Origin of the sequence: Pseudomonas sp. xss_2, from assembly GCF_043104195.1 — a bacterium.
Taxonomy (GTDB): Bacteria; Pseudomonadota; Gammaproteobacteria; order Pseudomonadales; family Pseudomonadaceae; genus Aquipseudomonas; species Aquipseudomonas urmiensis.
Genome location: NZ_JBICKL010000045.1, coordinates 108,128 through 218,601 on the forward strand (window position 1 = coordinate 108,128; position 110,474 = coordinate 218,601).

The 110,474-nt window shown below is 61.8% G+C and carries 110 protein-coding genes and 2 pseudogenes (2 of these 112 running past the window's edge); 74 read left to right on the forward strand and 38 right to left on the reverse strand.

The genetic code is table 11. The annotated features are described in order from the left end of the window. From ACF8K2_RS08295 to ACF8K2_RS08395, 21 genes are all read left to right on the forward strand, one after another. Nucleotides 1–173, forward strand: the 3' portion of a protein-coding gene (locus tag ACF8K2_RS08295; protein WP_392464275.1) for a hypothetical protein. It extends 82 nt beyond the left edge of the window; only the last 173 of its 255 coding nucleotides appear in the window; its start codon lies off the left edge, out of view; it ends in the stop codon at nt 171–173. Nucleotides 174–175: 2 nt separating this feature from the next. Further along, nucleotides 176–727 (forward strand): hypothetical protein, encoded by a 552-nt coding sequence (locus ACF8K2_RS08300; RefSeq protein WP_392464276.1) that lies wholly within the window; start codon nt 176–178, stop codon nt 725–727. A 59-nt stretch (nt 728–786) separates the two neighbouring features. Beyond that, entirely contained in the window at nt 787–1,122 is a 336-nt protein-coding gene (locus tag ACF8K2_RS08305; protein WP_392464493.1) for a phage head closure protein, read from the forward strand. Continuing rightward, nucleotides 1,100–1,609 carry a hypothetical protein gene (locus ACF8K2_RS08310; RefSeq protein ID WP_392464277.1) on the forward strand — a complete coding sequence of 170 codons (510 nt, stop codon included), beginning with the start codon at nt 1,100–1,102 and terminating at the stop codon, nt 1,607–1,609. The genes ACF8K2_RS08305 and ACF8K2_RS08310 overlap by 23 nt, the downstream gene beginning before the upstream one ends. A 9-nt stretch (nt 1,610–1,618) precedes the next feature. Then, nucleotides 1,619–2,218 (forward strand): hypothetical protein, encoded by a 600-nt coding sequence (locus ACF8K2_RS08315; protein WP_392464278.1) that lies wholly within the window; start codon nt 1,619–1,621, stop codon nt 2,216–2,218. Further along, nucleotides 2,215–2,394: a DUF2635 domain-containing protein gene (locus ACF8K2_RS08320; RefSeq protein WP_392464279.1), complete on the forward strand. Its 180-nt coding sequence runs from the start codon at nt 2,215–2,217 to the stop codon at nt 2,392–2,394. Before ACF8K2_RS08315 ends, ACF8K2_RS08320 begins: the two co-directional genes overlap by 4 nt. Then, nucleotides 2,391–3,887 carry a phage tail sheath subtilisin-like domain-containing protein gene (locus ACF8K2_RS08325; protein ID WP_392464280.1) on the forward strand — a complete coding sequence of 499 codons (1,497 nt, stop codon included), beginning with the start codon at nt 2,391–2,393 and terminating at the stop codon, nt 3,885–3,887. The genes ACF8K2_RS08320 and ACF8K2_RS08325 overlap by 4 nt, the downstream gene beginning before the upstream one ends. A 57-nt stretch (nt 3,888–3,944) precedes the next feature. Next, nucleotides 3,945–4,292, forward strand: a complete 348-nt coding sequence (locus tag ACF8K2_RS08330; protein WP_392464281.1) for a phage tail tube protein — start codon at nt 3,945–3,947, stop codon at nt 4,290–4,292. Beyond that, a complete protein-coding gene (locus ACF8K2_RS08335; protein ID WP_392464282.1) occupies nt 4,292–4,591 on the forward strand; it encodes a phage tail assembly protein in 300 nt (99 codons plus the stop codon). The genes ACF8K2_RS08330 and ACF8K2_RS08335 overlap by 1 nt, the downstream gene beginning before the upstream one ends. 129 nt (nt 4,592–4,720) lie before the next feature. Next, nucleotides 4,721–7,108: a phage tail tape measure protein gene (locus tag ACF8K2_RS08340; protein WP_392464283.1), complete on the forward strand. Its 2,388-nt coding sequence runs from the start codon at nt 4,721–4,723 to the stop codon at nt 7,106–7,108. Next, on the forward strand, nt 7,105–8,514 hold the full coding sequence (locus tag ACF8K2_RS08345) for a DNA circularization protein (protein WP_392464284.1): 1,410 nt from the start codon (nt 7,105–7,107) through the stop codon (nt 8,512–8,514). Before ACF8K2_RS08340 ends, ACF8K2_RS08345 begins: the two co-directional genes overlap by 4 nt. Before the next feature lie 4 nt (nt 8,515–8,518). Beyond that, nucleotides 8,519–9,631: a phage baseplate assembly protein gene (locus ACF8K2_RS08350; protein WP_392464285.1), complete on the forward strand. Its 1,113-nt coding sequence runs from the start codon at nt 8,519–8,521 to the stop codon at nt 9,629–9,631. Then, entirely contained in the window at nt 9,628–10,119 is a 492-nt protein-coding gene (locus ACF8K2_RS08355; RefSeq protein ID WP_392464286.1) for a phage baseplate assembly protein V, read from the forward strand. Before ACF8K2_RS08350 ends, ACF8K2_RS08355 begins: the two co-directional genes overlap by 4 nt. Nucleotide 10,120: 1 nt before the next feature. After that, nucleotides 10,121–10,522 carry a phage GP46 family protein gene (locus ACF8K2_RS08360; protein WP_392464287.1) on the forward strand — a complete coding sequence of 134 codons (402 nt, stop codon included), beginning with the start codon at nt 10,121–10,123 and terminating at the stop codon, nt 10,520–10,522. Continuing rightward, complete coding sequence (locus ACF8K2_RS08365) at nt 10,512–11,552, forward strand: baseplate J/gp47 family protein (RefSeq protein ID WP_392464288.1); 1,041 nt, start codon at nt 10,512–10,514, stop codon at nt 11,550–11,552. The genes ACF8K2_RS08360 and ACF8K2_RS08365 overlap by 11 nt, the downstream gene beginning before the upstream one ends. Then, the gene (locus ACF8K2_RS08370; RefSeq protein ID WP_392464289.1) at nt 11,543–12,139 is read left to right on the forward strand and encodes a YmfQ family protein; all 597 of its coding nucleotides are present in this window, start codon (nt 11,543–11,545) and stop codon (nt 12,137–12,139) included. The genes ACF8K2_RS08365 and ACF8K2_RS08370 overlap by 10 nt, the downstream gene beginning before the upstream one ends. 6 nt (nt 12,140–12,145) lie before the next feature. Beyond that, nucleotides 12,146–13,921, forward strand: a complete 1,776-nt coding sequence (locus ACF8K2_RS08375) for a hypothetical protein (RefSeq protein ID WP_392464290.1) — start codon at nt 12,146–12,148, stop codon at nt 13,919–13,921. A 1-nt stretch (nt 13,922) separates the two neighbouring features. Continuing rightward, on the forward strand, nt 13,923–14,345 hold the full coding sequence (locus ACF8K2_RS08380) for a phage tail protein (RefSeq protein WP_392464291.1): 423 nt from the start codon (nt 13,923–13,925) through the stop codon (nt 14,343–14,345). Between the two features lie 47 nt (nt 14,346–14,392). After that, entirely contained in the window at nt 14,393–15,022 is a 630-nt protein-coding gene (locus ACF8K2_RS08385) for a hypothetical protein (RefSeq protein ID WP_392464292.1), read from the forward strand. Then, complete coding sequence (locus ACF8K2_RS08390; protein ID WP_392464293.1) at nt 15,022–15,573, forward strand: glycoside hydrolase family 19 protein; 552 nt, start codon at nt 15,022–15,024, stop codon at nt 15,571–15,573. The genes ACF8K2_RS08385 and ACF8K2_RS08390 overlap by 1 nt, the downstream gene beginning before the upstream one ends. Further along, nucleotides 15,570–16,154: a lysis protein gene (locus tag ACF8K2_RS08395; RefSeq protein ID WP_392464294.1), complete on the forward strand. Its 585-nt coding sequence runs from the start codon at nt 15,570–15,572 to the stop codon at nt 16,152–16,154. The genes ACF8K2_RS08390 and ACF8K2_RS08395 overlap by 4 nt, the downstream gene beginning before the upstream one ends. On the opposite strand, the gene ACF8K2_RS08400 is transcribed toward ACF8K2_RS08395, so the two are convergent. Beyond that, nucleotides 16,108–16,308: a DUF3606 domain-containing protein gene (locus tag ACF8K2_RS08400; RefSeq protein WP_392464295.1), complete on the reverse strand. Its 201-nt coding sequence runs from the start codon at nt 16,306–16,308 to the stop codon at nt 16,108–16,110. The genes ACF8K2_RS08395 and ACF8K2_RS08400 overlap by 47 nt on opposite strands. A 218-nt stretch (nt 16,309–16,526) precedes the next feature. Between ACF8K2_RS08400 and ACF8K2_RS08405 the strand changes: the two genes are divergently transcribed. After that, nucleotides 16,527–17,321, forward strand: coding sequence for a DNA adenine methylase (locus ACF8K2_RS08405; protein WP_392464296.1), 795 nt, complete (start codon nt 16,527–16,529; stop codon nt 17,319–17,321). Here ACF8K2_RS08405 and ACF8K2_RS08410 read toward each other — a convergent pair. Further along, nucleotides 17,313–18,017 (reverse strand): SOS response-associated peptidase family protein, encoded by a 705-nt coding sequence (locus ACF8K2_RS08410; RefSeq protein WP_392464297.1) that lies wholly within the window; start codon nt 18,015–18,017, stop codon nt 17,313–17,315. The two genes, ACF8K2_RS08405 and ACF8K2_RS08410, sit on opposite strands and share 9 nt — an antisense overlap. A 104-nt stretch (nt 18,018–18,121) precedes the next feature. Between ACF8K2_RS08410 and ACF8K2_RS08415 the strand changes: the two genes are divergently transcribed. Together ACF8K2_RS08415 and umuC are read left to right on the forward strand one after the other, a co-directional pair. Then, nucleotides 18,122–18,550, forward strand: a complete 429-nt coding sequence (locus tag ACF8K2_RS08415; protein ID WP_392464298.1) for a LexA family protein — start codon at nt 18,122–18,124, stop codon at nt 18,548–18,550. Beyond that, nucleotides 18,540–19,811 (forward strand): translesion error-prone DNA polymerase V subunit UmuC, encoded by a 1,272-nt coding sequence (gene umuC / locus ACF8K2_RS08420; RefSeq protein ID WP_392464300.1) that lies wholly within the window; start codon nt 18,540–18,542, stop codon nt 19,809–19,811. The genes ACF8K2_RS08415 and umuC overlap by 11 nt, the downstream gene beginning before the upstream one ends. 133 nt (nt 19,812–19,944) lie before the next feature. Here the strand turns inward: umuC and ACF8K2_RS08425 are convergent, their stop codons facing one another. Both ACF8K2_RS08425 and ACF8K2_RS08430 read right to left on the reverse strand, forming a co-directional pair. After that, complete coding sequence (locus ACF8K2_RS08425) at nt 19,945–20,592, reverse strand: hypothetical protein (RefSeq protein WP_392464302.1); 648 nt, start codon at nt 20,590–20,592, stop codon at nt 19,945–19,947. Between the two features lie 771 nt (nt 20,593–21,363). Next, entirely contained in the window at nt 21,364–21,648 is a 285-nt protein-coding gene (locus ACF8K2_RS08430; protein WP_392464303.1) for a hypothetical protein, read from the reverse strand. A 385-nt stretch (nt 21,649–22,033) separates the two neighbouring features. Here ACF8K2_RS08430 and arfB point away from each other — a divergent pair, with 385 nt between their 5' ends. From arfB to ACF8K2_RS08455, 5 genes are all read left to right on the forward strand, one after another. Continuing rightward, the gene (arfB, locus tag ACF8K2_RS08435; RefSeq protein WP_368971656.1) at nt 22,034–22,447 is read left to right on the forward strand and encodes an alternative ribosome rescue aminoacyl-tRNA hydrolase ArfB; all 414 of its coding nucleotides are present in this window, start codon (nt 22,034–22,036) and stop codon (nt 22,445–22,447) included. A 187-nt stretch (nt 22,448–22,634) separates the two neighbouring features. Then, complete coding sequence (locus ACF8K2_RS08440; RefSeq protein WP_392464304.1) at nt 22,635–23,051, forward strand: hypothetical protein; 417 nt, start codon at nt 22,635–22,637, stop codon at nt 23,049–23,051. Nucleotides 23,052–23,140: 89 nt separating this feature from the next. Beyond that, on the forward strand, nt 23,141–23,428 hold the full coding sequence (locus ACF8K2_RS08445) for a hypothetical protein (protein WP_392464306.1): 288 nt from the start codon (nt 23,141–23,143) through the stop codon (nt 23,426–23,428). A 114-nt stretch (nt 23,429–23,542) separates the two neighbouring features. Next, on the forward strand, nt 23,543–23,749 hold the full coding sequence (locus ACF8K2_RS08450; RefSeq protein ID WP_392464307.1) for a hypothetical protein: 207 nt from the start codon (nt 23,543–23,545) through the stop codon (nt 23,747–23,749). Nucleotides 23,750–24,258: 509 nt separating this feature from the next. Then, entirely contained in the window at nt 24,259–26,697 is a 2,439-nt protein-coding gene (locus ACF8K2_RS08455; RefSeq protein ID WP_392464309.1) for a membrane-bound PQQ-dependent dehydrogenase, glucose/quinate/shikimate family, read from the forward strand. Between the two features lie 57 nt (nt 26,698–26,754). Here ACF8K2_RS08455 and ACF8K2_RS08460 read toward each other — a convergent pair whose 3' ends face one another. Continuing rightward, a complete protein-coding gene (locus ACF8K2_RS08460; RefSeq protein WP_392464310.1) occupies nt 26,755–26,940 on the reverse strand; it encodes a hypothetical protein in 186 nt (61 codons plus the stop codon). A gap of 337 nt (nt 26,941–27,277) precedes the next feature. Then, entirely contained in the window at nt 27,278–28,195 is a 918-nt protein-coding gene (locus tag ACF8K2_RS08465; protein WP_392464312.1) for a LysR substrate-binding domain-containing protein, read from the reverse strand. Nucleotides 28,196–28,338: 143 nt separating this feature from the next. On the opposite strand from ACF8K2_RS08465, the gene ACF8K2_RS08470 reads away from it, so the two are divergent. The 3 genes from ACF8K2_RS08470 to ACF8K2_RS08480 all read left to right on the forward strand — a co-directional run bounded on the left by ACF8K2_RS08470 (nt 28,339) and on the right by ACF8K2_RS08480 (nt 29,910). Continuing rightward, the gene (locus ACF8K2_RS08470) at nt 28,339–28,830 is read left to right on the forward strand and encodes a GNAT family N-acetyltransferase (RefSeq protein WP_392464314.1); all 492 of its coding nucleotides are present in this window, start codon (nt 28,339–28,341) and stop codon (nt 28,828–28,830) included. A 68-nt stretch (nt 28,831–28,898) separates the two neighbouring features. Then, the gene (locus ACF8K2_RS08475; RefSeq protein ID WP_186555095.1) at nt 28,899–29,252 is read left to right on the forward strand and encodes an SH3 domain-containing protein; all 354 of its coding nucleotides are present in this window, start codon (nt 28,899–28,901) and stop codon (nt 29,250–29,252) included. A 463-nt stretch (nt 29,253–29,715) separates the two neighbouring features. Continuing rightward, a complete protein-coding gene (locus ACF8K2_RS08480) occupies nt 29,716–29,910 on the forward strand; it encodes a hypothetical protein (protein WP_186555096.1) in 195 nt (64 codons plus the stop codon). A gap of 129 nt (nt 29,911–30,039) precedes the next feature. On the opposite strand, the gene ACF8K2_RS08485 is transcribed toward ACF8K2_RS08480, so the two are convergent. After that, nucleotides 30,040–30,939: a LysR family transcriptional regulator gene (locus tag ACF8K2_RS08485; RefSeq protein ID WP_186555097.1), complete on the reverse strand. Its 900-nt coding sequence runs from the start codon at nt 30,937–30,939 to the stop codon at nt 30,040–30,042. Between the two features lie 100 nt (nt 30,940–31,039). Between ACF8K2_RS08485 and ACF8K2_RS08490 the strand changes: the two genes are divergently transcribed. Further along, nucleotides 31,040–31,801 carry a sulfite exporter TauE/SafE family protein gene (locus tag ACF8K2_RS08490; protein ID WP_392464316.1) on the forward strand — a complete coding sequence of 254 codons (762 nt, stop codon included), beginning with the start codon at nt 31,040–31,042 and terminating at the stop codon, nt 31,799–31,801. 1 nt (nt 31,802) lies between these two features. Here the strand turns inward: ACF8K2_RS08490 and ACF8K2_RS08495 are convergent, their stop codons facing one another. The 4 genes from ACF8K2_RS08495 to ACF8K2_RS08510 form a co-directional block, all read right to left on the reverse strand. Further along, complete coding sequence (locus ACF8K2_RS08495) at nt 31,803–33,227, reverse strand: diguanylate cyclase (protein ID WP_392464318.1); 1,425 nt, start codon at nt 33,225–33,227, stop codon at nt 31,803–31,805. 150 nt (nt 33,228–33,377) lie between these two features. Then, nucleotides 33,378–35,207, reverse strand: a complete 1,830-nt coding sequence (locus ACF8K2_RS08500; protein WP_186555100.1) for an SLC13 family permease — start codon at nt 35,205–35,207, stop codon at nt 33,378–33,380. A gap of 149 nt (nt 35,208–35,356) precedes the next feature. Then, nucleotides 35,357–35,755: a glycine zipper domain-containing protein gene (locus ACF8K2_RS08505; protein ID WP_392464320.1), complete on the reverse strand. Its 399-nt coding sequence runs from the start codon at nt 35,753–35,755 to the stop codon at nt 35,357–35,359. Between the two features lie 74 nt (nt 35,756–35,829). After that, nucleotides 35,830–36,009, reverse strand: a complete 180-nt coding sequence (locus tag ACF8K2_RS08510; protein ID WP_186555277.1) for a hypothetical protein — start codon at nt 36,007–36,009, stop codon at nt 35,830–35,832. A 222-nt stretch (nt 36,010–36,231) separates the two neighbouring features. Between ACF8K2_RS08510 and ACF8K2_RS08515 the strand changes: the two are divergent. Then, nucleotides 36,232–37,392, forward strand: a pseudogene (locus ACF8K2_RS08515) (GGDEF domain-containing protein). Nucleotide 37,393: 1 nt separating this feature from the next. On the opposite strand, the gene ACF8K2_RS08520 reads toward ACF8K2_RS08515, so the two are convergent. Continuing rightward, nucleotides 37,394–37,699: an RcnB family protein gene (locus ACF8K2_RS08520; protein WP_392464322.1), complete on the reverse strand. Its 306-nt coding sequence runs from the start codon at nt 37,697–37,699 to the stop codon at nt 37,394–37,396. Between the two features lie 115 nt (nt 37,700–37,814). Here ACF8K2_RS08520 and ACF8K2_RS08525 point away from each other — a divergent pair, with 115 nt between their 5' ends. Continuing rightward, entirely contained in the window at nt 37,815–38,165 is a 351-nt protein-coding gene (locus ACF8K2_RS08525) for a hypothetical protein (RefSeq protein WP_312153361.1), read from the forward strand. Here ACF8K2_RS08525 and ACF8K2_RS08530 read toward each other — a convergent pair. Beyond that, on the reverse strand, nt 38,152–38,541 hold the full coding sequence (locus tag ACF8K2_RS08530; RefSeq protein ID WP_392464324.1) for a GFA family protein: 390 nt from the start codon (nt 38,539–38,541) through the stop codon (nt 38,152–38,154). The two genes, ACF8K2_RS08525 and ACF8K2_RS08530, sit on opposite strands and share 14 nt — an antisense overlap. Before the next feature lie 108 nt (nt 38,542–38,649). Between ACF8K2_RS08530 and ACF8K2_RS08535 the strand changes: the two genes are divergently transcribed. After that, nucleotides 38,650–39,471 carry a class I SAM-dependent methyltransferase gene (locus tag ACF8K2_RS08535; protein ID WP_392464325.1) on the forward strand — a complete coding sequence of 274 codons (822 nt, stop codon included), beginning with the start codon at nt 38,650–38,652 and terminating at the stop codon, nt 39,469–39,471. Here the strand turns inward: ACF8K2_RS08535 and ACF8K2_RS08540 are convergent, their stop codons facing one another. From ACF8K2_RS08540 to ACF8K2_RS08555, 4 genes are all read right to left on the reverse strand, one after another. Next, a complete protein-coding gene (locus tag ACF8K2_RS08540) occupies nt 39,472–40,239 on the reverse strand; it encodes an SDR family oxidoreductase (RefSeq protein ID WP_392464326.1) in 768 nt (255 codons plus the stop codon). Nucleotides 40,240–40,262: 23 nt separating this feature from the next. Continuing rightward, nucleotides 40,263–41,330: a phosphotransferase family protein gene (locus tag ACF8K2_RS08545; protein ID WP_392464328.1), complete on the reverse strand. Its 1,068-nt coding sequence runs from the start codon at nt 41,328–41,330 to the stop codon at nt 40,263–40,265. A gap of 292 nt (nt 41,331–41,622) precedes the next feature. Next, nucleotides 41,623–41,940, reverse strand: a complete 318-nt coding sequence (locus ACF8K2_RS08550) for an SCP2 sterol-binding domain-containing protein (RefSeq protein ID WP_186555108.1) — start codon at nt 41,938–41,940, stop codon at nt 41,623–41,625. 54 nt (nt 41,941–41,994) lie between these two features. After that, entirely contained in the window at nt 41,995–42,705 is a 711-nt protein-coding gene (locus ACF8K2_RS08555) for a histidine phosphatase family protein (protein ID WP_392464331.1), read from the reverse strand. Nucleotides 42,706–42,955: 250 nt separating this feature from the next. Here ACF8K2_RS08555 and ACF8K2_RS08560 point away from each other — a divergent pair. The 3 genes and pseudogenes from ACF8K2_RS08560 to ACF8K2_RS08570 form a co-directional block, all read left to right on the forward strand. Next, nucleotides 42,956–43,273 (forward strand): annotated as a pseudogene (locus ACF8K2_RS08560) (hypothetical protein); the annotation flags it as partial. Nucleotides 43,274–43,412: 139 nt separating this feature from the next. After that, nucleotides 43,413–44,258, forward strand: a complete 846-nt coding sequence (locus ACF8K2_RS08565; RefSeq protein ID WP_392464332.1) for a DUF692 domain-containing protein — start codon at nt 43,413–43,415, stop codon at nt 44,256–44,258. Continuing rightward, the gene (locus tag ACF8K2_RS08570) at nt 44,239–44,943 is read left to right on the forward strand and encodes a DUF2063 domain-containing protein (RefSeq protein ID WP_392464495.1); all 705 of its coding nucleotides are present in this window, start codon (nt 44,239–44,241) and stop codon (nt 44,941–44,943) included. Before ACF8K2_RS08565 ends, ACF8K2_RS08570 begins: the two co-directional genes overlap by 20 nt. A gap of 14 nt (nt 44,944–44,957) precedes the next feature. On the opposite strand, the gene ACF8K2_RS08575 is transcribed toward ACF8K2_RS08570, so the two are convergent. Continuing rightward, complete coding sequence (locus ACF8K2_RS08575) at nt 44,958–45,914, reverse strand: DMT family transporter (protein WP_392464333.1); 957 nt, start codon at nt 45,912–45,914, stop codon at nt 44,958–44,960. 102 nt (nt 45,915–46,016) lie between these two features. Between ACF8K2_RS08575 and ACF8K2_RS08580 the strand changes: the two genes are divergently transcribed. Then, complete coding sequence (locus ACF8K2_RS08580; protein WP_392464334.1) at nt 46,017–46,901, forward strand: LysR substrate-binding domain-containing protein; 885 nt, start codon at nt 46,017–46,019, stop codon at nt 46,899–46,901. A 172-nt stretch (nt 46,902–47,073) separates the two neighbouring features. Further along, nucleotides 47,074–48,249, forward strand: a complete 1,176-nt coding sequence (locus tag ACF8K2_RS08585) for a GGDEF domain-containing protein (protein WP_392464336.1) — start codon at nt 47,074–47,076, stop codon at nt 48,247–48,249. A 56-nt stretch (nt 48,250–48,305) separates the two neighbouring features. Here ACF8K2_RS08585 and ACF8K2_RS08590 read toward each other — a convergent pair whose 3' ends face one another. Beyond that, nucleotides 48,306–49,082, reverse strand: coding sequence for an IclR family transcriptional regulator (locus tag ACF8K2_RS08590; RefSeq protein ID WP_392464339.1), 777 nt, complete (start codon nt 49,080–49,082; stop codon nt 48,306–48,308). Nucleotides 49,083–49,249: 167 nt separating this feature from the next. On the opposite strand from ACF8K2_RS08590, the gene ACF8K2_RS08595 reads away from it, so the two are divergent. The 5 genes from ACF8K2_RS08595 to ACF8K2_RS08615 all read left to right on the forward strand — a co-directional run bounded on the left by ACF8K2_RS08595 (nt 49,250) and on the right by ACF8K2_RS08615 (nt 53,117). After that, the gene (locus ACF8K2_RS08595) at nt 49,250–50,008 is read left to right on the forward strand and encodes an ABC transporter substrate-binding protein (RefSeq protein ID WP_186555115.1); all 759 of its coding nucleotides are present in this window, start codon (nt 49,250–49,252) and stop codon (nt 50,006–50,008) included. A 63-nt stretch (nt 50,009–50,071) separates the two neighbouring features. Continuing rightward, on the forward strand, nt 50,072–50,728 hold the full coding sequence (locus ACF8K2_RS08600) for an amino acid ABC transporter permease (protein ID WP_186555116.1): 657 nt from the start codon (nt 50,072–50,074) through the stop codon (nt 50,726–50,728). Further along, entirely contained in the window at nt 50,725–51,468 is a 744-nt protein-coding gene (locus ACF8K2_RS08605) for an amino acid ABC transporter ATP-binding protein (RefSeq protein WP_186555117.1), read from the forward strand. The genes ACF8K2_RS08600 and ACF8K2_RS08605 overlap by 4 nt, the downstream gene beginning before the upstream one ends. Next, on the forward strand, nt 51,465–52,751 hold the full coding sequence (locus ACF8K2_RS08610; protein WP_392464342.1) for an NAD(P)/FAD-dependent oxidoreductase: 1,287 nt from the start codon (nt 51,465–51,467) through the stop codon (nt 52,749–52,751). The genes ACF8K2_RS08605 and ACF8K2_RS08610 overlap by 4 nt, the downstream gene beginning before the upstream one ends. Before the next feature lie 18 nt (nt 52,752–52,769). Next, nucleotides 52,770–53,117 (forward strand): cupin domain-containing protein, encoded by a 348-nt coding sequence (locus tag ACF8K2_RS08615; RefSeq protein WP_392464343.1) that lies wholly within the window; start codon nt 52,770–52,772, stop codon nt 53,115–53,117. Between the two features lie 121 nt (nt 53,118–53,238). Here the strand turns inward: ACF8K2_RS08615 and ACF8K2_RS08620 are convergent, their stop codons facing one another. Further along, nucleotides 53,239–53,694, reverse strand: a complete 456-nt coding sequence (locus ACF8K2_RS08620) for a transposase (protein ID WP_368973231.1) — start codon at nt 53,692–53,694, stop codon at nt 53,239–53,241. Between the two features lie 131 nt (nt 53,695–53,825). Next, entirely contained in the window at nt 53,826–54,641 is an 816-nt protein-coding gene (locus ACF8K2_RS08625) for a hypothetical protein (protein ID WP_392464344.1), read from the reverse strand. A gap of 184 nt (nt 54,642–54,825) precedes the next feature. Between ACF8K2_RS08625 and ACF8K2_RS08630 the strand changes: the two genes are divergently transcribed. Further along, nucleotides 54,826–55,323, forward strand: a complete 498-nt coding sequence (locus tag ACF8K2_RS08630) for a VOC family protein (protein ID WP_392464346.1) — start codon at nt 54,826–54,828, stop codon at nt 55,321–55,323. On the opposite strand, the gene ACF8K2_RS08635 is transcribed toward ACF8K2_RS08630, so the two are convergent. Both ACF8K2_RS08635 and ACF8K2_RS08640 read right to left on the reverse strand, forming a co-directional pair. Next, the gene (locus ACF8K2_RS08635) at nt 55,301–55,774 is read right to left on the reverse strand and encodes a sn-glycerol-3-phosphate transporter (protein ID WP_186555122.1); all 474 of its coding nucleotides are present in this window, start codon (nt 55,772–55,774) and stop codon (nt 55,301–55,303) included. The genes ACF8K2_RS08630 and ACF8K2_RS08635 overlap by 23 nt on opposite strands. 223 nt (nt 55,775–55,997) lie before the next feature. After that, nucleotides 55,998–60,203, reverse strand: a complete 4,206-nt coding sequence (locus tag ACF8K2_RS08640; protein WP_392464347.1) for an autotransporter outer membrane beta-barrel domain-containing protein — start codon at nt 60,201–60,203, stop codon at nt 55,998–56,000. Between the two features lie 156 nt (nt 60,204–60,359). Here ACF8K2_RS08640 and ACF8K2_RS08645 point away from each other — a divergent pair, with 156 nt between their 5' ends. Beyond that, a complete protein-coding gene (locus tag ACF8K2_RS08645; RefSeq protein WP_392464349.1) occupies nt 60,360–62,090 on the forward strand; it encodes a response regulator in 1,731 nt (576 codons plus the stop codon). Nucleotides 62,091–62,210: 120 nt separating this feature from the next. Further along, on the forward strand, nt 62,211–64,145 hold the full coding sequence (locus ACF8K2_RS08650) for an ATP-binding protein (RefSeq protein ID WP_392464350.1): 1,935 nt from the start codon (nt 62,211–62,213) through the stop codon (nt 64,143–64,145). Here the strand turns inward: ACF8K2_RS08650 and ACF8K2_RS08655 are convergent. Together ACF8K2_RS08655 and ACF8K2_RS08660 are read right to left on the reverse strand one after the other, a co-directional pair. Beyond that, nucleotides 64,115–64,276 (reverse strand): DUF2986 domain-containing protein, encoded by a 162-nt coding sequence (locus tag ACF8K2_RS08655; protein WP_186555124.1) that lies wholly within the window; start codon nt 64,274–64,276, stop codon nt 64,115–64,117. The two genes, ACF8K2_RS08650 and ACF8K2_RS08655, sit on opposite strands and share 31 nt — an antisense overlap. Before the next feature lie 183 nt (nt 64,277–64,459). Continuing rightward, entirely contained in the window at nt 64,460–65,377 is a 918-nt protein-coding gene (locus tag ACF8K2_RS08660) for a LysR family transcriptional regulator (RefSeq protein WP_186555125.1), read from the reverse strand. 129 nt (nt 65,378–65,506) lie between these two features. Here ACF8K2_RS08660 and ACF8K2_RS08665 point away from each other — a divergent pair, with 129 nt between their 5' ends. The 4 genes from ACF8K2_RS08665 (at nt 65,507) to ACF8K2_RS08680 (ending at nt 69,276) form a co-directional block, all read left to right on the forward strand. After that, nucleotides 65,507–66,265, forward strand: a complete 759-nt coding sequence (locus ACF8K2_RS08665; RefSeq protein ID WP_186555126.1) for a 5-oxoprolinase subunit PxpA — start codon at nt 65,507–65,509, stop codon at nt 66,263–66,265. A 136-nt stretch (nt 66,266–66,401) separates the two neighbouring features. Continuing rightward, on the forward strand, nt 66,402–67,274 hold the full coding sequence (locus tag ACF8K2_RS08670; RefSeq protein WP_264233414.1) for an allophanate hydrolase subunit 1: 873 nt from the start codon (nt 66,402–66,404) through the stop codon (nt 67,272–67,274). Beyond that, a complete protein-coding gene (locus tag ACF8K2_RS08675; RefSeq protein ID WP_392464352.1) occupies nt 67,271–68,242 on the forward strand; it encodes a biotin-dependent carboxyltransferase family protein in 972 nt (323 codons plus the stop codon). The genes ACF8K2_RS08670 and ACF8K2_RS08675 overlap by 4 nt, the downstream gene beginning before the upstream one ends. A 200-nt stretch (nt 68,243–68,442) precedes the next feature. Further along, nucleotides 68,443–69,276: an AraC family transcriptional regulator gene (locus ACF8K2_RS08680; protein WP_186555129.1), complete on the forward strand. Its 834-nt coding sequence runs from the start codon at nt 68,443–68,445 to the stop codon at nt 69,274–69,276. A gap of 141 nt (nt 69,277–69,417) precedes the next feature. Here ACF8K2_RS08680 and ACF8K2_RS08685 read toward each other — a convergent pair whose 3' ends face one another. From ACF8K2_RS08685 to ACF8K2_RS08695, 3 genes are all read right to left on the reverse strand, one after another. After that, nucleotides 69,418–71,601 carry a TonB-dependent siderophore receptor gene (locus ACF8K2_RS08685; RefSeq protein ID WP_392464354.1) on the reverse strand — a complete coding sequence of 728 codons (2,184 nt, stop codon included), beginning with the start codon at nt 71,599–71,601 and terminating at the stop codon, nt 69,418–69,420. Between the two features lie 175 nt (nt 71,602–71,776). Continuing rightward, nucleotides 71,777–72,619 carry a TIGR03915 family putative DNA repair protein gene (locus ACF8K2_RS08690; RefSeq protein WP_392464356.1) on the reverse strand — a complete coding sequence of 281 codons (843 nt, stop codon included), beginning with the start codon at nt 72,617–72,619 and terminating at the stop codon, nt 71,777–71,779. Continuing rightward, nucleotides 72,610–73,830 (reverse strand): putative DNA modification/repair radical SAM protein, encoded by a 1,221-nt coding sequence (locus ACF8K2_RS08695; protein WP_186555132.1) that lies wholly within the window; start codon nt 73,828–73,830, stop codon nt 72,610–72,612. The genes ACF8K2_RS08690 and ACF8K2_RS08695 overlap by 10 nt, the downstream gene beginning before the upstream one ends. 306 nt (nt 73,831–74,136) lie before the next feature. Between ACF8K2_RS08695 and mqo the strand changes: the two genes are divergently transcribed. Further along, on the forward strand, nt 74,137–75,726 hold the full coding sequence (gene mqo / locus ACF8K2_RS08700; protein ID WP_392464358.1) for a malate dehydrogenase (quinone): 1,590 nt from the start codon (nt 74,137–74,139) through the stop codon (nt 75,724–75,726). Nucleotides 75,727–75,778: 52 nt separating this feature from the next. Here mqo and ACF8K2_RS08705 read toward each other — a convergent pair whose 3' ends face one another. Then, complete coding sequence (locus ACF8K2_RS08705) at nt 75,779–76,690, reverse strand: LysR family transcriptional regulator (protein WP_392464360.1); 912 nt, start codon at nt 76,688–76,690, stop codon at nt 75,779–75,781. A gap of 96 nt (nt 76,691–76,786) precedes the next feature. On the opposite strand from ACF8K2_RS08705, the gene ACF8K2_RS08710 reads away from it, so the two are divergent. Next, on the forward strand, nt 76,787–77,092 hold the full coding sequence (locus tag ACF8K2_RS08710; protein WP_392464361.1) for a putative quinol monooxygenase: 306 nt from the start codon (nt 76,787–76,789) through the stop codon (nt 77,090–77,092). Nucleotides 77,093–77,106: 14 nt separating this feature from the next. Then, the gene (locus ACF8K2_RS08715; RefSeq protein WP_392464362.1) at nt 77,107–77,958 is read left to right on the forward strand and encodes a type 1 glutamine amidotransferase domain-containing protein; all 852 of its coding nucleotides are present in this window, start codon (nt 77,107–77,109) and stop codon (nt 77,956–77,958) included. Between the two features lie 82 nt (nt 77,959–78,040). On the opposite strand, the gene ACF8K2_RS08720 is transcribed toward ACF8K2_RS08715, so the two are convergent. Further along, nucleotides 78,041–78,544, reverse strand: a complete 504-nt coding sequence (locus ACF8K2_RS08720) for a signal peptidase II (protein ID WP_392464364.1) — start codon at nt 78,542–78,544, stop codon at nt 78,041–78,043. A gap of 255 nt (nt 78,545–78,799) precedes the next feature. Here ACF8K2_RS08720 and ACF8K2_RS08725 point away from each other — a divergent pair, with 255 nt between their 5' ends. Then, nucleotides 78,800–79,846 carry a class I SAM-dependent methyltransferase gene (locus ACF8K2_RS08725; RefSeq protein WP_392464366.1) on the forward strand — a complete coding sequence of 349 codons (1,047 nt, stop codon included), beginning with the start codon at nt 78,800–78,802 and terminating at the stop codon, nt 79,844–79,846. Nucleotides 79,847–79,899: 53 nt separating this feature from the next. Here the strand turns inward: ACF8K2_RS08725 and ACF8K2_RS08730 are convergent, their stop codons facing one another. Both ACF8K2_RS08730 and ACF8K2_RS08735 read right to left on the reverse strand, forming a co-directional pair. Further along, nucleotides 79,900–81,144, reverse strand: a complete 1,245-nt coding sequence (locus ACF8K2_RS08730) for a saccharopine dehydrogenase family protein (RefSeq protein WP_186555139.1) — start codon at nt 81,142–81,144, stop codon at nt 79,900–79,902. A gap of 32 nt (nt 81,145–81,176) precedes the next feature. Continuing rightward, nucleotides 81,177–82,274 carry a carboxynorspermidine decarboxylase gene (locus ACF8K2_RS08735; RefSeq protein WP_186555140.1) on the reverse strand — a complete coding sequence of 366 codons (1,098 nt, stop codon included), beginning with the start codon at nt 82,272–82,274 and terminating at the stop codon, nt 81,177–81,179. 260 nt (nt 82,275–82,534) lie between these two features. Here ACF8K2_RS08735 and ACF8K2_RS08740 point away from each other — a divergent pair, with 260 nt between their 5' ends. Continuing rightward, a complete protein-coding gene (locus ACF8K2_RS08740) occupies nt 82,535–82,807 on the forward strand; it encodes a PepSY domain-containing protein (protein ID WP_186555141.1) in 273 nt (90 codons plus the stop codon). A 123-nt stretch (nt 82,808–82,930) separates the two neighbouring features. On the opposite strand, the gene ACF8K2_RS08745 is transcribed toward ACF8K2_RS08740, so the two are convergent. Further along, nucleotides 82,931–83,806 (reverse strand): LysR substrate-binding domain-containing protein, encoded by an 876-nt coding sequence (locus ACF8K2_RS08745; RefSeq protein ID WP_392464368.1) that lies wholly within the window; start codon nt 83,804–83,806, stop codon nt 82,931–82,933. A gap of 260 nt (nt 83,807–84,066) precedes the next feature. Between ACF8K2_RS08745 and ACF8K2_RS08750 the strand changes: the two genes are divergently transcribed. From ACF8K2_RS08750 to ACF8K2_RS08770, 5 genes are all read left to right on the forward strand, one after another. Further along, on the forward strand, nt 84,067–85,383 hold the full coding sequence (locus tag ACF8K2_RS08750; RefSeq protein WP_186553578.1) for an MFS transporter: 1,317 nt from the start codon (nt 84,067–84,069) through the stop codon (nt 85,381–85,383). 14 nt (nt 85,384–85,397) lie between these two features. Further along, entirely contained in the window at nt 85,398–86,789 is a 1,392-nt protein-coding gene (locus ACF8K2_RS08755; RefSeq protein WP_392464369.1) for an FAD-dependent oxidoreductase, read from the forward strand. A gap of 110 nt (nt 86,790–86,899) precedes the next feature. Beyond that, nucleotides 86,900–87,613 (forward strand): YebC/PmpR family DNA-binding transcriptional regulator, encoded by a 714-nt coding sequence (locus ACF8K2_RS08760; protein ID WP_186553576.1) that lies wholly within the window; start codon nt 86,900–86,902, stop codon nt 87,611–87,613. Nucleotides 87,614–87,723: 110 nt separating this feature from the next. Further along, nucleotides 87,724–88,668 carry a LysR family transcriptional regulator gene (locus ACF8K2_RS08765; RefSeq protein WP_392464370.1) on the forward strand — a complete coding sequence of 315 codons (945 nt, stop codon included), beginning with the start codon at nt 87,724–87,726 and terminating at the stop codon, nt 88,666–88,668. A 188-nt stretch (nt 88,669–88,856) separates the two neighbouring features. After that, a complete protein-coding gene (locus tag ACF8K2_RS08770) occupies nt 88,857–90,269 on the forward strand; it encodes a DOPA decarboxylase (protein ID WP_392464371.1) in 1,413 nt (470 codons plus the stop codon). A 35-nt stretch (nt 90,270–90,304) separates the two neighbouring features. Here the strand turns inward: ACF8K2_RS08770 and ACF8K2_RS08775 are convergent, their stop codons facing one another. After that, the gene (locus tag ACF8K2_RS08775; protein WP_186553573.1) at nt 90,305–91,678 is read right to left on the reverse strand and encodes an MFS transporter; all 1,374 of its coding nucleotides are present in this window, start codon (nt 91,676–91,678) and stop codon (nt 90,305–90,307) included. 505 nt (nt 91,679–92,183) lie between these two features. Here ACF8K2_RS08775 and quiC point away from each other — a divergent pair. Both quiC and ACF8K2_RS08785 read left to right on the forward strand, forming a co-directional pair. Continuing rightward, entirely contained in the window at nt 92,184–94,091 is a 1,908-nt protein-coding gene (gene quiC, locus ACF8K2_RS08780; RefSeq protein ID WP_392464372.1) for a 3-dehydroshikimate dehydratase QuiC, read from the forward strand. Nucleotides 94,092–94,313: 222 nt separating this feature from the next. Continuing rightward, a complete protein-coding gene (locus ACF8K2_RS08785) occupies nt 94,314–94,985 on the forward strand; it encodes a TetR/AcrR family transcriptional regulator (RefSeq protein ID WP_186553571.1) in 672 nt (223 codons plus the stop codon). 6 nt (nt 94,986–94,991) lie between these two features. On the opposite strand, the gene ACF8K2_RS08790 is transcribed toward ACF8K2_RS08785, so the two are convergent. Further along, on the reverse strand, nt 94,992–95,999 hold the full coding sequence (locus ACF8K2_RS08790) for a GlxA family transcriptional regulator (RefSeq protein WP_186553570.1): 1,008 nt from the start codon (nt 95,997–95,999) through the stop codon (nt 94,992–94,994). A 262-nt stretch (nt 96,000–96,261) separates the two neighbouring features. Between ACF8K2_RS08790 and ACF8K2_RS08795 the strand changes: the two genes are divergently transcribed. Next, entirely contained in the window at nt 96,262–96,732 is a 471-nt protein-coding gene (locus ACF8K2_RS08795) for an FAD/FMN-containing dehydrogenase (RefSeq protein ID WP_392464373.1), read from the forward strand. A gap of 12 nt (nt 96,733–96,744) precedes the next feature. On the opposite strand, the gene ACF8K2_RS08800 is transcribed toward ACF8K2_RS08795, so the two are convergent. Continuing rightward, nucleotides 96,745–97,494: an NAD-dependent deacylase gene (locus ACF8K2_RS08800; protein WP_392464374.1), complete on the reverse strand. Its 750-nt coding sequence runs from the start codon at nt 97,492–97,494 to the stop codon at nt 96,745–96,747. 129 nt (nt 97,495–97,623) lie between these two features. Here ACF8K2_RS08800 and ACF8K2_RS08805 point away from each other — a divergent pair, with 129 nt between their 5' ends. The 4 genes from ACF8K2_RS08805 to ACF8K2_RS08820 all read left to right on the forward strand — a co-directional run bounded on the left by ACF8K2_RS08805 (nt 97,624) and on the right by ACF8K2_RS08820 (nt 101,193). After that, nucleotides 97,624–97,836: a PLD nuclease N-terminal domain-containing protein gene (locus ACF8K2_RS08805; RefSeq protein WP_392464376.1), complete on the forward strand. Its 213-nt coding sequence runs from the start codon at nt 97,624–97,626 to the stop codon at nt 97,834–97,836. Nucleotides 97,837–97,905: 69 nt separating this feature from the next. Further along, complete coding sequence (locus tag ACF8K2_RS08810) at nt 97,906–98,310, forward strand: RidA family protein (protein WP_392464377.1); 405 nt, start codon at nt 97,906–97,908, stop codon at nt 98,308–98,310. A 143-nt stretch (nt 98,311–98,453) separates the two neighbouring features. Further along, nucleotides 98,454–98,954, forward strand: coding sequence for a GNAT family N-acetyltransferase (locus tag ACF8K2_RS08815; RefSeq protein ID WP_392464378.1), 501 nt, complete (start codon nt 98,454–98,456; stop codon nt 98,952–98,954). A gap of 142 nt (nt 98,955–99,096) precedes the next feature. Beyond that, nucleotides 99,097–101,193 carry an EAL domain-containing protein gene (locus ACF8K2_RS08820; RefSeq protein ID WP_392464379.1) on the forward strand — a complete coding sequence of 699 codons (2,097 nt, stop codon included), beginning with the start codon at nt 99,097–99,099 and terminating at the stop codon, nt 101,191–101,193. A 45-nt stretch (nt 101,194–101,238) separates the two neighbouring features. On the opposite strand, the gene ACF8K2_RS08825 is transcribed toward ACF8K2_RS08820, so the two are convergent. Then, nucleotides 101,239–102,063 (reverse strand): aldo/keto reductase, encoded by an 825-nt coding sequence (locus ACF8K2_RS08825; protein WP_392464381.1) that lies wholly within the window; start codon nt 102,061–102,063, stop codon nt 101,239–101,241. 245 nt (nt 102,064–102,308) lie between these two features. Here ACF8K2_RS08825 and ACF8K2_RS08830 point away from each other — a divergent pair, with 245 nt between their 5' ends. Next, the gene (locus tag ACF8K2_RS08830) at nt 102,309–103,193 is read left to right on the forward strand and encodes a DMT family transporter (protein ID WP_186553563.1); all 885 of its coding nucleotides are present in this window, start codon (nt 102,309–102,311) and stop codon (nt 103,191–103,193) included. Nucleotides 103,194–103,210: 17 nt separating this feature from the next. On the opposite strand, the gene ACF8K2_RS08835 is transcribed toward ACF8K2_RS08830, so the two are convergent. Next, the gene (locus tag ACF8K2_RS08835; protein ID WP_392464382.1) at nt 103,211–104,119 is read right to left on the reverse strand and encodes a LysR family transcriptional regulator; all 909 of its coding nucleotides are present in this window, start codon (nt 104,117–104,119) and stop codon (nt 103,211–103,213) included. A 354-nt stretch (nt 104,120–104,473) separates the two neighbouring features. On the opposite strand from ACF8K2_RS08835, the gene katG (ACF8K2_RS08840) reads away from it, so the two are divergent. The 3 genes from katG (ACF8K2_RS08840) to pssA all read left to right on the forward strand — a co-directional run. After that, the gene (gene katG, locus ACF8K2_RS08840) at nt 104,474–106,726 is read left to right on the forward strand and encodes a catalase/peroxidase HPI (protein ID WP_392464383.1); all 2,253 of its coding nucleotides are present in this window, start codon (nt 104,474–104,476) and stop codon (nt 106,724–106,726) included. A gap of 404 nt (nt 106,727–107,130) precedes the next feature. Then, nucleotides 107,131–109,437 carry a catalase/peroxidase HPI gene (katG, locus tag ACF8K2_RS08845; RefSeq protein WP_392464384.1) on the forward strand — a complete coding sequence of 769 codons (2,307 nt, stop codon included), beginning with the start codon at nt 107,131–107,133 and terminating at the stop codon, nt 109,435–109,437. 349 nt (nt 109,438–109,786) lie between these two features. Then, nucleotides 109,787–110,474, forward strand: partial view of a CDP-diacylglycerol--serine O-phosphatidyltransferase gene (gene pssA / locus ACF8K2_RS08850; protein WP_392464386.1) — the 5' portion only. The gene runs 650 nt beyond the window's last position; only the first 688 of its 1,338 coding nucleotides appear in the window; its start codon is at nt 109,787–109,789; its stop codon lies beyond the right edge, outside the window.

The following is a 110,474-nucleotide window of genomic DNA, read 5'->3' on the forward strand; positions in this document are numbered from 1 at the left end:
CCGAGAGCTTGATCGAGTCCGGCTATGCAATCCAAGCTGGCAAGCTAGGCGCGAAAAATGGCAAGAATGGGACCGGCAATACTGCCCCGGCCGCTAAAAAGACCGATGCCGACACTGCTGCCGGCGGTGCGGACAAATCGGAGGCTCATGCGGGCGCTGAAGGCAAGCCGTAGTCGTGGCGCGCCGTATCGCCTACACGGGGGCGCCCGTGCTGACGTTGGAACAGGTGGCCTTTCAATGCCGTGCTGAGCCAGAAGACCTGCAGCCTGAGCTGGTCGACCAGATCATCATCCCTGGAGTAACCGCCCAAGGTGAATCGAAAACGGGGGCGGCGATCCGTGAAGCGATCTATGAGGAAGACTGGCCGGCGACGTATCCGTCGGGGCATTCGCTGGACATTGGCCAGGTGGTCGCTGTCGAGTCCGTGGTGGTGCTGGGAGACGCCGGGCAGGTGACTCCCTTCGAGGGCCAGGTGGAGCTTATCCAGGGTGGGAAAGAGAGCTATTTGGGCTTTCCGGCTGGCCGGCCTGCCGGTCGGTTGAGGATCCGCTATCGCGCCGGGGTGGATGTGCAGGTCTATCCCGGCGTGCTGAGCTGGCTATTGATGGCAGCGGAAACGGCGTTCACCCATCGGGGGCTTCTGGTCGTGGGGCAATCCCTGGCCGAAGTGCCGTCGAGCTTTGTTGATCATCTTCTGGCGGATATCACCGTCCCACCGAGGTTTTAGCTATGGCGATGCGAGCATCGGCATTACGTGCACCTGCCTCAGGTGAGTTGAAGCACCGCATGGAGGTTCGGAAAAGGTCTGACAGGCCTGGTAACCCCGGCCTGGAGTCTGAGTTCCAGCACGTCTGTTGGCGCCGGGTAAAGGTTGAGCCGCTTGGCACGGCGACTTACGCCAGCGCCCAGCAGACCAAAACGGCTCTAACTCACCGCTTGTATTGCCGTTTCATACCCGATCTGGACGCAAGTTGTGAGTTCGTTGGTCGTGGCCGTGTTTATCGGGTTAAGCGGCCCACCGAGCTTGCAGGCTTGCAAATCTGGTCGGTGGTGGAGGTGGAGGAACTGGGGCCGTCCAACCGCGAAGGAGGGCAGTCTAATGGCCAACTCAGTTTCGATTGACGGTTACCTGCACGTCGATGGATTCGACAAGTTCGATCAGGAGGCTTTCAACAAGCGGAAGATCCGCGCTGGCATGCGCAAGGCGGGAGAGCTTGTGACTGGCAGGGCGCAGATGAACTTGGCGTTGGGCGGTGGCCAGAATGGCTACCCGGTCAACCGCACCGGCGCTACCACCGCATCCATCGGTTTCAAGGTGTCGCGCGCTGGATTCCTGGTGCGGGTTTCGCCAAGCAAGACCAGCAGCATGAAGGAGTTTTACCCGGCCTACCTGCATTACGGCGTTCGCTTGGGCTCGAAGGTGCGTGGTCGCGGCCCTGGTTGGAATCGCCGTGCGCGGGGACAACGCAAAGCGCTGCTGGAGGCTCGGCGACAAAACGTCTGGCGCATCACCCCGCGCGACAACTACATGACCGACGCGTTGGCCGACAGTCGCGCCGAGGTGCAACGCATCCTGCAGCAGGCTTTCGCCGCCGCGCTCCTGAACTGAGAAACCTACATGAAAATCACTCCTGTGATTGAGCAGTTGCGCACCTATGCGCTCGGCTTTGGCGGGCGTGTGGCTGGTGGTCTGGATTGGGATCCGACCGCTGACAGCGCCAAGATGGAGCCACCTGCAGCCTACGTGATCGCCGTCGGCGATTCGGCCGATGAGCCCGAATCGCAGAACGTATACACCCAGGCAGTGCGCGATGCCATTGACGTGTGTGTGGTGTTACCGACCGACGACGAGCGTGGGCAATCGGTGGCTGACCCATTGCATGATTTGCGCGCCCAGTTGTGGCGCGCTCTGGTGGGCTTCGAGCCCGATCCCGAGTCGGGGCCGCTGCTCTACGACGGCGGCCAGCTGTTGCTGCTCGACCGCGCGCGCGTTGTCTACCGCTATCGCTTCTATGCCGACTTCCAGTTGGGCCGCTGGGAGCAAACCGGTGAAGGAAAGCCGCAAACCTGGCAGGAATGGAAGCTCGCTGGCTTGCCCGACCTGGAGGGGATCGATACCCGCTTCGACTTCATCAACCCCCTGAAAGACCCCAACGTCACGGCCCCAGGCCCTGACGGGCGAATCGAGTTCACAATCCGGGAGAACCTGACCCCATGAAAATCATGAATCTCAAGCCGGCGCCGGGGCGTGAATGCCCGATGCCGCATAACCCGCGTGAGCTGCTGCCCGCCGGCGGCGCCGCGGTGCCCATCAATGCGTATTGGCAGCGCCGCGTGCTCGATGGCGACGCCGTGGAACAGAAGGCCAGCACCAAGGGGAGCAAGGCGCAATGAGCGTAAGTTTCAGCAACATCCCCAGCGACATTCGCGTGCCGCTGTTCTATGCCGAAGTCGACAACTCCATGGCCAACAGCGGTGCATCCAGTCTGCGCCGACTGCTGATCGGCCAGGTCAACGACGACGCGGACGGCCCTGAAATTGGCCGCCTGACCCTGGTGTCACGGACTAGCGAGGCCAAGGACATTGGCGGCGTCGGTTCGATGCTGGCCAGCATGCACGCCCGTTGGCGTGCCATCGACGTGGCCGGCGAGGTCTGGTGTCTGCCGCTCAAGGTTGACACCGGCGTGGCCGCGAGCGGCACCGTTACCGTAATGGGGTCGGTCGAGTCGGCCGGCCTGGTCACTCTGTACGTGGCCGGCCAGCGCGTGCGCGCCCTGGCGGTGGCGGGCGCCTCGGCCGATGTGGTGGCCACTGCCCTGGCGGCGGCCATCAATGAGGCGATCGACCTGCCGGTTACCGCGACGGTGGCCGCCGGCGTAGTCACCCTGCAGGCGAAGTTCAAGGGGGATCTGGGCAATGACATTCAGGTGCAGTTGAACCGCCTGGGTCGTGTGAACAGCGAGGTAACCCCCGCAGGCTTGACCATCGTGGCCACGGGCATGACCGGCGGTGTCGGCAGCCCTGACGCCGCTGCCGCGTTGGCCGCGCTGGGCGACGAAGAATTCGAATTCATCGCCCAGCCCTGGAGCGACGCCGACACCCTGGACGCCTGGAAAGAAACCATGGACGACAGCGCCGGCCGCTGGTCCTGGGCTAAGCAGCTGTACGGCCACGTCTACAGCGCGAAGCGCGGCACCCTCGGCGAGTTGGTCGCGGCTGGTCGCCTGCGCAATGATCCGCATGTGACCGTGCATGGCTTCGAGCGCGGCGTGCCGCAGCCGGTGTGGGAGGTGGCCGCCGCCTGGGCTGCCCGTACCGCTGTGTTCATCAGTGCCGACCCGGCGCGGCCGACGCAAACCGGTTCGCTGGCTGGCATCGACCCGGCCGAAGCGAGCGACCGTTTCACCCTGACCGAACGGCAGTCGCTGCTGACCAGCGGGATCGCTACCGCCGCTTACAACGGCGGCAGCTATCGGATCGAACGCGCCATTACCACGTATCAGCGCAACGCTTATGGGCAGGCCGATGATTCGTACTTGGACAGCGAGACGCTGCACCAGTCGGCGTATGTGATCCGCAACCTGCGCAGCATCATCACCAGCAAGTACGGCCGCCACAAGCTGGCCAACGACGGCACCCGCTTTGGCCCTGGCCAGGCGATCGTCACGCCAAAGGTGATTCGCGGCGAGCTGGTCGCGGCCTACGGCGCCATGGAGCGTGACGGCATCGTGGAAAACGCCGAAATGTTCAATCAGTACCTGATTGTGGAGCGGGACGCGAATAATCCGAACCGCCTCAGTGTGCTGTTCCCGCCGGACCTGGTGAATCAGCTGCGTGTATTCGCGCTGCTGTACCAGTTCCGCCTGCAGTACCCCGAAGCGACGTAATCCGCATCGTTCAACGCCGGCCCGCCCTGTGCGGGCTTTTTTATGGGAGATCCCTTTATGGGTCAGAAAGTCGCAGGCACCTGCTACGTCAAGGTTGACGGTGATCAGGTCGTGATCACCGGCGGCGTAGAAGCGCCGATGAGTGACGTTAAACGCGAAACCATCGTGCGGGGCTTCTTCAAAGAAGAAGACCTGGTGCCGTATGTGGTGGTCGACGCGGTGAAAACCCCCAACTTCCCCCGGGCCAAGCTGGCCGCCGGCATCAACATGACCATCACCGCCGAGTTTGCTGACGGTTCCGTGTACGTGCTGAGCGGCGCGTACCTGGTCGATGAAACCAAAGTGACCGGCGATGACGCCAAGGTCTCGCTCAAATTCGAAGGCATCCAAGGAGACTGGCAGTAATGAGTACCGTAACCCATACCCTCGCAGCACCGATTCAGGCCCACGGCGAAGAAGTCAAAGAGCTGACCCTGCGTCGCCCCACCGTGCAGGAATGTCGGGCCATCAAGTCGCTGCCCTACAACGTCGGCGACAGTGGTTATCCCGTTATGGAGGTCGAGACGGCGGCCAAGTACATCGCTGTGTGTGCCGGGATTCCGGCAAGTTCGGTAAACCAGCTGGACTTGACCGACCTGAACGGCATTGGCTGGACCATCGTCGGTTTTTTCACGCGCCAAGATTCAGCTCAGTCGGAAGCCTGACCGAGCTGGCCTATGACCTGGCCTGGTGGTGGAAAGCCACCCCAGGCGAGGTGCTGGGCTGGACCCTCGACACGTTGTTCGAGAGCGAAGAAAACGCGTGGCGCATCAACGCGCTGACTGGGGGTGGTGGTGGCGGATAAATTCCAGCTAAAGGCCCTGATCACCGGCGTCGACAAGCTGTCGCCGGTGCTCAGTGGTGTGCGCAAGAATGCGGCCATGCTGCGCAAGCAGTTGAACAGCTCGGGCCTGGGCAAGATCACCTTTGGCGAAGCCCTGCAGGGCGGTGCCATTGCGGCGCCGTTCGTCATGGGGGTGAAGGCCGCCATGGGTTTCGAAAGCGCCATGGCCGATGTGAAGAAGGTGGTTAACTTCGAGTCGCCGGCGCAGTTCAAGGTGATGAGCGACGACGTGCTGGGCCTGTCCGAGCGGCTGCCGATGGCGGCCGAGGGCATCGCGCAGATCGTCGCGGCGGGTGGTCAGTCGGGCATTGCCCGGGAAGAGCTAAAGCGCTTCGCCGAAGACGCCGTAAAAATGGGCGTGGCCTTCGACCAAACGGCCGAACAATCCGGTTCGATGATGGCCAAGTGGCGCACGGCCTTCAAGATGAACCAGACCGAAGTGGTGACCCTGGCCGACCAGATCAACTACCTGGGCAACACCGGTGCAGCGAGCACGGGGCAAATCTCCAACATCCTGACAGCCATTGGCCCGCTGGGTGAGGTGGCGGGCGTCAGTGCTGCCCAGTTGGCCGCGATGGGTTCGACCCTTGCCGGCGTGGGCATCGCCCAGGACGTGGCGGCTACCGGCATCAAGAACTTCATGCTGACCCTGACCGCTGGCACGGCGGCCACCAAGTCGCAGAAAGAGGCGTACAAGGCGCTGCGCCTGGATGCCAACGAGCTGGCCAAGGGCATGCAGACCGACAGTGAAGGCACGATTAATCGCGTGCTGCAGACGCTGGCCAAGGTCGAGAAAAGCAAGCAGGCGGCCGTGCTGACCAACTTGTTCGGCAAGGAGTCGGTAGGGGCCATCGCGCCGCTGCTGACGAGCCTGGGCACGCTGCAGAAGAACTTCAAGTCGGTCGGCGACGCGAGCGAGTACGCGGGGTCGATGAACAACGAGTATGTCGCTCGGGCAGAAACCACGCAGAACGCCATGCAGCTGCTGCAGAACCGGGTGACCCGCCTGGGCATCACCGTTGGCAGCATGCTGTTGCCGCCGCTGAACGACTTCATGGCGACCGTGGGGCCGATTGTCAGCAGTGTCAGCGCGCTGGCCGCCGCGCACCCCTGGTTGATTAAGGGCGTGCTGGGGGCGGCGGTGGGCTTCACCGTGCTGCGCCTGGCTACGGCCGGCGCTACGGCGGCCCTGGCCATGATGAACGGCGTGGCGAGCATGAGTCCGATCGGGATTGTCGTGCGCGGCATCGCCATCGCTGCCGGCGTGCTAATCGCCAACTGGTCGACCGTGGCGCCGTACTTCCAGCAGGTATGGGACAAGATCAAGGGGCCAGCGATGGCCTTGTGGGGCTGGATGAAAACGGCCTTCGCCTGGTCGCCGATCGGACTGATCGTGGCCAATTGGGAGCCGCTGAGCCGCTACTTTGTGGCCCTGTGGGATGAGATCAAAGGCCCGGCGATGACCGTGTGGGGCTGGATGAAAACCGCCTTCGCCTGGACGCCGCTTGGCCAGATCGTCGCCAACTGGCAGCCACTGAGTCGGTTCTTTGCCAGCCTATGGGGCCTGGTCAAGGCCCTGGCGGTGCCGTTCATGGGCTTTATGCGGACCCTGTTCGACTATTCCCCGCTTGGGTTGATCGTCAACAACTGGGGGCCAATCAGCGGCTTTTTCCAGGGCGTTTGGGAGGTGGTCAAGGCGCTGTCGGTGCCGTTCCTCGACTTCCTCAAGACCATGTTTGATTTCAGCCCGTTGGGAATGATCGTCAAGCACTGGGAGCCAATCACGGCTTACTTCAAGGGGCTGTGGGAAAAGCTGCGCCCGATCGTTGAACCCATGATGAAGTTTATGGGCTTCGACTCCGAAGGCGGCGGGGTGATCCAGGCCGCGACCAGCAAGGTCAACGCCTGGACCGAACAGCAGCAGGCGCGTAACGCGACCGCCCAGCCGCTGCCCGGGACCATCAATATGGGCAGCTTGATGGGGGTGGCCGGACAGCCCCTGCCGCTGGTGGCATCGCCATTGGCCCAGCACGCCAAAGCCAGCCTGGCCCAAGGCTTGACCCCTGGAGAGGCCGCCAAACGTGCCGAAACCAACGGTTTGCCGGGCATAAGCCTGCCGTCTGTGGCTTCGCCGTCTTCGGGGGCTTTGGCGGCTTCGCGGGGTTCGCTGGTGCAGCAGTCTGGACAGCCCAGTAAAGCCCAGCTGGAAGGCTCTATGGTGGTTCGCTTCGACAACGCGCCGCCAGGTATGCGGGTCGAGCAGGCCCAAAGCAACCAGCCAGGCCTGCAGGTTAGCCCGCAAGTCGGTTACCGCTCACTTGGGAGGACTCCAGGATGACGACCTGGCGTGATCAGCTACACGGGGCCTCCTTTCGGGGGGTGCCCTTCCACGTCGACAGCGACAGCATGCCAGTCGGTCGGCGCACCCAGGTGCATGAGTACCCCCAGCGGGACAAGCCGCTGGTGGAAGACCTGGGCCGCGTAACGCGGGAAATCAAGCTGGCGGCCTTCGTGATCGGCGAAGACTTCCTGGTTAAGCGTGATGACCTGCTGAACGCCTTGGACAAGCCCGGCGCCGGCGAGCTGATCCACCCCTGGTACGGCCGCTTGATGGTCACAGCGACGGGGTGTTCGGTGAGCCATGAACGCCGTGAGGGTGGGATGGCGCGCTTTGACCTGGTGTTTGTGGAAGACGGGGAAAAGGGCTTTCCCGCCGGCGTGCCGAACACGGCGCGGCAGCTGGAAGAGTCATCGGAAAGTCTGCTGCAGTCGGCTATCAGACGTTACAAGGCCGCTATGGCCATGGTGAATCGCGCGCGTCTGGCCGTGGTCGTGCTGCAGAACGGAATCGCCGGGGTGCAGATGGCCATCGCCTCGGAGCTGCGCCAATTGACGGGTTTGGTCGGCTCGGTGGAAGCCTTGGCCGACATGCTGATCAACGCCCCGGGCAACTTCAGCGCGATGATCCGGGGGCAGTTTTCCAGCATCGGCGGCAGCCGCTCGACCGGCTATCGCTGGGGGCCGTCGAGCAGTGATTCGACCGGTGGAGCGTCCGCGACCAGCGCCGCCTCATCGAGCATTGAGGCCGACCCGGAATTTGCCAGCACGGTGGCCGGGCTGCCCGAAGCCGATCCGGTGTTTGCCAGCTTTACCGACTCGGGTCGGGCCATTGCCGGCCAGGTCGAGCAGTCGCGGCAACTGGCGGCACAAGTGGCAGCCGCTGCAGCGGTCATCCAGGCCGGTGGCGGTGTGACGGGAGGCGTCGAGACGGCGGCAGTGGTCGATGCCGCCCGCGAGTTGATGCGTGATGCGCTGATCGTCCTGGCGGTGCGCACAGCGGCCGCTATGCCGGTGGTGCAGGCGCCGGCGCAGCTGTCGGGCTACCCGTCTTTGGCGCAGCAGGTGGTGTCGCCGATCGAGCGGCCCGACGTGCCGGTCACCGCCGACGTGGTGGCCGTGCGTGATGCGATCGAGGCCGCGCTAGTGGCGGCGGGACAAGTGTCGCCGCATGAGCATTTCGAGGTGCTGGAGGTGGTGCGCAAGCAGGTCCGCGCCCACCTGACCGAGGTCGCCCGCGCCGGTGTGCGGCTGGCCGAGGTCACTACCCAGGAAAGCCTGCCGGCGGTCGTGCTGGCCTACCAACGCTACGGCGATGCTACCCGCGCCGGCGAAATCGTTACGCGTAACAAGGTCGCGCACCCGGGGTTCTTGCCTGTCGGGACGTTGGCCATCGCACAAGAGTAAGCCTATGGACAAGATGAACGCTGTCACGCTGAGCGTGAACGGCCTGGACTATCGCGGCTGGAAGAAAGTCAGCATCAGCGCGGGGATTGAGCGGCAGAGCCGCGATTTCCGCCTGGGCGTGACTTGGCGCTGGCCTGGCCAGGCGGTGGAGATCCCGGTGCGCCAGGGCGATTACTGCGAAGTACGCATCGGTGATGACCTGGTGCTGACAGGGTGGGTGTTTGGCACCCCGATCAGCTACGACAGCCAGAGCGTGGAGCGCTCGGTGTCAGGGCGCTCGCTGACTGCCGATCTGGTCGACTGCTCGGCCGTCAACAAGCCGGGCCAGTGGCGTGGGCAAAGCGTGCAAAAAATCGTTCAAGCGCTGGCCGACCCCTACGGGGTCAAGGTGCTGAGCGAGGTGGCGGAAACCACCAAGCTGGCCGACCACCAGATCGAGCCGGGCGAAACGGTGTTCGAGTCGATCGACCGGCTGCTGACGCTTTCCCGGCTACTGTCGACCGACGACGCCCGGGGGCGGGTGGTGATCATCCAGCCCGGCAGCGCGGGGCGTGCGGCGGATCGCCTGGAGCTAGGGCAGAACATCCTGACCGGCAGCGCCGAACTGGACTTTTCCGGGGTGTTCTCTGAGTACCGCGTGACGGGTCAGCGCTCAGGGTCAGATACGGCCTACGGCGCCCAGGCCAGCGAGGTGAAAGCCGGGGTGACAGATCCGCGAGCCACCCGCCACCGGGTGCTGCTGATCCATGAAAGCGGCCAGATGACCCCGGAGCTGGCCCAGGCCCGGGCCAACTGGGAGCGCGGCAGCCGTATGGGCAAGGCGCTGACCCTGCGCTACAGGGTGCAGGGCTGGCGGCAGTCCAACGGCGCGCTATGGCTGCCCAACATGATCGTACGGGTGGTCGATCCGTTAATGGGCATCGACCGCGACATGCTGATCAGTGAAATCGAATACGTCATGGACGACGCCGGCACGGTGGCCAACATCGTGGTAGGCCCGCCGGATGGGTTCGACCCGGAGCCGAAAGATCCGCACAAGGCCCGCAAGCTCAAGAAAGGCGGCAAGGCCGACAACTTCGAATACCTCATCCCAGCAGACTGGAAGCCAGGCCAATGAAGCCCATGAAAAATTTCATTACCCGGGGCGTGGTCGCCCTGGTCGATGCCGGCCGCAAGCTGCAGGGCCTGCAGATGCGTCTGACCGCCGACGAAGTGAAAGACGGTATGGAGCACTTCGAGCCTTACGGCTTCACGTCCAACCCTCAGGCCGGGGCCGAGGGCCTGGCGGCGTTCCTGAACGGCGATCGCTCGCATGGCGTGGTGATTTGCGTGTCCGACCGGCGCTTTCGCCTGCTGGGCCTGGAGAGCGGCGAGGTAGCGCTATACACCGACGAGGGCGACTTTCTGCACTTCAAGCGCGGCCGGGTGATCGAGGTCGAGACGGCGACATTCAAGGTCAAGGCCGCAACGGCGGTGGAGTTCGACACACCGGTGATCCGCACCACCGGCCTCATTGAGTCGGAAGGCGACCAGATCGCCGCCGGCGTCAGCACCTCACTGCACGTTCACGAAGGGTCGGACAAGAAGCCGGTTAAGGGGGGCTGATATGGAACTGTTCAGCGATGAGGCCTCAGAGCAGGCCTGGCAGCGGGCGGTGGTCATCAGCCTACTGACCTGGCGGCGCGCCGACGACGGCGACCTGCTGGACGACGACCAGCGCTATGGCTGGTGGGGTGACACGTTCCCCACGCTAGGGCGCGACCGGATAGGTTCCCGCCTGTGGCAACTACGCCGGCGCACCCTGACGGATGACACCTTGCGCGACGCCGAGGCGTTCGCCCGCGAGTCGTTGGCCTGGCTGGACGATGACGGCCGGGTGGGCGCCGTTACCGTAACGGCGTCACGCGGGGTCAGTCGCCTTGACCTGCAGGTGGTGCTGTCGATGCGTGACGGGTCGGTAATCGATGTTCAACTAGACAGCCTGTGGCAGGTGATCAATGCCATTTGAAACCCCTACATTGCCCGCGCTGATCGCCCGGGCACAGTCTGACCTGTCCGGCGGTAGCGCGCTGCTGCGCTCCGACGCCGAGGTGCTGGCCCGTGTCCTGGGCGCGGCGGCCTACGGTCGCTATGGCCATCAGCAATACATCGCCGATCAGATCCTGCCGGACACGGCCGACGATGAGACGCTGCTGCGCATGGCCCGGGCGCGGCTCAAGCGCGACCGTCTGGAAGCGGTGGCGGCCACCGGCGCGGCGGGCTTTACCGGCGCCGTCTCGGCGCTGCTGGACGCCGGCACGCTGCTGCAGCGCGATGATCAGGTGCTGTTCCGGGTGCGCACCACGGTCAAGCTGACCGCCACGTCGGGGATCGCCGAGATCGAGGCCTTGGACGCCGGCGAGCTGGGCAACACGCCGGCCGGCACACAGCTGCGCCTGGTGTCGCCCGTACTGGGCGTCAATGAGGTGTTCACCGTCGATGCTGACGGCCTGGCTGGCGGTACCGAGCAGGAAAGCATCGAGACGCTGCGCGGCCGGGTGATCCGCTCCTATCGCGTCATTGCCCATGGCGGCAGCAAAAGCGACTACGAAACTTGGGCGCTTGAGGTGGCCGGTGTGACCCGGGCCTGGGTGGTGCGGCACTGGCTTGGTCCGGGCACGGTGGCGGTGTTCTTCGTGCGTGACGGTGATATCGACATCATCCCCAACGCCGAGGCGCTGGCCACGGTGGCGGCCTACATCGAGCAAGAGCGGCCGGTAACGGCTGAGGTCTACGTGCTGCCGCCGGTTGAGAAACCGGTGCAGTACCAGCTGTCGGTCACCCCGGACAGCAGCGCGGTGCGCCGCGCAGTGGAAGCCGCCCTGGTCGACCTGCACAACCGGGAATCGGAGCTGGGCGGCGGGCTGTTGGCCACGCACATCGCTGAGGCCATCAGCGGCGCCGTGGGCGAGCGCGACCATGTGGTTAACGCACCGGTCGGTAACGTCACGGCGGCCGGCAATGAGCTGCTGACCTATGGGGGTGTGCTGTGGTCGTGAGAACGGTAGACGACTACCACGCGCAACTGCGCGCCTTGCTGCCCCCCGGGCCAGCCTGGGATCGGGAATTTAACCCAGGCGTCGACCAGATCCTGCAGGCGGCCGCCGGAGAGCTGGCCCGCGAGGATCTGCGCGCCGTGGCCCTGCTCGCCGAAAGCGAGCCGGCCACCGTGCGCGAGCTGGTACCGGACTGGGAGCGGGTCATGAGCCTGCCCGACCCGTGCATGGGCGAATCCCCGTCGTTCCAAGATCGGCAGCTGGCGGTGCGCCGGCGCCTGTTGGAGGTGGGCGGGCAGACGCCGGCGTATTTCGTTGACTTAGCATTCAGCCTTGGTTACCGGCAGGCGCGGGTGGTCGAGCACCGGGCGCCCCGCTTTGGGCGTGCTCGCTTCGGTTCGGCCCGCTTCGGCACCTGGGGTGCGCAGTTCATGTGGACCTTGGAAACAGGGCCGCGCCAAGCCTCGGGTAGCCGCTTCGGTTTCAGCCACTGGGGGCAAACCTTTGGCGGCGCCTCGAATGGCGCCCTTGAATGCCTGGTCAGTCGATCGGCGCCGGCGCACACACTCGAAACAATCAACTACGGATAAAGCACAATGGATTACCCGAAAAGTACGCCCAACGTGGGCTTGGTCGGCGGCAAGTTCGTTGACGAGAATACCGGCACCGGCCAGCCCGGTTCGTTGATCCCAGCGGCCTGGGGTAACGCGGTCACGGACGAATTACTGGCGGTTATCAAGGCGGCCGGCCTGGTGCCCAGCGAAAGCGACCTGGGCCAGCTGCAGAAGGCGATCCAGAATATTGCGGCCAGTGATGTGAAACGCACGGTGCGCGTCGCTACCACCGGCCCAATAGCGCTCTCGGGCGCGCAAGCGATCGACGGCGTAGCCGTCATGGTGGGTGACCGTGTGCTGGTGAAGGATCAGGCCGCCGGCGCGCAGAACTGGATTTACACCGTAACGGCCGGCGCCTGGGTCCGCGCCCTGGATGCCAACGAGAGTGCCGAATGCACGCCGGGTCACCTGGTGATTGTCGAAAGCGGTACTGCCAACGCCGGTTCGATCTGGCAATTGGCGAACACCACCTTGCCGACCCTTGGCACGACCGCCCTGGTGTTTGCAAAGGTGTTTGGCAAAACCGGCGTGGCCGCTGGCAGCTATCGCCAGGTGACAGTCGACGTGCAGGGACGTGTGATGGCAGGAGCCAACCCGACCACGCTGGCCGGCTACGGCATCACTGATGCGTACACGCAGGCACAAGTCGACGCTTCGCAGGCCTTGAAAGCGCCTTTGGCCAGTCCGGCCCTAACTGGTGTTCCTACTACACCGACTCCAGCAGCGGGCACCAATTCCAAGCAGGTGGCGAACACCGAGTTTGTGCAGGCCGCCATCACTGCGCTGATCGCCGGTGCGCCTGGTGCTCTAGATACGCTGAAAGAGCTGGCCACGGCGCTGAATAACGATCCCAACTTCGCTACCACGATTGTCAATGCGCTGGCCACCAAGGCGAACATTGCTACGACGCTGGCAGGCTATGGCATTACTGACGCTATCAAGCAGGGTGATCTGGGGCTTTGCGCTACTGCCGCCCCTCTCCTTGGCAACTTCAAAACCGTGAACCCTACAGGCACTTACTACGGGTACGGGTTGGACGCGACGTTTCCCACTCCAGGAGCGCCGCCCGGGAGCAAGAATAACCTTCTTGCTGTGTTCGCCCTTTCGCCGCGCCCCGATCGGACCTATTACCTGGCTTTTGAGAATGGTGGGTCAAGCATTCAGCGGCAGTTCTGGCTGGGGCAGTACGCGGTTCAAGGTGATTCGCTTTTCTGGTCATCCATAACCACAAGCGATCAAGAGGCCACGCAGCAAGAAGCCCAGACGGGCACTACAGAAGGCAAGTGGTGCAGTCCTTTGCGGGTCTTCCAGGCGCTGCGTTCGGCTGCAGCTAAGGCGACCGAAAGCCTGCTGGGCGTGCTTCGTGTCGGCACCCTCGCCGAGGTGAATGCGGGCACCCTGGATGATGTGGCAGTGACCCCAAGAAAGCTGCGCTACGGCTCGGCTTACCTGATCGCCGCTAACGGCTATGTGGTTTTCCCTGACTGGTTCGGCGGGCTGACGATCCAATGGGGTACGGCTCAAGTGAACTCGAACGGCACTAACGGGGGTACTGCGCGGGCAACCTTGCCGCGAGCGTTCGCAAATAGCTGTTTCGGCGCCGTAGGCACGCGGGTCGGCGCAGCGCTGATTAACGGTAACTATTCCGTTTATACATCGCCGGTAAGCCAATCGCAGTTGGATTTGGTGGTTGACGCTGTGACCGGGTCGGAGCCAGCGGGTAACCAAGGTGTCTTTTATATCGCAGTGGGGAACTAACGTGACTGAGATTCTGTTTTGCCCTGCCACTATGGGGTTTTATATCGGCGGACGATATGGCGCTGCGCTGGAGCATCCGTGTGTTGAGGTGTCTGCAGAGATGTATCGGCAGCTGGCAGGCCAGGTGCTTGCCGTGGGTGAAGATGGCCTTCCTGTTTTGGCCTCAACCTTGCCGCTGAGCGCCGATCAGCTTGCCGAAAATGAGCGAGCGTGGAGGGACACTGCTTTGGCCATTCCCTGCGCCATGCGAGATCGTCACCGTGATGAGGTCGAATTAGGATTGAAGACAACAATTGATCCTGCGTCATATGCCGAGTTGCTGAGTTATATCCAGCAGCTGCGCGAATGGCCCCAGTCAGAGCATTTTCCATCAATCGAGCACCGGCCGATCGCGCCGCTCTGGATCGCTGAGCAAGCCCAATAAAGCCCCGCACTGACGGGGCTTTTTCTTTCCTGCAATTCGAGGTTGCCATGCTCAAACACGTATTCCGGGCGGCCGCCCATTGGTCGCTGCTTTTCCCTGTGCGCGTCGTTCTGATCCTGCTGGGGCTTTGGGTGGTGCCCTTGGCGCTGCCGTTCATCCATAAGGGCAGCCTGTGGGTGCCGTTCACGCAAGCACCGGGTAACTGGTGCCTCATCAAGTTACCGGCTTGGGCGTGGATTTGGTCGAACGATCGAGACGGCGCGCTGGGCGACAAGCGCGGCTGGTGGCATCTGAACGCCCCCTTTGGCCTTGGCGCACATCATTGGTTTTCGATGTTCTGGTGGCTGGCCCTGCGCAACCCGGCCAACAACATGCGCTTTACGCCGTTACTGGGCTGCCCCGTAACGGAATGCGACTACCGCTACTGGGGCAACGAGAACGTCGAGGATCGCCCAGGGCAGGGCGGCCGGCGTTTCTTGCTGGCCATTCATAGACAGACCGGTCGCCGCTACTACGGCTTCTACGGCGTATGGCAATGGTCGCCAACCCGTGCTGTGGTGATTCAGATCGGCTTCAAGGGCGAGCCGAAAGACTGGGCTGAGGATTACAGCGGCGACCTTTCCCGGCAGTGGGCCGGCATGACATTTGAAATCAACCTGTTCAAGGACATCTCGTAATGGCGATCACCGAAAAGCAACTGCTGCAGATCCTCCCCCACGCCGGCCGCCAAGCCGGCGTTTTTGTTCCTGGGCTCAATGCCACGATGGGCAAGCACGGCATCATCACTCCATTGCGCATGGCGGCCTTCATCGCTCAGACCGGGCACGAGTCTGGCCAGCTGCGCTTCGTACGTGAGCTGGGCGGCGACCAATACCTGGCGAAATACGACACAGGCCGTTTGGCTCAGCGCTTGGGTAACACGCCCGAGGCCGATGGTGATGGCCAGAAGTATCGCGGGCGCGGCTTGATTCAGGTGACTGGACGGGCCAATTACGAAGCCTGTAGTGAGGCCTTGTTCGGCGACAGCCGGCTGCTCTCGACGCCGGAGTTGCTCGAGCATCCGGTCTATGCATCGATGTCGGCTGGGTGGTTTTGGCATCGAAATGGCCTGAACAGCTTGGCTGACAAGGGTGACCTCCTGGCGATCACCAAGCGTATCAATGGCGGTACCAATGGCCTGGAAGATCGCCAGGCGCTCTACAAGCGGGCGCTGGAGGTTCTGCAATGAATGCCTTGGGTTGGCGTCTAGCGGCGCTCGCCCTGCTGCTCGGCCTGGTTTTGGGTGGCCGTGGAGCGTGGTTGTGGCAGGCGAATGACTACGGCAAGCAGTTTTCCGATCAGGCTGCGGACTACGACCGGCAGCTGGCAGCGAAAGATCGAGCACATAGCCGCGAGCGCGAGGCTGCGGCTGCAGCTGCGCTCGACCAATTGGCGGCACAGCAAGACGCCCGGCGCGACTTGGAGGGCCGCCTGCAGGAGCAGGCACAAACACACTGGAAGGAGATGAACGATGCTCAACAAACTCAGGCTCGCTTGCGGGACAGGCTTGCTACTGCTGATGTGCGGCTGTCAGTCCTTGTCGACGCCGGAACCATTGCCGCCCAGGGTTGTGACGGTGGGGGGCGAGAAGCCCCCGGCGCCGGAGGCGTGGTACATGGCGCCGTACGAGCCTACCTTGAGCCAGCGCATGCGCAACGAATTATCGCCATCACCGACGAAGGCGACCGAGGACTGATCGCGCTCAAGGCCTGTCAGGCGTATGTCAGGACTTCCCTTTCCCTTGCGCCACTAGAACCAGATAAATCCTAACCTTGGGAACACTCACGCCTACAGTCTGTACGGCTTCAATGAGTTCCTCTGGTGTCACGAGCAGTTCCCTAGACCAGTACCTCAGTTCATGAGGCTGGTGGATATTGATTCGCGAACGATCTTCGGGACCTCTGTAGTTCAAATCGTCTGGCATGACAGCCTCGCTCCGCTGGTGTTAATCGAACCAAGCAAAGCATGGGGTTGGGCATTGTCAATGTCGTAAAAGGAGCGAGCCGGGCAGATGCGTCAACATCCAGCCCGGCCCACCGAACCCGCAGACCATTCCTGCAAGTCCAGCCTGGGCTCCTGCTCTGTGCACAAAGCGCGGCGAGCCTAACACCTGTTTATTCATACAGTAAAGACTTGCGAACTATGACCTCTCCAATTGTTCCCTGGATGGGTGGCAAACGCCGCCTGGCCGACCGCTTGATCCCTCTCTTTCCACCTCACGAATGCTACGTCGAAGTTTTCGCTGGGGGCGCTGCATTGTTTTTCATGCGCCCCCAGCCTGCGCCGGTCGAGGTGCTCAACGATCTCAATGGTGACCTGGTCACGCTCTATCGAGTGGTGCAAAACCATCTTGAAGAGTTCGTGCGCCAGTTCAAGTGGGCGCTCAGCTCAAGGCAGATCTTCGAGTGGCAGAAGATGACCCGGCCCGAGACGCTGACTGACATCCAGCGCGCAGCCCGTTTCTTCTACCTGCAGCAGCATGCATTCGGTGGCAAGGTCACCGGCCAGACCTTTGGGACGGCCACCACCGGTCCGGCTATCAACCTGCTGCGCATCGAGGAGAACCTGTCCGCCGCCTGGCAACGGCTCTGCGGCACCTACGTCGAGAACCTGTCCTGGCTCGACTGCGCCGAGCGCTATGATCGGGCTCATACCTTCTTCTACATGGACCCGCCCTATTGGCAGACCGCGGGCTATGGTCTCGACTTCCCATTCGAGCAGTACGAGAGCATGGCTGATTTTATGCGGCGCTGTAAGGGCAGGGTGATGGTGAGCATCAACGATCACCCGGACATCCGCAGAGCGTTCGATGGTTTCCACTTCGAGAGCCTAGATATTCGCTACAGCAACACCAACCAACGGCAGGGCAAAGCTGAGGTGACAGGCGAGCTGGTGATCATGAACTGGCAACCTGCAGGACTGGGGCAGCTATTCTAGCGGCGGCGCCGGGATCTCCTCGATCAGCTCTTCGCCCTGGTTGCGCACATTGCCGACCTGCTTGCTCACCGGGTACCACTTGAAATCGACAGCAGGCCGGCAGCCCGTCTGCACGATCTCTGCGGCTCGTTCGGGCGTGGTGTCTTGGGCAATCCATTCGCGCGCAAGCTCGGGCGTGAGAACAGGTGGCTTGCGGTTATGAATATCGACGAGCCCCTGATCAGCTGCTGCGGTGATGATGACGAAGCCATCCCGGTCATCTGGTTCTAGGCCAGGGTGGACTTTGGCTAGCGCCGCGAAATACAAGGGCTCGTCATTTGCGGCAGTGATGTAGTAGGGCTGCTTGCGCTTCGGGTCATCTGGATCCGGAATCCACTCAAACCAGCCATTCGAAGGCGCCAAAGCCCGACCTCCTGGCCACAGCGATTTGAAAAACTTTCCCGTCATCACCGTCTCGGCCCGCGCATTAATCGGGTCGGGGCGCTTCCCTTTCGCCCAAAAGGGCGCCCATCCCCATTTCACTCGATCTACGCTCAACCCGCCGTCGACTGGTCGAATCAGCTCGACTCGGGTAGAAGGCGCGACGTTGTAGCGGTTGATCCGCTCATGGTCGTAGCCATTGATCACCACCAGATCCAGCGACAACTGCTGGAGGTAGTGAGCCATTGCGTCGTAGATCGAGTACCGTCCGCACATAACTCACCTCAACGTTAATCGGCTTCTCATCGTCCTGGTATTGACCGGAATGAGTCCTGCTAGTTAACTGTATGAATATACAGTTTGAGTTGGATCGGCCTACCATGACCATCACCTTCCTTGGAACGCCCACGGGCGGCCCTGCCTTGTTGCCCGTGTACTCGTTCCGCGTGCCAGCGGGATTCCCCTCGCCTGCAGCGGATCACCTTGAGCGGCATATTTCCCTCGATGAGCTGTTCGACCTCCGTGCGCCCCATGTCTACCTGGTTCAGGTAGAAGGGGACAGCATGCAGGGCGCGGGGATCTATTCCGGTGATCTTCTGATCGTAGACCGTAGCAGTGAGGCTGAGCATGGCGACATCGTGATCGCAGCAATCAACAGTGAGCCGGTCTGCAAGCGGTTGTATCGCCGTAGCGGCGTGCTGATCCTGCAGTCGGAGAATCCCGCGTATCCACCTCGCCATGTTATGGAAGGCGACGACCTGGTGATCTGGGGCGTAGTTCGCTACAGCGTGCGCGACCATGCCCAATGACCAGGTGTTCGCCCTCATCGACTGCAACTCGTTCTATGCGAGCTGTGAGCGCGTCTTTCGACCTGATCTGGCCAAGACGCCGATAGTCGTTTTGAGCAACAACGACGGCTGTGTGATCGCCAGATCCTACGATGCCAAGCCGTTCGTAAAAATGGGTGAGCCTTACTTCCAGGTCAAGGACAAGCTGCGTCGGCATGGCATCGTGGCGTTCTCCTCGAACTACGCGCTATATGGCGACATGAGCGAGCGCGTGATGTCACTGATCGAGGCGATGGTGCCGGCTGCTGAGGTGTACTCGATCGATGAGTCCTTCGCAGATCTCACCGGCATCCAAGGCAGTCTGACCCAGTTCGGCCGTGACCTGCGCGCCAAGGTCTTGCGATGCACCGGCATTCCGGTAGGCGTTGGAATCGCCCGTACCAAGACTTTGGCGAAGCTGGCCAACCACACCGCGAAGCGCCTGCAGGCGCAGACCGGGGGCGTGGTCGATATCTGTGACCCTTTCAAGCGCGACTGGGTGCTGCGTAACACCGAGGTCAAGGAAGTCTGGGGCATTGGTAGGCGGATGACCGCGCACCTTGAGGCCATGGGGATCCGCACGGCCATGGACCTCGCCCAGGCTGATCCGTGGACGCTTCGCCAGAAGTTCAGCGTTGTGGTCGAGAAGACGGCCAGGGAGCTCGCCGGAACACCTTGCCTCGAGCTCGAGGAGGCTGACCCGCCGAAGCAGGAGATCTGCTGCAGCCGTATGTTCGGCAAGCGGTTGACCGAGATCCCTCCCATCAAGCAGGCGGTGGCCACCTACGCCGCGCGTGCAGCGGAAAAGCTGCGTGCTCAGGGATCGGTATGCAAGCGCATCCGGGTGAGCATCCGCACCGGCATGTTCAACCCCGATGAGGCACGCTACGCCCAAGGGGTGCTGGTGGAGTTGCCGTATCCCACCAATGACACGCTGCTGCTCACGCGGGCGGCAACTGAGTCGGTTGAGCGGATCTACCGGCCTGGTTTCCGGTACAGCAAGGCAGAGGTGCTGTTGCTGGATCTGCGGCAGCCGGGCGAATTTACTGATGATCTGTTTGCGGTCACGCAGCCGGTGGCCTGTGACCGGCTGATGTCGGTGCTGGACGAGATCAACGGCAAGTATGGAAGAGGCACGATGCACACGGCGACGGTCCCCCGCACCCCCGACTGGGGGATGCGCCAGGAAATGATGAGTCGCTCCTACACAACCAGGATTGATCAGCTATGGAAGGTTCGTTGACCTGGGAGTTTGATGCAAAACATGGAAGCACTACATTAATCGGATGCAAGAGTGCGGGCCAAAAATGGGGCATCTAGCGCAATCTCTACTCTGATATTCCATGCTGCTAATTAAATCAATGAGTTACTTGCGGCTATTCGCTGTTGGGGTCTTTTTTTTGTATTTGGTTCGCTCGACTAGCTACACTATCAACTAGTGGCCAGTGCTCATTGAATTTGGCAAGGAGTTCGCGCTTTAGTTCTTCAATGGCGGCGTTCGATGTCTCAAGTTCCTTGTGCTGTTCCGTAATTTTCAATGCTTGCATATTGTTTTTTTCAATCTGCTGGTCTAGCTCTGATGTGAGTGAGGATATCTCGTTTTTTTTTCGGTTGATTTCAGTCTCGAACTCAATTTCAGCATTGGCTAGTTTCTTTTTTAGTATTTTTTCCTCCTCTCGAGTTATGGGGGTGTCATCATCTATTCGTTTTTGAATGAGTTTTAAGTTTTTTCGATGAGTTCGGGCTATCTCGTAAATTTTAGCGGCTGGGTATGGGTAAATAATTATAAGTGCCAGTGCGGCGGTGAGTGGTCCTATAAAGCCTTTTAATAAGTAATCGGTTGGCGTTGCAAAAAGATTAAGCTCTATGTACGTTATTTTTTCTGTTGCGGTTAATGAGGAAAATATTACCAATAAAAATTTATAGTTTATGATACACCATGAGACTATGAACGAGCCAAGAAGAGGGCTGGTGGCTCTCTCGTAGAGCTGAGCTTTGATTGCGGTGGTAAGGTCGTCAAACATAATTGTACCGTGATCTGGCTGTTTAATTGGCTATTACAGGGCCTGCAGATGAAGGGCGTGGGTATTATAGTACATTAAGACTACGCTAGAGAAGATACATGATAGTCGTAAAAACTGAATGAGGGAGCAGAAGCTCTGTGGGCTGTTGTTCAGCAAATGCCGCGCCTGTGCCCGCCCACACGACACTGTTACCTTCTACAATGATGATGTGCTATATATCCTCGTCGTTTCGCAGCAAAAGCGCAGTGTATCCATTCTTCCAAAACTGCAGAAGGTACAGCCACACAGGGCGAACATTTATGTCGGAGACCATCATAGTGAGCCGTTCATCCGTCCGAATATCCGGTTATGGATGTTTAATGTATCTCCAATCGCCACACGCCATCCCGCGCCTGCATGACGCACAAGTCAATGGTATGGTTTTTCTTGGGGGCTCAACATACACCGCGTAGTCTACATCGGTGGCGGATCTCAATGTCGACGTCATACATTCCACCTCTAGTGACCCGGGGTACGGCGTCGGTGTGTATCGGTGGAGTGCGTTGGCAAGCAAGGGTGCCCAGAAAGCGAAGGGCAGGGAACAGCTATTGAAGGGGGGAATAATAGTGGGCTGAAAGCGGGGGAGGGATGGTCGGCTGTCTAAGACCCGCCGGGTACATATCGGAATTACTGCGTTTAACACGCCCAAACTCGCCAATGCATATTAGATATCTTAGACGCATAGGCCGCGAACGGAACCGCCTGAGGTCGATTTGCCACACTACTACTGCATTACTGGCAGTTGCGCACGTCGAAGAGGTAATAGCCGATAACCTCTGCGCGGCGCGCATACCCCTCAATCGATTTGATCCGGTGCAGCTCGTGCCCGGGCTGACGCTCTGCGATCACTTTGTGGATGGCGTCATAAAACTGCTCGTAGGTGATCGTGTAGCCAAGCTCTTTGAAGGTGACGTGCAGGGCCTGGTGGAAGCGTTCTTCATCGTTCGGGTGTCGGGTGTGCCAGGTGTCAACGCGTAGCCACGGTAGGAGAAACAGCTGGAGCGCCTTCATGTCCATGGTGAGCTTCCCGCAGGTTATGAAAATGCAATTCTACCGACGTACAAATCGATTCCAAAACTGAAACGGCGACCCTTGCAGTATGCGGGCTGTAGCCGTGCCGTTTCGTCTTTGTTTTGGAATCGAATTCGATGCTGACACCGCATGGATTGGGCGCTTATAGCACGGTCTTGAAAACCGTCGATGGGCAACTATCCTAGAGTTCGAATCTCTACGCTTCCGCCATATTTTTCAGCAAAAGCCCCGATTATTCGGGGCTTTTGCGTTTCTGGGGTTTGTATGAGCCCCAGCAATGGTCAATTCCCCGCCGACTCAAGAATTATGTGTTGTCCTATGGAAGACCGGCGGAGGCTGTGATAATGGGGGCAATCACAAGGGCCATGTCATGCTGACCATCTCCAATAACGTGCATCTGCCGGATGCCGAAATCGAACTCACCTACATCCGCGCACAAGGCGCGGGCGGGCAGAATGTCAACAAGGTGTCCAGCGCGGTGCACCTGCGCTTCGACATCCCGGCCTCATCGTTGCCCGAGTTCTACAAGGAGCGGCTGCTGGCGCTGCGTGACAGTCGCATCACCGGCGACGGTGTGTTGATCATCAAGGCCCAGCAGTACCGCACCCAGGAGCAGAATCGTACTGACGCATTGGCGCGTCTTGCCGAGTTGATCATTGCAGCCGGCAAGACCGAGAAAAAACGCCGCCCCACCAAGCCGACCCTTGGCTCCAAGACCCGCCGTCTCGAAGGAAAAGCCAGGCGCAGCACTGTAAAGGCTGGTCGGGGCAAGGTGGAGTTCTAGTGCTGGTGGTGCAACGTTGCTGGCAAGTTTCAGTTCTGCTAATGCCTATATCGCCTTAGTGAGCAATGTAGGTTGCGATCTCCTACACCGTCTGTGCAAAAGCTTGAGGTTAGACGGATGATCAATCTTGCAGCGAGGCAGCAGGTCAGCGCAGATTCCTGCTCACTGTAACTTTCGGTTCTTTTCGATGTCCGATCTTCCCGATGCCGAACCTAGGGTACTGCCTCAGGCATCGTCCACTATTGATGAAAAGGAGCTTCCAATGTTTTCAGCACGGATTACCGCAGTTTCGCTTTGCTTGGCTACCTTGGGCATGGCCAATGCGGCCTTCGCCGATTCGAAGGCGGAAAATCACAAAACCGCCGTGACTATCCTCGCCATGGAGCAGGTATGCAACAAGGCCATTCCTGGGTTGAACGGCACTGTTGATAACGCATTGGCCAACGAACCGATGGACGATGCGTTGAAGGCCGAGATCATGGCGCTGAGGTCGGCACCGGGCAGCAAGACTCAAATCGATGACATGGCTAACAGGCTGTCGGGCTCACCGTTGTCGGCACTGGCGGTGGAGCAGGGTACCTGCAAGATGTACGCTGCCAAGTAGTCCTGCATCCCGCTGGTACGCCTTCTCGGTGTATGCCTGAACCGAGATCACCGCCCTCCAGCCCCACTTGTATCCCCAGAGCATGATCGATGATCACCCAGTCGCAACTGATGACCTTGGCGCGGCAAGCAGATGAGGACGTGTTGTCCTGGGCCAGCTTTGTCGCTCAAACCGAGTTCCTATGGCAGGACACGACGCTGGTACCGGATGCTTGCGCCTGGCAAGCCCTCTGGTTCGAGCTGGAAATCGTCAATGCCCTGGCCTTGGCCGAGTGGGACGAGCACGGGCGGCCCGTCGACTGGGCAGACTGCTGGCGGGAGGGCTACAAGCAGCAAGCCCAGGGGTTGTTGGCCGCACTGCTGAAATTGATCAGCTGACATTTTCACTAAGGGACAGCTGACGCTCGCATTCGCGTGATCGAAAAAACGCCTTTTCCGAATAGTGGCATATTGCTACATTGCGCGCCGCAAATCACAAGGATTGAGGCCAACATGAAACACCTGCTTTTTCTGTCACTCATCGCTACCAGTGCTGTCATGAGCGGCTGCGTTGTTCAAAGCACCTACAGTAAAACGATTGCCGTCACCAAGGATGCTGAAGGCAAAGTGGTGCAGACTGTTGAAACTGAAACTGTCGTACAGCCCGCCCAGGGCTATCCAATGCGGCTGCAACTCATCAAAGGCATCCAGCCAAACTGATTAGGGCGGCCTGTATAGAGTCCACCTTTTGAGCGCAATCTTGTTCACTTAAGTCCCGTGTCGTCTGCTTTAGGGCCGCTTTGCGGCCCTTCGCGGGCAAGCCCGCTCCCACAGGTTTAGCGCTTAACCGCGCTTTGCGCGTGGGAGGATGATCCGGCTGACACGGATTGTTACATCTCCCCCAATACTGCTTCTCAATCTTCTGGATTTATCCCCTCTAACTGAGGCGATACGCTGCCCCCAGCCTTCGAGCGAGCGCCGTTGAGCGCTGAACAAACAGGGGTAGCAGTCCCTCGCCCAGGCTGATCTGTTTACGCGGCTTTCCTCTGGCCGATTTCGATCCGGCCCTCGAAATCCTCTTGGTTTCGCCCCTGCCCAAGCACGTCCAATCCGGGACTTGAATGTTCAGCTGCTGATCAGCCCCTCGCGCGTCGTCGACCAACGCTGTCGATCCAGTCCCTTCGCCTCTGGCGCGAGCAGTTTGATTTAACCAAAGGAGTTTAAGAAACATGACGGATGACCAACGCCCCCCAAGCGCAGCGTCGCCGCTACGCACGAGCGCCAGGGTGCTATTTGCCCTGCTCGTTCTGGCCATATCGCTGGCGCTGATCTATGGCGGCTTCAAGCTGGTTGCACTGGGTGGCTCATGTTACTACCTGATCGCGGGCGTGGCGTATTTGCTGCTGGCGGTGCTGTTCTTGATGCGGGCACGTGTGGGAATTGCGCTCTCTGTAGCGATCTTCCTGGCGACCTGTGTCTGGGCGCTGTATGAAGTCGGCCAACTCAGCTACTGGGAGCTGCTACCCCGTCTGGTAGTGCCGGCGATTATCCTGACCTTGAGCCTGTGGGTCGGCTCTGCGCTGCCAAGTGTTTCCTTGAGCACGCGGCGTGCGGCCAATCGGGTGGGTTTTGCGCTGTTGGTGGCATTGCTGGCCACGTTCGTCGCTGCATTCTACCCGCATGGCGCAATTTTCAATCCGGCCGCGGCGGGCGGTGCCAATGTGGCCAAGGAGCTGGCTAGCGCTCCTGAAAACTGGGAATTCTTTGGCCGCAACGCTTCCGGCACGCGGTTTGCCCCCTACACGCAAATCACTGCCGACAACGTAAACCAGCTGCAAGTCGCCTGGACCTACAGAACCGGCCGCAGAACCACCGGCGCTGGCGCAGGTGTAGACGAAAACACGCCGCTGCAGATCGGCAACGTGCTGTACTCCTGCACGCCAGAAAACCTGGTGACCGCGCTCGACGCCGACACCGGTACGCCACTGTGGAAATTCGATCCGCAGGCTAAAAGTGCAGAGCACGTGACCTGCCGCGGTGTCGGCTATTACGACATCGATAAGGACGATAGCCTGAGCGCGCAGGTCAAGGCTGCCTATGGCGATGAGCAGCAATGCCGCCAGCGCATCTTGGTATCGTCGGTCGACGCCCGTCTGTTTGCCTTGGATGCGCACAGTGGCGCGCTTTGCCCAGGCTTTGGCGACAACGGCTATGTTGACCTGAAGAAGGGAATGGGCCCGACCGAGAACAGCAAGCGCTACCACCCAACCTCGCTGCCGGTGGTCATGGGCCATCTGACGGTGGTTGGCGGCTGGGTGCGCGATATCGTTGCCAAGGAGCCTTCAGGTGCGGTGCGGGCCTTCGATGTGCTCAGCGGTGCGCTGGTATGGGCATGGGATGTCGGTGCGCCAGAGCGTGAGGATGCCGCCCAGGCCGAACACCAGTTCACCCTGGAAACGCCCAACGTTTGGACTGTGCCGACCTACGATAAAGAGCTGAACCTGGTCTACCTGCCTACCGGTAATGGCCCGCCTGACTACTGGGGCGGTGATCGTAACCAGGCCAAGGAAAAGTACGGTTCGGCAGTGGTGGCGGTGGATGCTACTACCGGCAAGGCCAAGTGGGTTTACCAGACCGTTCACCACGATGTCTGGGACTATGACCTGCCGTCGCAGCCGGTGCTCTACGAGATTAACAATGCCCAGGGCGTGAAGACCCCGGTGCTGATCCAGACGACCAAGACGGGTCACATCTTTGTCCTGGATCGGCGTACCGGTGAGCCGGTCACCGAAGTTGAGGAGCGTCCGGTGCCCACTTCGCCAGCCGCTGTTGGCGAGCACTTGTCGCCAACCCAGCCTTACTCCAAAGGGATGCCGGTCATTGGCGCCGAGCCGCTGACCGAGAAGTCGATGTGGGGTGTGTCGACCTTCGATCAACTGTACTGCCGGATCATGTTCAAGGACTCGGTTTACGTGGGGCCCTTTACCCCTCCGACCGAAAAGCCCTACATCGAATGGCCAGGCTTGCTGGGTGGGATGAACTGGGGTGGCATCTCGATCGACGAGAACACCGGGATGCTGTTCGTCAATGACATGCGCATGCCGTTGCGGATGTCGCTGGTTACCCAGGAAAACACCAAGAACTTCAAGGTCTCGACCGATGAAGTGCCTGGCTTCATGGGCACCATTCGGCCACAAGTGGCGGGGATCTACGGCGGGGTGAAAATCGACATCTTGCAGTCTCCGCTGGGCGTGCCATGCAACACGCCACCGTTTGGCAGCATGAGTGCGATTGATTTAAATACCCAGAAGCTGGTCTGGCAGGTGCCCCTGGGCACCGTGCAGGACACCGGTCCGCTGGGAATCAAGACCCACATGCAGATCCCGCTGGGCATGCCGACGCTGGGCGGGCCGACCTCGACTGCATCGGGCCTGGTATTCTTCGCCGGTACCCAGGACTACTACCTGCGCGCGCTTGATTCGGCCACGGGTAAAGAGGTGTGGAAGGCACGCTTGCCGGTGGGCGCCGTGGCCGCGCCATTGATCTACGTATCGCCAAAAACCGGCAAGCAGTATGTGCTGATCTCGGCGGGTGGGATGAGCCATTCGCCTGATGTGGGGGACTACATCATCGCCTATGCGCTACCAGACAAAGCATCCAAGCACTAAGCACGCCTGACAATAATCCCCGTTCGCGGGGATTATTTTTGCCTGCTGCGGCTGAGCCTATTGCAAGGTCGGTGGCTTCAACGGGCCCTGTAACTGGCCTAACGTTGCTTCGATGCCGGCAATCACTTTTTCAAGGTTATCGGCTTGTTCATCATTGCCCATCGCTCGCAGGTGATCACGCTGTTGGCGCAAGGTAAGCAGGTTCTTTTGCAGGGCGAGCGCTGAAGTAGTGAACGTTTCCATGTCTGTCTCTGGCTGATGGCATCCATGCCGTTGTAGGAATATCCGGACCGTATCAGCCAATTCCAGCCAGTGAAACTGCGTTTTCATACAGGGATTGGTCTGTCGCGGGCTTCATCCTACTCAGCCATCAGAAGCTTCCTACAAGCCTAGGTGAGCCGGTATTGCTAAGTGTGTTCAGGATTGCGCCGGCAGGCCAGTGAACAAGCCGCTTGGCGCTCATATCCCCCCCTAGATCGAGGTGGCTGCCAGGCAGTTCGTTTAGCTGTGTCTCGCACGTATGGCGAAACGTTATGTTGCAAATAGGCTCGCTCCACTTAAGGAGCGTGGAGACCCGGCGTTAACCAGGCTCGTGCTGTAGTACTTCCTGCACCAGCCACTGCGCGACCAACGCGCTCGCAGAGCCCGCTGCGGGCGGCTGGGCCGTAAGCAGGTGAAACCCAGCTGCGCTGTGCAGTTCGTGCCCTTCGAGGGCAATCACCAGGGTGCCGGCCTTCAATGCGTTCTCGACCAATAACTGCGGCACCAGGGCGATACCCATGCCTTGCTCGGCGGCCTCGATGGCCAGGATGGTCTGGGAGAAGGCCGGGCCGCTGAAGCGGGTGCCGGGCAGGCCGTAATGATCGAACCAACGTTTCCAATTGTTGTGGCTGTCTGAAATCAACGCTACGTCGCTGAGTTCTGCTGGCTGTTGCCAGCGCCGCTCCCCGCGCAGCGACGGGGCGCACACGGGCACGGCCTGGCCGGCTAGCAGCAGGCGGGCGTGGGCATCGGCAAAGGGCGGCGCACCCCAGCGCACGGCCATGTCTACCGCGCCTTTGCCGCTGAGCGGGCGGGTGCTGTCGGAGGCATCGATCATAAGGGCGATCTGTGGATGCGCGGCAGCCAGGCGCCCCAGGCGCGGGATCAGCCAACGGCTGGCGAATGCCGGGGTGGTGCTCAGCAGCACTTGATGAGGGTCTTGCGGGGCATCGCGTTCGAGCAGTTCGCGGCTGGCATCTTCGATGATGTGCAGCGCCAGGCGGACCCGCTCCAGATACTCACTGCCCGCGCGGTTGGGCCTCAAGCCGCGTGGCAGTCGCTCGAACAGTGCCTGGCCGAGCTTCTCTTCGAGCGTGCGCACCTGCTGGGCCACCGCGCCGGGGGTGACGTGCAGCGCTTGGGCGGCGGCGCGGAAACTACCCAGGCGCGCCGCCGCCTCAAAGGCGACCAGGTGATTGATCACGTAAGGCGTGGTGCGTCGTTTGGAAACGCTCATCCAGTAGTTTTCCTGCAGGCTTGGCCCGCTGATCGAGAGGGTTGAAGTGCCCGTCGATTCTGGCCCGATGGTGCTGTGCTAGCAACCTGAAGGTGCTCAGTTGCGCTAGCATGTCGGCCTTCAACTGTTTTGCGGATTTTTCCATGAGCACTGCCATCTTTCGCCAAGCTACGCCCCAGGACGTGGACCGCTGCTTCCACATCGAAACGACCGCCTATGAGGGCGACGAAGCGGCCACCCGCGAGAAAATCGCCACGCGCATTGCGCAGTATCCCGAGGGTTTTCTGATCCTTGAGTTGGACGGCCAGGTGATCGGTTTCATCAACAGCGGCTGCGCCGAGCACGTGGTGATGTCCGATGAGGCGTTCAAGGAGCTGGTCGGCCATGATCCGCACGCCGCCAATGTGGTGATCATGTCAGTGGTGGTCGACCCGGCATTCCAAGGCCGTGGCTATGCGGGCTTGCTGATGACGCGGTTCGTCGAGCAAATGCGCGAGCGCAGCAAGGCGAGCATTCACTTGATGTGCAAGGACCAGCATGTGGGCCTGTACGAGAAGTTGGGTTATCGCTATGTGCAGCCGTCGGCCTCTGATCATGGCGGCATGGCCTGGCATGAAATGGTGATGGCGCTCTGAGCAGATGCGTCAGGTTTTGTCGCAGCGCCTGCTAGGATCCGGCCTTTTGCCTAGCCAGGGAGAGGCTTGTGAAGTACGTCGTGATCGAAGCACATCGCTCTGAATACCCGCGTCCGATCCGTTTTGCCCAAGGTGAGATGCTCGACATCGGCCCCCGCTATGCCGGTGAGCAAAACTGGCAGGACTGGTACCTGTGCAGCTGTGCTGGGCAGGAGCCTGGTTGGGTGCCGGCGCAGGTCATCGAACGGCTCGGTGTTGCCCGGGGCAGGGCGCTCGAACAGTACTGCGCTCACGAACTGGATGTCGATCCGGGGCAGCGGGTGCTGGGTTTGCGCCCGCTCAATGGGTGGCTGTGGTGTCGCCGCGAGGCCAACGGTGAGCTGGGTTGGCTGCCGGCCGAGAAGCTGCGCCTGGTGGACTGATCGGCTCATCTGATCCGCTTTTTTTCCACCAACCTGCATCTGTAACCGTATCAGCGAAAAGTCGAAAATGCTTACCAGGCCCAGCCTTCCAAACGGGTGTGCGCTGGGCAAGTTGCGCTGCTCTGCACCCGCATCGGCCAGCTCCGGTATTCTGTTATCACACTGTAGAGGTTCCAATGGGCAAGCTCTCGCTGTTCCTGGGTGGTTTTCTGCTGCTGACAATCCTCATTGGCCTGCTGGGTACCATTCCGCCCACCTGAAGCCACCCCCTATCCTTGAGGCCCGTTTTTTCCAGCAGACGGGCCTGCACCTCTCAACGAGCTTTTTGCCCGTTTTTTTGTACCCGTTGGATAAGTGGTAGCTGCAAGCAATTCTCAAGTGCGAATGGCTCGTGTAATCTCCCGCCGCCATCAAAGGGTCCCACGCTCGAGGACCCGTCACTTGCCTTGGAGTTGAGATCTACATGGAATGCAAGAAGGGCGCTGCCGCGATGCTGGCGTGGCGCAACCGGTTTCTCGCAGAGGCTGGCCTGCAAGAGGATGATTACGACCAAGCCTTGCGCTGCGCCGAAGACCTGGAACGCTCGGGAGTGATCAGTGCAGGGGAGTGGATCGAATTGGTCAAGCAAGCCAATTCGGCGTTGCTGCGTGCGCGATAAGTCGTTCTTTGTGCAAGGAAAACTGTCCACAGAAAACGTGGGTAGGTCTGTGGATAAATCGCTGTAAGTAAGGCCGGTTGCGGCCTCTGTTAAATTGAGCAGAATTTGAACAGTGATTGGCTTGCTGTATCACGGCTTGCCACGACGCAACGCTTGCAGTAGGTCGCGCACCCGCGCCGGCAATTCCCCGGCCGGGTATACGGCATGCATTTGTGGGTCGTCGCCACTGCTTGAGGTCAGGTGATAGCTAGGGCAGACGCGCACCAGCCGCCCAGCCGCGACCTGTGGCTCACCCACCCAGTCAGCCAATCGTGCGATACCCGCCCCAGCCAGGGCGCTGTGGAACACCGCGCTTCCGGCGCTCAGGCGCAAGCGAGGGCGTGGCTGCAAGCGGGTGATCTGCCCGTCGCGGCAAAAATGCCAAGCCTTGAGAATGCGCGGGGCGGTGTGCAGGATCAGCGCGTGTTCGCTAAGTGCTTCCGGCTCCTGCGCAAGGCCTGCGCGGGCCACATAGTCGGGGCTGGCGTACAGGTGCCGGCGGTAGCTCCACAGGGGGTAGCCGATCAGTTCGCTGGACTGTGGGAAGGCGCCGCGCACCACGAAGTCGAACTTGCCTTGAAGCGGGTCGAGGCTCTGGTCGCTGAACTGCACGTCCAGGGTGACCTGCGGGTGGCGGCGAGAGAATTCAGCCAAGACCGTTGGCAGCACCTGCTGGCCAAGCAACTCAGGCGCGGCGAAACGAATCCAGCCCTGCGCCGTACCACTCAACGCCGCCAGTTCATCGGCCGCATCGCGTTGCACATCGAGCAAGCGCTCGGCGTGTGGCAGCAAGCGTTCACCCGCTTCGGTCAGCGTGACGGCGTTGGCGTTGCGGTTGAGCAGCTTGCTCCCGGCGTTGTCTTCCAGTGCTTGTAGCGCCCGGGTAATCGCGCTAGGCGAGCGGCCCAGGGCGCGGGCAGCAGCGACAAAGCTGCGCTTGTGCGCGACGCTGACGAAGGCCTGGATTTCACGCAGCATGTCCAATGCCATGAGGGGCTCCTTGTTGCAGTTTTCGCAATATGGCATTTCAGCACAACAGCGTGGCTTTGATTAGCCTTGGGCTCTGTTTTCACTGCCTGGAGCCCCCGCCATGATGGATGTTGTCCTGCTGTCGCTGTTTGCCTTCGCCGCTGGTTTGATCGATGCGGCGGTGGGTGGGGGCGGGCTGATCCAGATTCCGGCACTGTTCAATGTGCTGCCCAGCGCCCAGCCGGCGGCCCTGCTGGGGACCAACAAGCTGGCCTCGGTGTGCGGCACCGCGTTCGCCGCGCGCTCGTTCATTCGCAAGGTGAGCTTGGATTGGGGCCTGATCGTGCCGGCAGCGCTGAGCGCCTTCGTCATGTCGTTCGCCGGGGCGGCGACCGTTTCACTGGTGCCGCCTAGCGTGATGCGCCCAGCGGTGCTGGTGATGATCGTGCTGATGGCGGTCTATACCTTCTGCAAGAAAGACTTCGGCACCTTGCACAAGCCAGCGCAGATCGGCCGTAAGGAGCAATGCCTGGCGGTGCTGATCGGCGGCGCAATCGGCTTTTACGATGGCTTGTTCGGGCCAGGTACCGGCAGCTTCTTGATCTTTCTGTTCATCCGCTTCTTTGCCCTGGACTTCCTGCACGCCTCGGCCTCGGCCAAGCTGGTCAACATCGCCACCAACCTGGCGGCGCTGGTGTTCTTCATTCCCACCGGTAACGCGCTGTATGCCATCGCCTTGCCCATGGCGCTGTGCAACATCCTCGGCGCCCTGACCGGCACCTGGCTGGCGGTGCGCAAGGGTGCAGGGTTTGTCCGTGGGCTGTTCCTGATCTTGTTGTGCGTGCTGATCGCCAAGTTGTCGTGGGACTTGCTGGCTGGCTGAGTCAGACCACCTGGCGCTGCGGCTCGGCCTGTTCGACGCGGTTGCGGCCATGGGCTTTGGCGCGGTACAGCGCTTTGTCGGCGCGTACCAGCAGTTCGTCCAGGCTCGGTGCCGGGGTGTCGGCAGTACAGCCGTCCAGGCCGATGCTGACGGTGATCTGCAAACGCGGGTCGTTGTGGGTCAGGTGCAAGTCCTGGATCGCCCGGCGCATGCGTTCGGCGGTGAATTTGGCGCGTTCTGGCTCAAGGCCTGGAATGATCACCACGAACTCCTCACCGCCCAGGCGGGCGAACAGCTCACCGTCGTGCAGTTGGTCTTGCAAGGCGTTGGCGAACTGGCGCAGCACCTGGTCGCCGACGCCATGGCCATGGCGGTCGTTGATCGTTTTGAAGTGATCGATGTCGAGCATCATCAAGGTCAGCGGCAGCGCCTGGGCGTGCTGTTGGCGGCTGTCGAGCAAGGCATTGGCGCGGCGGGTGAAGGCGCTACGGGTGAGGGCGCCGGTAAGGTGGTCGATGGTCGCCTGATGGGCCAGGCGCGCGAGCAGGCTGCGGTTGGTGTTGCTGACACAAGCGACCACCAGTGGGCCGAGCACCAGCATGGCGATGCCTAAGCGCGCTGACATCAGCGTGGTCACCCCAGGCACGCTCTGCGGCACGCTGAAATGCATGAGATTTTGCGCCACGGCAACGATCAGCGTACTGCCGGCAGTCAGTGCCAGCAGCGACACCAGAAACGGTGAGTAGGTCCAGGCGCACCACAGCAGCGCGGCAATCGGGAAGGCGATGGCGCCCGGCCCGCCGAAGGCGATGCTCAGGGCCAGCGAGGCCAGCAGCACCAGCATCGGCGCCAGGCGAATCGCCTGACCGCTGCCGCGTAGCAGCGCGCCGGTATTTGGCGCGGTCAGCAATGCCGGCAGGACCAGCACACTGGTAGAGAACTGCTCGCTGAACCAGGCCAGCCAGGTGGCGCGCAGCGACTCCTGGAACCACGGCGCCGCCATCACGCAGGCCATGCTCGCCGCAACCATCGCGCCAGCTGCGCAGGCGCCGAACACGCTCAGCACCCCATGCGGCGTGCGCATGCGTCGGTGCAAACGCGGCAGGCGCGACAGTAGCAGCCAGATGGTGACGATCACGCCCAGGTTGCACAGGTTGAACCACAACGCCGGCGGCCAGGTACTGCCACATGCAAGGTCGGCGCCGACCATGGCCACCCAGATCAGGACGAAACCGAGCGGATTGGCCAGGCGTGGATAGCGCAGCAACACCCCCGCCAGCACGGCGTTGACCGGCCAGAACAGCGACAGCGATTCGATCGGACGGGCCAGTATCCCAGCCAAGGTCAGGATGAAGGTCAGGCTGAATAGCGCGAGGTGAGGCAATGGGCGCGAATGAGCTGGAAACACCATGGGCTCTACCGGCAAGCGGAGACGGAATCCAGGACAACGACTTCAAGGCACCTGGGACATATTCGTATCAGTGTGTTTCGAGAGCAGGGTTGATGTCAATTGGATATTATGGCGGCACGATCCTGACCGATAATGCCATTTTGCCGCTATTCGCTGACATCCCCTTTACAGCCCGAAGAACCACGGCACCATCAACACCGTTACCAGCATCACCAGTACGGTAAATGGCACACCGACCTTGATGAAGTCGGCAAAGCGATATTGACCTGGGCCCAACACCAGGGTGTTGACCGGCGAAGACACCGGCGTCATGAACGCCGCCGAGGCTGCCAGGGCCACGGTCATGGCAAATGGGTAGGGCGACATGCCCAACTGGCTGGCGGTGCTGATGGCCACGGGCGCCATCAGTACAGCGGTGGCGGTGTTGGAGATGAACAGGCCAATCACCGCCGTTACCACGAACAGGCAGGCCAATATCGCGCTCGGCCCGGCGCCGCCGAGCAGCCCGACCAGGCCGCTGACGGCCAGGTCGATACCACCGGTTTTCTGCAATGCCAGGGCAAACGGCAGCATGCCGACGATCAGCACCAGGCTTTGCCAATGGATGGCCCGGTAGGCGCTGTTCATGTCGATGCAGCGGCCGGCGCCCATTAGCAGGCACGCGATCAGCGCGGCGAGCACGTTGGGCACCACGCCGCTGACCATCAGGCCGACCATCACCGCCAGGCTGATCAGGGCAAAGGGCGCGCGGCTGCGGGCTGGCGCGACCTGATCGATCTCGGCAGGCAGGCTCAGTACCAGAAAGTCTTTGGCTTGGCTCTGAAGCTGGCGCACCGCTTTCCACGGGCCGACGACCAGCAGGGTGTCGCCCAGGCGCAGTTTTTCTTCGACCAGTTGCTCCTCGATGGCCGCCTGATCGCGGCGCAGGCCGACCACGTTGAGGTCGTAGCGGCTACGGAAGGCCAGCTCCAGGATGCTTTTGCCGATCAGTTGCGAGCCCGGTGGCAGTGAGACTTCGGCCATCCCCACTTCCTGGGATTGGTCGATGAAGTAGGCGGCCTTGAAGTGTAGGGGTTCGAGCTGCATGGTCTGGCACAGGCTGCGCAGGTCGTCGCGGTTGGCGAACAGGTCCAGCAACAGCACGTCACCCTGGTGCAGCACGGTGCCGGAGTCGGCGGTAATCACCCGGGTGGTGAATTTATGCTGGCGCTCGATGCCGATCACGTTGGCGCCGTGGCGGGTGCGCAGCTCCAGCTCGCCCAAGGTATGCCCGATCAGTGGCGAATGCGGGCGGATGCGCAGGCGGCGTTCGCGGCCGTTGAGCTTGTAGTCCAGCACCAGGTCGAGCAGGGTGCGCCGGGTTTCTACGCGGCCATCCTTGCGCACTTCACCGTTGAGCCAACGCCGGGTGAGCAGCATGTAGCCCACGCCCAGAGCCAGCACGACCAGGCCGAACGGGGTGAAGCTGAAGAACGTGAAGCCTTGCTCGCCGTGCCGCACCAGCTCGCTGTGCACCACCACGTTGGGCGGCGTGGCGACCAGGCTGAGCATGCCGCTGATCAGCCCGGCGAAGCTTAAGGGCATCATCAGTCGACTGGGTGAAATGCTCAGGCGCGCGGCAATGCTCAGCACCACCGGGATGAAGATCGCCACCACGCCGGTCGAGCTCATGACCGAACCCAGCCCTGCGACCGACACCATCAACAGCACCAGCAGGCGTGCTTCGCTATTGCCGGCACGGGCACTCATCCACTCGCCGATGCGATAGGCGATGCCAGTGCGCACTAGCCCTTCGCCGATCACGAACAGCGCCGCGATCAGCACCACGTTAGGATCGCTAAAGCCCGCCAGGGCTTGCTCAACGGTGAGGATGCCCGACAGCGGCAGAAACAGGATCACCAGCAGCGCGACCACGTCCATGCGCGGTCGGTTGATGACAAACAAAAGGACGACGACGGCCAGCAGGCCTAGGACCGTGAGCAGCTCAGGGTTCATCGGGAGGGGGTGTTCCTTCACTCAAGGGGGCACGAAAGACAGTAGCAGCCAGTGTGCCATTGTGGGGTGAAGGGTGTATTGATGTGTTGCAGGGTTTTTGTGGCTAAGCCAATCGCGGGGCTTGCCCCCGCGATGGGTGGGGCAGGCGATCAGTGGCGATGATGACGACGCTTGTGTTTCTTCTTGCCGCCGTTGTTGTCGCCCAGGTGGTTGCCGATGGCACCACCAGCAGCGCCGCCCAGACCGGCACCGACGGTCGAGCCGGTCGAGCCGCCGAGCTTGCCGCCCAGCAGCGAGCCGCCAGCCGAACCCAGGCCACCACCGATCGCAGCTTCGGTGCGGTTGCCCTTGCGGGCACCTACTGCACTGCCGGCGGCGCCGCCCAGGCCGGCGCCAATGGCTGCACCCGTGCTGCCGCCCATTTGTTGGCCAACCACGTTGCCCAGGGCGCCACCCAGGCCGCCGCCAATGGCCGCAGTACCGTCACCGGCAAAGGCGCCTTGGCACAGCAGCAGGCCGAGGGCAACGCAAGGCAGAGTCAAACGCATGTTCATGAACCTCAAAGGAATCAACAAAGTAGAGTGCCGCGGCACGGGCGGCAAATCAGGGTTGGAAAGACGTTTCAGCGGTAATCGCGGTCACGGTAGCGGCGATCATCGTCACCACGGTCATGACGGTGGTGATGGCCGCGATCGCGGTCGCGGTCACGCCAGCCATCATCATCGTCGTGGTAATGATGGCTGTGGCAACCAGCGGCGAGCAGCATCGCGGCAATCAGCGGGAGACTTGCAAGGCGGGTGATCACGATATAGGTCCTTGATCCGCATAGGTTTACGGGGTAACCACTAAGACCGGAATCGCTCAATTTGGTTTCTGCACGGTAAAAATATTTCTCCCGCGCAACATCGTCACGTGCCTGGCGGCTGCTGTTCTGTCCCGCTCGGTCATGGCTGGGTTGAGCGCTGGCCCCTAGACTTGAGCCAGGCCGCATTGAAGACGGCTGTCTGCCACACGGTGAATCACGATGATCGCCCACACCCCGACGCTGTTCGCCGCCGTTGCCCTGGTCGCGACCATCCTGGCCTTTTGCCTGTTGCTGGTCGGTCAGTTCAACCGCCGCGACAACCTGCTGCTGACCGGCTGCGGACTGCTCGCCCATGCCCTGGCGTAGGTCTGCTATACGCTGTACGCCCATGCGCCGCTGTGGATCAGCTATGGCTTGGGTAACAGCCTGCTGTCGCTGGCCCTGGCGTTCTATTCGGCGAGCTTGTTCCGGGTGCGTGAACAGCGGGTGCCGTGGCGCTCGATCTTTATCATTCCGGCAGTCATGTTGCTGGGGTTGATGCTGCTGCTCGACACCTTGGAGCCGCGCATGCTGCTGGCGACCTTGGTGCTGATGTTGCAATGCTCGTTGATCCTTTGCTGGGCGCGACGGCACGTCGAGCGTCCAGGCCGGGCGCACCTGCTGCTGGTGATTGGCGCGTTGATCAGCCTGGTCGGGCTGGGCATGCGCGCCGTGGCGGTGGTGCTGGGGGAGGCGGCGGACATGCGCTACGACACCAGCAATCTCAAGCAGACGGTATCGGTGGCCATTGGTACGGTGACGGTGATGATGTATTCGATTGGCCTGGTGCTGATGGCCAAGGAGCGCAGCGAATCGCGCTTGCAGCATATGGCCTTGCGCGATGTGCTGACTGGCACCTACAACCGCCGGGCGATTCTTGAGCGCTTCGCTGTGGAGCTGGAGCGGGCAAGGGGCGAACACAGCAGCCTGGCCGTGGCGATGATCGACATCGACCATTTCAAGCGCATCAACGACCTGCACGGCCACTTGGCCGGTGATGAGGTGCTGTGCCACTGCGTGCGCCAGTTGCAGCAGCGCTTGCGCTTGACCGACAGCCTTGGCCGTTATGGTGGCGAAGAGTTCTTGCTGCTGTTGCCCAATACCGATCGAGAGGGCGCCATGGTGGCGCTACAGGGCTTGCGTGAGGCGATCGCCCAGAGTCCGGCGCGCTTTGCGGGCGATGACATCGAGCTGCGTTTCAGTGTCGGTTTGTGGTGTGGCATCCCCGGTGCCGAGGACAACGCCGCCAGCCTGCTCGGCCAGGCCGACGCTGCGCTCTACCAAGCCAAGGCCGGTGGGCGCAATGCCGTGCATATGGCGGCATTGCTCGGCCCGTGCTGACTCAGGAGGCGGGCTGAATGGCCAGCACCACGCCGTTGGTGATCTGCACCAGCACATAGTGATCGCCCATTTTCACCCAATGGCTGTCCTTTTCCGGGGCGGGTAGGCCTTTGCCTTTCCAGTCGGCAATGGCTGCGTCGTCGCGTTTGTACTGATCTGGCGCTTTGTCGCCAACTTGCAGTTCGCGGTTATGGGTTTCTGGCGCGGTGACGCTTTGCTCAGCACTTGGCGCGGCCGTGGCGGTCAAGGGCAGGATCGGCAGGGTGGCGCTAAGCAGTAGGGCCGATAGCAGTGGACGCAGTTTCATAGTGATCTCCTAATGGCAGGCATGCCCTCTATGCGACAACAACCTGCTCGGGACAATTCACTCGACATGGCCGCCAGTGCTAGAGTCGCGTTCTTTTTTGCTCCGAGGATCGAACATGCGCGCACTTTTGCCGATGGCCGTAGCGCTGATGCTGGTTGGTTGTGCTTCATCGACCATGGAAGCCGCACGCGGCGGCGCGCCGACTGCGCAATTGGCTTCACAGAAGGCCCCGCAGATCGTCTCGCAATGCATCCAGTTCAGTTGGCAGGAAGAGGCCACGTTCGGCGTTGATGCCAGCGGCTATCTGCAGCCGCGCAAGCAGGGCGGTTATACGGTCTATACCCGAGAGGCGCAGGCGTTCGTCGACGTTTACCCCGAGGCCAACGGCACCCGGGTCGACTATTACGCGCAAAGCAATGACAGCACGGCCCTGCGCCGTCGGGCCGCAGCCGCTACTTGTCTGTAAGGGGTAGAGGGCGATTCCACACTGGGCAGCGATCCTCGAAGGCGTGGAAAACAGGTTCCAGTCCAGGGCTGTCGGGTTGATCGAAGCAACCGAGCAGCAAGGCGACAGTCGGGGCGTCATCTATGGCACCGAGGCTGCTGCCGCAACGGCGGCAGAAAGCGCGGCTGGAACAATCAGAGGAGCGCCAGGTATCGGGCGCACCGCCAGGCCCGGTCCAGCGCACCTGATTGCGAGCAAACTCGACCCAGGTGGCGGTGAGTGCCCCGGTATGTTGTTGGCACCAACGGCAGGAGCAATGGTGTGGGTTGGCGGCGGGGGCATCGGCGGCAAAGCGGATGGCGCCGCACAGGCAGCCGCCCTCGTATAGAGTTGGCATGAGATCCCTTCGTGCGCAGGTGAAATGTCCGCAGTTTATAGTCCAGTTGTAATGGAGATGTCGCGCCGGCTAAGTTGTCTACTTGTATCAATGACAGGGATGTAGCTCATGAGTCGATCCAACGATCTCAATCGCGCCAGCTGGGATGAACGCGCGCCGTTGCATGCGGCGTCGAAAGACTACGAGGTCGAGCGCTTCATCGCGTGCCCCGAGCACCTGTCCGAAGTGGTGCGCTTCGATCTGCCACAGCTGGGCGATATCCGCGGCCTGCGCACAGTTCATCTGCAATGCCATATCGGCACCGATACCTTGTCTCTTGCGCGTTTGGGTGCTCAGGTCAGCGGCCTGGACTTTTCCTCGGCATCGCTGGTCCAGGCACGGCGATTGGCTGAGCGCTGCGGGGCGGCCATCGATTACGTCGAGGCGGATGTCTATCAGGCCGACCAGGTATTGCCGGCGGGTAGTTTCGACCTGGTCTACACCGGCATTGGCGCCTTGTGCTGGCTGCCCAGCATCGAGCATTGGGCCCGTACCGTCGCGGCGCTGCTCAAGCCAGGTGGGCGGTTGTTCTTGCGCGATGGGCATCCAATGCTGATGGCAGTCAATGAGGATCATCACGACCGCCTGCAACTGGACTACCCCTACTTCGAGCGAGAGGCGCCGATGGTGTGGATCAACGATCAGACCTACGTCGAGACTGATCAGGCCCTGATCCAGACCGAGACCCACGAGTGGAACCATGGCTTGGCTGAGGTCATCACCGCGTTGCTGCAAAATGGCCTGCGCTTGAGCGCTTTGCACGAGCATCAGAGCATTCCCTGGGAGGCGCTGCCAGGGCAGATGGTCAAGGGCGCCGACGGCGAATGGCGCCTGCGCGAAGCGCCCTGGCGCCTGCCGCTGAGCTACACGCTGCAGGCGCTCAAGGACTGATCAGGAGAGAAAGCCGCCGTCGACATTCAGTGCTGTGCCGGTGGTGTAGCTGGAGGCATCGCTGGCCAGGTACAGCACTGCACCGGCCATCTCGCTGGGGTCGGCCACGCGCTTGAGTGGGATCTGTTGCAGGGCGGCGTTGAGGATGGCGTCGTTTTTCACCAGGGCGGAGGCGAACTTGGTGTCAGTCAGCCCCGGCAGCAAGGCGTTGCAGCGGATGCCGAACTGGGCGCATTCCTTGGCGAACACCTTGGTCATGTTGATCACTGCGGCCTTGGTCACCGAGTAGATGCCCTGGAACAGCCCAGGCGACACGCCATTGATCGAGGCAACGTTGATGATGCTGCCGCCACCGTGGTCGCGCATCAGCTTGCCGGCTTCGACCGACATGAAGAAGTAGCCACGGATGTTCACGTCCACGGTTTTCTGAAAGGCGCTCACGTCGGTATCGAGCACGTTGCAGAATTGCGGGTTGGTGGCGGCGTTGTTGACCAGAATGTCGAGGCGGCCGAACTGTTCACGAATACCGGCAAAAACCTGCTGGATCTGCTCCAGCTCGCCAATATGGCAGGCCACCGCAGTGGCCTTGCCGCCCGCTTCGATGATGGCGTCGGCCACTTGCTGGCAGCCCTCGAGCTTGCGGCTGGAGACGATCACATGGGCGCCCTGTTGGGCCAGCAAGTGGGCGATGGCCTCGCCGATGCCACGGCTGGCGCCTGAGACGAAGGCGATCTTGCCATCGAGGTCGAACAGTTGGGTCTTGGACATGCTGTTTTCCTTGTTGTCTGTCGTCAGAGTGCGGACTTGCCGATCACTTGCAGGGTCATCTGCTCCAGCAGCTTGTTCATGTGAATGAACTGGGCAAAGCGCTTGTCCTGGGTCTGGCCATGGTAGAACCGGTAGTAGATCTGCTGCACGATCCCGGCCAGGCGGAACAGGCCATAGCAGTAGTAGAAGTCGAAGTTGTCGATAGCGATGCCTGAGCGTTCGGCGTAGTAGTCGACGAACTGGCGGCGGGTGAGCATGCCCGGTGCGTTGCTTGGCTGGCGCCGCATCAGCTGCACCTGCGCTGGGTCATCGGCTTCGATCCAATAGGCCAGGCTGTTGCCCAGGTCCATCAGCGGGTCGCCGATCGTGGTCATTTCCCAGTCCAGTACGCCAATGATGCGCATCGGGTTTGCCGCGTCGAGGATGACGTTGTCGAAGCGGTAGTCGTTATGCACGATGGCGGGGTGTGGATGGTCGGCGGGCATTTTTTCGCGCAGCCAGGCGATGACGTTCTCCCAGCGCGGTGCGTCTGGGGTCAGGGCTTTTTCGTAGCGACTGCTCCAGCCTTCGATCTGCCGTTGTACGTAACCTTCGGGCTTGCCCAGGTCGGCCAGGCCGCACGCGTTGTAGTCGACCTGGTGCAACTCGACCAAACGTTCGATGAAGCTCTTGCACAGGGCCTCGGTGCGGTTGGCATCCAGATCGAGTTCGGTGGGGATGTCCGAGCGCAGGATGATGCCCTTGACCCGGTCCATCACGTAGAACTCGCCGCCAATCAGTGACTCGTCGGTACAGTGCACATAGGCCTTGGGGCAGTAGGGAAAGCCGCTATTGAGCTGGTTGAGGATACGAAACTCGCGGCCCATGTCGTGGGCGGACTTGGCTTTGTGGCCAAAGGGTGGGCGGCGCAGGACGAACTCGCGGTTCGGGTAGCTGACCAGGTAGGTGAGGTTGGATGCACCGCCGGGGAACTGGCTGATGGCCGGGCTTCCCTGCAAGCCCGGGATGTGGGCCTTGAGGTAAGGATCGATGACAGTCGCATCGAGTTCTTCGCCGGGGCGTACCTGGGTGGACTGGTCAGTGAGCGTCATGCGTTATCCTTATTCTCGTTCACGAGGATTATTGGCTAATCTAATGGGCCTTCCATGCTGGTACAAGCGTGCCAATGGCATATAGCTGTGGGTGTTGCTGGTCGATCAACGCGCCTGATATTGAAGCCATACAGGCCTTCGCCAACCACCCAGGCACCCCGCTAACCGTAGGTTCAGCACCATCCCTTTGGGAGCGGGCTTGCCCGCGAAAAGCGCGCCGCCATACCCCGGCCAGGCAAAAAAAAACCGAAGCCCGCGCAGGCTTCGGTTTTTCATCGATCATCCCGGACGCTTAGCCTGGGAACAACTCGCTGAGCTTCATCGACAGCATCATGTCGCCTTCTACGCGCAGCTTGCCGCCCATGAACGCTTGCATGCCGTCGGTCTCGCCGCTGACGATGCCCTTGAGGGTCTCGCTGTCGAGCACCAGGGTGCAGTTGGCGTCTGGGTTTTCGCCTTCCTGGATGTCGCAGGTGCCGTCTTTGACGATCAGCGCATATTGCTTGTCTTCGTCAGTGATGTTGAAGCCGAACACCAGGTCCAGGCCGGCGGCGGCGGCGGGGTTGAACTTTGCTTTCATCGCTTCGACGGCTTTAGCTACATCGCTCATGGCGTATTCCTTGTTAAGTAATATTCGCGTCCGTAGGGACACAACAGGCCGGGCTCATCGATAGGTGATGAGCTCCGGCGCCCGCAACAGCTGCACATGTGCTTGGCTGTTGAAGGAAGCCAGGGTCACGTCGCTGCCACGAAACTTCAGTTGGCTGAGCGAGGTGTTGATGATCTGCCAGTTCAGCGCAAAGGCCTGACTGGGGGTAATTCGAGTCACCAGGTGGAGCAGGGCGGCGATGGTGCCTCCGGAGGTGAAGATGGCGATATTCTCACCGCTGCCGGCGCGCTGCAGTACCCGTTGCAGACCGCCTTGAACCCTTGCGGTGAAGGCAGCCCAGCTTTCCAGGCCATCGTCAGGGTGCTGGCCATCGTGCCAGCGTTGCACCATCAGGGCGAACAGGCGCTGGAACTCACTGCGATTGGTCGTGCCGTTACGCAGGATGTGCAGCGCTTCAGGCTCATCTGGCAGCAAGCCGGGAAGCAGGGTGCGGATCACACCGTCGGCATCGAATTCGTTGAATGCAGGGTCGGTTTCGACCGCCGGCACTGGGCAACCGTGGCCGCTCATCGCGTGCAGGGCAAGACGCGCGGTGTCTTGCTGGCGGCGCAGGCTGCCGGCGACGCAGCGATCAAGACGCAAGCCGAGCTGGGCCAGGTGCTCGCCCAATGCTTGGCTTTGGCGCTTGCCTACCGCTGAGAGGACGTCATAGTCGTCGGCGCCGAAGGAGGCTTGGCCATGTCGGATCAGATAGAGGTTGCCCACAAAAGTGTCCGGCCCGGTGGAAGTTGCTGGGAGGTTAGGATGCGGCTGACGGGCTGTCAACGAAAAAACATACAAGCGTTTGAAAAGGTTGTTTGAACGGCAGCCAGGCAATGGCCGATGCCTTTGTATCTCACTGTATCTTCTGTGGATTGAGACCGACTTTCATACAAAACCGCGCCACCGGCGATACACCTGCGACACACCGTTGCGGCGAAATGGCTCCATCTCACAACCGAAGTGGAGCATCACCATGAAACAATCGAAAAATACCCTTGGCCTGCTGGGCGCTGCTCTGATCGGCGGCATGGTAATGGGCGGTAGTGCATTCGCCGTCGAGCCTCTGTCCCATGGCTACCAACTGGCTGCGGCCAAGACTGATGGCGAGGGCAAGTGCGGCGAAGGTAAATGCGGCGCTGATAAAGCCGGCAAGCACGCCGAGGGCAAAAACGCCGAAGGCAAGTGTGGTGAAGGCAAGTGTGGCGGCGATAAAAAAGCCGGCGACAAGAAAGCCGCTGAAGGCAAGTGCGGCGAAGGCAAATGTGGTGGCGACAAGGCCGCTAAAGCCGACAAGGCCTAAGCCCGTGCGCTGATGTCGGCGCAAGGTTAAGGGGGCTGCCGGAGCAGAGGGTCGATCTGTCCGGCAGCGCTTGTTTGTCCCTTGCCGACGTTCTGCCCAGAGCGTCCCGTGCTCCTGGAGAGCGCTTACTATGAACCCTACATCTTTACGTACCGGACTTGGCTTGCGTCGTGGTTTGCTGGCGCAATTGCTGGCAATGGAGGACGGTGCGGTCGATTTTCTCGAATGCGCGCCGGAGAACTGGATCGGAGTTGGCGGGGCCCACGGCAAAGCGCTGGCGCAACTGGCCGAGCGTTTCCCCATTACCTGCCATGGCTTGTCGTTGTCGCTGGGCGCCAGCGCGCCGCTGGATCAGGCATTCCTTGGGCAAACCCGTCAGTTCATCGAGCGCTTCGACGTGCCGCTGTACAGCGAACACCTGAGTTATTGCAGCGACGACGGGCATCTGTATGACCTGATGCCGATCCCTTTTACCGAAGAAGCGGTCCGCCATGTCGCCACCCGTATTCGCCAGGCCCAGGATCTGCTGGGCAGACGTATCGCCGTGGAAAACATCAGCTACTACGCAGCGCCTTACCAGGCCATGAGCGAGCTGGCGTTCATCCAGGCTGTGCTGGAGGAGGCTGACTGTGACCTGCTGCTGGACGTCAATAACGTCTTCGTCAACGCCTGCAACCACCGCTATGACGCGGTGACGTTCCTTAACGGGCTGCCTCGGCAGCGGGTTACGTGCATGCACGTGGCTGGCCACTACGACGAAGCGCCAGACCTCAAGGTGGACACCCATGGTGCTGCGGTAAAAGAAGATGTCTGGGCACTGTTCGCTTTGGCGTGTCAGCGTTTTGGAGTTCAGCCGACGGTGCTTGAGCGTGACTTCAACTACCCACCGCTTGCCGAACTGCTTGAGGAGACCGCACGTATTGGTAGCGTGCAGCACACGCACGGAGGTCTACATGATGGGCGAGCCGTTGCGTGACCAGCAATTCACCCTGTCCCGATACCTGCGTGACCCCGAGCACAACCCACCGCCACCGGGTATCGAAGCACGGCGCCTGAAGGTCTACCGGGAGCTGTTCTACAACAGCATCGAAGGCCTGCTGGCAGGAAGTTTCCCGGTCATGCGCCAGACCCTCGGTGACGTCCTTTGGCACGCCAGGGTGCGCGACTTCTATGCCAGGTACCGAAGCCAGACACCATTGTTCACGGAAATCTCCGAGGCCTTCATCGACTACCTGCAGGGCATCGAAGCAGACGCGCCGTGGCAGCTTGAGCTCGCCCACTACGAGTGGATCGAGGCGCAGTTGTACCTGAGTGATGCCGAGGATCCGCCCCATCTGCCTGGCGGCGATCTACTTGAAGGCGAGCCATTGCTGTCATGCGTGGCGCGCGTGCTTGCCTATCGCTGGCCGGTCGAGCTGATCGGCCCCGATTACCAGCCCCAGAGCGCCCCCCAAGCGCCAACCTTGCTGCTGGTGTACCGCGATGCCGATCTCCAGGTGCATTTCGCCCGTCTGGCGCCGATGGCCTATCAGTTGCTCGCAGGCCTTAGCGGAACGGGCCGCCAGCGCTTGCAGGCGCTGGGCGATGAAAACGTTCAACGCCAAGGCCTGGCGATGCTGGAAGGCTTGCGCGAGCAGGGGATCATCGTCGGGACGCGCTGAACGCCCAAGCCTGCTCAGGCTGCCGCCTCCTTGGCAGCGGGCAGGTCGGTTTTCTTCGCCGTGGGTTTCAAGCGCGTCACCCCGAACAACACCAACGCCAGCCCTAGCACCTGATACGTCGAGATTTCTTCGCTGAGAATCGCCCACGACGCCAGCACCGTCAGCACTGGCCCCAGGTTGCCCACCGCCGCCGTTTGCGTGGGCCCCATGCGCTGAATCGCCAGGGCCACCCAATAGATCGGCAGCACCGTGGAAAAGATCGCCATCAATCCCGCGTTGAGCCACACCGCCGCAGGCAGCTGCCACAGTTGGCTGATGTCCGCCACCCACAGGTAGTGAGCCAACACCATCAGCGACGACGCCGTACCGCACAAGCCCGCCATGCGCATCGAACCCATGCGTTTGAGCACAATGCCTGTGCCGGAGTAGTACAGGGCGTAGGTAACTGCACTGGCAAACACCCACAGCGAGCCAAGAATCACTTGCTGGCCAACGCCAGAGATGCTCACGTCATGCACGAAGGCGATGCCCAGGCCCAGATAGCACAGGCCCATTGCCGCCAGGGTGCGGGTGGTGGGTCGTTCGCGCAGGGCGATGGCCTGGAAGATCAGCACAAGGGTTGGGTAGGTGAACAAGATCAGGCGCTCCAACCCTGCGCTGATGTATTGCAGCCCGTAGAAGTCGAACAGGCTGGACAGGTAGTAACCCAGCAGCCCCAGCAGGATCACGCGCAAGCCGTCAGCGGGTGTCAGCCGAGTGGAGGATTGCCGGCCGCTGAACCACACCAGCCAGACGAACAACGGCAACGCCATGGCCATGCGCATGGCCAGCAGGCTGATCGCATCGACCGGCCCGGCCGCGTAGGCGAGTTTGACGAATATGGCTTTGAAGCTGAAACCCAAGGCCGCCAGTACGGCAAACAAACTGCCGCTGTGGATCTGGCGCGTGAGCAGGGTGCGCAAAAAGGTCATGGCAAATCCAGGCAGTTATCACTGGGCTTATTCTGTGCAGAACGCAATCCACGTTAGAATCGCTTTTAATCGAACATGGTGTTCGCATTTAGAGAAAGCACAATGCATTTCGATCTTCCCGATCTGCGTCTACTCGCCGCGATTGCCGCTACCGGTAGCTTGAGCAAGGCCGCTGCGACGTTTCCGGTGGCCGTTTCTGCCGCCAGCAATCGCCTGCGCTTGTTCGAGCAACGCTGTGGCTTGAGCCTGTTCACCCGGCGCGCCGACGGTATGCAGCTCACCCCAGCCGGTCGGCTGGTATTGGAAGCGGCGCGAGGAGTGCTGGGCGAAGCGCGCAAATTGCAGGACACCCTGCACGAGCTGGCCGGGCAACGGCGCATTACCTTGCACCTGGCCGCTTCCACAGTCACCAACAGCACCTTGTTGCCCGCCGTGCTCGGGCCGTTTCTAGCCGACTATCCAGAAGTCGACCTGCAGTTGGTCGAGCACAAAAGCGTCGACGTATTGCGTGTGGTTCTGGCTGACGAGTGCGAGATCGGCGTCTATGATGGCAATTTGATGAGCGACGGTTTAGTGTCGCTGCCGTTTCGCACCGAGCGTTTGGTCTTGCTGGTCCCGGCCGACCACCCCCTGGCCGGGCGGGAGCAGCTGCGGCTGATTGACGCGCTGGGCTTTGCATTTGTGTGTTTGCCGGGCGAGCGGGCGATGCAGCGTTTCGTCGAAGAGCTGGCGATGAACCTGGCGATGCCGCTGAAAGTGCGCGTTCGCGCGCCCAGCTTTGAAGCCATCGCCCAATTGGTCGCCCAGCACGCAGGCATCGCCATTGTCCCGGAAACTGCGGCGTTGCGCGCCGAGCAAGAGCTGGCGGTGCGCTGGGTCGCGCTGGAGGAACGCTGGGCGACCCTGGAACTGCGCGTGTGTTTTCGTGGCTGGGAGCGGCTCAGTTCACATGGCCGGCAACTGGTGAGTTTTCTCGCTGAGCAGTAACGCGCCAGGCACTATTTTTCGCTTAACAGCGACAGGGTATTCGCCGCTGGTGCGGATGATGCATGGGCAGTAAGCCACGACGGAAATCGTGCGCGTGCAGTACAGGCGCAGGGCCGCGCAAACTGGTTTTGAACATTTCTCCACTTTTAATTTCAGGCAGGCCCGTCATTCCATGGCGCTCGATCCACCTACCATGCTCACTATCACGATCGCCCTGGCCGCCGCTGCGGCGCTGTACCTGGCGGTCGAGTGGCGCACCGTGCGCGAATCTTCCTTGCTTTACTGGGCAACCGGTTTCGCCATCATCAGCGTGGGCAGCACCCTCGCTTTACTGCGCAGCAACGGCTTTTTGCTGATTGGCATCTGGTTTGCCAATGGCCTGTTGATCACCGCGCATTTCTGCTTTTTGCTGGGCGTTGCCCGGTTTACTGAAACCCGTCTGTCGCGGGCTTGGTACCTGGTGTTCATCACGTGGCTGGTGATGCTGCTGCTGCCGGAAGGGCCGCTGTGGTCAAAAGTGATGTTGCTGGTGCAATCGCTGCTGGTTGCGCTGACGACCCTCCGGGCTAGTTTTCTCCTGCGCCCACATGGCATGTCATTGAGCGTAGGCGCTGTGCAACTGCGTTTCGTGTTGCTCGGCCACGGCCTGTTTTATCTGGCCAAGATGATCCCGCCGCTGGTGCCCGGGACGTTGATCGACCTGACCGCTTTCCGCGGCGAAATCATTCAGGTCTCGCTGGTCGAAGGGGCCATGGCGATCATGCTGATCGCGCTGTCGATGACCGGCACCGAGCGCTACCGGCGTGAGCAGCAGATCGCCCGGCTGGCCGCGCGTGACCCGCTGACTGCCCTGTATAACCGGCGCGCCCTGGAAGTGCGGGCGCCGCGCCTGATCAATGAGGTAAGCGCGGCCCGGCCGGGGGCATTGCTGCTGATCGATATCGACAACTTCAAACTGGTCAACGACCTGTATGGCCACACTGCCGGTGACAGGCTGTTGGTCGGGCTGAGCGAAATGATCCGCGCCATGTTGCCTGCCAGTGCGCTGGCCGCGCGCTTGGGCGGCGATGAGTTCGTGATCCTGCTGGGCAATGCTTCGCCTGCGCGGGTTCATGAGCTGGGCAGCAGCCTACGAGAGCAATTCTTGCTGCTCACTTCGCAATCGTTTGCCACCCCAGCGGCTGTCACCTTGAGCATCGGTGCCAACCTATTCGACCGCCCCCCCGCGAGCCTGGCGGCATTGATCGAGCAGGGTGACATTGCCCTGTACGAGTCCAAGCGCGGCGGCCGTAACCGCATTCAACTGGATGACCAAACCTTGGCCGCACCTTCAGCCCAGCAAGGATGATTGGTCCAGCATCGGCCTGATTGACAGCAAACCACTGGAAACAGGCCGGCGCTCACTCACAGTGTCCTGATCGATGTACTGATCGCCCGAGCACACTCAATTGCCGCAGGTGCCAGCCGCCGCTCAGCCTCTTCCAGCGACCAGCGACTGGTCGGTGCGACCACATGCACCGATGCCACCGGCCGGCCCTGACTGTTGCGCACCGGGGCGGCGACAGCCATGTCGCCCAAGAACAACTCTTCATTGTTGATGGCAAAGCCCTTGCGGCGGATCTCGGCAATTTCGCCGAGGATCTCTTCCAGTGACGTGCGGGTGTACTGGGTGTGCCGAGACAGATCGCTGGCGCGCAGCACGGCTATCGCCTCATCCTCGTCCAACGCGCTCAGGTACGCGCGCCCCGAGGCGGTGCAATACATCGGGATACGACTGCCAATCGGCAAATGGATAGGGATGAACTTAGGCCCGACGAAACGCGCTACGTAGAGCATGTCGTTGCGCACGGGCTCGGTCAGGTTGGTGGTTTCCCCGGTGGTCTGCGCCAGCTCGGCGAGGAACGGGTTAGCGACGTCCACCAGGGTGTCGGCAGCCAGGTAGTTGTAGCCGATTTCCATCACCTCTGGGGTGAGTTGGAAGCGCTTGGTCTGCGGATGCTTGCTCACATACCCCAAGGCTTCCAGGGTATGGATCATGCGCTGCGCCGAGCTTTTGTTGATGCCAGCGGCCTCGGCCACCTCGGCCAGGTTCATGGTGCGCCGGCGGGCGTTGAAGGCGCGCAGCACCGCCAGGCCTTTTTCCAGTGACTGGTTGAACAGGCTGTTGTCGTTATCGTTCATGGATCGTCCCTTGGGCAGGATCACTGGTTAATATCGATATGCGATATTTATAAATCTCTTTACGATTTTTGTAAATCAATTATATTGGGTCGCAAGGCCTCCTGCCGATACCCGAGGCATCCATAACGCATAACGACAACAAACCGCGTCAAATGGGAGTGTTCACCATGTATCCACGCCTTCGTGTGTTCACCTGCGCCCTGGCCCTGGCCGCCAGTTGCGTCACCTCCTTGGTCGCCCAGGCCGAGACGTACAAAGTCGGCGCCACCGCTACCGGTGTGCCGTTTACGTTTCTCGATGTGAAGAGCAACAGTATCCAGGGCATGATGGTCGACTCCGCCCAAGCGGTGGCCAAGGCCTCCGGGTTTGAGGTGGATATCGCCCAGACCACCTTCGCCGCACTGATCCCTTCGCTGACCGCGAAAAAGATCGACCTGATCTCCGCCGCCATGCTGCGTACCCCCGAGCGAGAAAAGGTCGTGCAGTACTCGGACCCGGTGTTCGAATACGGCGAAGGCCTGATCGTGCGTGCCGACGACGCCAAGGCCTACAGCCACATGGATGATTTCAAAGGCGAAGTGGTAGGCGCCCAGGTCGGCACCATCTTCCTCGACGAGCTCAACAAACGCGGCATTTTCAAGGAAGTGCGCGGCTACGATTCGCTGGCGGACCTGACCCGCGACCTGGCCCTGGGCCGGATCAAGGCAGGCTTTGGTGACCATCCGATCCTCGCCTACCAGATGGCCCAGGGCACCTTGAAAAAAGTCCGTCTGGTCGACAGCTATCAGCCGCAGATCAAAGGTGAAGTGTGCCTGATCATGCGCCAGGGCGATCCGCAGATGCTTGCCCGGGTCAATCAGGGCATCGCCAGCATCAAGGCCGACGGCACCCTGGCCGGCATCATCGACAAGTGGCACCTGGACTGATCGTCGCCTCACGGCGCCCGCAGCGGGCGCCTCTTCCCTGATTGCTCTCTCGCGGACTCGCTTATGTTCTTCCAGAATGCTCTGGACTTCCTGCCCATTCTCTTGAGTGGCGCGGTGGTCACCGTGCAGGTCACGATTGCCTCGTTCCTGCTCAGCTCCCTGATTGGCCTGGCCTTCGCCCTGATGATGGTGTCCAAGGTTCGCTCGGTCGCCCTGTTCGCCGTTTCGGTGGTGAACATCATTCGTGGCCTGCCGATCATCGTGCAGCTGTTCTACATCTACTTCGTGTTGCCGGAATTCGGCATCCAGCTCACTGCCCTGCAGGCCGGCATCATCGGTTTGGGCATCGCCTACTCGGCGTATCAGGCGGAGAACTTTCGCGCAGGTATCCAGGCTATCCAGCAGGGTCAGATCGAGGCGGCAGAATCGCTGGGCATGCGCGGGCCGATGATCATGCGCCGGGTGGTGCTGCCACAGGCCTTCCGGATTGCCTTGCCGCCGTATGGCAACACCCTGGTGATGATGCTCAAGGACTCATCATTGGTGTCGACCATCACCGTCGCCGAGATGACCCGGGCCGGCCAGCTGATAGCCTCATCGACCTTTGAAAACATGACTGTCTATACCCTGGTGGCGCTGCTCTACCTGGCTTTGAGCCTGCCGCTGTCGTATGCCTTGCGCCGTCTCGAGGCGCGGATCGCCACGAGGAAGCACGCATGATCAGCATTCAGTCGCTGCACAAAAGCTATGGCAGTACCCGCGTTCTCGAAGGCATCGACCTTGAGGTCCAGAGCGGCCAGGTGGTGTGCTTGATCGGCCCATCGGGCTCGGGCAAGTCGACCCTGCTGCGCTGCATCAATGGCCTGGAAACCTATGAAGGGGGCGACATCCTGGTCAGTGACGAGCGGGTCGATCGCAATGCCAAGACCATCCATGAGATTCGCACCCAGGTGGCGATGGTGTTTCAGCGCTTCAACCTCTTTCCCCATCGCACCGCGCTGCAGAACGTCATGGAAGGGCCGATCTATGTAAAGAAGGAAAGCCCCGAGGCGGCCCGCGAACATGCCAAGGCACTGCTGGAAAAGGTCGGCCTGGCCCATCGCATGGAGGCCTACCCGGATGAGCTGTCGGGCGGCCAGCAGCAGCGTGTGGCCATTGCCCGGGCCTTGGCCATGCGGCCCAAGGCCATTCTATTCGACGAGCCGACCTCAGCGCTGGACCCGGAATTGGTCGGCGAAGTGCTGGCGGTGATGCGCAAGCTGGCCGAGGAGGGCATGACCATGGTCGTGGTCACCCATGAAATGGGCTTTGCCCGCGAGGTCGCCGACAAGGTGTGCTTCCTGTATGGCGGGCGAATCGTCGAGGAAGGCCCGGCGCGCGAGGTGCTTGGCGCGCCGCAGCAGCCCCGTACCCAGGAATTCTTGCGACGCCTGCTGACCACTGATGGAGGCGTGGCATGAGTGCACGACCTTTGGCTCTACCGCCTTCCTTGTGGGCGAGCACGGCCGCACCTGGCGTTCACACCCCGCCGTTGGCCGAAGACAAGCAAGTCGATGTGGCCGTGGTCGGCGCCGGCTACACCGGCCTGGTTACCGCCCTGCACTTGGCGCGTGAGGGGGCGCGGGTCTGTGTGCTGGATGCCGGCGAGCCCGGCTGGGGTGCTTCCGGACGCAACGGCGGGCAAGTGATTCCGGGGCTTAAGCACGACCCCGACGAGTTGCTACGCATGTACGGTGGCGAGCAAGCCGAGCGCTTGATCGAAGTGGCCGGGACTGCCGCCGATGAGGTGTTCGAGCTGATCCGCCACTACGACATTGCCTGCGACGCCACCCGCAAGGGCTGGATCCAGCCAGCGGCAACCCCGGCCGCCATGCGCGCGGTCGAGCGCCGTGCGCAGCAATGGCGCTGCCGCGGGGTGCCGGTGGAGATGCTCGACAAGGGCAGCGTGGCCCAGCGCATCGGCAGCTATGACTATTTGGGCGCCTGGGTCGACCCGCGTGCCGGTAGCGTGCAGCCGCTGAGCTACGCACGCGGCTTGGCCAGGGCGGCCATCGCCGAAGGCGCGCAGATCCATGGCCATAATCGCGTTACCGGCCTGCACCGCGACAGCTGCGGCTGGACCCTCACCACCGATACCCGGCGCACGGTCAGCGCCGAGCGCGTGGTACTGGCCACCAATGGCTATACCGACGATTTGTGGCCAAAGCTGCGTCAGACGGTGCTGGCGGCTAACAGTTTCATCGTTGCCACCCGGCCGCTGCCGGACGCACTGCGGCGCACGGTGCTGCCTGGCGGTGAGGTGTGTTCCGATGCGCGCCGGCTGCTGCTGTATTTCAAGCAGGATGCCCAAGGCCGGCTGCTGCTCGGTGGGCGTGGGCCGTTTGCCGAGCCCAAGGCTGCCAGCGACTGGAACCACCTGCGTCGCTCGGTGCTGGGCTTGTTCCCGCACCTGGCCGGGGTCGAGTTCGAATACCAGTGGAGCGGGCGCGTTGCCCTGACCCAGGATTTCATGCCGCACCTGCACGAGCCGGCGCCGGGTCTGAGCATCCTGCTCGGTTACAACGGTCGCGGTATTGCCATGTCGTCCGCACTTGGCCGGCACCTGGCACAGCGACTGCTGGGCAAGGCGCAGCAGTTTCCGTTTCCGCTGTCACCGATCCGACCGATTCCGTTCCATGGCCTGCAGCGTTTGTACCTGGGCGTGGGCATTGCCTGGTATCGCTTGCTCGATGCCGTTCTGTGACTTATTAGGAGGTAGTTGATGCAACCGGTATTGATCAAGGCGGTAACCGAGGCGCAGTTTTCGCAACCGGCGCCGGTGGCCCAACCCGTGGGCGAAACCATTGCCCAGGCGAGCACAGCAGGTGAGCACAGCCTGATTGGCGCTGCGGCCGAAACGGGTATTTGGCAGTGCACGCCGGGCAGTTTTCGGCGTGGGGTCAAGCAAGCCGAGTACAGCTACATCATCAGCGGGGAGGGGAGCTTCACCCCCGATGGCGGGGCGCCGTTGGCGTTTCGTGCGGGCGATACCCTGTGCTTCCCGCCAGATAGCCAAGGGACATGGGAGATTCGTCAAACTGTGCGCAAGAGTTATGTGATTTTTGGCTGAGGTCCGGGATTTAGGGGCCGCTCTGCGGCCCATCGCAGGCAAGCCAGCTCCTACAAAGATTGGCGTTGGACCTGTAGGAGCTGGCTTGCCTGCGATGGGCTGCAACGCAGCCCCAAAATGCTCAAACCCACACCGCATCCCAATGCGAATACTCTTTAACCGTACGGGCTAACCCCGCCCGAACAGGATTCATCACGATATAGCGGGCAATACCTTGCAACTCCTCCTCTCTACGCACAGCCCGGTCGTAATACCCGCGCTGCCAAAGCGCTCCATCCCTACCTAATGCGCTATTGATCGCACGCGTACTGCGTGACTTCATTCTGCCCATCAGTGTGCTGAGCGTCGCATCCTGTAACTGCACCAGCCAATGCACGTGATCAGGCATCACCACCCAGGCAAGCGATTGCGCGAGGTGCTCGGCCTGCGCCAGGCGCAACTGGGCGATGACCAACCTTGCCAGTTGCAGATCAACAAAGAGTGGCAGCCGATTCTTGACGACTGTAGTCAATGCATAAATACGCCCGGCTTCAGAAAACCGGCCCAGGCGAAGATGTACGGCGTGGGGACTGTCCATGTCCATGTCCATGACCTCAGATATGAGTTCTCAAAGGTAGCCAATAGCATCTCGTCGTACCCATGCCGATGTATGAGCAAGCTTTTCAGCGGATATCTCGCGAACAGTGCTGGCCGCCCGTCGATCGGCTATCAGGCGACCCGCAACCAGATCGCCGAGGCATCGTCACTGGCCTTGAAGCGCGGATAGCGCAGGCAAGCGGCGTCCTCCTGTTCTATGGCGCGCAGCGTCTGAGCCAGAGCGGCCAAGCCATGCGCCTCAAGCTGCGCGATAAAACCTGCCGGGTCGTAGACGTCATAGGTATCGAACAGCGCGGCGAAACCATCGCTCAGCAAAATCACCTCATCGCCCGCGGACACCGCGCTGCGCACATAGCGTGTGCCGTCTCGGGCTTGCTGCGCATCGATGCTCAAGACGGCCTTGGGTCGCTCACGGGCAGCCCGGCGGTCGGCCACCACCGCTGGCGTGCGCACCCCGAATGCCCCGGTGCCCGGGCCCAGGGCTGCGGCTTCAGCACGTTCCGCCTCACGGTCAGGCTCGGGGGTGAGAAACCCAATGCCCTGAGCACTGCGGTGCAGCACGACACAATCGCCCATGTAGGCGCAGCTCAGTTCGGCACCCTCAAGGGCGACGGCGGCGAATGCAGCGCGCGGCAGCTCCCAGGCCGCGACCGGTTCGCGTCGCTGGGCCTGGGCATAGTCGGTTGCGACGGCGACAAACACCGATTCACACACCTGCTGCAAAGCGCCAGATGCCCCGTGAAAAGCCCGCTGCGCCGCTGCTGCCAGCCAGGCCGCACCACCGCGCTCCCCGAGCAGACCTGGTGGTCCCAGGTCTGTCGCGCCGTCGATGACCCAGGCATGCTGGTCGGCGCAGCCGATCCGGTCATCGTTGGGTACCTCTGGCTTGCCGGCCAGGCTCAGGCTTTGGATCAGGTCGAAATGCATGGTCGATGGGTCTTCTCGTCGCACATGGGAGCAGGTTGGACAGGCCTGTCGGCGCGGGGTTCGCTCAACGCCCGGCCACCTCGATGATAGCGTTGAAACCGGCCCATGCGCGCGGCCTTAGCGCCTGGCTGCTGGACATCGAGCGACTAGACTAATGCCTCTGTCCCGATCGAGGAGTAGCGCCATGACCAGCAAGAACACTATTTGCCTGTGGTATGAGGGGGCGGCGCAGGAGGCGGCCGAGTTCTACGCCAAGACCTTCCCGGACAGCAAGGTGCTGGCCGTGCATAAGGCCCCAGCCGACTATCCCTCGGGGAAGGCGGGCGATGTGATTACTGTCGAGTTCAGCGTGATGGGCATTCCCTGCATCGGCCTTAATGGCGGGCCGGTGTTCAAGCACAACGAGGCGTTCTCGTTCCAGGTTGCTACCGACGATCAGGCCGAAACCGATCGTTTGTGGAATGCCATCGTCGGCAATGGCGGCGAGGAGAGTGTCTGTGGTTGGTGCAAGGACAAATGGGGTATTTCCTGGCAAATCACCCCAAGGATTCTCATCCAGGCCATTGCCAATCCTGACCAAGCCGCCGCCAAGCGGGCGTTCGAGGCGATGATGCAGATGGGCAAGATCGACGTCGCCAAGATTGAGGCGGCGTTGAACCCTAGAACCGAAGCCCCACGTTGACCATTCCCGCTGCCGCGCCGAGCACCACAAACTCTGCAGCCACCGGCCCCCAATGCGCACCGATGCCCGGAATGATTACCGGCGCAACGCCCAAATGGTTGAGCGGGATCTTGTCTTTGTATTCGCCTTTGTAGCCCTGGATCAGGCCTGCACTGAGCTTGGCATAGAGCGGAAACCGCTCATGCTCCCAGACTTTGCCGACGTAGCCATAGTAGGAGCGCTGGTTGAACGAGTTCTTGAATGTCGCCCCGCCCCAGAGCAGCCCATCGCTGTACACCCGTTCGATACCGATCAGACGTTGGTGATTGTTGTGCTCTGGGTCGGGGCTCCAGTGGCGGGTATAGGCGCTGGTCTGGATGTACCAGTAATCGCCCTGTGGCTCGCTTTGCCCAGCGCTGGCTGCGGTGCTCCAGAGGAGTAGGGCAATAGCTAGCAAAAATTGTCTGCTCATGTTCAACACCTGGCGCAACGCGCGTTATGGACACTCGCCACGCCTGCATTGGAAACCTGTCTCTGTCGGCTTGGCTGATGGTGGGAAAGGGCGCGTATGGTAGGTAGCTGACTCGCTATCGAATATCGGATTTGTCTGATAATGGCGGGTTGCAGAGGGGGATAAGGCGCCTGGGCGATGAGGCCCTCGATAAAAAACGCCCGGCTGAGCCGGGCGTCGTCGATCAGAACTTGACCTTGATACCAATCATCCCTTCATAGCTTCTGCTGTCCTTGCCAAACGCCTTCTGATAACCCAACGAGCCAGTCACTGTGGTGCGTTCATCGACCTGGTAGTCGACACCCAGGTTCAGTTCACCCCAGGTCCCGCTCATGTCGGTGCCAAAGGGAATGTAGCCATTGGCCGAAGAAAACTCGGTTTTGCTCTTGCCCTTGAACTCGTGCCAGACGCTGGGCCGCACCCAGACGTTGGTGCGGTGCAGCTTGCCCTGGTCGTCTGCACGCAGGCTGTCCTTGTCAATGCGCACCCCCAGGCGGGCAGTCAGCGAGTCGACGTCTTCGAAGCGCACATCAGAGGCGTCGTCGTGGCTGTCATCGACCTTGATCTTGCTGACGATCACCTGGGCCTGCGGCTCGATGCGCAGGTTCTTGTCCTCATTGAGATTGAACGGATAGCCCCCTTCGAGCGAGGCGGTCACGCCACGGCCGCGGGTTTTCATGGTGTCCATGTCGCTAGGGTTGGCTTGCACGTCGAAGCGGTTGAACTGCAGCACACCGTCGAGGTACCAGCCTTCCGGCCCAAAGTGGGTCCAGTAGCCGCCGACCCCATAGGCGCGGATCAGGTCGTCGCCAGCGCTGTTGCCATTGGTGTGCTCGACGTCACCTGCGATACGCCCAACGTTGAGCGACAGACCGGCCTGATCGGTACTGCCATCGACGTCTTCGTTGCGATACAGGTCAGTGCCGACCTGGAAGGCCTGGATCCGGTAGTCGTAGCTGGCACCTTGGCCCAGCTCGTCCTCACCCTTGCGGTAGATCAGCCGGCCCCAGCCCAGTGACGGGCCGTATTGTTCGGCGGCTTGTGCGGGCAGTGGCTCGCTGCTGAGCCTGCGCTCTTCACCGACCCGCTCATGCAGGGTATCGACCATGGCGTGGCTGTAGTGCAGCAACATCGAAGGCAAGGCGCGGTATAGCGTCGTTTCCGGGCGATAGTTGGGCACTTGTGGCCGAACTGGAACGATGGGGTGCTCGGGCTCAGTCGGATCGACGGGGTCCACTGGATCGACGGGTTTAACCGGATCTACAGGCTTCACCGGATCTACCGGCTTCACTGGGTCGACAGGTTTCACTGGCTCGACTGGATCAACAGGGTCAACCGGACCCACATCAGCAGTAGAGCGCAGGTACCAGGCCTGGCGATTGCTGCCATCCAGGCTGGCCCGGTGCAGGGTGTATTCATAAGGGCCGGCCTTGACCCGGCTGAGCAAGCGAAAGGCTTGAGCATCGGTGGTCGCGCCATTGATGGCATCGACTACGAGAATCCCATTGCCCTGGGTCAGCGCGCCGGGGCCACCTGCGTTCTTGATCAACAGGTTGCTGCTGCCATCGGCCTTACCGCCATCCACCACCAGCTTGTCCGAGGGCGAACCGTCGCGGTACAGGTACGTGTTCAGGGCAAAGGTGCCATTGGCGCCGTGGTAGTTGTTGACGCTCAGGTGCTTGTAGCTGCCGCCGACTGGCGCGCTGAAGTCGATCAGGCTGGCCTCGTTACGCAGGGTGCTGAGGTTCGAGTCGCCGGTCAGGTTCCACAGGCTGCTGTCGCGCAGATCGACCTTGGCACTGCTGCCCGCAGCGGTGCGCGCAGCGCCGTTGAGCACCGAGCCTGCGACATTGATGTTGGCGTTGCCGGCACTGGCCAGCGAGCTGCCGACACCTTGCCACTGGCCGGTGCCCATGTCTGGGATGCTGCTGCCATCGCTTGCCACGGCGCTGTCGACGTTCAACCATTGGCCGCTGCCACCGACGATACTGTCAGTCAGGCTGATGTCGGCGACGCCTGCGACAGCCACAGTGGCCCCGTCGCGGTTGTGCAGCACGCTGCTGTCGAGATTGGCCTGGCCCTTGAGCAGTTCGGTGCCTTGCGCATAAAGCGCTGCGGCCTGGTCACCGGAGGCGTTGATCACACTGCGCTGGGCGTCGAGGCGCGCACCGTTCTTGGCCACGGCGGCGTGGGCCAGGTTGCCGCTGGTGTTGATCCCGACCTGATCGACCTGAACATTGGCCTGGTTGTTCGCCAGCGCTCCAAGGGCACGCTCGCCGTGGGTAGTGACGGCGGTGTTGCTGGCACTCAGTAGTGCGGTGGATTCAGCCTGCAAACCATGGGACAACACACCACTGGTTGTGATACTCGAGTCGCTCAATTGCAGGCTGGCCGTATCGCTCTGATACTGCCGGCTGACCATGGCGCCGGTCGCTTGGTCGCCCAGGGTCTGGACGCTGACATTGTGCGCCACCAGGCTGACCTGGCCTGGCTTGAGGGTGCCGATGCCGGCATACAGGCCCATGGAATACTGCCCCTCGGTCTTCACGCTCAACCCTTCCAAGTACAGGCTGCCGCCATCGTCTACCGCAGCGCCGTAGGCCTGCGTGCCGGTGGTATGCACGGCGGTGCCGTAGACGTTGAGCACAGCCCCTGGGTTGCGCGAGGCCAGGGCGTGCGGGAAGGTCAGGTTGGATCGTACCGGTGAGCCATTGCCCGTGGTGGTTACCGAGCCGCCATACAGGGTGATGTTCGCGCCGCCGTCGGCGACCACGCCCATGGCGTTGTCGTCGCCCGAGGTGGTCACCGTGAGGTTATGGGCCACCACCGTCGAGTTACCGGCACTCAGGCCTGCTGAATAATTGCCCTGGGTATCGATCAGGCCATTGTTGATTAGCAGCTCGGCGCCGCCCAGGGCACGTACACCGTAGCTGGTTTTCTGCGTGGTGTGCACTTGGCTGTCGTTGAGCAGCAGGCGTGAGCCACTGCCTTCGACCAAGGCGCCCAGGCCCCAAGGGCCTGCTGCACTGCCAGCCGGGGCGAGGCGCAGGGTACTGTCGTTGACCTCGGCAGTGGCGCCTGCATTGACGTAGAGACCGTGCGCGCGATTACCGCCGACCTCGACCCGGCTGGCGCTGACATTGGCGTGCGAGCCGCTGCCTTCGACTGACACGCCGTGGCTGTAGGTGCCTTCGGCGCTCAGGGTGCTGTTGTCGATCAGCACGGCGCCGCCGCTTATGGCCCGCGCGGCTGAGGCGAAGTCATTGACGGTGCCCGAGCCTTTGACTGCCACGCGGCTGTTGCGCAACGAAACCTGGCTGGCGCTGCCTTCGGCGCGGGCGCCGCCGATGTAGTTGCCGCTGGAACTGAGCGTGACCGCATCGGCGTTGATGCTGGCGCCGCCGAGCGCATGCAATACGGCAGTACTGCTGGTGCTGGTGGCGGCGGAAGTATGGCTGAGGCTGGTGCGCTGCAATTGAATCTGCCCGCCGTCATCTGCCCGGGCGCCGCTGGCGGCGACTGCGCCAGTGCGTATCTCGCTGTCGCTGACAGCGATCAGGCTGGCGGTGCCGGTGGCTTTCAGGCCATGGCTGGCGCTAGTAGGGCTGCTGGCGCCAGTGGTACTGATCACGCTGGCGCCGCTGATGCTGATCTTGCCGCCGCCTTGGGCCAGCACGCCAACCGAGCCTTTGGACAGGGTGCTGACCTCGCTTGCAACCAGCTCGATCTGGCTGCCAGCGCCGCTGGCGACCAGACCCTGGTTGTTCACCCCGTTAGTGCCGCCACCGACACTGATGGTGCTGTTGTTCAACCTCACTTGGCCGGCATTCTTGGCGCTGACGCCGGTCAGGTTGCTGGCGGTGATCAGCGTACTGTTGGCCGCTTTGGGTATCAGGGTGACCGTCACCCCAGAGCCACTCAACTGGCCGCCATCGCTGGCCAGCCCCGTTTGGCCATTGGCGTTGGTGGCCGTCAGGGCGCTGCTGTTGACGCTACCGCGCTCGAAGCCGACGCTGCTGGCCATCTGCGCAAGCACCCCGGTGGTGCGGGCCGCGCCCAGGTTGACCGTGGCGTCGTCATGCGCACCTGCGCTGGAAACACCAATACCATCGGCGCTGTTGAGGTTGATTGGCGCTGGCGACCCCAGCAGCCGGCTGGCGAATAACTGGGGTGCCTGCTGACTGGCTTGCCGGGCGATCTGCAGGTAGTCAGGGGAGGGCATGGCGCCCGCTGCCGAGGGCGGGTCGATAGCCATCAGCGGTGGGTCGAGGGCGCTGTCCTCGGCTTCGGCCTCGATCAGGCTGACGCTGAACAGGCCCGCCAGAATCAGGCCGATGGCCCGGCCCAGACGAGTACGTTGGAAGTGTGCAGGACGCTTGACGGTGTTCATGGCAGCCTCTTGGGCATCTGAAGTGGGATGCCTGAAGTCTGCGCGGGACGCCTGCTGGCGAATGTCGGAGGCGTTACAACCTGCTTGTAGGAGTGACTCTCGTCCACGGCCCTGGTCTATGCTTGGCATCGGCCATTGCCGCAGAGGGAAGGCGCCATGAGCACGCTGCTGTTGGTCGATAACCTGCCGATCGTGCGTGACGGCTTGCGGGCTGTGCTTGAGCGTGCCGGCCACCAGGTACTGGGCGAAGTCGACAACGGCCTGGATGCGCTGGAGCAGTGCCGGCTGCTGCACCCGCAGGTGGTCATTCTGGAATTATTGGTGCCGCAGCTGGGTGGGCTGGATTTGCTGCGCCGGCTGCGCGCCAGTCATCAGGGCATCAAACTGCTGGTGTACAGCGTGCAGGAAGCCAGCCTGTATGCCGCCCGTTCCTTGCAGGCCGGCGCCGATGCCTATGTATGCAAGAGCGAAGCGCTTAGCCAATTGCACAGCGCCCTGCAGGCGCTAAGCCATGGACGCAGCTACTTCCCCCGTGAAGTCGCCCGCCAGGACCTCGACGGTGCAGGCGAAGATGACTTGACCCAGCTCTCCGGGCGCGAACTCACCGTGTTGCAGATGCTCAGCCAAGGGCTGAGTAACAAGGACATCGCCGAGCAGCTCAGCCTGAGTTACAAGACCATCAGCACCTATAAGGCGCGTCTGCATCAGAAGCTCAAGGTCGGCAACGATTTCCAGTTGCTCGAAGTCGCCCGCAGCCATGGCTTGGTTGCCGGCGACGAGGCGAGCAGGGCGCAGGCGCCTTCCAGCGACCCGCAACTGCTACGCGAGCACGGCTTGTTACGGGCGCTGCTCGACGCGGCCCCCTACCCGATGTTCGTGCGCGACCTCGCAGGCCGCCTGCTGATGTGTAACCGCCGCTACCTGGCCTACGCCGGAGAAAGTTTCGAAGCGATCCACGGCTCTACCATCGACCAGGCGCTGTGGTTGCCAGCGCCATTGCGCGAGCGTTCACGGCAGCGCTTCACCGAGGCGGTTGCGCGGCAAGAGCCGTTTCTGGCCGAAGCGGTAATCGAGCATCTGGGTGAAGTGGTTGCCATGCACATCTGGTGCACACCGTTTCGCGACCAGAGCGGTCAATTGGTGGCCATGCTCGGCGGCATGCGTGACCTCACCGAGCGCGATCGGCTGCTCTCGACATTGCGTCACGAGGGCGCCGAGGCGCGCTATGAAAGCCATCTGAAGAGCTCGACCCTGGCAGCTGTCAGCCAGGAACTTGGGCAAATGCTGGCCGTGTTTCGAACCGCTGTGCAACGCCTGCTTGGGCCAAGCGATGAGCCCTTGCGCCCAGCTCTGCAAAGCCTGGCAGAACACGTTCAGGCCATGTACCAGTGCCTGGCCAAGGTCGATGCCCTGATGGATCAGGATGACCACCCAGGTCAGGCGCAACGCGCAGCGCATGACCTGGGCAACCTGACCGAAGCGATCCTGGCGCCGGTGCGCCAGCAACTGCAAGCGCGGGGCTGTGAGCTGGACCTGGGGCCAGGGCTGCGTGCACTGCAAAGCGCGTGGATCGATGCTCGCCACTACCGGCAATTGCTCGAGGGCCTGTGCGGCTACCTGCAACTGCGGCCACTGCCGGCGCACCTGAGCTTGCGTCTGGCTACCCGGATTCAACCGCGAGGCTTGTTGCGCCTGAGCCTGGAGCTGACGCCCTGGTACCCGGCCCTAGAGCAAGCGCCGTCCGAAGTGTCGGCGTATGCCACTCTCCAGCGCCTGCTTTTGCGCTTGCAGGGGCGCGCTCAAACCCTTGCCCCTGATGACGGTGACACGCTGGTACTGCGAGTAGAAATGGACCTGCCACAGGTGCTCGCCGACAGCGGTCGATGAAACCAAGCGCTGGGCAAACCATCAAATCCTCGAACGTCGTCGAAACGCCGGCTGTGTCGCACTACGGGGCCTTTACTGATAGGCTTCACCCAGCTAACCACCTGCTCCCCAGGAGCCGTTATGACTGGCCACAACGCCTCCTTTCCAGTGGACTTTCCACCCCATGTCGGCGCATCGGATAACGCTCTGTGCGACATAGAGCTATTGCACAGCATCAGCGTCGCGCTGATCGGTGAGCAGGACCTCGAAGCGTTGTACGGCAAGATCGTCGATGCGGCGGTGTTCATTACCGGCTCGCAGTTCGGCACGATGCAGCTGCTGTGCCCTCAGACGCATAGTTCTGGTCACGGCGGTGAACTGCAGCTGCTGTGCTCACGCGGTCTGCCCGCCGAAGCGGTCGGTTTCTGGCAGTGGGTACCGCCAACGGCCCACAGCAGCTGTACGCAAGCGCTCAAGCTCGGCAAGCGGGCGATCATCGCCGACTTCGAACAGTGGGCTGAGATCGCCGGTACTGAAGACCTGAACGCCTTCCGCCGCACCGGTATCCGATCTGCCCAGTCGACGCCGCTGCTGTCGCGCGATGGCAGGCTGCTGGGGATGATCTCGACCCATTGGAGTGCGCCCCATCAGCCCTCCCAGCGCGACTTGCGCTTGCTCGACATCCTCGCCCGCACCGCTGCGGATCTACTCGAGCGGACCATGGCCGAAGAAGCCCTGCGCGTCCGCGAGCAAGAGCTTGAACGTACCTGCGCGCAATTGCGGGCAAGCGAAGAACAGCAGCGCAAGGCCAAAGCTCAGCTGCGTGAGCTGAACGAAACCCTTGAGCAGCGGGTGGTCGCGCGTACCGCAGAGCTGATGCAGGCCGAAGAAAAACTGCGCCAGTCGCAGAAGATGGAAGCGGTCGGCCAGCTAACGGGGGGCTTGGCTCACGATTTCAATAATCTGCTTGCCGGCATCTCCGGCTCGCTTGAATTGATCAGCATGCGCATCGCCCGTGGCCGCCTGGGCGATATCGACAAATACATGGTCGCCGCGCAAGGCGCTGCCAAGCGTGCGGCCGCGCTTACCCATCGATTGCTGGCCTTCTCGCGGCGGCAGACGCTCGAGCCGCGACCGCTCAACGTCAATACCTTGATGTACGGCATGACCGAGCTGATCCAGCGCACCGCCGGCCCTGGCATTCAAGTCCAGACCATTGGCGATGCGGACCTGTGGCCAGCGTTCGTCGACGCCAGTCAGCTGGAAAATGCGCTGCTCAATTTGTGCATCAACGCCCGTGATGCCATGCCTGATGGGGGGCGCATTACCTTGCACGCCAGCAATCAATGGCTGGACCGAGTGGCTGCCCTGGCACACGATGTTCCCGAGGGTGCTTATCTGTGCCTGAGCGTGACCGACACCGGCAGTGGCATGCCTGCGGACGTGATGGCGCACGTGTTCGAGCCATTCTTTACCACCAAGCCGCTCGGCCAGGGTACTGGCCTGGGCTTGTCGATGATCTATGGCTTTGCCCAGCAGTCTGGCGGCCAGGTGCGCATCCGCTCCACAGTCGGTGAAGGCACCACGGTGTTCATCTACCTGCCGCGCCACCACGGCGACGCCCCCCCCGAGGAGCCCGCACCCGGCAAAGCGGCGGTGTCGATTGCCCAGCCTGGCGAGACCGTACTGTTGGTGGACGATGAACCGACCATGCGTATGCTACTGGCCGATGTGCTCAGCGAGCTCGGCTATACCGTGATCGAGGCCGCCGACAGCGCCACCGGGCTGCAGCTGTTGCGCTCGGACGTGCACATCGACTTGCTGATCACCGATGTCGGCCTGCCCGGTGGCATGAACGGGCGGCAAATGGCCGATGCCGGGCGGCAACTTCGGCCAACCCTCAAGACCTTGTTCATCACCGGTTACGCCGAGCACGCGGTGATCGGCGAGGGTCAGCTGCAACCTGGCATGCAGGTGCTGACCAAGCCATTTGCGGTCGACAGCCTGGGCGGGCGTGTGCGTGAGCTGCTGGCGTTGCAGCCGAATCAGCTCTCTGGGAGCGCGCCTGAGTCTTGATCGCCCTGGGCAGCCAACTTCGCCCGGTCTGCTTTGCAGATGTATTTGGGTTTGTTTTTGGGAGCCAGTTTGGCGCTGGCTTTTTTCGCGTGAGCCTTTAACAGCTGCTTGATTTTTTTCTGCCGATTCATGGTTTCAACTCGATTCGTGACTGCGTGGGATATCAACCCGATCCCAGGGGCTCGGTCGAACGGCTGGCTAGCCGGTGTCCGCGATGGCGAAATTCTACTCCATTGCTGCGGGATCGGTATCGATCTGCGTGGCGCGGACAAGCACCGCCGCTGACTGAGCGGCCTTCGAGCACCTCGCCCCGCTTAGCGTCGAGCCAAATGCTGCTGCGGCGCCATGAACGCTGCATGGAAGTAGCTGCGCAGCGCCTGCATCGCCGGGCTTAATTCGCGCTCGCGATGCCAGGCCAGGCCAACGCTCATGGGCGTGACCTGATCGCTGATGGTCACGGTCTCGATGCGCTTGCCTTCCAACGACCACGGACGGTGCACCAGATCCGACAGAATCGCCACGCCGCTGCCATTGGCAACCATGCTGCGCACCGCCTCGACCGAGCTTGTGCGCACGCGCACATCTGGTTGCTGCCCAGCCTGTTGCCAATACCGCATCGCGCTTTGTTCGGCTTCATCGACCGTAAGCAGGATGTAGGGTTGCTGGGCGACATCGGCCAGGCTCACCGCCGAGCGTTCGCACAGCGGGTGATGGCTGGGCAGCCACAGTCGGCGTTCGGAGTTGAACAGCGTCTCGGAAACGATATCCGGGTGGGTAAGGTTGGCGGTCAATACCACGGCCATGTCGAAGCGACCTTCGAGCAACCCCTGCTCGATGGCGCTGCGCTCCTGTTCATGAACCTCGATCAGCACATCGGGGTGCCAGTGCTCCAGGCGTTGCAAGTGATGCGGCAGAAAGTAACCAATGACCGTGTAGCTCGCTGCCAGGCGCAGCAGACCGCTGGCGCGTACATCCGGCAGCGGGCTGTTCAGCGCATCGTCGACGCTGCGCAGGATCACGTAGGCGCGGTTGAGAAAATGCCGGCCAGCGTCGGTCAGGCTCATGCCTTGGGCCGAGCGCTGGAACAGCAGCGCGCCGAGCATGGCCTCAAGCTCCTTGATCGCGGTGGTCACCGCCGACTGGGAAATGTTCAGGTGCAGCGCCGCCTGGGAGATCTGGCCGATCTCGGCGGTGGCAACGAAATAGCGCACCTGGCGCAAGGTCAGCGACATGCAGGCTCCGGTAATGGGTATCTGTTTTTCAGAAGACAGCCCATCTGTTTATAGATCTTCCCAAGGGGTGCTGGGGAATTTAACGTGGGCTGCAGCAACCCACAAGCAGGCACCGTAGGAGAGCGCACAATGCAGGTCGTGGATTTCAACTCGGACATGGGCGAGGGCTTTGGCCCCTGGACCATCGGCGATGGCGTCGACCATGAGCTGATGGCCTTCATCAGTTCGGCCAACATCGCCACCGGTTTTCATGCCGGCGACCCCGGCACCATGCGCCGTACGGTGGAGCGGGCCAAGGCGTTGGGCGTGGCTATCGGTGCTCACCCAGGCTTTCGCGACCTGGTCGGCTTTGGCCGTCGGCACATCAATGCCCCGGCGCAGGAACTGGTCGATGACATGCTCTACCAGCTTGGCGCCCTGCGCGAGATCGCTCGCGCCCAAGGCGTGGCCTTGCAGCACGTCAAGCCCCATGGCGCGCTGTACATGCACTTGGCGCGCGATGAAGAGGCTGCACGCTTGCTGGTTGAAAACCTGCAGCGGCTGGAGCCTGAACTGCTGCTGTACTGCATGCCCGGCTCGGTGATCTGCCGCATTGCCCAAACGCTTGGCCAGCCAGTGATTCGCGAGTTCTATGCCGACCGCGAATATGACCTGAGCGGCTCGATCGTGTTTACCCGGAACGTTCGCGGCTATGAGCCAAGCCATGTCGCCGAGCGGGTCTTGCGGGCCTGCCAAGAGGGGGTAGTGCGTACGGTCGAAGGCCAGGACCTGCCGATCAGCTTCGATTCCATTTGCCTGCATAGCGATACCCCAGGCGCCCTGCAGCTGGTCGAGGCCACACGCAAGGCCCTGGATGCTGCGGGGATCAGCGTGCGCGCGCCGCGCTGACGTCAACGGGCACCTGGCGCATACAGACCAGGGTCCGCAGAGTTGTTTTTGCCTGCCTTTCTACAAGTATTCCAAGAGGAACAGTCATGGCCGAGCATGCTTTCATCACTCCACTGCCTCGCCCCGGAGGCGCGAAATGAACGCGCCGATCCGCTACAGCTTTGGCGCCGACGAACACCTGTTTGCCGAGGTCAGCGACAGCATGTCGCTGGAGGCCTTCTTCAAAGGCATGGCCGTGACCCGCGCGGTCGAGCGCCTGCAACTGGATGGGGTGCTCGATGTGTGCCTGGCCAACGCCTCGTTCCAGATCCGCTTCGATCCTGATCGCATCGCCCCGCAGGCGCTGCTCGAAGCGGTGCAGGGCGCGGAGGCCGAGGCCGTCGCCGAGCGCTCGTTGCACACGCGGATCATCGAGATCCCGGTGCTGTACAACGATCCCTGGACCCATGAAACGCTGATGCGTTTTCGCGACCGGCATCAGGACCCAGACGCCACCGACCTTGAGTACGCGGCGCGGATCAATGGCCTGGCCGATGTCGAGGCGTTCATTGCCGCCCACAGCGGTGCGCCGTGGTTCGTGTCGATGGTCGGCTTCGTTGCCGGCTTGCCGTTCATGTTCCAGATGGTCGAGCGTGAACGTCAGCTGCAAGTGCCCAAGTATTTGCGTCCACGGACCGACACGCCGAAGCTGACCCTGGGCCATGGCGGGTGCTTTGGCTGCATCTACTCAGTGCGCGGGGCAGGTGGCTATCAGATGTTCGGCGTAACCCCCGCGCCGATCTACGATCCGCAGCAGCAGTTGGATTACCTCAAGGAACACATGGTGTTCTTCCGGCCGGGCGATATCGTCCAGTTCAAACCAATTGACCGCGATGCCTATGACCAGGCCGTGGATGAGGTTGAAAGCGGCCGGTTCACTCTGCGCATCCGTTCGGTGGAATTCTCCCTGGATGCTTTTTTAGCCGACCCGGTTGGCTATCCCCAGTCGCTGCAGGAGGCATTGGCATGATCAAGGTACTCAAGCCTGGCCTGGCCACCTCGGTGCAGGACCTGGGCCGTGAAGGCTACTACCACCTGGGTATCCCGCCATCGGGTGCGCTCGACCAATATGCGCTGCGCGCGGCTAACCAACTGGTCGGCAACCCGGCCGGCGCAGCCGGGCTGGAATGCACCCTGGTAGGGCCGGAGCTGGAGTTCCAGGCCGATGCCCTGGTGGCGGTGTGCGGCGCGCAGATGCCCGTGCGCCTGGACGGGGTGGAGCAGTATCCGGACACGGCGTTCAAGGTCCGCGCCGGGCAGGTGTTGCGCTTTGACTTCCCCCGCGCCGGCGCGCGCGCCTATCTGGCGGTGGCCGGTGGCATCGATGTCCCGCAGGTGCTGGGCAGTCGCTCCACCTACGGGTTGGGCGCGCTGGGGGGGTGGCAGGGGCGCAAGCTGGTGGCGGGCGACCTGTTGCCGGTGGGTGTGGCCAGCGGTAAAAACCGCGCAGGTGCCAGCCTGCCGATGGCCCTGCGGCAGAGTCTGGGCGGGGAGGTGCTGCTGCGGGTGGTGCCCGGTCTGTACTACGACCGCTTGACGGCGACGGCCGCGCGCGATTTCTTCAGCGATGCCTGGACGGTGGGGTCCGAGGCGGACCGAATCGGCTATCGCTTCAAGGGCGGTAGCGCGTTGAGTTTCCAGCCGCGCGAGCAACCTTTTGGCGCGGGCTCCGATCCTTCTAATATCGTCGACAGTTGCTACCCGATTGGTTCGATCCAGGTACCGGCAGGCTTGGAGCCGATCATCCTGCACCGGGATGCGGTATCCGGTGGCGGTTACGCGATGATTGGCACGGTGATCAGTGCTGACCTGGATTTGATCGGCCAGATGCAGCCCAACCAGCAGGCGCGGTTCGTTGAGGTGACGCTTGAGCAGGCGTTGGAGGCGCGGCGTTCATACAAGAAGCGCCTGGCGTTTGTGCAGCGGCTGTTTACCTGAAAGCCAGCGCTTGTTGGGTCAGTTGTGGCGCTATCGCGGGGCAAGCCCGCTTCTACACGATCTGCGCAGCACGCATCGATCGTGTAGGAGCGTCGCGTGCTGCGTCGTACAAAGTCGGCAGGTCGTTGAACGCGCAAGAACGATCAAATCCCCACCCCAGACATTTGCTACTGTCGGCGCTGCTTTGGAGGAGCATCGTCATGCGCAGTATCGAAAATATCCTGTGGTTCATCGAGTCGGAGTTGCAGTCGGAGCTCGACCTGGGCCGGGTTGCCCAGCGCTTCGACCTGTCGCCGTTCGCCCTGTCGCGTTATTTCTCGCTGACCACCGGTTGGCCGGTGATGCGCTACATCCGTGCCCGTCGGCTTAGCGACGCGGCCCTGGCGCTGCGCAACGGTCAGCCGGACATCTTGCAGGTGGCGTTGACGGCAGGCTATGGCTCCCACGAAGCCTTCACCCGTGCGTTCTGCGAGCAATTTGGCGTCACGCCGAAACAGGTTCGCGAGCAGCCCGACAATGACCTTTCCCTGGTTGAGCCGCTGAGAATGAAACAACTGAAATTGATCGAGTTGCCCGAGCCGCGTTTCGAGCGTCGTGGCGAGTGGGTTATCGCAGGCGTAGGTGGGCGATTTACCTTCGACAAGAACGAGGGCATCGTCGGCCTGTGGCAGGCGTTCGATCCGTACATGGACCAGGTGCCCGGCCAGGTAGGGCGTTGGTGCTATGGGCTGTGCTGCAACCCGGGGGAGGATGGCAGCTTTGAGTACATCGCCGGTATCGAAGTGTCGCGCATCGATGGGCTGCCAGCGTCATTTCGCTCATTCAAGGTGGCGCCGCAGGACTATGCGGTGTTTCGCCATCAAGGCCACATTTCGATGATCCACCAGACGATGTTCACCATTTTCAATCAGTGGCTGCCAGCGTCAGACTACCGCTTTGCCGATGCGCCTGAGTTCGAGGCCTACAGCCCTGACTTTGATCCGGGGCGTGAGACCGGTTACGTCGAGGTGTGGATTCCGATAGCCCGCCGTTGAGGCGTGCGCCAAGCGAGGCTCAGACGTACTAACAGCAGATCAAGGGTGATGGGCGCGTGGGCTGACAAAGGTCAGCGATAGCGGAGCAAAGCGAGGAGGGTGAGGTGCGCGTCCCTGCGCAGAATGGATAGGGGCGATGACTTAGAAGCTGTATTTGGCCGTCAGCATCATGTTGCGTGGGGCGCCATAAGTGTCGCCGCCGTACTGCCAGGAAGAGGAGATCGACGAGTAGTATTTGCGATCGAAGATGTTGTTGGCATTGAGTTGCAGGTCCAGGTGCTGGTTGACCTGATAGCCGGCCATCACGTCAGTGACGGCATAGGCGCCCTGGATCAAGCGGTAGTTGCTGCCGTCGCTAAGCGCGATGTCGTTGTACATGCGGCTCTGCCAGTAGACGTTGCCGCCGACGCGCAGTTTTTCCAGCGGGCCCTGGAAGCGGTAGACAGTCGAGAGCTTGAACATGCGCTCGGGCAAGTCGGTGGTCAGCTGCTTGTTGACCTTCTCCGGGCTTTTTTCATCCTTGGTGGTGTGCGCGCGAGCATAGGTGTAACCGGCGCCGACCTGCCAGTTCTCGGTCAGTGCGCCCTGCAGCTCCAACTCGATACCCTGGCTGCGAACCTCACCGGAAGCCTCGTAGCACGCCAGTTGTGGGCACGGTACGTCGACTTGTACGGCTCGGTTTTCCTGGTCGATGCGGAACACCGCCAAGCTTGCGTTCAGGGCGCCGTCGAAGTATTCACCCTTGATGCCGACCTCGTAGTTCTTGCCCACGATCGGCTTGACCGGCGTGCCGGAGACGTCCTTGGAGCTCTGCGGGTTGAAGATGTCGCTGTAGCTGACATACACCGAGTGATGCTCGTCCAGATCGTAGATCAGGCCGGCATAGCGGGTGACGTTGCGGGTCACCTTGTAGCTGGCGTCGGAGTCGTCACGGTTGTCGTAGTCGTACCAGTCCAGGCGCCCACCGAGGATCAGTTTCAGCGGGTCGGCCAGGCTCAGGCGGGTACTCATGTAGACCGCATCCTGGGTGGTGACTTCACGGGTGTTGTCGGTGTGGACGAAGTTCGGCTTCGGCCCATTGAGCGGCCAGAACATGTTGTAGGGGCTGTAGTTGTTGGTGGTCATGTCATAAATGCGTTTGCTCGCACCCACCACCAGTTCGTGGCTGCGACCAAAGGCTTGGAATGGGCCGCTGGCGAACGCGTCCAGGCCGGCCTGGTTTTCTTCCTGGCCAGACTGGTAGACGGTTCTTTGCAGCGACCGGTCGGCGGCCCAGCGCGACTGATAGGAACCGGAGAACAGCGCATCCTGCTCGCTATAGGTGGCATTGACCTGCAATTTCCAGTCGTTGGCCAGGCGCTGGCGCACCTCGGCGAACACTGTGTTGATTTCCTGATCTTTGTTTTCCCAGTCAGTGCCTGGGTTGTACGAGCGCGGCAAATCCAGGTGGTGGCCGTCCAGGCCGACCATCGACGCGCCCCAGAAGTAATTGGTCTTGTCTTTCTGGTTGGAGAAGCCCAGCGTCAGGGTGGTGTCGTCGCTCAGGTCCGCTTCAGTGATCGCATAGAACAGGCCATGGCTTTCCTCCATGCTGTCGACGAAACCGTTGGCGTCACGATAGGAGGCGACCACTCGTCCGCGCAGGGTGCCGCTGTCGTTGAGCGGGCTGGAGGCGTCGATCTCGCCGCGGTAGTTGTCCCAAGTGCCGGCAGCCCCGGTCAGGGTGACTTTCTGTTCGGCCAGCGGGCGCTTGCGGACCAGGTTGATCGCTGCCGAGGGGTTGCCGCTGCCGGTGACCAGGCCGGTTGCGCCACGCACTACTTCCACCCGGTCGAACATTGCCAGGTTCGGCTGGGCGCCGACCGTCCAGCCCTGATAGTTACTGGGGATGCCGTCGTACATCAGGTTATCGATATCAAAGCCGCGCGCCGAATACGTCTGGCGCCCTGGGCCGCTGGATTGGCTGAGGAACAGGCCGGGGCTGTACTTGACCACGTCATTGATGCTGGTCATGGCCTGGTCGTCCATGCGCTGACGGGTGATCACGGTCACCGCTTGTGGGGTCTCGCGCAGGCTCAAGGGCAATTTGGTTGCAGTGGCCATGGCGCCGGTGGTGTAGGAGGTCGTTCCTTCTGTCGTGCTGCCCAGACCGGTAGAGCTGACCTCGGTAGCGCCGAGCTCCATTACCGCACCATTGGATTGCGCCTGATCCTTAGGCTGGTCGGCTTCCTCGGCCAGCGCCGGAGCGACGGTCGCCATACAGATGGCCATGGCCAGTAGATTGCGTGAGGGGCTGAAGCGGCGTTGCGAAGAAGGGCGCGACATGAGCAGCGGTTCCTGACGGGTTGAAAGAGCAAATAATTCTGCGTCTGAGAATGATTAGCAATTAGTGTGTCAGGATTTGTCGCGGTAGAGAAGACAGGTCCCCTACAATTTTTTAGGAAATTTTCACATTTGCAGGCGAAGGCTGGGAAAGCGCAGGAGAAGGTTGGCCGCAGGCCTAATCGCGAGCCTTGGCAATCCGCTTGCCAGCTTGCTGCGCCACTTCCAGCGCCTGGCCATCGCGCTGCTTGCCTTGGCGAGCCTGGCCCATCAGTTGCGGGATCAGCATGCCCTCGGGCAAGTGCCGCCAGAACCTGCCCGGCATGTGCAGGCGCAGGGCATCGGGGTTGAGCCGGGCCGGGTTGAAGGTGTGTCGGTAGTAGGTGCGCCACAGCTCTGCGCCAGGGTCTTCGGCGTGCCGCGCCCATTGGCGCCACTGCTCTGGGCACTGACGACGGTAATCCAGGGTTTGCCCATCGAAGCGCACAGCGTCGCGATCGGTTGCGATCAGCCAGCGCTGGCGGCCGAGACGATCGGCGAAGTGGCTGCTGGCACTTTCGAGGATGTCGTGCGCCGGTTCATGGTAGGCGACCAGGTCAAGCTGCAGCTGCTCGGCGAGCAGTGCTGGAAGCGGTACGAAACGCACGAAGGCGTGCAGGTGGTGAGCTTCGCGGCTGACCTGCTTGATCCGCCGGTGCAGTTCGCTACCCAGGCGATCACCTGCGAGCATGGCAGTGCGGTCGCCGTGGGCAACCCGCCAGAGCACCTCATAGAGCAGGTTCCAGCGCTGCTCGCCGTGGTAGCGGGCGGCCTGCTCCAGCTGGCTCAACAGGGCCGCCGGTACTTTCGCTTGGAATGGCCCACGGCCTTCTGGCAATGGCCTCGGCACGGCGAGCAAATCGTCGATCGGACCTTGTGCCCAGCTGACCTGGGCGGGGTCGATGCCGTGGCTGAGCAGCGTGCGCGCCTGTTCGCGCCACAGGGCAAAATGGTTGTCGCAATCGAGCGCGATCATCCCCACAGCCCCATCTGCACCGGGGCCTGCGGTTCGCGCAGGCGTGCGCGCAACAGGCCGCTGCGCAGCTCGGCTTGAGCCGGGCGGTAGTCACTGGTGACGATGAATGGGCGAGCCTTGTCCAGCACACACCGCAGCTGGATCAGGTCGTCATAGCGGATGCGCCGTTCCCGGCGCAGCGCCACCAGCCGCTGCACGCTGCGCAGACCGATGCCGGGGATGCGCGCCAACAGCGCAGGTTCGGCGCGGTTCACATCAAGCGGGAATACCTCTCGGTTGGCCAAGGCCCAGGCAAGCTTGGGGTCGATGTCCAGATCCAGGTTGCCTGCCTGGCTCAGTAGCTCGCCGGCCTTGTAGCCATAGCCGCGCATCAGGAAGTCGGCCTGGTACAGGCGGTGCTCGCGCAGCAGCGGCGGGGCTGCCAACGGCACGCTGTTGGGGCTGTCGGGTATCGGGCTGAAGGCCGAGTAATAAACGCGCTTGAGGCCATAGCCCTGGTACAGCGATTCGGCATTGCCCAGCAGGGTGCGGTCATCGGTGTCGTCGGCGCCGACGATCACTTGGGTGCTTTGTCCCGCCGGAGTGAAGCGCGGTGCACGAGGTTCGCCAGCTACTGCCAGCTGACCTTGCTGGATGGTGCCCATGGCCTGGCGGATGGTATGTGCGTGCTTTTCCGGAGCCAGGCGTTTGAGGCTGGCGTCGGTAGGCAGTTCGACATTGACGCTGAGCCGATCGGCCAGGCGGCCGGCTTGTTCGATCAGTAGGGGGTCGGCATCGGGAATGGTCTTGAGGTGGATGTAGCCTCGGAACTCGTGCTCCTCACGTAGCAGGCGCGCCACCTCGATCAGTTGCTCCATGGTGTAGTCGGCCGAGCGGATGATGCCGGAGCTGAGAAACAGGCCGCTGATGCAGTTGCGCCGGTAGAAATCCAGGGTAAGGCGCACCACCTCCTCAGGGCTGAAGCGCGCTCGCGGGACGTTGCTGGAGCGGCGGTTGACGCAGTATTGGCAGTCGTACAGACAGAAATTGGTCAGCAGTACCTTGAGCAACGAGACGCAGCGGCCATCGGGGGTGTAGCTGTGGCAGATGCCCATGCCATCGGTGGCGCCAAGCCCCTCGCGGCCACGCGAGCTGCGCTTGGGCGCACCGCTGCTGGCGCACGAGGCGTCGTATTTGGCAGCGTCGGCGAGGATGCCGAGTTTGGCGATGAGTTGCATGGGGTCTACTCAAAATACTGAATATTCATACAGTATTTGCAGAAGGGGCTGGATGCAAGTGCCTGTTGTCGTCTGTGTTCGCTTAACGCTGAAAGACGCAGGTTCCGCGATAGCGTCTACAGGGCCGGCGACGTTGCCTGATAGTACGCAATCGTGGGGCAAGCCCGCTCCGGGTTCTTGGGTGCTGGCAAATGATGCCCGAGTGAATTGCTCAGCTAAGCTTGATTCCAGGCTAAATGTGACGGAGCAGGGCATGGAGAAGCACGCAGAACAGATCGAGGCCCGCTGCGCCTCGTGGGAGAGGACATGAACATCACGATCAAGTCGAAATTGGCGTTGGCCAGCCTGGTCATGGCCTGCGGCCTATTCAATGCCCAGGCGGCAGAGACCAAGCGGGTCGATGTGTTGCTGGTGGGTGGCGGCATCATGAGCTCGACCTTGGCCATCTGGCTCAACGAACTGGAACCGGGTTGGTCGATGCAGATGGTCGAGCGCCTGGACAAAGTCGCCGAGGAAAGCTCCAACGGCTGGAACAACGCCGGCACCGGTCACTCGGCATTGGCCGAGCTCAACTACACACCGGAGAAAGACGGCAAGATCGACATCTCCAAGGCCATCGAGATCAATGAGTCGTTCCAGATCACCCGGCAGTTTCTGGCCTGGCAGGTCAAGAGCGGGGTGCTGAAGAACCCGCGCTCGTTCATCAACTCCACCCCGCACATGAGCTTCGTCTGGGGCGATGACAACATCCGCTTCTTGAAACGGCGTTACGAGGCGCTGCAGGCCAGCCCGCTGTTCCGCCCCATGCAGTACTCCGAGGACCCGGAGCAGATCAAGAAGTGGGTGCCGTTGATGATGGAAGGGCGTGATCCGAATCAGAAATTGGCGGTGACCTGGACGCCAATCGGCACTGATGTCAATTTCGGCGAGATCACCCGCCAGTACGTCGGCTACCTACAAACTCGACCGAATTTCGACTTGAAACTGTCGACCGAAGTGGAGGACATCACCCGTAACGACGATGGCTCTTGGCACGTCGAGTACAAGAACCTCAAGGACGGCAGTAAGTCGGCCACTGATACCAAGTTCTTGTTCATCGGTGCAGGTGGAGCGGCGCTGCCGCTGCTGCAAAAAGCCGGCATCGATGAGGCCAAGGATTACGCAGGCTTTCCGGTCGGCGGCTCGTTCCTGGTGACCGACAACCCGGCCATCGCCAAGCGGCACATGGCCAAGGCCTACGGTATCGCCTCGACCGGTGCGCCGCCGATGTCGGTGCCGCACCTGGACACCCGCGTGCTCGATGGCAAGCAGGTGATTCTGTTCGGGCCGTTCGCCACGTTCTCCACCAAGTTTCTCAAGGAAGGTTCGCTCCTGGACCTGTTTGCCAGCATGTCTACCCATAACGTCTGGCCGATGGTACGGGTAGGGGTGCGCGAGTTCGATCTGGTGCAATACCTGATCGGCCAAGTGCTGCAATCGGATGCTGATCGGTTTGACGCGCTCAAGACCTACTTTCCCAACGCCAAGCAGGAAGACTGGCGCCTGTGGCAGGCAGGCCAGCGTGTGCAGATCATCAAGAAGGACAAGGATCAGGGCGGTGTCCTGAAGCTGGGTACCGAAGTGGTCGCCGCCAAGGATGGCAGCATCGCCGGCTTGCTCGGTGCCTCGCCGGGCGCCTCGACGGCACCGCCGATCATGCTCGATCTGATGCAGCGGGTGTTCAAGGACAAAATGGCCTCGCCGGCCTGGCAGACCAAACTGCGTGAGATCATCCCATCCTATGGCACGCGGTTGAACGACCACCCAGACATGGTCGAGAAAGAGTGGGCCTATACCAACGAGGTACTGCAACTGGCAGTGCCGAGTAGTGCGCCAACGCCCGTGGCCACGCCCTGATCGTTAGCTTGTTGCGGGCAAGTCGGCACCCGGCTTTGCCCGCAGTCGAGTATCAGGCCTGAGCGGCCACCTCCCACACTTGCTGGCGGAACCATTTGCGTAATGGGTCGGTGTGGGTGCGTTCGTGCCAGATCTGCATGAGCTCGATTTTTGGCAACCGCAAGGGCATGGGGTAAATGCACAGCTCTGGATCACGCTCGACGGCTTCGACCGCCACTGCCCGCAGGCAGGTAAGGAGTAGATCGGTGCCGCGTATCAAGCGGGCCGGCGCCAGGAAGCTGGACAGCCCGGCCACCACCCGCCGGCTGCGCCCTTCAGCGCGCAGCGCGCGGTCGACCAGACCGTCGAGATCACCGGTCAGGGTGGTCAGCAGATGCTCGCAAGCAAGGAACGCCTCCAGGCTCATGCCTGCGCCAAGGCGCGGGTTGCTGCGTGCGGCCAGCACCACGAAGTCTTCGCTGAGCAGGCGCTGCTGGTGGAAGGTGTCCGGCAAATCGGTGTAGAAGCCGGCGATGGCCAGGTCGCAGGTGCCTTTTTCCAGGGCTTCGCGTGGCAGTTGGCCACGCGTGTTGTGGGTGATCAACACCAGGTTGGGCGCCTGGCTGCGGATGATCGGCAGCAACCGAGGTAGTAGCGTCTGCTCCATGTAGTCGGTGCTGTACAGATGCAGGCGGGCAGGGCGGGTGAGGAAGTCCTGGCCGTCGCAGCGTTCATAGAAACCCTGTAGATCCTCAACCAGACGCTGCACTTGCGGCGCCATCTCGTGAGCCCGGGGTGTCGGCGTCAGGCCGCGTGGCGCGCGCACGAACAAGGGGTCGCCGAACTGATGCCGCAGTTTGTTGAGCTTATGGCTTAGCGCCGGTTGGCTGAGGGCCATGCGCTCGGCGGCCAGGGTGGCATTGCGCTCTTGATAGAGCACGTGGAATACCAGCAACAGATTGAGATCTTTGTGAGTGATATTCATTTTTTGGATCGCAGGCATAAGCGCTTTCGAATTATCGAATCATAGCGCGCTGGTTAGCATAGGCCCACTGATCGTTACCACTCACTGGGAGGCCCCATGCCTATCAGCATTTTTGCCACCATCTGCCCCAAACCCGAACATCGCGACGCGCTAGAGCAAGCCCTGCGTTCATTGGTTGCCGATTCGCGCGCCGAGCCCGGCAATCTGCGCTACGACCTGTTCGTTCGAGAGGGCGATGAAGTGGCGTTCGAGCTGTTCGAGCTGTACACCGACCACGCTGCCATCGAGGCGCACCGGCAGAGCGCTCACTATCAGGCTTATTGCGCCACTGTCGCCGACTGGCTGGTTAGCGCCCCGCAAGTCCATCTGGCTCGTCCACTGGACACCGCTCCTTTCGCCTGAATCTGGGAAGACTGATGAACAAGACCTCTACTCTGGCGCTGGCTATTGCCGGTGCGCTGTTTGCCGGTGGCGCCGCCGCCGCGCCCAAGGGCGAAGTGCTGGTGCTGCTGTCCAGCGAAAATCAACTGCCGTTACAAGACGGCAAGCAGTACTCCACCGGTTATTACCTCAACGAATTCGGCGTACCAGCCGACCAGTTGTTAAAGGCCGGTTACACGCTGGTGTTGGTCACGCCCAAGGGTAATGCGCCCAGCGTCGATGTACGCTCGGTCGACCCGCAGTACTTTGGCGGTGACGCCGCAGAAATGCAGCGTATAGGCAAACTGGTGGACAGCCTGCCTGGGATCAAAGACACCCTGTCAGTCAAAGAAGTGCTCGCTGGGGATTTGCATCGTTACGCGGGGTTGTTCATTCCAGGTGGCCATGCGCCGTTGATTGATCTGGCCAATAACCCCGATGTTGGCGCGCTGTTGCGTCATTTCCATCAAGTGGGCAAGCCAACCGCGGCCATCTGCCACGGACCGATTGCGCTGTTGTCTGCCCAGCAGGACCCTGCCAGCTACCAGGCAGCGTTGGCTCGCGGCGACAAACCAGCGGCCAGTAACTGGATCTACCAGGGCTATCGCATGACCATTTTCTCCGACCCCGAGGAACAGGTCTTCGAAGGCTCGCTGAAGGATCAACGGCTGTTGTTCTACCCGGCCAACGCCATGGCTGGGGCGGGAGGCCAGATGAACTACGCCAACGCCTGGACGCCCCACGTGGTGGTCGACCGCGAGCTGATCACTGGGCAGAACCCGTTTTCCGACAAGGCGCTGGCCAAAGCGTTGGTTGAGAGCCTGGAAAAGCGCGGGGGAACTGACTGATTGAGTCTGCTGAACCAGCAGCACGGCGGTGACCTGCAGTTGGTTGATGACAGCCGAACTCTCTAGCTAATGCAGTCCTATTCTAAACCTTAGCCTTGCTCGGTTTCGTCAGCCCATCCACCGCCAATACCACCGCGCCGGCCATGATGGCGATATCGGCGAGGTTGAATACGCCGGTGTGCAGCGACCCGAGATTGAGCACCAGGTAGTCGACCACGTGGCCGTCGCGGGCGACGCGGTCGATCAAGTTCGATACCCCACCCAGGGCGATGAAATACACCGACACCGCCTTGAGCGGTGCGCGTGTCCAGCGCGACAGGGCCCAGCCGATCGCCCAGCAGCACACCACGCCGACGGCAACAACGAAAATCAGTTGCTTCAAACCGGGGGCAAGGTTGGCGCCCAGGCTCAGAAACGCACCCGGGTTGAGGCTCAGGCTCACATCCATCCAGGCGACACTGTTACCGAAGCTGTAGCTCTGCGCCTTGAGGGCGACCAGTGCGAGCAGTTTGATCCATTGATCGAAGATGACGAAGGCGACACCGATGAGCACGGCGACGAGGCGGCTTTGCGACAGCTGGGGCATTGAAGGCAGTCCTTTGCTGCGCCTGGTCGGTTGGAAGTGGCAAGTGGGCGCGCAGCGGCGCGAAGATAGCGCAGGCCGCCCAGCGCGTCTATCCGGCAACCGCCCGGTCGCACAAGCCGAGGGCTAGACTTAAAGCCTTGGACTGTTGCACAGCACCCGGCAACAGTCGCCACTATCGATCCGACCACCGCCCGTAGCCGCGCGCAGTGGGTGCTCCCTGGCTGACGGTGGCCTTCGCGTAGAGGAGGTCAGGTCATGGACGAGGCAAAGCTGCAAGACTTCATGGGCAAGCTGGTCGGCGACATGGGCGCGGCGGCAACGCTGGCCAATGTCATTCTTGGCGATGAGCTGGGGCTGTATCGGGCCATGGCCGACAGCCAGCCGGTCACGCCTCAGGCACTGGCGCAAAAGACCGGCTGCCACCCACGCCTGGTGCGCGAGTGGCTCAATGCCCAGGCTGCATCCGGCTACATGCGCCACGACAACGGGACTTTCCTGTTGCCAGAGGAACACGCCTTGGCCCTGGCCATCGAGGACTCGCCCGTGTACATGGCGGGCGGGGCAGCGGTGGTGGCGGCGCTGTTTCATGACAAGGACAAGCTGGTGAGCGCCATGCGTGGTGACGGTGGCCTGGCCTGGGGCGATCATCACCCGTGCATGTTCAGCGGCACCGAGCGTTTCTTCCGGCCGGGTTATCGCACGTTCCTGGTGGCTGAGTGGCTACCGGCACTCGAGGGGGTAGTCAGTAAGCTTGAGAAAGGCGCGAAGGTGGCCGATATCGGTTGTGGCCACGGCGCCTCGACCCTGGTCATGGCTCAGGCGTTTCCCGCCTCGCGCTTTGTCGGCTATGACTACCACGCGCCTTCGATCCTCACCGCCCGGGAGCGGGCCAAAGAGGCGGGGCTTGAACAGCATGTCGCGTTCGAGCAGGCCACTGCCAAGAACTACCCAGGCCATGACCACGACCTGGTGTGCTTCTTTGACTGCCTGCATGACATGGGCGACCCGGTGGGGGCGGCGCGCCACGCCTATCACGCGCTCAAGGACGACGGCACGGTGATGCTGGTCGAGCCCTACGCCGAAGATACCCTGGATGGCAATATCAACCCGGTCGGGCGCTTGTTCTATGCAGCCTCCACGTTCATCTGCACGCCGAACTCGCTATCCCAGGAAGTGGGCCTTGGATTGGGTGCGCAAGCGGGCGAGGCGCGGCTCAGGGCGGTGTTCGAGGAGGCAGGCTTCAAGCAGTTCCGGCGTGCGACGCAGACGCCGTTCAACTTGATCCTGGAGGCGCGCAAGTAAGCGCAAGGGAGATGCAGAAGGGGCGCCATGATGGCGCCCCTTCAGTGTGCTGCTTAGGCTTGAGCGTCCCAAGGACGATCGCCTTTTTCATCTTTGACGCGGGTCGGCAGGCCCATCACGTCCAACGCCTTGAGGAACGGCTCAGCTGGCAGCTCCTCGACGTTGACCATGCGCTGCACGTCCCACTGACCGCGCGCGACCAGCAGGGCCGCCGCCACTGGCGGAACGCCGGCGGTGTAGGAGATACCCTGGCTGTCGGTCTCGGCGTAGGCTTCTTCGTGGTCAGCTACGTTGTAGATGAACACTTCGCGCGGCTGGCCATCCTTGGTGCCCTTGACCAGGTCACCGATGCAGGTCTTGCCGGTGTAGCCCGGGGCCAGCGAGGAGGGGTCAGGCAGCACGGCCTTGACCACTTTCAGTGGCACTACTTCCAGGCCTTCGGCGGTCTTGACCGGTTGCTCGGAGAGCAGGCCGAGGTTCTTCAGCACGGTGAACACATTGATGTAGTGCTCGCCGAAGCTCATCCAGAAACGCACGTTGGCAACGCCAAGGTTCTTCGACAGCGAGTGCACTTCGTCATGACCGGTCAGGTACAGGTTCTGCGAACCTACTACCGGCAAGTCGTCGGTGCGCTTGACCTCGAACATGGTGTTGCTGGTCCATTGGCTGTTCTGCCAGCTCCAGACTTGACCGGTAAACTCGCGGAAGTTGATTTCCGGGTCGAAGTTGGTGGCGAAGTACTTGCCATGGGAACCGGCATTGACGTCGAGGATGTCGATCGAGTCGATCTGGTCGAAATACTGCTGCTGTGCCAATGCGGCATAGCTGTTCACCACACCCGGGTCGAAACCGACGCCGAGAATGGCGGTAATGTTCTTGTCTTGGCACTCTTCGAGGTGTTTCCACTCGTAGTTGCCGTACCAGGGCGGAGTCTCGCAGATCTTGCCCGGTTCTTCGTGAATGGCGGTGTCAAGGTAGGCGACACCGGTATCGATGCAGGCACGCAGCACCGACATGTTGAGGAAGGCGGAACCCACGTTGATCACGATCTGCGATTCGGTTTCGCGGATCAGCGCTTTGGTCGCCTCGACATCGAGTGCATTGAGCGAGAAGGCCTGGATGTCGGCGGGTACCTTGAGGCTACCCTTGGCCTTGACGCTGTCGATGATGGCCTGGCATTTGGAGATGTTCCGCGACGCAATGGCAATACGACCGAGTTCGTCGTTATGCTGCGCGCACTTGTGGGCCACCACCTTGGCGACACCTCCTGCACCAATGATAAGAACGTTCTTCTTCAATTTATCCCTTGCTCCTTACTAAATGGCCTGTCTTACGACAGGCTCGAAACGTAGTCTTCAAAACCGAACTCGCGCACCACTTCGACGCTGCCGTCGAGTTGCTTGACCACGATGGACGGCATCTTCAGACCGTTGAACCAGTTTTTCTTGACCATGGTGTAGCCGGCCGCGTCAACGAACGACAGGCGATCGCCGATGGCCAGCGGACGCTCGAACTGGTACTCGCCGAAGATGTCGCCGGCCAGGCACGATTTGCCGCAGACCATGTAGGTGTGCTCGCCATCGTTGGGGGCCATCTTGGCGTCGAGGCGGTAGATCAGCAGGTCGAGCATGTGCGCTTCGATCGAGCTGTCGACCACGGCCAGGTTCTTGCCGTTGAACAGGGTGTCGAGCACGGTCACTTCGAGCGAGGCGCTCTGGGTGATGGCGGCTTCGCCCGGCTCCAGGTAGACCTGCACGCCGTATTTCTCGGAGAAGCCCTTCAGGCGCGCGCAGAACTCATCCAGCGCGTAGTCGGCGCCCGTGAAGTGGATACCGCCGCCCAGGCTGACCCACTCGACCTTGTGCAGCAGATGGCCGAAGCGCTCTTCGATGTGCGCCAGCATCTTGTCGAACAGGCTGAAGTCGCCGTTCTCGCAGTTGTTGTGGAACATGAAGCCGGAGATCTGCCCGATGACCTTTTCGATCTTCTCCGGGTCCCACTCGCCGAGGCGGCTGAACGGTCGCGCGGGGTCGGCCAGCAGGTAGTCGGAGCTGCTCACCTGCGGGTTGACGCGCAAGCCGCGGACCTTGCCTTCGGACTGCTCGGCAAAGCGCTGCAGCTGGCCGATCGAGTTGAAGATGATCTTGTCGCAGTTGACCAGCATGTCTTCGATTTCATCGTCGGCCCACGCCACGCTGTAGGCGTGGGTTTCGCCGGCGAACTTTTCGCGGCCGAGCTTGAGTTCGTAGAGCGAGGACGAAGTGGTGCCGTCCATGTACTGCTGCATCAGGTCGAACACCGACCAGGTGGCGAAGCACTTGAGTGCCAGCAGGGCCTTGGCCCCGGAGTTTTCGCGCACGTAGGCGATCTTCTCCAGGTTGCCCAGCAGCTTCTGTTTGTCGATGAGGTAATACGGCGTCTTGATCATTTAAAGGCCCCCGGCCAGGCCGGCCAAAAAAAGGACACGCATTGTGCCTTCCCGCGCCGCATATCGAAAGGGTCGAAGACGCATTTCGTCTGAGTTGCGTAACACATTGCTACTGCGGTGCCAGCAGTGGAGCAGAGCAATGTGACCATCCTAATCGTGGCACCGGCCTGAGCCGTGAGAATCCGACCGGTGCAAAGAATGAACCTTCGTCGAAAATCTCCAGTCGCACCTTGTACCTTCACGCAAAAAGGACGTTCACGATGAAAGCACTGACTCGACTGTTCACAGGCGTTGCCTTGGTTGGCGCACTCGGCGCGAGTGCGGCCTGGGCTGACCAGCCTGGCGCTGACTGGAAGGTCACCAAGGATCAGGCCGAAGCCAGCCTCAAGGCTGCGGGCTACACGCAGATCACCAAGATCGAGGCCGACGATGGCCATTGGGAAGGTGAGGGTATGAAGGCCGATGGCATGAAGTATGACTTCCATGTCGATCCGCACACCGGCAAGATCACCAAGGATGAGATGGATCACTAAACACTGGCTGGCAGCTTGAAGTTTGTGCGGTGGTGCTCATTTGCCCGTGCCTGGCATGGGCTTTTTTTCATTGGTGCCTGACCACGCTGGCACATTCGATCAACGCTGCCCAAGTTGTCTGCATCAGCCTTGCAAATCTTCTTGAACCATCTGCAGGAAAGTCGCCACTACCCGCCGCGTGCGCTGTTCACTCAAGCACACCAGCGTTTCGGTCAGATGCCGCTGACAATCAATGATCGGCAACGCGCACACCCGCGCATCCGCGCCAAACTCCGCCGCCGAAACCACGCCCACGCCAATCCCCACCACCACCGCCTCGCGCGCTGCCTCGCGGCCTTCTACCTGGATCGCCGGGCGGATACGCAAGCCAGCCCGCTGCATTTCCTCTTCCAATGTCTGGCGAGTCACCGAGCCGGGTTCGCGTAGCACCAGCGGCGTGTCATCCAGGTCAGCCAGGTTGATCGCGCCACGGCTGGCCCACGGATGGTTGTGCGAAACGAACGCCACCATCGGGTCGCGGCGCATCGGCACGCAGTACAAGCGCTCGTCGTCGACATCGCGACCGAGCAGGGCGAGGTCGGCCTGATAGCTGAACAATCGGGCCAGGGATTCGTCGGTGTTGCCCGTCTCGATCTTGACCTGGATCCCCGGATAACGCTGGCAGAAACGAGCAATCTGCGGCAGCACGTGCACAGGTGCATCCACCGCCAGCACCAGGCTGCCGGTGTGCAGGGCGCGGGAATCCTGCAGCAACTCGACCGCCTCGGCTTCGCAGGCGAACAACCGTTGCGTGACGCCCAGCAAACGTTCGCCCAGGTCAGTCAGTTGTACCGAACGCTTGTTGCGGTGAAACAGCAGCACGCCGAAGCGCTTCTCCAGTTTGCGCACTTGATCGGAGACCGCCGGTTGGGTCAGGAACAGTTTTTCCGCAGCGCGGGTAAAGCTGCCGTGCTCGGCGACTGCGTGAAAGGCCTTGAGTTGAGCCTGGGAAACCGACATACCGCCTCCAGTAACAAGCTGAGCTTATGTGTGAAATACGATAAATCGATTTTTGTTATCAGTCAGCACCTGTTTCCATACCCTTCAACCCCAAGGCGCTGCCACAAGCAGCCCTGAACGGCCATGGCAGCACGCGGTCACCCCAGACTGCTGCGCCATCTGACCCATGACGGGCCACCGTCATGCAGTGCGCAACACAACAACAAGACAGGCGTTTTTTCACATTCTGCCGGCACACTTGAGCAAGAGGTCAGACTCACATGAATCAATCCCTAGCGGCGATCAAACGCTGGCGTGTCCAGATTTTCGCCATTACCTGGCTGGCCTACGCCGCCTTCTACTTCACCCGCAAGGCCTTCTCGGTGGCCAAGCTGGGCATTGGTGAAGACCCAAGCTTCATGCTCGACAAGGCCGCCATGGCCAACCTCGACGCAATCTACCTGGCCGCCTACGCGGTGGGGCAGTTCACCTGGGGCATGCTCGCCGACCGCTTCGGCCCGCGCGTGGTGGTGCTGGGCGGGCTGCTGATTTCGGCGGCGGCGGCGGTGGTGATGGGCAGCTACGCGACCTTCCCGATCTTCGCCACCTGCATGCTGATCCAAGGCCTGGCGCAGTCCACCGGCTGGGCGGGGCTGTGCAAGAACATCGGTAGTTTCTTCCCGTCTTCCCAGCGCGGCCGGGTGCTCGGGCTGTGGAGCTCGTGCTACGCCTTCGGCGGCCTGGTGGCCTCGCCATTCGCCGGCTGGTGGGCGTATACCCTGGTTGGTAGCTGGCATGCGGCGTTCTTCTCCAGTGCCGCAGTGGTGGCCGCAGTGGCGCTGCTGTTCTTCATCTTCCAGCGCAACAAACCTGAGGATGTCGGCTTGCCTGCGGTGGAGCCAGAGCCGCAAAGCATGTCGCCGGGCTCGAACCTGTGCAGCGTGTGGGCGCCGCTGCGCGAGATCCTGCGCAACCGTACCGTGCTGACCCTGGGCCTGGCGTACTTTTTGTTGAAGCCTGCGCGCTACGCCATTTTGCTCTGGGGGCCGGTGATCGTCTTCGAACAGATGCCGTCGGTGGGTAAGGTCGGCGCGGCGATCATTCCCACCGCCTTTGAGCTGGCCGGTTTGCTGGGGCCGATCATGATCGGCCTGGCCTCGGACAAACTGTTCGGCGCCCGGCGCATGCCGGCCTGCGTGATCAGCCTGTTGCTGCTGACTATCACCCTGGCGGCGTTCATGGCGGCGATGACCAGTGGCAGCGTGGTGTTGGTGGTGGCCTTGCTGTTCGTCATGGGCCTGACCCTGTATGGCCCGGACTCGATGATCAGCGGCGCCGCCGCCATCGATTTTGGCAGCGCCAAGGCCGGCGCCACCGCCGCAGGTTTCGTCAATGGCTGCGGCTCGGTCGGGGCGGTGCTCGGCGGTCTGCTGCCGGGGTATTTCGACAGCGTCACGGTGTTCATCGTCTTCGCCGGCTGCGCATTGTTCTCCGCCCTGGTCCTGCTGCCGCACTGGAACAGCCGCCCGGCCAGCGCCGAACAGGCCAGCGACGTGGCACCCAATACCAGCATGGCGATCAAGCCACTGCGTACTTAAAGGAAAGCGAGTAGATGAGACCGTTCTGGCTGCAACAGGCCCTGGAGCAGGAAAGCGAGGCGCTGTGTCCGCCGCTGACAGGCGATCAGCGTTGCGATGTGTGCATTGTCGGCGGCGGTTATACCGGGCTGTGGACTGCGCTGATGATCAAGGAGCAGGCGCCGCAACTGGATGTGCTGCTGATCGAGGCCGACATCTGCGGCGCCGGCGCCAGTGGTCGCAATGGCGGCTGCGCGCTGTCCTGGTCGGCCAAGTACTTCACCCTGGAGCGGTTGTTCGGCACGGCGGAGGCGGTGCGCCTGGTGCAGGAGTCCGAGCGCAGTATCGCCGCCATCGGCGAGTATTGCGCGGCCAATGGCATCCAGTGCGACTTGCGCATGGATGGCACTCTCTACACCGCCAGCAATCAGGCGCAGATGGGCAGCACCGATGCGGTGATCGCTGCGCTGACGCAGCAGGGCATCAACTCGTTCCAGCGCCTGGCCGTGGAGCAGGTGCAGCGCTTGGCTGGCTCGACGCGTCACCTGGAGGGCTGGTACTCGCCAGCCGCGGCCACCGTTCAGCCGGGGCGGTTGGTGCGCGGCTTGCGCCGGGTAGCGCTGCAGCGTGGTGTGCGGATATATGAAGGTACCGCCATGACTGGCCTGGAACACGGCGCACCGGTGCAAGTGCGCACCCAAGGCGGGACGATCAAGGCCGACCGGGTAGTGCTAGGCATGAACGCCTGGATGGCCCGGGCATTTGCTCAGTTCGAGCGCAGCGTGGCGATTGTTTCCAGCGACATGGTAATCACCGAGCCGTGTCCTGAACTGTTGCGTGACATTGGCCTGGACAGCGGGATCAGCGTGCTCGATTCGCGGATTTTCGTGCACTACTACCACAACACCAGCGATGGCCGGCTGATGCTTGGCAAGGGTGGCAATACCTTCGCCTATGGCGGGCGCATGCTGCCGGTGTTCGACCAGCCGTCGCCTTACCTGCCAGTGCTGCGCGAAAGCCTCAGCGAGTTCTTCCCGGCCCTGGCCAAGGTGCCGCTGGCGGCCAGCTGGAATGGCCCGTCGGATCGCTCGGTGACGGGCTTGCCGTTCTTTGGCCGGTTGGACGGGCAAGGCAACGTGTTTTATGGCTTTGGCTACTCCGGCAGCGGTGTTGGGCCTTGTCATATGGGCGGGCAGATCTTGTCGTCTCTGGCGTTGGGGCTAGACAACCCGTGGACCCGCTCGCCGCTGGTCAAGGGGCCGCTGGGTTTGTTCCCGCCAGAACCCATCCGTTACCTGGGCTCGCTGATGGTGCGCAACGCTATCCGCCGCAAAGAGCGCGCCGAGGACCGTGGCCTGCGCCCGCGCCATCTGGATGTGCGCCTGGCGCGATTTGCCGCAGCGGCGGGTAAGGCTGATAAAGCCTGATGGCACTGGCACAACAAGCTCTTGTCGCCCATCGCGGCGAGGGCGTATAAACTGCACCCACTTTGGCCGGTCGCTTCCTGAACCGGCCGCCTGAAACAAAGAGAGTCGACATGGGCGCACAGTGGAAAGCCAAACATAAAGAAGCCGCAGCCAACGCCAAAGGCAAGATCATGGGCAAGCTGGCCAAGGAAATTCAGATCGCGGCCAAGTCGGGCGCTGATCCAGACATGAACCCGCGCCTGCGCCTGGCAGTGGAGCAGGCCAAGAAAGCCTCGATGACCCGCGAGACCCTGGAACGGGCCATTCGCAAGGGTGCAGGCCTGGATGGAGATGCGGTGCAGTACACCGCAGTCACCTACGAAGGCTTCGCCCCGCATCAGGTGCCGCTGATCGTCGAGTGCCTGACCGACAACGTCAACCGCACCGTTGCCCAGATCCGCGTGCTGTTCCGTAAAGGCCAGTTGGGTGCCAGCGGTTCGGTGGCCTGGGACTTCAACCATGTCGGCCTGATCGAGGCGACCCCGGTCAACCCTGATTCGGATCCGGAAATGGCCGCTATCGAGGCCGGTGCCCAGGACTTCGAGGAAGGCGAAGAAGAGGGCTCGACCCTGTTCATCACCGACACCACCGACCTGGATGCCGTGCAAAAGGCCCTGCCTGAGCAAGGCTTCACCGTGACCTCTGCGAAGATCGGCTACACGCCTAAGAACCCGGTCAGCGCCGCTAGCCTGAGTGCTGAGGCGCTGGAAGAGGTTGAAGCGTTCCTGGCGGCGATCGACGAGAACGAAGACGTGCAGAACGTCTATGTCGGCCTGACTGACTGATCGGTGCTCGGGTCCGCGTTGCGGCCCAATCGCGGGACAAGCCCGCTCCTACAGTAGGAGCGGGCTTGTCCCGCGATTGATCTTTTGCGAACACCGCCCAGAGCTGCTTCATGAACCCCACCTTCGCCTCCCTCAGCCTGGCCCACCTGCGCACCCTCGATTGCCTGCTGCAGCTGAAAAACCTCAGCCACGCCGCCGAGCGCCTGGGCTGTAGCCAATCGGCCCTGAGCCGCCAACTCGCCCATCTGCGCGAAGCCTTCGATGACCCCCTGCTGATACGCCAGGGGCGCGGTTATGTGCTCAGTGAATACGCCCAGGCACTGGTCGAACCACTGCGCCAGGTGCTTGAAGAGCTCAACGCCTTGCGCCAGCCGGTCACCTTCGATCCGGCCCGTTGCGAGCGGCGCTTCTGCCTGGCCGCCTCGGACTACGTCGCCGAGCACATGCTGCCGCTGCTGGTGGCGGCGCTGGAGTGCGAGGCGCCGGGCGTGTCGCTGGAGTACCGGACCTGGCAGGCCGGGCAATACGCCTTGCTCGCCAGTGGTGAGATCGACCTGGCGACGACCTTGTTCGATGAGTCGCCGGCCAACCTGCATGGGCGCCTGTTGGGCGAAGACCGGGCGGTGTGCCTGATGCGTCGCGACCATCCACTGGCGGCGCAGCAGGTGCTCGATCAAGACGCTTACCTGAGCTTCAAGCATGTGCGCATTTCCGGCGGCGGTGACAAGGACAGCTTCATCGACCGGCACCTGCGTGGCCAAGGCTTGCAGCGGCGGATCAGCCTGGAGGTGCCGTTCTTTTCCGCCACTGTGCAGGTGATCGCCAACAGCCAGGCACTGGCCACCGTGCCCGAACATATTGCCCGGCAGCTGTGCCGGTTGCATGAACTGGCCTGGCGGCCGCTGGGTTTTGTTGACCACACCCAGCGCTACTGGGTGGTCTGGCATCAGCGCCTGCAGGCGTCGGCCGAGCACCGCTGGCTACGTAACCGGGTGTTCGAGTTGTGGCGCCAGTCGCAGTTCGGGGTACAGGGCGGGCATGCGCCTTTGCCATAGGAGCTATGCGCGAAGTGGGGTTCTTGCTGTGCGGCCAGGGGCCTAGACTGGGCTGATGTGGCGTTAGTGCCGGCCCTATCGCGGGCAAGCCCGCTCCTACAGGATGTGCGCAATGTCTGTAGGCGCGGGCTTGCCCGCGATAGGGCCGGCACTGACAACGCTAATTCAGCCTGCCAAGGAGACCGCGCGTGACCCCGGAACAATTTCGCCAGTATGGCCACCAACTGATCGACCTGATTGCCGACTACCGCCAAACCGTTGGCGAACGCCCAGTCATGGCCCAGGTCGAACCCGGCTACCTCAAGGCCGCTTTGCCGAGCGCGGCGCCGCAACAGGGCGAGCCATTCGAGTCGATTCTTAATGACGTCAACCAACTGCTCATGCCCGGCCTGTCGCATTGGCAGCACCCGGATTTCTATGGCTACTTTCCCTCCAACGGCACCCTGTCGTCAGTACTCGGCGACTTCCTCAGCACCGGTCTTGGCGTGCTGGGCCTGTCCTGGCAATCGAGCCCTGCGTTGAGCGAGCTGGAGGAGACCACCCTCGACTGGCTGCGTCAGCTGCTGGGCCTGTCGAACCAGTGGAGCGGGGTGATCCAGGACACTGCCTCGACCAGCACCCTGGTGGCGTTGATCTGCGCCCGCGAGCGCGCCAGCGATTTCGCCCTGACCCGCGGTGGCCTGCAGGCCCAGGCCAAACCACTGATCATCTACGTCAGCGCCCATGCGCACAGCTCGGTGGATAAAGCGGCGCTGCTAGCAGGCTTTGGTCGCGAGAATATCCGCCTGATCCCCACCGACGAGCGCTTCGCCATGCTGCCCGAGGCGCTCAGCGCGGCCATCGAGCAAGACGTTGCCGACGGTAACCAGCCGTGCGCCGTAGTCGCGACCACTGGCACCACGACCACCACCGCGCTCGATCCGCTGGCCGCGATTGGTGCCATTACCCAAGCCCACAGCTTGTGGCTGCACGTGGATTCGGCGATGGCCGGCTCGGCAATGATCCTGCCGGAGTGCCGCTGGATGTGGGACGGCATCGAGCTGGCCGATTCGGTGGTGGTCAACGCCCACAAGTGGCTGGGTGTAGCGTTCGACTGCTCGATCTACTACGTGCGTGATCCGCAGCACCTGATCCGGGTGATGAGCACCAACCCGAGCTACCTGCAATCGGCGGTCGACGGTGAAGTGAAGAACCTGCGCGATTGGGGTATCCCGTTGGGGCGCAGGTTCCGTGCCTTGAAACTGTGGTTCATGCTGCGCAGTGAAGGCGTCGAGGCCTTGCAGCAGCGCCTGCGCCGTGATCTGGACAATGCCCGTTGGCTGGCCGAGCAGGTGCAGCAGGCGCCCGAGTGGGAAGTGTTGGCGCCGGTGCAATTGCAGACGCTGTGCATTCGCCATCGGCCTAGTGGGTTGGAGCAGCAGGCACTGGATGCGCATACCCGGGCCTGGGCAGAGCGGCTCAATGCTTCGGGGCAGGCTTATGTGACACCTGCGACGCTGGAAGGGCAGTGGATGGTACGGGTGTCGGTGGGAGCGTTGCCGACCGAGCGGGGGGATGTGGAGCGGTTGTGGGCCAACTTGCAGGACGTTGTTCGTGGCTAAAAGTGCTGGGGCCGCAAAGCGGCCCCAATACTCGGTTAGTGGGTTGCTACGTTCAGGCTGCTCTTGCGGCTAGCCTCATATACGGCTTTCTCCATTGGCTTGGCCTCGGGGTTGCCCAGGTCCTCCATCGCCAGTCGATGAGTCTCCGGCGCCAGGTACGCAGCAAAGGCGCAGATGCAGGTGATAAAGAACGCCAGGCTACCGACCACCAGCCAGATGTTGTCCGAACCCGGTGGCGCGATGGCGGCGAACAGCGCTGGCAGCATGGCGGTGAGCATGGTGCCGACGTTCTGCGCAATGGCCATGGCCGATACCCGGTAGCGGGTATGGAACAGCTCTGGGTAGAAGCTTGGGAACACCGCGTTGTAACCCTGGTAGACCATGCCCCACATCAGGATCGAGGCGGCGAATGCCAATGGCACGTTCTGGATGCTGATCGCATACAGATAGACGAACGCCAGCAGACCCGAGCCCAGGCACCCGGCAATCATGGTCGGGCGGCGGCCGATCTTGTCCGATAGGTTGCCAATGAACGGAATCACCAAGACCGCGACGATATTTCCCACCACCGGAATCCACAGGTACACGCTCTTGTCGAAGCCGATGCCATAGGCCGGCTGTACCGCATAGGCTGCGCCAAAGATGGTGGCAACTACCGGGATCACGTTCATCAGGGCCATGAACATCACCAGCACCATGTGCTTCCAGCTGTGGCGGAAGGCTTCGCTGATCGGCGACTTGGCCACCTTGTCCTGCTTCTCTTCCTGGACGAATGCGGGGGTCTCGTGCACTTCCTTACGGATGATGAAACCGGCCACCAGCACCAGTGCGCTCATCAGGAACGGAATCCGCCAGCCCCATTCGTTGAAGGCTTCGCTAGGCATGAAATAGGCCAGTGGCAGGAATACCGCCGCCGCCATCACCTGGCCGGCTTGCACGCCCTGCAGGGTGTAGCTGGCGTAGTAGCCACGTCGACCGAACGGCGCATGCTCCATGATCATCGAACTGGCCCCGGAGATTTCTCCAGCGACGGCAAAGCCCTGCACCAGGCGCAGCAGCACCAGGATGATCGGCGCCAGGATGCCAATGTCGTGGTAAGTCGGCAGCAGGCCCACGGCCATGGTCGACAGGCCCATGAGGAACATGCACAACAGCAAGACGTTTTTGCGCCCGCGGGTATCACCCCAGTGACCCAGCACGAAGGCGCCCACCGGGCGCGCCAGGTAGCCGACGCCGTAGGTCGCCAGCGAGGCGATGATGGCCATTTTCGGGTCGACTGAGGGGAAGAAGATCTGCGGGAAAATCAGCGCCGCAGCCTGGGCGTAGATGAAGAAGTCGTAGTACTCGAGAGCCGAGCCTATCCACCCGCTGGCAGTCGCTTTCTTGGCTTGGGAGCTAGAGTGAGCCATCGTTGTCTCCGTTGTTCTTGTAAGTCTGCAGACGGTGCCACGCGCACGGCCGAAGGCCGCGGTGAAGCACTGTGCGATCAGTATTGGGAGTGGTTTCAGCGCAAGGCGCACGATCGCAAACGAGGTCTGCGTAGACAGGACGAACGAGCAGGTGCGGATCGCAGGGCGAGGGAGGTGTGCATAGGTCGTTACCCGATTTATTGAACTTATTATGTTGTGACGCTGGGCTGGTCAAGACAGGATCCGCCGAACGTTCGGCAGGGCAGGGAGCGCCGGTGGATCGCCTGTGCTGCAATTCATGGTTGCCCAGTGCTGGGCGCCGATCAATTCGCAAAATTCGCTTTTGTTCGGTAATCGAACAAAAACTAACTGTTCCGTACAAAATGAATTGCTGAGCCGACTTTACCTGCGAATAATCGATCGTGCCAGGAACCCGCCGCGGTTTTCGGCTTTGTCGTATTCGCGCAGTTGTCCTGGCTGCGCTCCAATAACAAGGAACTCCAGCATGCAGCGTTCGATTGCCACCGTGTCCTTGAGCGGCACCCTGCCGGAAAAGCTCGAAGCCATCGCCGCAGCCGGCTTTGACGGCGTCGAGATCTTCGAAAACGATCTGCTTTACTACGCCGGCAGCCCGCGCGAGATTCGCCAGATGTGTGCCGACCTGGGTATCGCCATCACCCTGTTTCAGCCGTTTCGCGACTTCGAAGGCTGCCGCCGGGACCGGCTACAGAAAAACCTCGACCGCGCCGAACGCAAGTTCGACCTGATGCAGGAGCTGGGTACCGACCTGGTGCTGGTGTGCAGCAACGTCCAGGCCGATGCCCTGGGAGATGAACAGCTGCTGGTAGATGACTTGCGCCTGCTGGCCGAACACGCAGGCGCCCGAGGTTTGCGCATTGGCTACGAAGCCTTGGCCTGGGGCCGTCACGTCAACACCTATGAGCAGGTGTGGAACCTGGTCCGCCAGGCTGATCATCCGGCGCTTGGGGTGATCCTGGACAGTTTCCACACCTTGTCGCTCAAGGGCGACCCTCGCGCGATCGGCGACATTCCTGGCGACAAGATCTTCTTCGTGCAGATGGCCGATGCGCCGATCCTGGCCATGGACGTGCTGGAGTGGAGCCGGCATTTCCGCTGCTTCCCGGGGCAAGGTGAAATGGACCTGGCGGGGTTCCTTGCGCCAATCCTGGCGACGGGTTATCGCGGGCCGTTGTCGCTGGAGATCTTCAACGATGGCTTCCGCGCCGCGCCGACCCGGCAGAACGCCGCCGATGGCCTGCGCTCACTGCTCTATCTGGAAGAAAAGACCCGTCTGCAATTGCAACGCGAGGCGCGAGCGGTAGAGCCCGATGTGCTGTTCGCCCCGCCGGCGGCCAGTGCCTATGATGGCGTTGAGTTCCTCGAATTTGCCGTCGACGAAGCGGTTGGTGCGCGTCTGGGCGGCTGGCTCAAGCGCCTGGGCTTTGCCGAGGCCGGGGCGCACCGCAGCAAGGGCGTGCGCTTGCTGCGCCAGGGCGATATCAACATCGTGCTCAATGCCGAGCCTTATTCGTTCGCGCATAACTTCTTCGAAGCCCACGGCCCTTCGCTGTGTGCCACTGCGTTGCGGGTCAAGGATGGCCAAGCGGCGTTGCAGCGTGCCACCGCCTACCGGGGCCAGCCGTTCCGTGGCCTGGTCGGTCCTAACGAGCGAGAGATCCCGGCTGTCAGGGCGCCGGATGGCAGCCTGATCTACCTGGTGGAGCAGGCCGGGGCGGGGCAGACCATCTATGACAGTGATTTTCGTCTTGATGCTGGCAATGAGGCCACCGGTGGTCTGCAGCGTATCGATCACATGGCCCTGGCGTTGCCAGCCGAGTCGCTGGACAGCTGGGTGCTGTTCTACAAGAGCCTGTTCGACTTCGCCGCCGATGACGAGGTGGTGCTGCCCGACCCCTATGGCCTGGTCAAGAGCCGAGCCTTGCGCAGCCAGTGCGGCAACCTGCGTTTGCCGCTGAACATTTCCGAGAACCGCAACACCGCCATCGCCCACGCGCTGTCGAATTACCGGGGCTCGGGCGTGCACCACATCGCCTTCGATTGTGCGGACATCTTCCGCGAAGTAGCGCGCGCCAAAGAAGCAGGGGTGCCGTTGCTGGAGATCCCGCTGAACTACTACGACGACCTGGCCGCACGCTTTGATTTCGACGATGAGTTTCTCAGTGAGCTGGCGTACTACAACGTGCTGTACGACCGTGATGCCCAGGGCGGCGAGTTTTTCCACGTTTACACCGAGCCGTTCGAGGAGCGCTTCTTCTTCGAGATCATCCAGCGCAAGGGGGGATACGCAGGATACGGCGCGGCCAACGTCGCGGTACGCTTGGCGGCGATGGCCAAGGCGCGCAGCGGGGCGGCGCGTAGACCGGTGCTTTAAGGCCCGCTGCGCGTTGGCTCGTTCGCGGGCAAGCCCGCTCCCACAGGGACCGAGTCGGTCACACAGCTTGCGCTGTGCAGGGACGTGTGTGCGGGCCTGTCCGTGAAGAGGTCGGCACTGGCACTCTAAGATCCTGACCACTCGACCAACAGCGCGCTTCCCTGCTACGTCCCACTCACGGATAATCCCTGGCTTATTCCAATAAACAGCCTGTGAGTGGGTATGAGTGATTCTGTAGTCAGCCTCGGCCAGCCTGCCATCGAAGGGGGGCGCAAGGCGCGCAAGAACAACCCTGAGAAGACCCGCGAGGACATCCTCCAGGCCGCCATCAGCGAGTTCGTCCAGCAGGGCCTGGCCGGCGCCCGGGTCGACGCCATCGCCGAGCGCACCGCCACCTCCAAGCGCATGATCTACTACTACTTCGGCAGCAAGGAGCAGCTGTACGTCGAGTGCCTGGTCAAGCTCTATGGAGACATTCGCAAAACCGAGCAGAACCTCGACATGGAGGCATTGCCGGCCGAGCAAGCGATCCGCCGACTGGTCGAATTCACCTTCGATCACCATGATCGCAACGTCGATTTCGTGCGCATCGTCTGCACCGAGAACATTCACTACGGCGAATACGTCAAGCAAACCCCGGCCATTCGCGAAATGAGCAGCCTGGTCTTGCAGGCGCTGGCCAGGACCTTGCAACGGGGTGTCGAGGAAGGGGTGTTCCGTGCGGGCATCGAGGTCATCGACCTGCACATGCTGATGAGCTCGTTCTGCTTCTATCGGGTTTCCAACCGCCATACCTTCAGCGATATCTTCCAGATCGACCTGTCCGATGAACAGGTCAAGCAGCGTCACAAGCAGATGATCTGCGAAGCGGTGATCAACTACATCCGCGCCTGATCGCCGTCACTCGCCCAGCCGTTGCTCGCGCGACGGCGGGTAGCCGAAGTACGCCGCATAGCACTTGCTGAAGTGCGATACCGAGACAAAGCCACAGGCCACTGCCACTTCCATCACCGACAGGTCGGAGTACTGCAGCAAGCGCCGGCTCTTGGTGATGCGCAGCTCCATGTAGTAGCGCCGTGGCGAGGTGCCTAGCTGAGCCTGGAACAGGCGGTCGATCTGCCGCCGCGAGCGGCCGCTGTAGGCGGCGAGCTGGTCCAGGCTCAGGGTTTCTTCCAGGTTGTTTTCCATCAGCTCGACGATGGTCCGCAGGTGCAGGCTCATCGACTTCTTCGCCCCTGGCCCGACCTGGCGATAACGAGCGCCGGAGAACGACAGGATCTCCTCGACGCCTTCGGCCAGGGCATCACCGTACAAGCGTCGTACCAGGCCAAGCATCAGCTCCATGGCGCCGTTGGGGCTGGCGGCGGTGAGGCGGTCGCGGTCCAAGGTGAAGCTTGCCGGGGTGATGCGTGTTTGCGGGCTGCGCTCGGCAAGGCTGGCGCGTTGTTCGGGGTGGATGCTACAGCCATAGTCGGCCAGCACCCCGGCGCGGCCGAGGAACCAGGCGCCATTCCACAGCCCGCCCATGGCCAAACCGTGCGCTGCGCAGTCATTGAGCAGACGGTCGAGTTCTGGATATTTGAGTGGAGTGCGCAGGCCACCACAGATGACCAGTAGATCCAACGCTTTGAGCTCGGCAGGATCGAGGTCGCTGGCGATCAGTTCCAGGCCCAGGTCACTGAGCACCCGCTCGCCATCCAGCGACAGCGGGGTAAAACTGAAACTGTCGGCGCGTAGCAGGTTGGCGGTGACCAGCACGTCCATCGCCACGGTGAAGCTGGCCATGGAGAAGTGTTCGAGCAAGACGAAATCGACCCGATATGGCTTGTGCGCCTCGCCTGTGGCGGACTTGAGCCGCAGCATGTTGCTGGTGCTGGTCTTCTTGCTGAAATGGCGTGGTGTGGGCACTGCGGACTCCGCTTCCTGGCTGGCTCGGGTGAGTGTGCTTGGGGGGCGGGGGAAAGACAACTGTGCCGGTGGCAGGGTGGTATTGGAGGTCGTGTTCAGGCAAGTCCTGGGCTTGGCAGTGCCGGCCCCTTCGCGGGTAAGCCCGCGCAATCTCAACAGCAACGCGATCCCTGTAGGAGCGGGCTTGCCCGCGAACAGGCCGGAACTGCCAATATCCATTTTGTGCTTTATGCTGCCCCTCCCAAGCACCCGAGAACCCGCAATGAAATACGCCATCGCACTGCTGTTCGCCCTGCTACCGGTCCTGGCCCAGGCCTTGGAGACCGGCGACAAGCTCGCCCCCTGGACGCTGCTCGATCAACACGATCAGCCCTATAGCCTCGGCCCCAGCACGCGCATTGTGCTGGTAGCGCGCGATATGGACGGTGCCAAGCTGGTCAAGGCGGCCCTGGCCGAGCAGCCCCAGGGCTACCTTGAAGCCCGGGGCGCGGTATTGGTGGCCGACATTCAACGTATGCCGGCGATCATCAGCAAGCTGTTCGCCATCCCGGCCATGCGCGACTACAGCTACCGCGTGCTGCTCGACCGCGATGGCCAGGTGGCCAGCCGCTATCCAGGCAAAGAGGGCCAGGTACTGTGGTTGCAGCTGGACAACGCCAGCCTGGTGGCGCAACAGGAGTACGCAGACGCCAACGCACTGAAGGCCGCCCTGGATCAGGTCAAGCTACCTTGAGGTCGTTTGCACTTAGCCGAACGCTTCTCTAAGCAGCTGCGGCAACAGCTCACCCGCCTTGCCAGCGAGGGCAAACTCCCTGGCATGGCCAGCCCCTGTCACTTGCGGATTGATATGCACCACCCTGGCCCCGGCCTCAAGCGCCACGCCTGGGATCATCGCCGCCGGTTGCACCACGCCTGAGGTGCCGATCGACAGCAACAGGTCGCAATCGGCTGCCGCCAGAAATGCTTGGCTTAGCGCCTGCTCTGGCAGGTTCTCGCCAAACCACACCACCCCTGGTCGCAGCGGGCCATTACAGGCGCTGCACAGCGGCGGCTCGATGCGCTTGCCGTCGCCAGCGCCCTCGGGCAGCTCCAGTACCGCGCCCGCTGGTCGCGCGCAGTCAAAGCAACGCGCTGCATCCAACCGCCCGTGCAGGTGCAGGACATCCGCGCTGCCAGCGCGCTCATGCAAGTCATCGACATTCTGCGTGACCAAGGTCAGCTTCGGCACTCGCTGAGCCAGTTCGGCGATCGCCAGGTGCGCGGGGTTGGGCTGGGCCTGGGCAATGCCGGCCCGGCGCATCTCGTACCAACCCCAGATCAGCGCTGGATCGCGGCGAAAACCTTCGGCACTGGCCAACTCGGCCGGATCGAAACGCTCCCACAGGCCGGTGAGCTTGTCGCGAAAAGTGGCGATGCCGCTTTCGGCAGATACCCCGGCGCCGGTAAACACCACGATATGCCGGGCGCTGGCGAGCAGGCGAGGGTTGAAGCGCATGCAAAGTCTCCAAGGTGCAGGGCAGAGCGGCTGTCCACTCTGCCAGCGTGCGGCGTGCTGGACAACATCCGAATGAACCCTTGGCGCTGGCTGCTACCCAACCCAGTACATGCTCACAGGAGAACGCTCATGGAAATCGGAACGCTCTGGATCATCGTCGCCGCCTTTGTGATCCTGATGGAGATCTGGGCCATTTGGCACATCATCGGCAGCGAGCGACGCGCCGAACGCAAGATGCTGTGGATTGTCTTTGTGGTTTATGCACCGATTCCCGGGTTGCTGTTCTGGGCCTTTCGCGGGCCGCGGGCGGTCAAGGGCAGGGCGGTACTGGAGGAGAAATAGCATGGGCTTGACCTCGACTTTACTTGAGGTCTGATACTCGGTCGCTCTTTTCATCCATGGGGCGACCTTATGACCAGCGCTTTGCAACTGTCCAATCCCGAAGGGCTGTACGACCCCAGCGCCAATGCCTATTCGCATGTCGCTGACGTTCAGGCCGGTGGCCGTTTGTTGTTCATCGCCGGGCAAGGTGGGGAGGATGCCCAGGGCAATCTCTCGCCGCTGTTCGCCGAGCAGGCACGCCAGGCCCTGGCCAATTTGCGCCTGGCGTTGGCGTCCAAGGGCGCTGGGCTTGCACAGGTGTGCAAGCTGACGTTGTTGATTGTCGAGCATGATCAGCAGCGCCTGCGCCAGTGGGTGGCCGAGGCTGATCGGGCCTGGGGTACGCAGATGAAACCCACCTGCACGTTGATTCCGGTGCCGCGCTTGGCGCTGGATGGGATGTTGGTGGAAATCGACGCGGTGGCTGCGGTTTGATCGCAGGGTGCCAATACTGACGTCATCGCCGGGCGAGCCCACGTTGAAATACTGCGTGGTGGGCTTGCCCCGCGATGACGTCAGCCTGAGCGACACCTGATCCAGGCGCAGATACAATTGCCTCTTTACCTCGCAGATCCGCCATGCCAGCTCCCATCGAACTGCTCCAGACCGGCCCCGAGCACGCCGACCTGATCCGCAACCTCTACCAGTTCTACGCCTACGAGTCTTCCGACTGGGAGCAGGAAGACGTGGAAGTCGACGGCCGCTTCTACATTCACCATGAACACATGGACCGCTATTGGCAGTCCCCCGGCTGGAGCGCCAGCCTGGTGCTGGTGGACGGCTACATTGCCGGCTTCGTGCTGGTCGAGCGTAGCGAGCTGCCTGATATTGACGCCTTGGAGCTGGCGGACCTGTTCATCCTGAAAAAGTATCGTCGCCAAGGACTAGGCCGCGCAGTCGCCCAGCAAATCCTCGGCAATCACACCCACAACTGGTTGCTGCGTTGCTATCGCCAAGATCAGCTGGCTATGGCATTTTGCAGCGCGGTCCTGGCAGACCTGCCACGCCCGGTCCAGTCCATAAGCTTGGATGACGATACCGACCTGATCAATTACTGGGTACCCATGCAGACCCACTGATAGCTGCCACAGCACCCGCCGAAAATGTGACGCAGTTCACAAAATGGTGGGTTGCACGGCATAATGCCAGCACGTCTTATTCAAGGCCCTGCCGCTCTGGCCGGGGATTCATTCGTGCGTGTCGCAGGTTCAGGGAAAACCCATGTCGCTAGTTGCCAGTTCCGACATCATGTACCGGCTGTTGATCCAGAGCGTGGTGGACTATGCCATCTACATGCTCACCCCCGATGGCGTGGTCGCCAATTGGAATCCGGGGGCGCAGCGGGCCAAGGGCTACAGCGCCGATGAGGTCGTGGGCAAGCACTATTCCCTGTTCTATGAAGATGAAGACCGCGCAGCCGGGCTGCCCGAACAGAACCTGGAACAAGCGCGGCGCACTGGCCGTTTCGAAGAGCAGGGCTGGCGGGTGTGCAAGGATGGCAGTGCGTTTCGTGCCCATGTGGTAATCGATGCGGTGCGTGATGAACAAGGCCAACTGCTCGGCTTTGCCAAGGTCACCCGCGACATCTCCGAGCGCCACCGCTACGAGCTTGAGCTGCTTGAGGCCAAAGTCTTGGCTGAACAGTACAGCCAGGAAATGGCCAACTTGTCGCGTTTTCTTGATTCGGTGATTGCCAACATCCCTGCCAGCGTCATCGTCCAGGACCTCGACAGCCAACGCATCCTCCTGGCCAACCAGCAGGCCGAGCGCCTGTTCGGCAGCCAGGGCGCGAGCATGATTGGCCGCCTGCCGGGCGAATGCCTGTTGCCCGGCGCTGCCGAGTATCTGCAACTGCAGCTGGCCAACGGTGCCCGCAGCACCAAGGGCTATGCCGCCGAAACACGGGTCGAGACGGCTCGCGGTCCGCGCACCTTGCGTAGCCGCGCCTTGCTCAGCCAAAAGCGTGAGGGCCAGGCCGACTACGTCATGTTCGTCGCTGAAGACGCCACCGAAGAGTTGGCCGCGCATGCGCAGATCCACCACATGGCCCATCATGACGCTCTGACCGGCCTGCCCAACCGCACCCTGTTCAACGAGCGGCTCAAGCAGGCGCTGCTGCGCGGCGAAGACACCGGCAAGTTGACTGCCGCGCTGTGCCTTGACCTGGACAACTTCAAGAACATCAACGACTCCCTCGGCCATGCCTTTGGCGACAAACTGTTGCGCGCCCTGGGCAAACGCCTGCGCCGGGAGCTGCGCGAACATGACACCTTGGCCCGACTGGGCGGCGATGAATTTGCCGTGATTCTGGCTGGCCTGGACACCGCCGAATCTGCCTGCAACACCGCCCGGCGCTTGATCGAAGCCATGTGCCCGCCGTTCCAGATTGAAGGGCATCAGTTTTCGGTGGGGGTCAGCATCGGTATCGCCATCGCCCCGGACGATCACGACCAGGCCGAACAACTGCTCGGCTACGCCGACATGGCCCTGTACGAAGCCAAGCGCAATGGGCGCAATCGCTTCGAGTGCTTCCACCTTGAGCTGGACGTGGCTGCCCGCCAGCGCCGCTTGGTCGAAACCGACTTGCGCACGGCCTTGCACCTGGGCCAGTTGCAATTGCATTACCAGCCCGTGGTGGATCAACAAAGCCACGAGGTGACCGGCTACGAAGCGTTGCTGAGATGGGAGCACCCGGGCCGGGGCATGATCATGCCGATGGACTTCATCCCGATTGCCGAAGAGACTGGGCTGATCCATGAAATCGGCGCCCGTGCGCTCAACCTGGCGTGCCAGGAGGCGGCCACCTGGGGCACTGAACAAGTGGTCTCGGTCAACCTGTCACCGGTGCAGTTCAAAAATGCCAACCTGGTGCATATCGTCGCCCTGGCGTTGTCCGATTCCGGTTTGTCGCCGCTGCGCCTGGAGCTGGAGATCACCGAGTCGGTGCTGCTGGGTAACAGTGAGGAAAACGTGCGCACCCTGCGGGCGCTGAAGGAGTTGGGCGTGTCGATTTCCCTGGACGACTTTGGCACTGGCTACTCGTCGCTGGGCTATCTGCGCTCGTTCCCGTTCGATCGGATCAAGATCGACAAGTCGTTCGTCCATGACATGTGCGACAGCCGCGAGGCGATGTCGATCATCCGCGCCATTACTGAGCTCTCCAACAGCCTGATGATCAAGACCACGGCTGAAGGTGTGGAGTCAGCTGAACAGATGGAGCGCTTGCGCGCCGAGGGTTGCTCGCACTTCCAGGGCTACCTGTATGGTCGGCCAGCGCCTGCCAGCGAGCGCTTGAAGAGCGTGGCGTTGCTGCGCTGAAGTGCGCTAGGGCCGCTGCGCAACCCATCGCAGCGGCTCCTGGGCTCAACTGTTCCAGTCTGGAGCAAACTCAGGGTTGACCACCCGTTGATCCTTCGACAAGCCGGCGATCAGCGCCCGGTCCTGATCATCCAACTGCACCTGCAACGCCGCCAGGTTGGACAATTGATTGTGCTCACTGCTGGCCTTGGGAATCACCGCCACGCCGTCTTGGTCAAGCAGCCATTTCAACGCAACCTGGCTGGGCAGTGCGCCGTGTTTGGCGGCGATGTCGCGGATGACCTGCTGTTCGGCGACCCGGCCACGGGCGAGCGGGGTATAGGCCGTCAGCGCCATGCCGTGCTGGCGGGCGTAGTCGAGCAATGGCTGCTGGTCGAGCAGGGCGTGGTACTCCACCTGAATCGCCGACAGCGGTGCGCCCAGCTCTTCGACCACTTGGCGCAGTAGGCCCAGCGGGAAGTTGGCCACGCCGATGCAACGTGCCTTGCCTTCGTCTCGTAGCGCCACCAGGGTGTCGATGCTGCGCGCCAGGTCCCAGTCCTTGCTGGGCCAGTGGATATGGAACAAGTCCACCTGCTCCGTGCCTAGGGCGCGCAGGCTGTCCTCCAGCGATTGGCGCATCGCCGTGGGTGTCAGGCGATCCCACCAGACTTTGGTGGTGAGGTGGATCTGCTCACGCGCGACAGGGCTATCACGCAGCGCCTGGCCTACCGCAGCTTCGTTGTCGTACGCCGTCGCGGTATCGATGTGCCGATAACCAAGCTCCAGCGCCTGGTGCACGGCGCGGGTGCACTCGGCGCCAGTCATCGGCCAAGTGCCCAGGCCAATGGCGGGCATGTCCAGGCCATGCTGGGAAGTGAGCCTATGCATGAAAACTCCTTGTTCAAGTGGTAGAGGCCTGGCCCATGGTGGTGCATCTGTACCGGGCAGACCATGCAAGGTTGAGCAAAAGTGGTCGATCAGCGAACGCAAATTGTCCGCAAGGGTGCTGTGACGGCATCGCGGCTATCGCAAGCTGACTCATCTCTTCTAGAATCCGTCATTACATCCGTGCAGCCCTAAGGCGGCGCAGGTCCCCGGGCGCGGCAACCGCCGACGCCACCTTCGAGAACGCCATGAGTTCGAGTACACCGCTGTCTGGAGTCAATCAGCCTCTGCGAGGGATCGCGCTGGTCGTCGTCGCCACGCTTCTATTTGCCAGCCACGACGCCCTGTCCAAGTTCCTCGGCGGTCTTTATCCGATCATCATGGTGGTCTGGGCACGCTACCTGGTGCACACCCTGTTGATGGCCGGGATCTTCCTGCCCAGGGCCGGCATGGCGGTATTGCGTACCCATCGCCCGGTGCTACAGACCCTGCGCGCCTTGAGCCTGCTGAGCACCAGCCTGCTGTTCACTGCCGGCCTGCAATACCTACCGTTGGCTGAGGCAACGGCGGTCAACTTCCTCGCTCCGGTGCTGGTGACTGCCTTGTCGGTGCCGCTGCTCAAGGAACGGGTCACGCTGGGCCAGTGGTTGGCAGTGGTGATGGGTTTCGTGGGTGTGCTGGTGGTGGTGCATCCGGGCGGGGCGATGTTCACCCCGGCGATCCTGTTCCCGTTCGGTTCGGCGTTGGGCTTCTGCTTCTATCAGGTGCTGACGCGTAAACTGGCGGTGTACGACAGCCCGACCACCAGCAACTTCTACGCAGGCCTGTGCAATACCCTGGTGATGACGGCGCTGGTGCCGTTTTTCTGGCAGACGCCGCAATGGCATCACGCTCTGTTGATGCTTGCCCTGGGCGGCTTTGGCATGACTGCGCACCTGCTGCTGACCCAGGCGTTTCGCTTTGCCGCGCCGGCGTTGCTGGCACCGTTCAGTTACTGCCAGATCGTCTTCGCCGGCCTGTTGGGCCTGCTGATTTTCGGCCAGGCGCCAGACACCACCAGCCTGGTGGGCATCGCCATCATCTGCCTGAGCGGGCTGGGCGCGGCCTGGATGCAGCGCGGTAAAAAGGCCTGATCTCAAGGGCTTGCAGTTCAGGTGCCCGAGGCCATGAACTGCAGGATCTGCTCGCGCAACCAGCGTTCGGCAGGGTCGTTGTCATGGGCGCTGCTCCAGGCCATCGACAGCTCGGCTTCGCTGATGGCAAAAGGCGCCGGGTCGGCGCGTAGGCTACCGTCGTCCGCCAGGGCGCGGGCAGCATAGTCCGGCACTGTGGCAATTAATTCAGTATTGCGCAGCAGGGCGCGCAGGCTCCCGAACTGTGGCACGGCCAGCACCACTTTGCGGCAGCGGCCAATGCGTGCCAGGTCCATGTCGATATTGCCGCTCATGTCACCTGAGAACGACACCATCACGTGTGGTCTGGCGCAGTATTCGTCGAGGCTCAACGCCCCTGGGCGGGTATCTGCGCGCAATACTCGCACACCGATGTCACGGAGCTTGCGGCGCTTGGCGTTGGCCGGCAGGTCGGTGGTGTAGCTGACGCCAACCGAGATTTCCCCTGAGGCCAGCAGCCCAGGCATCAACAGGAAGTTGGCCCGGCGCACCACCACGCTAATCTGTGGCGCTTCTTCGCGCAGGGCCTGTAGCAGATCAGGGAACAGGCCGAACTCGGCATCGTCCGACAAACCGAGGCGAAACACATTGCAGCTGGTGGCAGGCTCGAACGCCTTGGCGCGGCTGATGGCAGCTGAAATAACATCCATTGCCGGCGTCAGTTCGGCGAAGATCTGCAGCGCCCGTGCCGTGGGCTCCATTGCACGAGCATTGCGGATTAGCAATGGGTCGTCGAACAGATCGCGCAGGCGGGCCAGAGCGGCGCTCACGGTAGGCTGGGAGATGAACAGCTTTTCTGCGACGCGGGTCAGATTGCGTTCGAGCATCAAGGCTTCGAACACGACCAGCAAGTTCATGTCGACGCGACGCAGGTCATTGCGGTTCATGAGGCAAGGGCTCTCGGGCTGTGGGCGTGGCGTCATATTCAAGCATGTCCGCGGCCTTGCTGCTTGTATCGATGTGCGCTGACAGAGTCAGGCTATTGGCAGCCAATACGGACTCTATTAGAAGTCTTGCGAGGCTCGACTAGTCTTGTCCCTGGCCTTGTGAAAAGCCTGCGCGGGCGGCATGGCAGCACCTGGGTGCAAGACCCTGCGCTGCACGTGATGACACGCTCGCACGCCCGTATCGGCGAAGACCGACCCACCTGATGAGGGGTAGGCATGAGCCTTCGTGCTCGGCTGATCAAACCTGGCATAGACCGGAAATCTGGATAGAACCCGACCCAAAGGTAACCGCAGATGTCGAACGAATCGAAATGCCCGTTCCATCAAACCGCAGGTGGCGGCACCAGTAACCGTGACTGGTGGCCTGACCAGCTCAACTTGAACATTCTTCACCAGCATTCAAGCAAGTCCGATCCGATGGACCCGGATTTCGACTATGCCAAGGCGTTCAAGAGCCTGGATTTCCAAGCCCTGAAACAAGACCTGACTGCCTTGATGACCGATTCCCAGGACTGGTGGCCGGCCGACTTCGGCCACTACGGTCCGCTGTTCATCCGCATGGCTTGGCACAGTGCCGGCACCTACCGCATCGGTGATGGCCGCGGTGGCGCAGGCTCCGGTCAGCAGCGCTATGCGCCACTCAATAGTTGGCCAGACAACGTCAGTCTGGATAAGGCGCGGCGTTTACTGTGGCCAATCAAGCAGAAATATGGCGAAAAGATATCCTGGGCAGATCTGATCGTGCTTACCGGCAACGTCGCGCTTGAGTCGATGGGCTTCAAGACCTTTGGCTTTTCGGGTGGCCGCGCCGATGTGTGGGAGCCGGATCAAGATGTCTACTGGGGCTCGGAGAAAGTCTGGCTGGGCGGCGACACCCGATACGGCAAGGCCCAGGCGCCCGGCCAGGGTGATCTGGTGGCCGAGCCTGCCAAGCATGGAGAAGAACAGAGCCGCACCTTGCAGGGCGAGCGCAACCTGGAAAACCCGCTGGCCGCCGTGCAGATGGGCCTGATCTATGTGAACCCGGAAGGTCCGGAAGGCAATCCCGACCCCATCGCCTCGGGCAAGGATATCCGCGAAACCTTCGGCCGCATGGCGATGAACGACGAAGAAACCGTCGCCCTGATCGCAGGCGGCCACGCCTTTGGCAAGACTCACGGCGCCGGCCCTGCCGATAATGTCGGTCCGGAACCTGAAGCTGCACCCCTGGAGCAGCAAGGGTTTGGCTGGCATAACACGTTCGGCACCGGTAAGGGTGGCGACACCATCACCAGCGGCCTGGAGGTGACCTGGACCTCGACCCCGACCAAATGGAGCAACGAATACCTGGAGAACTTGTTCCGCTTCGACTGGGAGCTGACCAAAAGCCCGGCGGGTGCCAACCAGTGGCGGCCGAAAAACGGTGATGGGGCAGGGCAGATTCCCGATGCCCATGACCCCAGCAAGCGCCATGCACCGTCGATGCTCACCTCGGACCTGGCGCTGCGCTTCGATCCGATCTACGAGCCCATCGCTCGGCGGTTCAAGGACAACCCTGATCAGTTGGCAGACGCCTTTGCCCGCGCCTGGTACAAGCTGATCCACCGCGACATGGGCCCACTGGCGCGCTACCTGGGGCCGGAAATGCCCCAGGAAGAGCTGCTATGGCAAGATCCACTGCCGCCAGCGCCGGCAGCTGTGATTGGCGAGCAGGACATCGCTGATTTGAAAGCCAAGGTGCTCGCTTGCGGCCTGAGCATCGGCGAGCTGGTAGCTACCGCGTGGGCGTCGGCTTCGACCTTCCGTGGCTCGGATAAACGCGGCGGTGCCAATGGTGCCCGGCTGCGTCTGGCACCGCAGAAATTCTGGGCGGCCAACCAGCCTGAACAGCTGGACAAGGTACTGGCCACCTTGGAGAAAATTCGCAGTGAGTTCAGTGTGGGCGGCAAGCAGGTGTCGCTGGCCGACCTTATCGTTCTGGCCGGTACTGCGGCGGTGGAGAAGGCTGCCAAGGATGCCGGACACACGGTCAGCGTGCCGTTCCATCCTGGTCGCGTCGATGCTTCGCAGGAGCAGACCGATGTCGAGTCGTTCGGGGTGCTGGAGCCGCTCGCCGATGGCTTCCGCAATTTCTCCAAGGGTGCCTATAGCGTCAAGGCTGAGCGGCTGCTGCTGGACAAGGCGCAATTGCTGACCCTGACCGCACCAGAACTCACTGTGCTGATCGGCGGCCTGCGGGTGTTGGGCGCCAACCACGCTGGCAGCAAGCACGGCGTGTTCACCGACAAGCCTGGGCAGCTGACCAACGACTTCTTCCGCAACCTGTTGGACATGAGCGTGGAGTGGAAACCGACTGCGGACGATAACCAAACCTTCGAAGGCAAGGATCGCAAGACCGGGCAGAGCAAGTGGACCGGCAGCCGGGTGGACCTGGTGTTTGGCTCGCATGCCCAGCTGCGTGCGCTGAGTGAGGTGTATGCCAGCACCGGCGCCGAGGCTAAGTTCGTCAAAGACTTTGTGGCGGCGTGGATCAAGGTGATGGAGTTGGATCGGTTTGACCTGAAGTAAGCCTTAGGGTTGATCGCGGGGGCACACCCGTTCCCTTTTTGAAAGGGGGGTGTGCCCCGTTTTTTTGCTCCAGACCGCATCGCAATTATCCGTCATGAGCGGCTGCAATGGCCGTTGGGCCTGGTAATTCTGCTAGTTGAGGCATGCAAAACGGGCCAGTACCGTGCAGGTGCCTGCTACCGGAGTTTCACTATGTCTGCATGGATTGCCCCTTTGCTGAACGTACCGCGCGTTCAGCCCCCACGCTACCTTGTGTTGAGTCTGCGCCCACGCTTGGCGGGCCTTCCTTTGACTCCGGTGCACACCCATTCGATCAGCGTTCGAAGGGTAGCCGTTTGCTGATCGACGCAAACAATCTGACGTAGATCGGAACCTGGATAACATCAATGTGAAGGTAACCGCAGATGGCGAATGACTCGCAATGCCCATTCCACAACGCCGCAAGTGATTCCGCTACTGCGCAAAGCGCACAGCAGGATCGCGCAGCAGGATCGGATCAATCACAGTGTCCATACCAGAACGTTGCAGGGTTTGGACGATCGAACCGTGACTGGTGGCCCAACCAACTTGACGTGAGCATTCTTCATAAGAACTCATGCTTGTCCGACCCAATGGACGCCGATTTCGACTATGCCGCCGCATTCAGGGCGCTCGATTTTGTCGCATTGAAAGCAGATCTGACCAACCTGATGACCACTTCCCAGCCATGGTGGCCGGCAGATTTTGGTCATTACGGGCCGTTTTTCATTCGTATGGCCTGGCACAGCGCCGGTACCTATCGCATCGGTGATGGGCGTGGGGGGGCAAACGCCGGTCAGCAACGTTTCGCGCCGATCAACAGCTGGCCTGACAACGGCAACCTGGATAAGGCGCGGCGGTTGTTGTGGCCCATCAAGCAAAAGTATGGCAGAGGCATCTCCTGGGCCGATTTGATCATCCTCGCGGGTAACGTCGCACTTGAGTCCATGGGCGTTCCAACCTTAGGTTTTGCCGGCGGACGGGCTGATGTGTGGGAAGCGGACGAGGTGACCAACTGGGGTACGGAGAATGAGCAGTTAAGGGATCGCGATCGAGTCCCTGATAGCTACGACGTCACCCAGTTATCCAATCCACTGGGCGCCTTGATGAGTGGGCTGATCTATGTGAACCCGCAAGGCCCAAGAGGCGTTCCCAGTACCCACCAGGCGGCGTTGGACATCCGTGAAACGTTCCGTCGTATGGGCATGAACGATGAGGAAACCTTGGCTCTCATCGCTGGCGGGCATACCTTCGGCAAAACTCACGGGGCTGCCGCACCGGGTCCATATGTAGGGCCGGAACCAAACGCGGCAGGGCTCGAGCAGCAAGGCTTGGGCTGGCGCAACAGTTTTGGGCAAGGCAATGGCAACGATACGATCACCAGCGGCTTGGAGGTGACCTGGACCAGAACGCCAACACGCTGGAGCGGCGGTTTCTTAGCCAATCTGTTCCGATTCAACTGGGAGCTGTTTCGTAGCCCAGCGGGTGCCCACCAATGGCGGCCAACCGCGTTTACGGATGCCGATCGGGTTCCCCCTGCGCAGCCCGGAGGCAATACGCCTGCACCCGCCATGCTGACCACCGACCTCGCCCTGCGTGACGACCCCATCTACGGGGCGATTGCCAGACGTTGGAATGCTGCTGCCGCGCAAGGTGATGACCAGCTGCTCATCGCGTTTGAAAACGCCTGGTACAAGCTGATACACCGCGATCTGGGGCCACGCAGCCGGTACATCATCCCTGCAACAGAGCTACGGCATCCTGCTGCGGTCATCTGGCAAGACCCGCTGCCAGCCGCAGTCCAACCTCAGTTGACGGAAGCCGACATTACCTGGCTCAAAGTAAGATTGAGCATCCTGCCCATTCGCACGAATGTCTCACTAGCTTGGGCTAGCGCGTCAACATTTCGCGGTTCGGACAATCGAGGTGGGGCGAATGGCGCTCGCCTGAGTTTGCTACCGCAGAGGAACTGGAAGGTCAATGAGCCTGCTCAGCTAAAAAACACCCTAGAGACCTTGCAGAATTTGCGGCAAGAATTCAGCGATACCCTAAATAGGACTATCAGCCTTGCCGATTTGATTGTGCTCGCTGGCTGTGAGGGAGTCGAAAGAGCTGCCCGTCGTACCGGGCAAACGATAACCGTGCCGTTCCGCGCTGGTCGCGTCGATGCTCTTGAGCAGCAGACCGACCCTGAGTCATTCGCTGTCCTGGAGCCTGTAGCCGACGGCTTTCGCAACTACTCCAAAAGTGAGGCGTGTAGCGCCCAAGCCGAGCGGCTGTTGCTCGACAAGGCGCAATTGCTCACTCTCACCGCTCCTGAGATGACTGTGCTTATTGGTGGCTTGCGCGTTCTTGGCATCAACACCAACCGCAGCCAGCACGGCGTGTTCACTAACCGGGTTGGCCTACTCACCAACGACTTCTTCACCAACCTGCTGGACATGGGGACAGAGTGGCGGCCGACCACCGACGCCAGTGTTCTGTTCGAAGGCCGGCCACGTGGCCAACCGAATGCGCTAGTGCGCTGGACCGCTACCCGTGTCGACCTGGTGTTTGGCTCCCATCCAGAGCTGCGTGCGGTCAGCGAGGTGTATGCCAGCAATGATGGGCAGGAGAAGTTCGTCCGTGACTTCGTCGCAGCCTGGGTCAAGGTCATGGAGTTGGACCGCTTTGACTTGCCTCCCAGACCATAACCTGGTCCAGGGCCAATCCGCTGCCAAGGTGTGGTGCCTGAACCGGCCTCTCCGGGCAAGCCCGTTCCCACAGTGTTTGAGTCGTCACAAAATGTATGCGCGGCACGGCACCTGTAGGAGCGGGCTTGCCCGCGAAGAGGCCGGCTCAGGCACCACACGCTTCAAGAGACGCTTGCCGCCGTTCAATAGCTGTACGATCTTCCTGAAAAAAGCCAAGGCATTGTCGGTTCGCAGGGCAGGGAGAAACTCGAGCCTGCTGGCATTGTTGCTATGATGGGGCGTGGCCGGGCCTGTTAGTACACCCTGCACCCGTGCACGGGTGAGCCGTGCCCATCACTCCCGACTTGAGGTGAACCGCTTGATCCGCAGATCCGTGGCAGTACCGCACAAAGGCTTTGCCCTGGCACCGCAAGCCATCGAGGTGGTGCCTGATGCCGCCACCTACCGCTCCTGCTTGCTCGAACGTATTGCCAACGCGACCCGGCGTATCGTGATCGTCGCCCTGTACTTGCAGGAAGATGAGGCCGGCCAGGAGATTCTGGATGCGCTGTACCAGGCCAAGGCGGCGCGGCCGTCGCTGCACATCGTCATCGTCGTCGACTGGTTCCGGGCCCGTCGCGGCCTGCTAGGGGCGGGCCGTCAGCCGGGTAATGCTGCCTGGTATCAAGCGCAGCGTGAGCACCATGGCTTGGATGTGATCATTCATGGCGTGCCAGTGCAAACCCGCGAGCTGTTCGGCGTGCTGCACCTCAAGGGCAGCATCATCGATGATTGCGTGATCTACACCGGCGCCAGCCTTAATAACGTCTACCTGCACCGTTTCGAGCGTTATCGCCTCGACCGCTATCACCTGTTCGACTCTCCGGCGCTGGCCGATGCCATGGAAGAACTGGTGCGCGATGTGCTGGCCAGTACCGCCACACCCCGCCTGGACCTGCCAGCGGCGCCATCGACCCGTAGTCTGCGCGGGGACATCCGCCGATTGCGCACACGCTTGCGACGCATGGCCTACCCATTGCCAGACAGCCCTGCGATCG

Excerpts from the sequence above, each read along its gene's own strand:
- ACF8K2_RS08545 (WP_392464328.1), bottom strand. The coding sequence starts at position 41,330 with ATGACGCTCACTGACCAGTCCACCCAGGTACGCCCCGGCGAAGAACTC.
- ACF8K2_RS08480 (WP_186555096.1), top strand. The coding sequence starts at position 29,716 with ATGGAATGCAAGAAGGGCGCTGCCGCGATGCTGGCGTGGCGCAACCGG.
- ACF8K2_RS08325 (WP_392464280.1), top strand. The coding sequence starts at position 2,391 with ATGAGCGTAAGTTTCAGCAACATCCCCAGCGACATTCGCGTGCCGCTG.
- ACF8K2_RS08460 (WP_392464310.1), bottom strand. The coding sequence starts at position 26,940 with ATGGAAACGTTCACTACTTCAGCGCTCGCCCTGCAAAAGAACCTGCTT.
- ACF8K2_RS08815 (WP_392464378.1), top strand. The coding sequence starts at position 98,454 with ATGCCAGCTCCCATCGAACTGCTCCAGACCGGCCCCGAGCACGCCGAC.
- ACF8K2_RS08835 (WP_392464382.1), bottom strand. The coding sequence starts at position 104,119 with ATGAACCGCAATGACCTGCGTCGCGTCGACATGAACTTGCTGGTCGTG.
- ACF8K2_RS08525 (WP_312153361.1), top strand. The coding sequence starts at position 37,815 with ATGCGCGCACTTTTGCCGATGGCCGTAGCGCTGATGCTGGTTGGTTGT.
- ACF8K2_RS08365 (WP_392464288.1), top strand. The coding sequence starts at position 10,512 with ATGCCATTTGAAACCCCTACATTGCCCGCGCTGATCGCCCGGGCACAG.
- ACF8K2_RS08655 (WP_186555124.1), bottom strand. The coding sequence starts at position 64,276 with ATGAATCGGCAGAAAAAAATCAAGCAGCTGTTAAAGGCTCACGCGAAA.
- ACF8K2_RS08620 (WP_368973231.1), bottom strand. The coding sequence starts at position 53,694 with ATGGACAGTCCCCACGCCGTACATCTTCGCCTGGGCCGGTTTTCTGAA.
- ACF8K2_RS08535 (WP_392464325.1), top strand. The coding sequence starts at position 38,650 with ATGAGTCGATCCAACGATCTCAATCGCGCCAGCTGGGATGAACGCGCG.
- ACF8K2_RS08615 (WP_392464343.1), top strand. The coding sequence starts at position 52,770 with ATGCAACCGGTATTGATCAAGGCGGTAACCGAGGCGCAGTTTTCGCAA.
- ACF8K2_RS08640 (WP_392464347.1), bottom strand. The coding sequence starts at position 60,203 with ATGAACACCGTCAAGCGTCCTGCACACTTCCAACGTACTCGTCTGGGC.
- ACF8K2_RS08530 (WP_392464324.1), bottom strand. The coding sequence starts at position 38,541 with ATGCCAACTCTATACGAGGGCGGCTGCCTGTGCGGCGCCATCCGCTTT.
- ACF8K2_RS08355 (WP_392464286.1), top strand. The coding sequence starts at position 9,628 with ATGAAGCCCATGAAAAATTTCATTACCCGGGGCGTGGTCGCCCTGGTC.
- ACF8K2_RS08400 (WP_392464295.1), bottom strand. The coding sequence starts at position 16,308 with ATGCCAGACGATTTGAACTACAGAGGTCCCGAAGATCGTTCGCGAATC.
- ACF8K2_RS08335 (WP_392464282.1), top strand. The coding sequence starts at position 4,292 with ATGAGTACCGTAACCCATACCCTCGCAGCACCGATTCAGGCCCACGGC.
- ACF8K2_RS08660 (WP_186555125.1), bottom strand. The coding sequence starts at position 65,377 with ATGTCGCTGACCTTGCGCCAGGTGCGCTATTTCGTTGCCACCGCCGAG.
- ACF8K2_RS08425 (WP_392464302.1), bottom strand. The coding sequence starts at position 20,592 with ATGTTTGACGACCTTACCACCGCAATCAAAGCTCAGCTCTACGAGAGA.
- ACF8K2_RS08805 (WP_392464376.1), top strand. The coding sequence starts at position 97,624 with ATGGAAATCGGAACGCTCTGGATCATCGTCGCCGCCTTTGTGATCCTG.
- ACF8K2_RS08745 (WP_392464368.1), bottom strand. The coding sequence starts at position 83,806 with ATGTCGGTTTCCCAGGCTCAACTCAAGGCCTTTCACGCAGTCGCCGAG.
- ACF8K2_RS08755 (WP_392464369.1), top strand. The coding sequence starts at position 85,398 with ATGAGACCGTTCTGGCTGCAACAGGCCCTGGAGCAGGAAAGCGAGGCG.
- ACF8K2_RS08785 (WP_186553571.1), top strand. The coding sequence starts at position 94,314 with ATGAGTGATTCTGTAGTCAGCCTCGGCCAGCCTGCCATCGAAGGGGGG.
- ACF8K2_RS08590 (WP_392464339.1), bottom strand. The coding sequence starts at position 49,082 with ATGAACGATAACGACAACAGCCTGTTCAACCAGTCACTGGAAAAAGGC.
- ACF8K2_RS08520 (WP_392464322.1), bottom strand. The coding sequence starts at position 37,699 with ATGAAACTGCGTCCACTGCTATCGGCCCTACTGCTTAGCGCCACCCTG.
- ACF8K2_RS08450 (WP_392464307.1), top strand. The coding sequence starts at position 23,543 with ATGAAACACCTGCTTTTTCTGTCACTCATCGCTACCAGTGCTGTCATG.
- ACF8K2_RS08455 (WP_392464309.1), top strand. The coding sequence starts at position 24,259 with ATGACGGATGACCAACGCCCCCCAAGCGCAGCGTCGCCGCTACGCACG.
- ACF8K2_RS08350 (WP_392464285.1), top strand. The coding sequence starts at position 8,519 with ATGGACAAGATGAACGCTGTCACGCTGAGCGTGAACGGCCTGGACTAT.
- ACF8K2_RS08715 (WP_392464362.1), top strand. The coding sequence starts at position 77,107 with ATGAACAAGACCTCTACTCTGGCGCTGGCTATTGCCGGTGCGCTGTTT.
- quiC (WP_392464372.1), top strand. The coding sequence starts at position 92,184 with ATGCAGCGTTCGATTGCCACCGTGTCCTTGAGCGGCACCCTGCCGGAA.
- ACF8K2_RS08430 (WP_392464303.1), bottom strand. The coding sequence starts at position 21,648 with ATGGACATGAAGGCGCTCCAGCTGTTTCTCCTACCGTGGCTACGCGTT.
- ACF8K2_RS08720 (WP_392464364.1), bottom strand. The coding sequence starts at position 78,544 with ATGCCCCAGCTGTCGCAAAGCCGCCTCGTCGCCGTGCTCATCGGTGTC.
- ACF8K2_RS08330 (WP_392464281.1), top strand. The coding sequence starts at position 3,945 with ATGGGTCAGAAAGTCGCAGGCACCTGCTACGTCAAGGTTGACGGTGAT.
- ACF8K2_RS08725 (WP_392464366.1), top strand. The coding sequence starts at position 78,800 with ATGGACGAGGCAAAGCTGCAAGACTTCATGGGCAAGCTGGTCGGCGAC.
- ACF8K2_RS08825 (WP_392464381.1), bottom strand. The coding sequence starts at position 102,063 with ATGCATAGGCTCACTTCCCAGCATGGCCTGGACATGCCCGCCATTGGC.
- ACF8K2_RS08735 (WP_186555140.1), bottom strand. The coding sequence starts at position 82,274 with ATGATCAAGACGCCGTATTACCTCATCGACAAACAGAAGCTGCTGGGC.
- ACF8K2_RS08505 (WP_392464320.1), bottom strand. The coding sequence starts at position 35,755 with ATGCGTTTGACTCTGCCTTGCGTTGCCCTCGGCCTGCTGCTGTGCCAA.
- ACF8K2_RS08695 (WP_186555132.1), bottom strand. The coding sequence starts at position 73,830 with ATGCAACTCATCGCCAAACTCGGCATCCTCGCCGACGCTGCCAAATAC.
- ACF8K2_RS08405 (WP_392464296.1), top strand. The coding sequence starts at position 16,527 with ATGACCTCTCCAATTGTTCCCTGGATGGGTGGCAAACGCCGCCTGGCC.
- ACF8K2_RS08305 (WP_392464493.1), top strand. The coding sequence starts at position 787 with ATGGAGGTTCGGAAAAGGTCTGACAGGCCTGGTAACCCCGGCCTGGAG.
- ACF8K2_RS08575 (WP_392464333.1), bottom strand. The coding sequence starts at position 45,914 with ATGACCTTTTTGCGCACCCTGCTCACGCGCCAGATCCACAGCGGCAGT.
- ACF8K2_RS08500 (WP_186555100.1), bottom strand. The coding sequence starts at position 35,207 with ATGAACCCTGAGCTGCTCACGGTCCTAGGCCTGCTGGCCGTCGTCGTC.
- ACF8K2_RS08385 (WP_392464292.1), top strand. The coding sequence starts at position 14,393 with ATGCTCAAACACGTATTCCGGGCGGCCGCCCATTGGTCGCTGCTTTTC.
- ACF8K2_RS08610 (WP_392464342.1), top strand. The coding sequence starts at position 51,465 with ATGAGTGCACGACCTTTGGCTCTACCGCCTTCCTTGTGGGCGAGCACG.
- ACF8K2_RS08565 (WP_392464332.1), top strand. The coding sequence starts at position 43,413 with ATGAACCCTACATCTTTACGTACCGGACTTGGCTTGCGTCGTGGTTTG.
- ACF8K2_RS08635 (WP_186555122.1), bottom strand. The coding sequence starts at position 55,774 with ATGAGCAGACAATTTTTGCTAGCTATTGCCCTACTCCTCTGGAGCACC.
- ACF8K2_RS08550 (WP_186555108.1), bottom strand. The coding sequence starts at position 41,940 with ATGAGCGATGTAGCTAAAGCCGTCGAAGCGATGAAAGCAAAGTTCAAC.
- ACF8K2_RS08710 (WP_392464361.1), top strand. The coding sequence starts at position 76,787 with ATGCCTATCAGCATTTTTGCCACCATCTGCCCCAAACCCGAACATCGC.
- ACF8K2_RS08600 (WP_186555116.1), top strand. The coding sequence starts at position 50,072 with ATGTTCTTCCAGAATGCTCTGGACTTCCTGCCCATTCTCTTGAGTGGC.
- ACF8K2_RS08670 (WP_264233414.1), top strand. The coding sequence starts at position 66,402 with ATGAACGCGCCGATCCGCTACAGCTTTGGCGCCGACGAACACCTGTTT.
- ACF8K2_RS08465 (WP_392464312.1), bottom strand. The coding sequence starts at position 28,195 with ATGAGCGTTTCCAAACGACGCACCACGCCTTACGTGATCAATCACCTG.
- arfB (WP_368971656.1), top strand. The coding sequence starts at position 22,034 with ATGCTGACCATCTCCAATAACGTGCATCTGCCGGATGCCGAAATCGAA.
- ACF8K2_RS08740 (WP_186555141.1), top strand. The coding sequence starts at position 82,535 with ATGAAAGCACTGACTCGACTGTTCACAGGCGTTGCCTTGGTTGGCGCA.
- umuC (WP_392464300.1), top strand. The coding sequence starts at position 18,540 with ATGCCCAATGACCAGGTGTTCGCCCTCATCGACTGCAACTCGTTCTAT.
- ACF8K2_RS08605 (WP_186555117.1), top strand. The coding sequence starts at position 50,725 with ATGATCAGCATTCAGTCGCTGCACAAAAGCTATGGCAGTACCCGCGTT.
- ACF8K2_RS08595 (WP_186555115.1), top strand. The coding sequence starts at position 49,250 with ATGTATCCACGCCTTCGTGTGTTCACCTGCGCCCTGGCCCTGGCCGCC.
- ACF8K2_RS08645 (WP_392464349.1), top strand. The coding sequence starts at position 60,360 with ATGAGCACGCTGCTGTTGGTCGATAACCTGCCGATCGTGCGTGACGGC.
- ACF8K2_RS08800 (WP_392464374.1), bottom strand. The coding sequence starts at position 97,494 with ATGCGCTTCAACCCTCGCCTGCTCGCCAGCGCCCGGCATATCGTGGTG.
- ACF8K2_RS08345 (WP_392464284.1), top strand. The coding sequence starts at position 7,105 with ATGACGACCTGGCGTGATCAGCTACACGGGGCCTCCTTTCGGGGGGTG.
- ACF8K2_RS08580 (WP_392464334.1), top strand. The coding sequence starts at position 46,017 with ATGCATTTCGATCTTCCCGATCTGCGTCTACTCGCCGCGATTGCCGCT.
- ACF8K2_RS08445 (WP_392464306.1), top strand. The coding sequence starts at position 23,141 with ATGATCACCCAGTCGCAACTGATGACCTTGGCGCGGCAAGCAGATGAG.
- ACF8K2_RS08540 (WP_392464326.1), bottom strand. The coding sequence starts at position 40,239 with ATGTCCAAGACCCAACTGTTCGACCTCGATGGCAAGATCGCCTTCGTC.
- ACF8K2_RS08310 (WP_392464277.1), top strand. The coding sequence starts at position 1,100 with ATGGCCAACTCAGTTTCGATTGACGGTTACCTGCACGTCGATGGATTC.
- ACF8K2_RS08705 (WP_392464360.1), bottom strand. The coding sequence starts at position 76,690 with ATGAATATCACTCACAAAGATCTCAATCTGTTGCTGGTATTCCACGTG.
- ACF8K2_RS08820 (WP_392464379.1), top strand. The coding sequence starts at position 99,097 with ATGTCGCTAGTTGCCAGTTCCGACATCATGTACCGGCTGTTGATCCAG.
- ACF8K2_RS08685 (WP_392464354.1), bottom strand. The coding sequence starts at position 71,601 with ATGTCGCGCCCTTCTTCGCAACGCCGCTTCAGCCCCTCACGCAATCTA.
- ACF8K2_RS08830 (WP_186553563.1), top strand. The coding sequence starts at position 102,309 with ATGAGTTCGAGTACACCGCTGTCTGGAGTCAATCAGCCTCTGCGAGGG.
- ACF8K2_RS08315 (WP_392464278.1), top strand. The coding sequence starts at position 1,619 with ATGAAAATCACTCCTGTGATTGAGCAGTTGCGCACCTATGCGCTCGGC.
- ACF8K2_RS08680 (WP_186555129.1), top strand. The coding sequence starts at position 68,443 with ATGCGCAGTATCGAAAATATCCTGTGGTTCATCGAGTCGGAGTTGCAG.
- ACF8K2_RS08320 (WP_392464279.1), top strand. The coding sequence starts at position 2,215 with ATGAAAATCATGAATCTCAAGCCGGCGCCGGGGCGTGAATGCCCGATG.
- ACF8K2_RS08415 (WP_392464298.1), top strand. The coding sequence starts at position 18,122 with ATGACCATCACCTTCCTTGGAACGCCCACGGGCGGCCCTGCCTTGTTG.
- ACF8K2_RS08650 (WP_392464350.1), top strand. The coding sequence starts at position 62,211 with ATGACTGGCCACAACGCCTCCTTTCCAGTGGACTTTCCACCCCATGTC.
- ACF8K2_RS08410 (WP_392464297.1), bottom strand. The coding sequence starts at position 18,017 with ATGTGCGGACGGTACTCGATCTACGACGCAATGGCTCACTACCTCCAG.
- ACF8K2_RS08440 (WP_392464304.1), top strand. The coding sequence starts at position 22,635 with ATGTCCGATCTTCCCGATGCCGAACCTAGGGTACTGCCTCAGGCATCG.
- ACF8K2_RS08360 (WP_392464287.1), top strand. The coding sequence starts at position 10,121 with ATGGAACTGTTCAGCGATGAGGCCTCAGAGCAGGCCTGGCAGCGGGCG.
- ACF8K2_RS08375 (WP_392464290.1), top strand. The coding sequence starts at position 12,146 with ATGGATTACCCGAAAAGTACGCCCAACGTGGGCTTGGTCGGCGGCAAG.
- ACF8K2_RS08630 (WP_392464346.1), top strand. The coding sequence starts at position 54,826 with ATGACCAGCAAGAACACTATTTGCCTGTGGTATGAGGGGGCGGCGCAG.
- ACF8K2_RS08750 (WP_186553578.1), top strand. The coding sequence starts at position 84,067 with ATGAATCAATCCCTAGCGGCGATCAAACGCTGGCGTGTCCAGATTTTC.
- ACF8K2_RS08795 (WP_392464373.1), top strand. The coding sequence starts at position 96,262 with ATGAAATACGCCATCGCACTGCTGTTCGCCCTGCTACCGGTCCTGGCC.
- ACF8K2_RS08765 (WP_392464370.1), top strand. The coding sequence starts at position 87,724 with ATGAACCCCACCTTCGCCTCCCTCAGCCTGGCCCACCTGCGCACCCTC.
- ACF8K2_RS08485 (WP_186555097.1), bottom strand. The coding sequence starts at position 30,939 with ATGGCATTGGACATGCTGCGTGAAATCCAGGCCTTCGTCAGCGTCGCG.
- ACF8K2_RS08810 (WP_392464377.1), top strand. The coding sequence starts at position 97,906 with ATGACCAGCGCTTTGCAACTGTCCAATCCCGAAGGGCTGTACGACCCC.
- ACF8K2_RS08675 (WP_392464352.1), top strand. The coding sequence starts at position 67,271 with ATGATCAAGGTACTCAAGCCTGGCCTGGCCACCTCGGTGCAGGACCTG.
- ACF8K2_RS08585 (WP_392464336.1), top strand. The coding sequence starts at position 47,074 with ATGGCGCTCGATCCACCTACCATGCTCACTATCACGATCGCCCTGGCC.
- ACF8K2_RS08390 (WP_392464293.1), top strand. The coding sequence starts at position 15,022 with ATGGCGATCACCGAAAAGCAACTGCTGCAGATCCTCCCCCACGCCGGC.
- ACF8K2_RS08760 (WP_186553576.1), top strand. The coding sequence starts at position 86,900 with ATGGGCGCACAGTGGAAAGCCAAACATAAAGAAGCCGCAGCCAACGCC.
- ACF8K2_RS08775 (WP_186553573.1), bottom strand. The coding sequence starts at position 91,678 with ATGGCTCACTCTAGCTCCCAAGCCAAGAAAGCGACTGCCAGCGGGTGG.
- ACF8K2_RS08570 (WP_392464495.1), top strand. The coding sequence starts at position 44,239 with ATGGGCGAGCCGTTGCGTGACCAGCAATTCACCCTGTCCCGATACCTG.
- ACF8K2_RS08490 (WP_392464316.1), top strand. The coding sequence starts at position 31,040 with ATGATGGATGTTGTCCTGCTGTCGCTGTTTGCCTTCGCCGCTGGTTTG.
- ACF8K2_RS08665 (WP_186555126.1), top strand. The coding sequence starts at position 65,507 with ATGCAGGTCGTGGATTTCAACTCGGACATGGGCGAGGGCTTTGGCCCC.
- ACF8K2_RS08395 (WP_392464294.1), top strand. The coding sequence starts at position 15,570 with ATGAATGCCTTGGGTTGGCGTCTAGCGGCGCTCGCCCTGCTGCTCGGC.
- ACF8K2_RS08470 (WP_392464314.1), top strand. The coding sequence starts at position 28,339 with ATGAGCACTGCCATCTTTCGCCAAGCTACGCCCCAGGACGTGGACCGC.
- mqo (WP_392464358.1), top strand. The coding sequence starts at position 74,137 with ATGAACATCACGATCAAGTCGAAATTGGCGTTGGCCAGCCTGGTCATG.
- katG (WP_392464384.1), top strand. The coding sequence starts at position 107,131 with ATGGCGAATGACTCGCAATGCCCATTCCACAACGCCGCAAGTGATTCC.
- katG (WP_392464383.1), top strand. The coding sequence starts at position 104,474 with ATGTCGAACGAATCGAAATGCCCGTTCCATCAAACCGCAGGTGGCGGC.
- ACF8K2_RS08625 (WP_392464344.1), bottom strand. The coding sequence starts at position 54,641 with ATGCATTTCGACCTGATCCAAAGCCTGAGCCTGGCCGGCAAGCCAGAG.